Origin of the sequence: Photorhabdus australis DSM 17609, from assembly GCF_000711895.1 — a bacterium.
GTDB classification, from domain to species: domain Bacteria; phylum Pseudomonadota; class Gammaproteobacteria; order Enterobacterales; family Enterobacteriaceae; genus Photorhabdus; species Photorhabdus australis.
Window position 1 is genome coordinate 1 of the sequence record NZ_JONO01000004.1, and the last position, 115,343, is coordinate 115,343.

A 115,343-nucleotide genomic window follows, 5' to 3' on the forward strand; every position below is an offset into this window, starting at 1 on the left:
TTCAATGAAATAAGAAAGTCTTATCCTGACTATCATCAAAAAATTCATCTTATTGTGGATGGGGCGGGTTACAACAAAGCGCATCTGGTGAAGGACTGGGCTTATATCAGCAATATTGAGTTACATTACCTTCCTCCCTACAGCCCCAATTTAAACCCGATAGAGCGATTATGGAAGGTCATGAATGAACAGGTTCGAAATAACCGTTATTTCGCTAATAAACAGGAATTTCGAGACAAAGTGTTCAAATTTTTCACCACAACGCTACCTGATATAGCGGACTCGCTGACATCGAGAATTAATGACCATTTTCAGGTGCTAAAAACTGCATCTTGAAGTTTCTTGGGTATATTCTCTGGAAATCGGTTACAGGATGGTTCATGACTGCCATATATATGCATGACAATAAATTTCTTACCTCTCTGTTTTAGAGCATCATCTAAATAGGGTAGTAGCTCTTCATCATATTCAATATATTCATTCCATTTTTGGCTTTCAGCTATATTAGCAATAACTGTGATCAGGCTATTGCTTTTACCCGATCTTCCTTGGTTGCTTATCCAGGTTGTATTAAACCCTGCATCTTTGGCTAATGATATAATATTGTCAGCATAATGAGACTTATCTCTTAATTGATATAAGGTAATATTAGAGAGTGAGATAGGTACGGATAATATAGTAACTGATGCTGGAGAAATAGCTTGATTGAATATTAGCATATTTTTCTGCATGGCATCTAATGTTGGTGTTGTAGCTTTATCATAGCCATACAGAGACATGTGGTCTCTTCTTGCCGATTCTCCTATTAGTAGTATGTAAGTATCAATGTCTTTGTCTTCTTGTATATAATTGAATTTCACATTAACAGATGCAATTTTCCTGATTTGTTGATTTTCGTATATTGCTTTTACTATTGCTGATGAGTTATTAAATGGTGTTCCCATTAGAAAGTATTCTGTCAAAATAATATTATCAGAAAGTTTTTATTCTGAGATACAATAATTAATTGGGAACTAATAGGCAGGTAAAAAATAAAGCCCATATACTGAATTTGAGTAATCGATAATTTATATTATTTGACAGTCACCGGACAGATAAAAATAGGTTAACAACATGAAGATAAAGAATAATACATAGCGTTTATTGTAGGATAGCATACCTATAACTTCATTGCTGTTTGTATTTATAAAAGTATTGGCAATGGTTGAAGAAAAATTTATTTGGTATTCATTAGAAAAGAAAAATGATGTTGATATATTAAGCGACCACAAAAAAGAAATAAGTAAAATAAAAGGCTTAAGGTAATTAAAATGATAGAGAAATGCGTTAGTACCTGCTAAAAATAAGTTTAGCAATACAATCCTTAGCTTATATTCATGAGCTATATCACTAATAAAGATTATTGGCAGTAAGGTTAAAAGCGAAATAATAAGGATAGATAACTTATTTTGCATATAGGTTAATAATTCTAAGTAACAAATTGAAAAAGTTAATCATTAACCAAAGGACAAGACAAGGGTTTAACTTGTGAGATAGCTCCGAAATTAGATTGGTTTTCTAAAAAAATACCTCTCCCGAAAGAGAGGTGGGTATAAAATCGTACTAGTGTGCTTTTCCTTGAGCGATGCCAAGTCCTGTTTGTGATCGGATAAACTGAACTCTAAATTTTTTTCTTTCCTGCTTACCTTGTAATGAATTATCGGTGATGGAAAATAACCATGAACCAATGAAAGCAACAATCATTGAGAATAATGCTGGGTATTCATAAGGATAAATTGGTTTTTCATGGCCGAGAATACTGACCCAAATTGTTGGACCGAGAATCATTAAAACCACTGCTGTTATTAACCCAAACCAACCACCAACTAATGCTCCGCGGGTTGTAAGTTTATGCCAGTACATAGACAAAAGAATAATGGGGAAGTTACAGCTTGCAGCAATAGAGAATGCTAACCCAACCATGAAAGCTATGTTTTGATTCTCAAATAAAATACCTAATCCGATTGCAACAAGCCCAAGTATCACAACAGTAATTTTTGATACTTTCAATTCATCTCGTTCATTGGCTTTACCGTGTTTAATTACATTTGCGTACAAGTCATGTGATACTGCTGATGCGCCAGCCAATGTCAGACCGGCTACAACGGCCAGAATAGTGGCGAAGGCTACTGCGGAGATAAAGCCAAGGAACAAGTTACCTCCAACAGCACTAGCAAGGTGAACGGCTGCCATGTTAGTACCACCGATAAGTGCGCCTGTAGCCTCTTTGAATGAAGGGTTTGGGCTGACAAGTAAGATAGCACCGAAACCGATGATGAACGTCAGAATGTAAAAATAGCCGATGAAACCAGTAGCATAAAAAACACTTTTCCGTGCTTCTTTGGCATCATTTACAGTAAAGAAGCGCATAATGATATGAGGTAAGCCAGCAGTACCAAACATCAACGCAAGGCCCAAAGAGAGCGCAGAGATCGGGTCAGAAACTAATCCTCCCGGACTCATAATAGCTTCTCCCTTTGCATGAACGGTAACAGCTTCTTTAAACAGAGTATTGAAATTGAAGTTCACGGCTTTCATGACCATAAAGGCCATAAATGTAGCGCCTGCCAGCAATAGAATAGCTTTGATAATTTGCACCCAAGTCGTTGCTAACATTCCGCCAAACAGAACATAAAGCACCATTAGGATGCCAACTAATACGACCGCGATATGGTAATCCAGACCAAAAAGTAGTTCGATAAGTTTACCGGCTCCAACCATCTGAGCAATAAGATAGAGGGCAACAACAACCAGTGAGCCGATTGCAGATAATGTACGAATTGGACGTTGCTGTAATCTGTAAGACGCAACATCTGCGAAAGTATAGCGTCCAAGATTTCTTAATCGTTCGGCAATCAGAAATAGAATAATAGGCCAGCCAATCAGGAAGCCAATAGAGTAAATTAATCCATCATAACCAGATGTATAGACCAGGGCAGAAATTCCAAGGAATGAGGCTGCGGACATGAAATCACCTGCAATTGCCATTCCGTTTTGGAAGCCAGTAATACGTCCGCCAGCTGTGTAGTAATCAGTGCGGGAGTGTGTCTTTTTTGAAGCCCAGTAAGTAATGTAGAGCGTGAAGCCAACGAACAGGATAAACATAATAATGGCCTGAATGTTGACCGGTTGCCTTTCTACGCTTCCGGAGATTGCGTCGGCCCAGGTGAGATTAGAAAAAAGCAGTATTACTGTCAGCAGAGATTTTTTCATTTTTTTACCTCGCTGAGAATTTGTGAGGTAAGGGAATCAAACTCATTATTCGCTTTGATTACATACAGGCCGGTTAAGATGAATGAAATAACAATTAAGCCAATACCAACTGGTATCCCACGGGTAATATGGGAGCCAGCATAAAGGGGATTACCTAGCCATTCAGGCACAAATGCGATGATAAAAATAAAACCGACATACAGAACTAATGTAATTATTGATAGTAACCATGCAAAACGACCTCGCTTTTTAACTAATTCTTTGAAACGAGGGTTATTCTCGATCCCTTGGTAAATGGTGTCATTCATCAGAATATGTCCTCTTGTATTTATTATATTAATTGGTTACAGCCGCCTTGCGGCGGCATAGTCTGTCACGAGATATTCATTGTTTGTTTTTCTTCCAATAGTTTTTCTACAACCCCTGGATCTGCCAATGTGGAGGTATCTCCTAGATTACTAATATCGCCGGAGGCAATTTTACGCAGGATACGGCGCATAATTTTTCCTGAGCGGGTTTTTGGTAAGGAGTCTGTCCAATGCAGGATATCTGGTGTAGCGATCGGGCCGATTTCTTTACGTACCCAATTGCGGACTTCGGTATATAGCTGGGGAGAAGGCTCCTCACCGTGAATTAATGTGACATAGGCATAAATTGCTTGTCCCTTGATGTTATGTGGAACACCTACAACAGCGGCTTCTGCAATTTGGGGATGGGAAACTAAAGCAGATTCAATTTCAGCGGTACCTAGACGATGACCTGAGATATTCAACACGTCATCAACACGGCCAGTTATCCAATAATAGCCATCTTCATCACGACGTGCTCCATCACCACTAAAGTACATTCCTTTAAAAGTGGAGAAATAGGTTTGTTCGAAACGATCATGATCGCCAAACAGTGAGCGTGCTTGTCCAGGCCAGGAATCAGTAATAACCAGATTTCCTTCACAAGCACCTTCTAATAGTTCGCCAAGATTATCAACCAGTGCTGGTTGAACACCGAAGAAAGGTAAAGTTGCGGAACCTGCTTTTAGTTCGGTTGCTCCAGGCAGTGGCGTTATCATGAAGCCACCGGTTTCTGTCTGCCACCAGGTATCAACAATCGGACATTTTTTATTACCAATTTTCTGGTAATACCATTCCCATGCTTCCGGGTTAATAGGTTCACCAACTGATCCCATAATTCGTAGGGAAGTCCGTTTTGTTCCTTCGATGGCTTTGTCCCCTTCCGCCATCAGAGCACGAATCGCTGTTGGTGCTGTGTACAGGATATTAACCTGATGTTTGTCAATAACCTGGCTTAAACGATTGGCAGCAGGATAGTTTGGTACACCTTCAAACATCAGAGTAATAGCACCACAGGAAAGTGGTCCGTAGAGAAGATAACTATGCCCAGTAACCCAACCCACGTCAGCTGTACACCAATAGATCTCGCCCGGATGATAATCGAATACATATTTAAATGTCAGGGATGCGTATACAAGGTATCCTCCGGTAGTGTGCAGTACGCCTTTAGGTTTACCGGTAGAGCCGGAGGTATAGAGAATAAACAAAGGATCTTCTGCATTCATCTCTTCAACGGGACAATCAGCACTAACATCTGCTGTTAATTCATGCCACCAAAGGTCTCGGCCAGAGTGCCAGTGACTAATATTTCCAGTACGTTTGAAAACAATCACATTGGATACACTGACAACAGCTGTATTGCTTAATGCATCATCAACATTCTTTTTCAGGGGAATGGTACGCCCTGCTCTCAAACCTTCATCAGCGGTGATGACCAATTTGGTATTTGAATCAATAATACGTCCAGATACTGCATCAGGAGAAAAACCTGCGAAAATAACAGAGTGAATAGCACCAATGCGGGCACATGCCAACATAGCAATTGCCGCTTCTGGCACCATCGGCATATAAATAGCAACCACATCACCTTTTTTAATACCGATATTTTTCAGTACATTAGCAAACTGGCATACGTCATGATGTAGTTCTCGATAGGTTACAGTTTTGGATTCTGTTGGATCATCACCTTCCCAAATAATAGCGGTTTGATCACCACGCTCTTTTAAATGACGATCGAGACAGTTTGCACTGAGATTTAACGTTCCATCTTCGAACCAGCAGATATTGATATGTCCGGGGTCAAAAGAGGTATTCTTTACTTTAGTGTAAGGTTTAATCCAATCAACAATTTTACCTTTCTCTCCCCAGAATTTTTCGGGATCTTGCAGCGATAATTGGTAATTTTGTTGATATTGTTGTTTATTCATCAGAGTGTGTTCTGCAATGGTTGCAGGAATGGGATATTTCATTATTTGGGCCATACTATATTCTCCTTGCGAATGTTAATATTATGTCAAAACAAAGTTAACTAAAGTGTAAGGAGAATTTTTGTTTTTTTTTTGCGCGGAAGATCACGCAATAAAAAGAATATTTTTCACGATGTTGTCATTTGTGTGGCAGGCTTATTTAGGTTTAATCGCTAACCAAAAATAGTAATTCAAAATTCAAATCCAAGAATAATGTTAAATATAGATAAATTGGCTGATAACTTACTGAAACACAGTTGTATGATAAAACCATAGTGAGAATATGGTATTGATAATCATTTCCAATAATATTTAATTAACTATAATGGTCATGTTGTTCACAGAGATGTGAACTTGGAATCATTCTTATATGACTGGAGTACATGATATGAGCTATTCATTACCTTCTCTTCCTTATTCTTATGACGCTCTGGAACCTCATTTTGATAAGCAGACGATGGAAATCCACCATACCAAGCACCATCAGACTTACATTAATAATACCAATAGTGCTTTGGAGGCTTTCCCTGAGTTGGCAAAACTTGATATTGATGATTTGATCCAGCAATTAGATAAGATACCGGCGGATAAACGTACTTTTATACGCAACAATGCTGGTGGTCATTCTAACCACAGTCTGTTTTGGAAGGGACTGAAATTAAAAACAACGCTGAAAGGCCCATTGAAAGAAGCCATTGAACGTGATTTCGGTAGTGTTGATGTTTTTAAAGAAAAATTTGAGCAGGCAGCAGCTACCCGTTTTGGTTCTGGTTGGGCGTGGTTGGTGCTGAAAGATGATGGTAAACTGGCGATTGTCTCTACTGCTAATCAGGACAGCCCATTAATGGGTGAAGTTATCTCTGGTGCATCTGGCTATCCGATTATTGGTCTGGATGTTTGGGAACATGCCTATTATTTGCAGTATCAAAACCGTCGTCCTGACTACATCAAAGCGTTCTGGCATGTCGTTAACTGGGATGAAGCTGCGGAACGTTATCAGGCAAAAGTAAAATAATTTTCTAACTCATTTTCTCTTTTCTGCTATGCCGGCTGATATTACTGCCGGCATTTTTATTGATTGGGTATTGGTTTATGATGATGCCGGGTTGATTTCAATTAAGGAAAGTGAATTATGCATTATCCGCAGGTATATACAGGCAAAATTGAAATATCAGAAAAACTGTCTGCCAGTGCAATTAACAAACGGATGGTTGATGGCCGCCTGCATCTAACTTGTTTGGGGTTAGAAGGTGATGAGCAGGCTGAAACCCTTTTCCACGGAGGTCCTGATAGGGCGCTTTGCCATTATCCTCGTGAACACTATGATTTTTGGAAATGCCAATTTCCAGAACAGGAAGATTTTTTTATTGCGCCGGCGTTTGGTGAAAATATTTCTACAATTGGGCTGACTGAAGAAAATGTTTGTATAGGTGATATTTTCAGTTGGGGAGAGACAATGATTCAAGTAACTCAGCCTCGTTCACCTTGCTATAAGCTTAATTCTCATTCCGGTATTAGCAATTTTTCTGCCATTATGCAGGAAAGCGGGCGTTGTGGTTGGCTTTATAGAGTCATTGCTTCGGGAAACATCAGCCCAGATGAGCCTCTTGTTCTTGTTTCCCGTAATAGTGATGTTTTAGTTAAAGAAGCGATAGCTATTGCTTTTAATATGCCATTTGATGAAGAGCAGTATCGGCGTTTAATGAGCGCAGCTGCGTTATCTGCCAGCTGGAGCCTTACTATGCAAAAGCGGGTAATGCTTGGAAAGATTGAGGATTTTAATCGCAGGTTGTTTGGGAAATAATAAAATGTGCACGTGGTAAATGCGCATATTGATTGCTGACTTTTGGGCATCTCGACTGTTACCGCCAGATTTTCATCAATGAAAAAATTTGTACTGGCAGTTTCAAATACCTTTTCATCGAATTTTGTTACTACCAAATGGTTTAACTTTGTGATTTAGCGCTTTTTATTTATTTCACAGAGCCTGATTTGCTCAGGTTAGATCATGTGGACTATTGTTTTTTATGGTATTTAGAATTTACTACAAAGCGGAAATATGCCTATCGATATTGATAGGCTGATCGCCGGGATTAAGCTTTGATGAAGACTTATTTTGCTGACCTCAGTGGTTAACAATGTGCCATTTGATGACGGTGAACAGGGGGTGAATGAAACATCAGAGCATTATCTGAAAGTCTCATACACCAGATTTGGTAATAACTCTTTAGATTCTATAGGGATGTAACTTTATGAAAGTTAATAATTATAAGAAAAGCGCAATATCAATTGGAATCGCTTCATTTCTTATCGGCTTGTCTAATACCGCATGGAGTTGGGATAGGTTAGATAATGAACAAATCAAACCTAATACTACTTATAATGACGCTGATCTCACCTTAGATAACCAAACAAAAACACAAGGGATTAAGATTACAGGCGATACTATCTTCAGAATACAAGGGGATAGTCAGGCCACCGATACGGTGGTTGAAGACAACTCTCATATTCAGATGGGCCAATTTGGCTATAACAATACTCTGGGTAATCCCGTTATCCAGAACACGACTGTCAATGATCGCGGAAGAATCGATATGGATGCGGGTTCAGTCTCACTCGGACAGTTATTTATTGGTAAAGATGCTGAATTATTCATTGATAATAATGACATATATTTTACCGACGTTTCTGTTAACTCACCGGTTCCCGCAGGAAATGTCTATATCGAAAACCTGATACTTGCTGGAGTTGCGGATGTTGTCCCAGCATGGATGGGCGACGGTGAAGATGGGGATGCTCCACTGCCTGAAAAGCCTGGCCCTGTACTGGTGACTCGCATTGATAATCTGACAATGCAACTTGGTAGTAAATTAAATATGGCAGCATATGCTTCCGGTGTGCAGTTTAACCGTCTCGAGTTAAAAAATCTCTCCGGCGAAGGTGATTTTTATCTGACTACCAGTCTGGCTGATGGCCTTAGCGACAAAATATATGTATCAGAACGCGCTTCCGGTAAGTTTGGTTTACAGGTAAATGATAGCGGTCGGGAAGTCGTTAATCCAAAAAACGTCCAGTTGGTCTATATCAACAGCGGTGATGCGCACTTTAATTTGCTGAATAATGGCGGGATTGTCGAAGCAGGTGTCTGGCAATATAAACTGCATAACAAAACAGAGAATGGACACACTGAATGGTACCTGGTGGGCGGAAAACGAGGGGAATTGGCACCACAGGAGACGAATACGCCATCTGATACAAATACAGATACACCACTAGGAAACAATAGCGCACCTTTAACACCATCTGTTGTTCCACATCCTGTACTGAGTAACAGCGCACGTGCAGTCATTAATATGGCAACGGCTCCATGGTATATCCTCGAAACGGAAACCAGCACCCTGCGCCAAAGAATGGGTGATTTGCGCCGCAATGATGGAAGTATAGGAGTATGGGCTCGTTATCTGAGTGATAATTCTCGCCTGAACGATAAACGTTACAGTGCGTTCCATTCAAATTTAAACGGCATGCAGCTCGGTGCAGACAAAAAAATAGAATTCAGTAACGGAACTTTATTGCTTGGCGCTTTTACATCTTACAGCAAGAGCAACATCAAATCAGACAATACAAGTAATGGAAATATTCTAAGCTATAGTGGTGGGGTTTACACCACATGGTTCGATAATTCTGGTTTCTACATGGACACTCTGTTGAAAGTGAACCGCCTCAGCAATGAGGTACGTACAAACATGAACAGTGGTAACAGCGTCAAAGGAAATTATAGCCAGAATACGATCACCGCATCAACGGAGGCAGGATATTCCATCGAGTTAATGGATGCATTCAAGCTGACACCTTACGGCAAAGTAGCTTATTCCCGTACAGGAAAGGCTGACTACTCACTGGATAATGGCATGGAAGCAAATGTCCATGCAGCCAACAGCTTACGGGGTGAGGTTGGTACGTTGCTGGAAAGTGAATTCAGTATTGCGGAACACAGCGTCAGACCTTACGTGAAAACCGCAGTATCCCGTGAGTTTATCAAGAATAACGAGATAGAAATCAACAACGTTTCATTCGACAGTAACTATTCTGGCAACGTCGGTAAGTATGGTCTCGGTGTAACCGCAGGCGTGGGAGGTAACGCATCGGTTTATACTGAAGTTAACTATCAGAAAGGTAACAAGGTAGAAACACCGATCTATGCAACAGCGGGATTCAGAGTCAGCTTTTAAAACAAGTGAATGCCAGGAGTTGTCTTCACCGGGATTCACATTAATCCTAACACCCGCTGTAAAAACGCCCTGATACCTTTCAGGGCGTTTTTAACCAGCAACAGGAGAGATAAAAGAATGTTGAGTGCTCCGATCCGGAATCCCAATTACAGGTCAGATGGAATTTTCGGCGGTTTGGACGTGGAACCCCTAAGAATATACATCTTGTTTTTAAATGGGTTTATCAGCAGCTTGAAATGTGCACGTGGTAAACGTGCACATTTATCTCTATTAAGGGTGAGCTATAAAGCCAACAGCTTCGTACACTTTATCTAGTGTAATTTGGGCACGGGCTTTTGCCTTGGCTGCCCCTTCTGCCATGATTTTATTCAGTAGGGCCTCATCATTGCGGAAATGATAGAAACGCTCCTGTAATTCAGTCAACATACCGGAAACAGCATCAGCTACAGCACTTTTTAAATGACCATACATTTGGTTTTCAAATTCAGTTTCCAGTTCAGAAATGGTTTTGCCAGTAACGCCAGCCAGGATATCCAATAAGTTAGAAACACCCGGTTTTTGTTCCAAATTGTAACGAACGCGAGGAGGTTCTTCCGAATCTGTAACTGCACGTTTGATCTTTTTAGCTGCTGATTTTGGGTCTTCCAACAGAGCGATAACATTATTGCGGTTATCATCTGACTTGGACATTTTCTTTTCTGGGTCTTGCAGAGCCATAACACGAGCGCCACCTGTTGGGATAAATGGCTCTGGTATAGCGAAGATATCGCCATAGATAGCGTTAAATCTCTGAGCGATATCACGACTCAGTTCGAGATGTTGTTTTTGATCGATACCGACTGGAACTTGGTTTGTTTGGTATACCAAGATATCTGCAGCCATCAGAACTGGGTAATCAAACAGGCCAGCGTTGATATTTTCAGCATGACGAGCGGATTTGTCTTTGAACTGAGTCATGCGACTGAGTTCACCGAAATAGGTATAACAGTTTAGTACCCAGCTTAACTGAGCATGTTGTGGTACATGGGACTGAACAAAAATGGTGCTTTTCTGCGGATTAATACCACAAGCCAGGTAGAGTGCCAGTGTATCTAGAGTACGTTTTTTCAGTTCTATGGGGTCTTGACGGACAGTAATTGCATGTTGGTCGACGATGCAATAGATGCAGTCATAATCATCCTGCATTTTAACCCACTGACGTAATGCTCCCATATAGTTACCGATGGTTAATTCACCGGAAGGTTGTGCGCCGCTGAATACAATAGGTTTTTGGGAGTTTGGTTTTTCAGATACAGTGGGTTCATTCATTTTATTATGCTTCCTGAAGTTTTAAAGATGAGAGTCCAATTGTGGGTAACAGATCAGAGAAATTCGTTAATATGCAGTCTGGATTGCTTAATGCAATAGATTCACCGTAGTTATATCCATAGGTTAAACCAACACAAGGGCAACCTGCTGCTTGCGCCGCTAAAATATCATTACGAGAATCACCGACAAAGAGCAATTCTTCCTTACGTAGTCCGAACGTGCCCATTGTTAGATAAATAGGTGTGGGATGTGGTTTTTTCTCTTTAACATCATCACCACCTAATACCAATGAAAAGTATTCGCTGATTCCCAAAGAAGCGAGTAGAGGAGCAATAAAAGGTGTGGGTTTATTGGTGATAATACCCATTGGCAAGTTGTGTTTTGCCAGTTCAGTCAATGTAACTTTGACCTCCGGGAACAGTTGACTACCTGTTGTTACGGTTGTTTCATAGAACTGATCAAATAGCTTACGGATTTCTGTATGTAGTTGTACGGTCAAGTCGACTTTAGCCCATGTCAATGCGCGTTCAACCATAATGTCTGCGCCGTTACCTACCCAAGCTGTAACTCGTTCTTTTCCCGCAGTAGGGAAACCTTTGGCTAACAATGCCTGATCTAGTGCATCAGCTAGACCACCGGCGCTGTCTACTAATGTACCATCTAGATCAAAGGCAACAGCACGGATGCCTTTTAATACCTTATTTGCCATGAGATACCTTTGACAATTCACTACGCATATCATCAATTACTGTTTTGTAATTTGACTGACTGAAAATGGCTGAACCAGCAACGAACATATCTGCGCCAGCTGCCGCAGCTTGTGCAATGTTGCTAGTTTTAATACCTCCGTCTACTTCAAGACGAATATCATAGCCGCTTTTATCGATGATTTTACGAACCTGACGCAACTTATCCAGTGTCCTTGGAATGAAAGATTGGCCTCCAAAACCAGGATTTACTGACATCAAAAGAATGACGTCCAATTTATCCAGGACATAATCAAGATAACTTAATGGTGTTGCAGGATTGAATACTAAGCCAGCTTTACAACCATATTCTTTGATAAGTTGCAGGCTACGATCGATATGTTCACTGGCTTCTGGATGGAAGGTAATGTAAGTGGCCCCCGCTTTGGCAAAATCAGGGATAATGCGGTCAACCGGCTTAACCATCAGATGGACATCGATCGGTGCAGTAATGCCATAATTCCGCAGAGCTTGACAGACCATAGGTCCGAACGTCAGGTTAGGAACATAATGGTTGTCCATGACATCAAAGTGAACAACGTCAGCACCTGCCGCCAGCACTTCAGCGGTGTCTGCACCCAATCGCGCAAAATCCGCAGATAAAATGGATGGGGCAATCAGAAAATCTTTCATTATCTTCTCCAAATCGTTTCTATCATCCCTTAATGGCGAGGCAAAAGGGGGTGGATAAAAGTCAGCGATATAATGCCAACAGTTCGTCTACTTTACTGCGAGCAAGAATATTCCTGCTGATAGTGCGACGCGCTTTGACAATATGAAGTGAAGCCTGATAGTACCATTTTCGTGTCATTGGCGTATCGTGATTGGATATCAAAACAGGAATTGCACGTTCTGACGATAACTTAAATGCAATATGTGCCAGATTTTCTTGATCGGTAATGTTAAAACTGTTGGTGTGATACGCCGTAAAGTTTGCGGTTGCTGATAAAGGAGCATAAGGTGGGTCGCAATAGATAACCGAGCCTTTATGTGCGTTATCCAACGTGTATTGATAGTGCTCACAAATAAAAGTCGCATTTTGAGCTTTTTCAGCAAACCAATATAATTCTTCTTCAGGAAAATAGGGTTTTTTATAACGGCCAAAAGGTACGTTAAATTTACCATGAGAATTATAACGGCAGAGGCCGTTGTAACAATGGCGATTGAGGTAAAGGAATAACACGCTGCGGTGGAACGGGTCAGTACTTTGGTTAAATTGTTCCCGTAGCTGATAAAAATGCTCGGCTGTGTTGTATTCTTGGGTAAATAGAGGGCGTGTATGAACGATAAACTCATTCGCCCTGAATTTTACTGTGTTGTACAGGTTAATAAGGTCACTGTTGATATCAGCGAGGATGTAAGAATCGTAGTCTGTGTTCAGAAAGACAGAACCTGCGCCAACAAATGGCTCTATCAGACAACTACCGGCTGGCAGATGACGTTTGATATCATCTACCAACGGGTATTTTCCACCGGCCCATTTTAAGAAAGCGCGTTTTTTTTTCATGCTGTCAATTAATTACTCAATCATTCCAGAGCCGCAGATTGTACTCTGTTTAGGACAGCATATCAGCGCCTAATAAATATTGTTTTATTTTCTTAGGTCTTGTTGCACTTGCTGCATTGTTCTGACCCAAGGTTTTTTCGCCTGAACTTCGTCTGGCAGGGATAAAACAGCCCGTTTAGCTTCAGAAACAGAGCGGTAATCACCGTGAATCAGGACAAACCAAGTTTTCGCATTACGTTTGGTTTCGTAAACTTTGTAGTGGGTGAGGTTATTTTTCTTAGCGAAAGCAGTCAGTGTGTCTGAACGACTGGCACTGCTTAATTGCAAAGTGTAGTGGCTTGCCGGAGTTTTCAGCAGATTATTGTCAGTGTTGGCTACATTACTTTTATTATTAGTATGACTTGTGGATAGTTTTGATTTAGTTGATTCCTCGGGTTTCAGTGGATGGATATTTTCCGGTTTCTGTTGTACCGCAGGTGGTGGTGTTATTGTTTGTGGTTGCTGGGTTTTGTTCAGGTTCTGCACTGCATGATTTATATTGCTTTGTTGCTGAGTCAAAACATCAGGAATATTGCCAGATAATTCAATTTGTTGATTTTCGCTGCTGTTAACTTGAGACTGTTGCGGGTGAGTTGGGGTTCCACTGACTGGAGGAACATTAATTTCCTGTGGTCTGTTAATTGTATCTGTGGTGGTATTTTCTGATGTTACAGATTGACTGTGATCGTCCTTTTGGGATGATGAACTTGATAAATCAATATTTCTCTCTGCAACATTGGGTGATTGTTGTTTTTCATGTTCAGTTGGTGCTTTTAAAGCGGAGCTGATAGTAATAATCAGTAGTAGTAACACCAAAATTCCAACACCGATCATCATTTGTTGGCGTGAGACTGCAAACTTGGGTTTGTTTAATTGCTGACGTGATCGTGAAGGGCGGCGATCTGAAGTGTCTGGTCTAAACTCGTTATCTGCCCTTTGCTCGTTTTCCGATTTGAATTCGTCCATATGCCCTCCAAACAGAGCTAATACTGCCAATTGCAATTAAAGTCGGTCCGGTAAGTTGACCCAACTAGAATGAATGAAAGTTTGTGACAAAGCAGTTATTTTATGACACATCCACCGGATGTATGCAAAAAACATTTAATTTATTGATAATCACACACTCTCAGAGGGTAAACACTGACGAACAGCTTCAAGAACGCAATCATGTTCAATATCTGAGCGTAGACTAGCTTTGCCGATTGCAGTTGGAAGAATCAGATGTAATTTCCCTGCCGTAACTTTCTTATCTCGCATCATATGCGGAAGATAGGTTTCTGGTGACATGTTCTGTGGTCCGTGTACAGGTAGATTTGCCCTTTTCAACAATCGGATAATACGTTGAGTATCCTGCTCAGAGAAATCCCTTGCGAGCTGGGCTGTTCTTGCCGCCATAACTATTCCGGCAGCAACAGCCTCTCCGTGTAGCCAAACGCCATATCCCATTTCTGTTTCAATTGCGTGCCCAAATGTATGACCAAGATTTAGCAGAGCACGTAGACCACTTAATTCTTTTTCATCTGCTGCGACAACTTCTGCTTTCAATTCACAACAACGACGGATGCAGTAAGCCATTGCTTTGTTGTCGAGGGCTAGCAGTTTATCCATATTATCTTCAAGCCAGCTAAAAAATGCACTGTCAAGAATGATACCGTACTTAATTACCTCAGCCAGGCCCGAAGAGAGTTCGCGGGCTGGAAGCGTTTGCAGGCAATTGAGATCAACTATCACAGAAATTGGCTGATAGAATGCACCTATCATATTTTTGCCAAGAGGATGGTTTACTGCGGTTTTTCCTCCAACAGAAGAATCAACCTGAGCGAGAAGGGTGGTAGGAATCTGAATAAAATGGACACCACGTTGATAACAGGCAGCGGCAAAACCAGTCAAATCACCGATTACGCCGCCACCGAGAGCGATAAGCGTTGTATCTCGTCCGTGGTTATTTTCCAACAGAGCCGAGAATACATCGTCTAATATGGAAAGAGATTTGTACTGTTCACCATCAGGCAGAATAATTTCATCTACCCGAACCCCGGCTTGCTGCAAAGTGGCTTTTACTTTTGCCAAATACAGTGGAGCCAGCGTTTGATTTGTCACCAGCATAACCTGCTGGCCTGCTTTTAGTGGTGCAAAAGCAGAAGGATCATCAAACAATCCTTTTGCAATGGTAATGGGGTAGCTACGCTCCCCTAAAGTAACGATGATCTTTTCCATAGCAGCCTTAGCCTTAATTATTTATCGCTGTGTAGACTTGCCTGAATCAATTTTTTTCCAATAACTCGATGATTTGGTTAGCAACAACTTTTGCACTTTGTTCATCGGTCCGGATAGTGACATCAGCAATTTCCTCATACAGAGGATTACGTTCGTCCGCTAAATTTTCTAAAACTTCACGTGCTGGGGCATCAACTTGAAGTAAAGGACGTTTTTTATCGCGTTGGGTACGAGCTAACTGTTTTTCAATGGTGGTTTCCAAGTAGACTACGACACCACGGGCAGACAGACGATTTCGGGTTTCTCTGGATTTTACAGAGCCTCCACCAGTCGCCAGTACAATGCCTTGTTTTTCAGTGAGTTCGTTGATCACTTTTTCTTCGCGTTCGCGGAAGCCTTCTTCGCCTTCCACATCGAATACCCAGCCCACGTCAGCTCCGGTACGTCGCTCAATTTCTTGATCGGAGTCATAAAACTCCATATTGAGTTGCTGAGCTAACTGACGACCAATAGTGCTTTTGCCGGCACCCATAGGTCCAACCAGAAAGATATTACGTTTCTCTGCCATGTTTTTGGTATTACTAAGACTATTCGTTAATGATAACCCGCCCCGCTAATCAAATCAGCAGCGGGACCTAAACTGAAACCTCATGAGCGGTAATGTGAGATCAGATGAGAAAATTATCTCAGTTCACCAGCCAGTTTTGCAACTATATAAATCAACGATGAGCTTCCTGTAACAGAAGCCCTGGTTTTATTGGCTTATTATTGTGATGTTAACCCGACCACTCAATTAGCTAACTCTTGTATGCTAAATCGGACTCAGCGTCAAATCTATAAACAGGGTTAGCTGAAAAAATCTGCGTATGATCATACTGAATAGTTGGAGTTTTTATTTTCAATTCATTGATATAACGACTTTATTTTTTATTTGATTAAATATCCATCAGTTGAGGTGTGATAAATATTATCAGCTCCCGACGGCTGTGTTTATGACCTTTTTGATCAAATAGCGAACCGAGTAGAGGGATGTCTGATAGATAGGGCACTTTCTGAGTTTTCTCACCTTTTTTTTGTTGAAAAATCCCCCCGAGAATGAGTGTTTCACCATTTTTTACAGTAACTTGAGTCATTATTTCCTGTTTGTCGATGGTCAGGTTTTCACCTCCGCCCTGACTTATTGAGATCCCTGGCATATTTTGACTAATTTTTAGAGAGAGTCTAATTTTGTCTTGTCTAAGTATATGGGGTGTGACTTCCATTCCCAGTACGGCTTCTTTAAATTGCACAGTACTTTTCTCTTTTTCCTGACTAACATAGGGGATATCCGAGCCTTGTTTAATGCTAGCTAACTGTTGATGTGAGGCTGTCAATCTTGGGCTAGCGATAATATCCAGGAGGTTTTCTTGTTCCAGGGCGCTAAGTTCCAGCTCTAGTAAACTGGTATGGATACGGGCAATATTAAGCGCAAATCGATGCATATTGTCATTAGCTGCTTGGTTGATATTGAGGCGATTTATACCTGTTGATGTATTAAGTTGTTCACCTATCGGCATTCCCCAATAAATTCCCAGTTCATGTAATGCTTCTCTGCTGCTAGTCACAATATGCGCAGTAATCTGCACTTGTTGCTGTGGGGTATCTATTTCTTTCAGCCAATTTTTTATCTGGGCGATTGCGATGGGAGTATCTTGTAAAATTAGGCTGTTAGTTTCAGGATCAAAATCAATTTTGCCCTCTTTTGTCATTAGCGCAGGTGTATTTTGTCTGAGATTAAGGGCAATTCTTTCCGCATCTGCATAATGTAATGTCGTTGCAATGTGTTGAATTTCAGTATCATAGATTGATTGATCAATTAGTTCAGTTGGTTGTTCTTCTGGCTCTCTTATCGGGGGAGTAAAGGGATTTCTTATTTCTGCAACACAAATAACGGGCAGAAAAATGATAAATAGGATGAATTTTTTAGTCATAAAGTTCCTCATATGAGGTTTCTGACAAGGTCATTTTGACATTTAGAAACTCGCCTGACGCTGAAACAGAAAACTGTTTAATTAGCAGCGGTGGATATAACGCTTGTAGTGCGTCAAGGAAATCCAACATTTGTTCGTAATTTAAATAAATCATTATTTGCCAAAGCGTTTTGTCCCCTTCTTTCTTACGTTGCCACTCAAGAACTTGTCCACCAGAATTGATTAATGGTTGTTGCAGTTGTTTTACTGCGGAAATTTTCACGGCATTCTGTGATGGCTTACTCAGTTCATTTTCTATTTGATGTATGTTTTGTTGTATATTTTCCAACAGAGGTAATTGATTTAGTCGATCATTAGTTGATTTTGTATTAATTTCTTGGGCTGCTATTTCCTGTGTCAGATTAATTTCCTGTTCATTTCTCTCTTGCCAGAAGAAAAGATAAAACAGGATTAGAAATGGGATAATGATCGCTTGCTGCCAAATAAAGAGCAGCAAGGCTGGTTTGGCAAACCACCATAGATAATCACTTTTTATCATCGAATATCTCCGTCTGCCAATTAGCGTCAATAATAAACTGCCTGATTTGTTGCTCGGTTGTGGTCATTTTTTTTAGTTGAATTTCAGAAAGTTGTTCGTTGTTTTCAAGATTATCTAGCAGAGATGTCATACTGGAATAATCCAGACTATTAGCAACCAGTTTCAATTGACCTGCATGGTCATCGAAAGCTGTCAGCCAACTCCCTTCCGGAAGTAAATTCGGTAGTTGATTGAATAATTTCAAATGTTGCTGATTCTGTTTCAGCCGTGTTTGTTGTTGCTTTAATTTATAGGCTAGCTTGTTGTGAAGATTGAATGCTTTTTCTGTCTGAGTTATTTGTTGTTGCAAATGTAATTGCTGCTGGTTGAGTTGTTGCAGTTGCCTTTGATGCTGGTTAATCGTTTCTTGTTGTTTAAAAGAGAGCCAAATAAATACGATTAGCCACAATATCAATTGCAGTAAGAGAAGAATAACCCACCAGCGATAGCGATGTTTCAGCCGGGTTTGTCGCCAGGGTAGAAAATTAACTTGATACATCATTTATCATCCGGTCTGAGTGCTAAACCACCGGCTATCACATATTCCATTAGGTGAATTGGAAGCGGGGGATGATAGTGACGGAATGCTGCCAGCATGTCCCAGGAGCAGGTTCCTTCAGGTAGAGCTTCCTGCTGGAAGCTGCTGTAATAAATATGTTTTTCAGTGATGGATGAGGCAGGTAATTGGCTAATAACTTGTTGTGGAGAAACCGCTGTATTTGCGGATACCAGATCATAAGCAAAAGGCGTATTGACAGGAGATACCCATAACCAACCAGATTGTTGCCTATGTAACAACCAACAATTAATTGGAACGCCAGAATATTGTGCCATATAGCGTAGAGCACAAGGCGCAATGTCAATGGCATCTGGGAATATGCCAGCCTGTGCAAGACATTGTAGCCAGAGGTCTAGATCTTTCTGGCGAGCTGCGCTGATATAGGCATTTTGCTCAATAATACGATAATCCAATGTCAGTTCACGGGTGTTAAAGGGAAATTGTTTTTCGGCACTGGCATTGATAAACCAACTTTGTTCTGGCTCTTTAAGGCTAATATCTGGAGGTAAAACAAGATTCCGTTGCAACGTTTGTTGCACAGGTAGGGCGAGTCTGAAACTGATTTTTTTAGGTAATTTCTGCCTCCATTGATTTAAAATGTCACGTAATATTTCTGGTCGTTGTAAACGACCTTCTGGCATAACCTCATCAGGTAAAAGATATTGCCAGCAATGGCGAAGCTGCCAACCATCACGGCGTTTTATGGCTGCGACGGCACGAACGATGCCATTTTGGATGTCCAAGCCGACATACCATTTTGGTGAGTGCATATTGGCGATCTCCATATCAGTAATTTTAATAAAAGACCATATTCAAGGTGTTGTGTAACCTTTATACTACGCGCCAATTGTTTATAAACCACCCAACTAACGTGGCATGGGAAATTTCAGGTGAAGTTCGTAAAGTATTTTCTAATCTTTGTCGTGTGTTGCATTTTTCTGGGAACGGTCTCGATTTTTGGTATGTACAAATATATCGAGCCTCAATTACCTGATGTGGCGACATTAAAAGATGTTCGACTACAGACACCAATGCAGGTGTTCAGTGCGGATGGAGAGCTAATTGCTCAGTATGGTGAAAAGCGTCGTATGCCTCTTACGCTGTCCGAAGTTCCACCGATTATGGTGGAAGCATTCATTGCAACGGAGGACAGTCGTTTCTATGAACACCACGGCGTTGACCCTGTAGGGATTATCCGGGCTGCATCTATAGCTCTGAGTTCAGGGCGGGCTTCACAAGGGGCAAGTACTATTACTCAACAACTGGCGAGAAATTTCTTTCTCAGTCCTGAGAAAACGTTGATGCGTAAAATCAAGGAAGTTTTTCTCGCCATCAGGATTGAGCAGTTGCTGAATAAAGATGAGATCCTCGAACTCTATCTTAATAAAATTTATCTTGGTTACCGGGCTTATGGTGTTGGAGCTGCGGCCCAAGTTTATTTTGGTAAGAGTGTCAATGAGTTGACTCTGAGCGAAATAGCCATGATTGCCGGTTTGCCAAAAGCGCCTTCGACTTTTAACCCGCTTTATTCTTATGGTCGGGCAATTAACCGCCGGAATGTAGTTTTGGGGCGTATGCTCGATCAGGGTTACATTACTCAGCAGCAATATAATCAAGCTAGAAGTGAAAAGCTGGTGGCTAATTATCATGCTCCGCAAATTGCTTTTTCTGCTCCGTATTTGTCTGAGATGGTGCGTCAAAAGATGATTGAGCGTTATGGTGAGAATGCTTATACCGATGGTTATAAAGTTTATACCACCATTACCCGTAAACTTCAGTTGGCAGCTGTAGAGGCGGCGCGTAATAACGTTATTGATTATGATGTTCGTCATGGCTACCGTGGGGCGCAGGAGGTTTTGTGGAAAGTAGGTGAACCCGCCTGGTCTCAGGAGCAGATCCTTAATAAGCTTAAGACGCTGCCAAATTATGACCCATTAATTCCGGCAGTGGTAACCAGAGTAGGTAATGATCAGGCAACAGTGATGTTGGCTGATGGCAGCAATGTAGAATTGCCAATGGCTGGTGTTCGCTGGGCCAGAAAGTTTAGATCTGATAGTGCGCAGGGTGCAGTTCCTCGTAGTGTGAATGAAGTGGTTCAGGCGGGTGAACAGGTTTGGGTGCGAAAAGTAAAAAATATCTGGTGGTTAGCACAAATACCGGAAGTTAATGTTGCTCTGGTTTCTATTGATCCTAATGATGGTGCTGTTAAGGCGTTAGTGGGTGGATTTGATTTCAATTTAAGTAAATTTAACCGGGTCACTCAATCATTACGTCAGATTGGCTCCAATATTAAACCGTTTCTTTATGCGGCAGCGATGGATAAAGGACTGACACTGGCTTCTTTGCTTAATGACCTGCCAATTAGCCGCTGGGATGCGGGGGCGGGTACTGATTGGCGTCCGAAAAACTCACCGCCAACTTATGCTGGGCCAATCCGTTTGCGTCAAGGGTTAGGGCAATCGAAGAATGTCGTGATGGTTCGCGCAATGCGTGCAATGGGGGTGGATTATGCCGCGGATTACTTACAACGATTTGGCTTCCCAGGGAAAAATATTGTTCGTACAGAATCTCTGGCTTTGGGGGCTCCATCGTTTACACCAATGCAGGTGGTACGTGGATATTCGGTAATGTCTAATGGTGGTTATCTGATTGATCCTTACTTCATTACTAAGATTGAAAATGAAGATGGAGATATTCTATTTACAGCCAAACCTAAGATAGCTTGTCCACAATGTGATATTCCGGTGATTTATGGTGATACTGCACGTTCAATCGAACTTTCTGAAAACTCAATTGAAAATGTAGCTCAATCTCATGTTAGTCAACAGGAGGTATTGCCGTTACCTGTATTAGAAAAAGTGCCAGTAATTGATGGTAATGAAGATGGGCAAAAATATGCTCCTCATGTTATCAGTACTCCTCTGGCATTTTTGATTCATGATGCTCTGAATTCGAATATTTTTGGCGAGCCGGGTTGGACTGGTACGGGCTGGCGTGCTTCGCGTGATCTGAAACGTCGTGATATTGGTGGTAAAACCGGTACAACTAATAGCTCAAAAGATGCTTGGTTCTCAGGTTATGGGCCGGATATTGTGACAACCGTCTGGATTGGGTTTGATGACCACCGTAGAAGTCTTGGCCGTACTGCCGCCAGTGGCGGTGAGGCGGGCGCGAAAAGTGCACAACCAATTTGGGATGACTTTATGAAAGTGGCACTGGAGGGGGTTTCTGAAAAAGAAATAGCACCTCCTCCGGGCATTGTTTCTGTTGTGATAGATCGTAAGACAGGGAAACTTGCTGGCGGAGGTCGGGATACTCGCAGTGAATACTTCATTGACGGAACTCAGCCTACAGAAAGTGCAGTACAGGAAGTCGGTACAACCTTGATTGAAGATGGTGAAAGCCGGGAATTGTTCTGATAATAAGACAGGCACAACTGGGAAAGAGCTGTTGTGCCTGTTTGTTAACTTCAGCGATGCTGTAAGTATTTTTGTGCCAAAAACAGAGCACTGACATTTCGTGCTTCGTTGAAGTCGGCGTGATCCAGTAATGACATCATATCAGCTATTGGCCAGCGTATTTGCGGCAATGGTTCAGGTTCATCTCCTTTCAAGCTTTCTGGATAGAGATTTTCGGCAATAACAATGTTCATTTTGTTAGAAAAGTAGGAAGGAGCCATGGTGAGTTTGGCTAATTGCTCCATTTTCCTGGCACCGAAACCGACTTCTTCTTTTAATTCACGGTTGGCTGCTTCAAGGATACTTTCACCAGGGTCGATAGCACCTTTAGGAAAACTTAATTCGTATTGTTCGATACCTACTGCATACTCTCGGATAAGTAATAATTCATCACCAAGGATTGGGATTATCAGAACAGCTTCTCGGTTGGCTGGACGCATCCGCTCATAAACACGTTTTACGCCGTTACTGAATTCGAGATCTACTGATTGAATATGGAATAAACGTGAATGGGCAATGTTCTCTATGTTCAAGATCTTAGGGTTTTTCGGGTCATTCATAATTGCCCCTGACGGTATTAATATTGATTGAGTTGAGTATCTATGCATCATTACGTCATGAATTATTTCGTTAGCCTTAGATTTCATGGCGAAATTGGGGACACTCTATAGCTTGACTAAATATGGCCGATTATTTTAATAAATGATAGTGATTATCGCTGGTCATTGCTGTTACTGTTATCTTTAATCCTCATGGGAAATAGAGTTATATTATAAGTAGTTCAGAGTGTTATTATATAACTTATTGTAAAATAGATTAAAAATTTGGATGATCTGATTCAGTACTTAACGTGAGGTTGTTATTCTGCAAACAGCAATATTGTCATGAATGTGGGAGGGAAGAATGAGCGTAACGGTCATTATATTGGCTATCTTGATCATTAGCCTGATTATAATGGCTTCCTTTCTGATTTTCAGATGGAAGCTGCATGATAATGTTCGTTATCTGCCTTCTGTTGCTGAACCAACTTGCCGTAAACTTAATGCTGATGAATATCAGGCCATTGAATGTTATCTGAATCGTGTATTACCGCCGATGACAGATCGTGTCAATAAAACAGCCTGGCCAGCCCAGGTAGGCGAAAATGACACGATTTATACTATCTGTAATGTCATTACTCGATTTGCTGTTGCTACAGATGAACCACATAGCTGGCGTTATTATATTGATATGGCAGAAGTTCATTTGCCTTTTTTCTTTGAGCCTTTTATCAAACAGCGGAACATTATTGATGTCGTTCATACTGCGACAATACCGCTTGTCATTTCGATTAATGGTCATTTCTTAAAAGATTTTCAGCGGGATTTCCCTTCAGCTTTGGTAGTTTCAGATGTATCTCATCAGCAGGCATCGATCCAGAAAAATGGCGATACTAGTGTGAAATTCCAGGGTATTCGCAAAGAGACGCCGGAAGAATATCGGTTGAATCACTCATCTGGTATTTGGGAGGGGGGATTTTTGTGTCTCGGGTTTTTGATTTGGTTCCTAGCATTGCTTTCACCAGCATTATTTTTGCCATGGCTGATGTTGATTGCAGGCAGCTTAATAGTTGTTAGCTTCTGGTCGTTATTCTGCCCACTTTCGGTACGCAGGCGCCAGGATATTCACTGTTTTATTGGTATGCCAAGACGATGGGGATTATTTGGAGAATTTGAACAAGGACAAATGAGTAATATTTCTTTGGGTGGGATTGATTTGATTTATCCACCTCATTGGGAGCCCTATATTATTCATAATCTTGATCAAAAAACCAATATTGATATTTACACTAGTGGTCAGGTCGTCAGACAAGGGCATTATCTTTCCCTGCATGATGAAGAGAATAATTATCCTTACCACCGTTACGGGAAAAATCTCATGATGATTGGTAGCAGCTTGATTATTGTGTTGCTGCTCTACCTTTATCAACCAATTAGTGTACCAATGAAGCTCAGTTTTGCTTGGTTGCATGGTAGTAATACAAAGGTTGTCACTGATGCTAATGCGATAGACGGAATGGAGTTGCGAGTCGGGGATGTATTGAAAGCAAAAGGGATTGGCATGTGTTATATGCCTCCGAATAATATGAATGACAAAGGAGATATTCATTTTTCTCCATTTGATTGTTCAGGGATATATTGGAATAGTGCTAACCCACTGCCAATGCCGGAATCAGAAATTATAGAAAATGCAGCAAAACTAATTACAACCGTTAATAAGCAACTGCGTCTACAAGAAAACAGCGATGCAGTTAATCCAGATCTGGCTCCGAAAATATCCAAATCTGGCATGATTTTGTTGGATAATTTCTCCGATATTATATTGAAAACGAAAAATTTATGTGGAAAAGAAGCCGATTGTTTTCGATTGAAGAATGCTTTGGTTAATCTTGGTAGTGCCAATGATTGGGAAGTTTTGTTAAAAGATGCAGAAAGTGGCAAGTTTGATGATATCAATGTCTTATTGCGTCCGGCAGGAGCTGAAGCCTTGGGGAAGTTAGTTGATGCGACCACATCATCCTTTATCTATCGGGAAATAGACAAAGCAGCAATACTGCTTAATAGCCCTTCCCCGGGAGGGGTTCTGCTGATCAGTGATGAAGGAAAGCAGTTGGTTGAGTATATGATGCCGCTGGTCATCTCTTATGATCATAGTGCGTTGGAACAGTGGCACGATTTACAGCGGTTATCAGATATGTTGTTGCAAACTCCCTTTGAGACAACGGGGATTATCACGGAATTATCTGAGGACGCTAATGGAACCCACCGGATTGTGTTACACAGTATGCTGGATTCCATGACACTTGCTCGTTGTCTTGGTACAACTCTTTTACTCTTGGTCCTCTTTGCTACTTTGATCATTAATCTTGTGTTGGTTGTTAAGAAAAATCGGCAAAACAAACAACGCCTCAGCAAAATTAAGCAGTATTACGATAACTGTTTTAATATGACTTTCCCTCCTACATGTTGGCGATAATCGGCGATGGTGTGTTACGCTCTGTTTTTTTACCAGCGCTGATATTAGGAGAAAAGATGAAGAGTAATTCAGACTCCGATCAAGCTGTCCGTCTGGATAAGTGGTTATGGGCTGCCCGTTTTTATAAAACGCGAGCGGTTGCACGGGAAATGATAGATGGTGGTAAAGTTCACTATAATGGTCAAAGAAGTAAACCGAGTAAATTGGTTGAACTGAGGGCTGAGGTTAAATTACGTCAGGGTAGTGATGAACGTACAGTTGAAGTTCTCGCGTTAAGTAGTCACCGGCGCAGTGCGCCAGAAGCTCAGCAGCTTTACCGAGAAACTGAAGCAAGTATTGCTAATCGGGAAAAAATGGAAATAGCCCGTAAAATGAATGCATTAACTATGCCTCATCCTGATCGCCGACCGGATAAAAAAGAAAGGCGTACACTGATTAAGTTCAAGAACACGAAGTTGAGTGAGCCGGAATAGCCTGTTCATAAAGATGAGAGATATTTATGTCTAAACAAGACCAATTGCACCGCTTTTTATTTGAGAATTATTCTGTACGTGGTGAGCTGGTTTTAGCCAGTGAGACTTACCAGCATATTTTGGAAAATCATGGTTACCCTCAGCCAGTACAACAATTATTAGGAGAATTGTTGGTTGCAACCAGTTTATTAACGGCGACACTGAAATTTGCTGGAGATATTACTGTTCAGATTCAGGGAGAGGGTCCGGTAAAACTGGCCGTGATTAATGGTAATCATCAACAACAAATGCGTGGTGTTGCTCGTGTTGACGGATTAATTGCTGAAAATAGCAGCCTGAAGCAGATGGTTGGGACGGGTTATATGGTGATTACTATTACCCCAACTCATGGTGAGCGTTACCAGGGGGTGGTTGCTTTGGAAGGTGAAACTCTGGCGGATTGTCTGGATGATTATTTCAGACAGTCTGAACAGTTACCAACTCGTCTGTTTATCCGTACTGGTAGTCAGGATGGAAGTATCGCAGCTGCTGGTATGTTATTACAGGTTCTGCCGACGGCAGAACAGAATAGTGGGGAAGCATTTGATCATCTGGTGCAACTTACTGCCACCATTAAAGGTGAAGAACTCTTCTCATTGGAAGTTAAAGAGATTTTACATCGTCTTTATCATGAAGAAGATGTGACATTGTATGAACCTCAAGGGGTTGAATTCCGTTGTACTTGTTCTCGTCAACGGTGTGCTGACACGTTAGTGACACTTTCTGACGAAGATGTTAATCATATATTGCAGAAAGATGGCAACATTAATATGGAGTGTGAGTACTGTGGCACACACTATATTTTTGATGTTAGTGATATCGCGGAAATTAAGTCAGAAAAAAAGAGTCGGTTACATTAATTTGCTAAATAAGACTTTTTACCTTTTAGGGCGCGGTTCTGCGCCTTTTTACGAGTTTCCATAATACTCAAAGGATTATTACGGGCTTTTTATCCTAAATAAAATCTAAAAAAATGATAGGTTTTCAATTTTTTGATAACAATCGCTGTTAATTAATCATAATTATTTATTATTGCTCATGGAAAAAAAGAGTGACTACCCAGGAGCAATGACATGAGTGTTAAAGGTATTACCCCGCAGGAACTCGCGGACTACGGAATCCATGATGTTAGAGAAATTGTTTATAACCCAAGCTATGAGCTGTTATTTTCAGAAGAAACCAAACCTTCACTCGAAGGTTACGAGTGTGGCACTCTGACCAACCTGGGGGCTGTGGCTGTCGATACGGGGATCTTCACTGGTCGTTCTCCCAAAGATAAGTATATTGTTCGTGATGATGTAACTCGTGACACCGTATGGTGGGCTGACCAAGGGAAAGGCAAGAATGATAACAAGCCTCTACAGCAGGAAACGTGGACGCATCTGAAAGGTCTGGTCACTAAACAGCTTTCAGGCAAACGTTTGTTTATTGTTGATGCTTTCTGTGGTGCGAATGCAGATACACGCCTGAAAGTCCGCTTTATTACCGAAGTTGCGTGGCAGGCTCACTTCGTTAAAAACATGTTTATCCGTCCATCAGATGAAGAATTGGTTGGATTCAACCCCGACTTTATTGTGATGAACGGTGCAAAATGTACTAACCCGCAATGGAAAGAGCAGGGTTTGAACTCTGAGAACTTTGTTGCATTTAACCTGACAGAACGTATGCAACTGATCGGGGGGACTTGGTACGGTGGCGAAATGAAGAAAGGGATGTTCTCTATGATGAACTACCTATTGCCATTAAAAGGGATTGCTTCAATGCACTGTTCTGCCAACGTTGGTGAAAAAGGGGACGTTGCTGTCTTCTTCGGCTTGTCTGGTACAGGTAAAACCACGCTTTCTACCGATCCAAAGCGTAAGTTGATTGGTGACGATGAACATGGTTGGGATGATGACGGTGTATTCAACTTTGAAGGGGGTTGTTACGCGAAAACGATTAATCTGTCCAAAGAGGCAGAACCGGATATCTACAATGCGATTAAACGCGATGCATTGCTGGAAAATGTTACTGTACTGGCAGATGGCACCGTTGATTTCAATGATGGTTCAAAAACTGAAAACACGCGTGTTTCTTATCCTATCTATCATATTGAAAACATTGTTAAACCAGTTTCCAAAGCGGGACATGCTACCAAGGTAATCTTCCTGACGGCAGACGCATTTGGTGTGTTACCTCCTGTCTCTCGACTAACACCAGAACAGACCCAATATCACTTCTTATCTGGATTTACAGCAAAATTGGCCGGTACAGAACGTGGTGTGACTGAACCAACACCAACATTCTCTGCATGTTTCGGTGCCGCGTTCCTGACTCTGCATCCAACTCAGTACGCTGAGGTATTGGTAAAACGTATGCAAGCCGCAGGGGCCAAAGCTTATTTGGTTAATACAGGCTGGAATGGTACGGGTAAGCGAATCTCTATTAAAGATACGCGGGGAATCATTGATGCCATTTTGAGCGGTGATATTGAGGAAACCGATACTATCGAATTACCCATTTTCGAACTGGCTGTTCCGACTGCATTGCCTGGTGTTGATACTCATATTCTTGATCCACGTAATACTTATGCAGATAAATCTCAGTGGGAAGAGAGGGCGAAAGACTTAGCGCACCGTTTTGTTGATAACTTTGATAAATACACGGATACCCCGGCAGGGGAAGCGTTGGTAAAAGCAGGCCCTAAACTGTAGTTATGAATTTTGTAAACCTCATCCGATGGGTGAGGTTTATTTGGGATTTATCCTGGAGGAAGGTCAAACAGCAGTATTTCGCTGTCACCGTTGGCACTGAGCTGAAGGTTGGTTGTATTCTGGATAGCCAGACCATCGCTGGTGGTTGCTTTCACACCATTAACCATGACGTTGCCACGTACCACCTGTATCCAGATATGACGGTTTTTCTCTGCAAGATATTCGGAAGTTTCATGGTTTTTAAGTGTCCAGCGCCACAAAGTCATATCCTGAAATATCTTCATTGAACCATCCTGGGCATCAGGAGAAAGTATTAACTGACGGCCTTGTATATTACCAAAACGGCGTTGTTCATAGCGTGGTGTTAAGCCTGTTTTATCTGGAATAATCCAGATCTGATATAGATGCAGTTGGCAATGACTATCCGGATTGTATTCTGAATGATGAATACCTGTACCAGCACTCATAATTTGGAATTCACCAGCGGATACCTGCTCTTTATTTCCCATGCTGTCCTTATGCTCAATTGTACCGGAGAGAACATAGGTCAGTATTTCCATATCCTTATGTGGATGGGTATCAAAACCCTGACCAGCTTTGATGAAATCTTCGTTAATCACCCTCAGAGCTGAAAAATGCATAAAATTGGCATCGTAGTAGTTAGCAAATGAGAAGGTATGCCAGCTATCTAACCATCCATGATTAGCATGACCGCGATCTGATGCTTTGCGTAAATGGATCATATTCAGTTCTCCTCAATGTTTTTTACAGTCTAATTGAGAAGAGAGAGCATAAAAGCTTAAAAATCTAACCTTAGAATTCAAATATTTTGAATGAATAGTGATTAAACTTATCCAATAAAAAAAAGCCAGCACCCGGCTGGCTAAAGTAAACACTGGAAGCAATGTGAGCAATGTCGTGCTTTCATATGTACCCTGAAGGCGGTTCATCTGAAAGCGATACGAATGATAATAATTATCACTATCGATTGTAAAGCGTTTTTTCTGGCCAAATATGGAATAATTATGGAGTGTTTTTCTAACATTTTGATAAAATTAGTATTTTCCAAGATTTTATTTGATAATTTATTGAACGAGAATCATTTCATATAGCTAATTCACTAAATAGAGTTCTCATTACCTTCAATTGTTTAGCGGAAATCTTCGTAAATACTTGCCTGTTCCCTGTTCCCTGTTCCAGTGTCTTATCTTGGGTTGAAAATGTGCAGGGAAAATGAACAAGGTTAATCCAGCGCTGGAATCTGATAGCTATTTCCTTATATATTCTTATTTACGTCCTTCAACGTCATGAAAGATATCCTTTCAGGTAATCATATGTGGCATTTTTTTGCGTGGATGGTGTTAACAGTTTTGACTGCCTGGGGAATGATTAATCATTCATTGGATCAAAATTATCAACAACAAACGGTTTCATTTAATATCCTTTATCGAGAGTTGAGTGAAAAGCTTGCACAACACGATGCCATTGTTTCGCTCATGGATGCTAATATCGGATTAAAGCAGTTACAGGAAAATTTTCCGCAAATTATCGAATTACAAGAGATTCCAGTACATGTATTAATTTTTCCTATGATTAGTGAAGCGGAAGAGGGAAGATATTGGCTTAATAGTACACGTAATAGTATCCGATTATTGATTGATCTTAATATTCTGATGAAAAATTTATCATTATTGTCACAATTTCGATCGGTACAACTAGATTGGAATAATCGTCCATTGATTAGATATGGGCTGGGGGAAGGGCAGCATTTTTGGCATTGGGAGAAAAAGCTGACGAGTCATTTTCAGCCTTTTGTGCTCAAAGCAAGTAATGATCAACAGTGGTCGCAACTGCCATGGGGTTATATCATTTGTCTCAGTTTTTTATGGGCGGTGATTATCTGTTTTATCTTTTTAATTCAGAAGAATAGGAGGCTGAGAAAGGTTTCTGATTTACGAGCACATTTCTTTGAATTCACTCGCCTGAATACAATAGATGAAGTGGCAACCGGTATCGTTCATGAGTTAAACCAGCCTTTGACAGCGATTATGAGTTATAACCAAAGTGCACTGCGACTAATCAAAAAACAACAATATGATAAAGTTGTTTCAGTATTGGATTCATCAATTTTGCAAACTCAACGCATCGCAAATTTATTAACGCAATATCACGATAAGCTGACGACCGGTAGTACTACTTTACAGCTTGTTAATATCCTCTCGATATTAAGCCGGGTTGAAATATTACTCGAAAATGAAATTAAAACGGGGAAAATAAAAGTTATAAAACATGTTTGTGATGATTTGCCAATGATATTTTCAGAGCCATTATGGATTGAACAGATATTTCACAATCTAATAAGCAACGCAATTCAGGCACAGCAAGAGAAAAATCAGGCAGAACATAAAAATTGGATCTGTATTGATATCAATCATGCTGATGAAATGATAAAAATTGTGATAACAGATGGGGGGCCTGGATTAAACAATGAAGCCTTAAAAAACGTATTTATTCCATTCTTTACAACACGCCAGCAGGGAATGGGATTGGGAATGACCTTAACGGAGACATTAGTTCAAAAACTTGGTGGTGATATTAGTGCTGACAATTGTGGGACAGGCGGTGCTCGTTTTATTGTTTTGTTACCAGCTAATAAAGGCAAGGGGGAATAATGGCGGAAATGATTTATCTTATTGATGATGATGAAGCGATCCGTGATTCATTATCTATTTTATTGGAAACTATGAATTGGTCAGTCGTTTCATTCCCTGGTGCTCAAGATTTTCTTGATGTAATTAATAAGGCGAGTATCTCAGAGCTTCAGGGATGTATTTTATTGGACATTCGTATGCCGGGCAAACCAGGATTGACATTGCAAGATGATCTTTTGAAACTCAACAATACGTTGCCAGTCATTATCATGACAGGACATGGCAATATTGATATTTGCCGCCGCGCTTTTAAAAATGGTGCTTTTGAATTCCTGACTAAACCTATTGATGCAGATTTATTGATTGAAACAGTTTCAAATGCATTATCATTTCATCAGAAAATATTTAAGCAACGTCAGGTATACGAACAATTGAAAGCCAAATTCAGCCAATTATCTGATCGGGAAAGTGAAGTGATGAAAATTATTTTGGAGGGAAAAACCAGTAAGCAAATTGCCCAACAACTGGCGTTATCACCACGTACAATCGAGGTTCATCGTGCCAGGATATTTCATAAACTAGATATACATTCTTTGCCTCAATTAGTAAAAGAGTATGAAATACTCAAATCATTATCATTTTGTGATTAAGTATTTCTACCAGGTCCGATAAGTAATCGACCTAATAGATATAGTCTATAAATCTCATTAAGTTAGTAAAGGATAATTTACCAACTTAATGAGGTTTACTATGAAATATTCTCTTTTCTATACTATCCTGGCAGCAGGTTTATTCGCTCAATCTGCTTTTGCTTCATCACTAATTACTGAACGTAATATTACCCTTGAGTTAGCGAATAAGTTAGCTTCTGAGGCAATTCAATCCTGTAAATCGAGTAATTATAACGTGGCGGTTGCTGTTGTTGATAAGAGTGGAGTCTTGAAAGCGGTGCAGCGTATGGATGAAGCTGGGTTGCATACTGTTGAGGCGAGTAAAATGAAAGCTTATACCGCATTATCTACCCAGAGAACGTCAGAAGACGTAATGAAAACCTCACAATCAAATCCTGGTGCTCAGTATTTAGGGGATATTCCAGGTTTTCTACTGTTAGCTGGTGGGGTTCCGGTTAAATCTGGTGATGAAGTGATTGGCGCTATTGGTATTGGTGGTGCACCAAGTGGCTCTTTAGATCAACAGTGTGCTCTTGATGCAATTCAAAAGATTTCATCAGACCTTTAAAAATTGCAATATTAATTAATCCGTGATTATCTATAATTCGGATTTTTATGAATTTAATAATAACATTGTCATGGAGTTAATATGTTTGTTTTATATTAATATAATTTAGATATAAATCAGACTTAATATGTTTCAGGGTTTTATATGATTAATAATTTAAAAGTCATCTCTAATGAGATTTATTTTGGATTGGTTTTTATAATGATTCATTAATGTTATTGTATTTATATGATTCTTAAATGGCTTTAATTTAAATATGTTCGATATATACCATCGAACATATTTATTTCAATGATTTTCCCCTTGAATATAAACAGAGTGATGTTTTCCAAAAGATAAAATCTATGATGTGTTATATTTAAAATCCTTAATGTAGAGGGAAAACGGCTATCGGGAGTTTATTGCCAGTTTCGTGATTAATAAAAATAATGTTATTTTGCATACTAAAATTGTCCCGACTGAAATATTTATGTATAGAATGTTAAAGTATTTTATCTAATAAACATTACATTTGATAATGGCGTGAATTATTAACTGAGGAAGCTATCATAAATAGAGTTAACGATAGATTATAATTAATTCTTCAGGATGGATTATGTTTTTATTTTTGGTGAAATTAATAGAGGATACATTGAATTATTCTCTATTAATATCATATGAGAAATAATTTTTCTGTGTTTTATGCGATTTGCTTACTATTGTTTACTGTAACGGAAGCGTAGTTAATAATGACATTAATTTATCAGCATATTTAATACATATAGATTGCCTCTGAGCTTATGTAATAAAAGATCATTACATTATTATCGTGCGCAATATCACGAAAACGCTTCTCCTCCTACCTTCTACTCCCTCTCAGTATCAGAATCAGGAGGATGCTGCTTTATTTGAGACATTATTTAATATTTCCTCTTCGTTGCATTAACAATAATATCGTCGATAATTTCTTTCAATTATAAAGGTCTGATTATGGTAGCTCACTTCGGTAAAAAGGCTTACCGGGCCCTATTAAGCGGTACATTTGTTTTACTGTCAGGCTGTGATAGCAATGGTCCTTCATTCAATCCTTCAAAAGAGCCGATGGCGCATCTCCCTATTAAAATACCGGGTGAAGCTGCCCGGGCGGGCGATTTACAGGCAGTGATCCATCTGGTGGACATTGCCGCATTAAACAAAAGCAATTCGATAACAGCTCGTGATTACAGCACTAATAGCCTTTACTTATGGAATGATAGAAACTGTGATTCTTTGGCTTCCCCTTCATTAAATTGGAACGATACCAGTGCAACTCCTACTGGCAGTGATAGTTATGGGCCTTACTGGGTGGTGCCGTTAACTAAGAACGAGGGTTGTATCAATTTTATCGTGCGTGATGGTAACAACACTAAATTGATCGACAGTGACCTGAGAATTTCTTTCTCCGATTTCAGTAACCGTACTATCTCTGTGATACCAGGCAGCAATCAGATCTACGGTAGTCGTGCGGAAGCCTTTAATTCCGTATTTGGTGTTTCTCAGGCTTCGGCGCACTGGGTCGATAAGCAGACATTGCTATGGTCTGGCGGAACAGACAAGCCTTATGTCCGTTTATACCATAACCGGAACGACAAGGTAGGAGCTAATGACGAAGGGAGTTTCACTGATAGCTATCTGACGTTAACACCGACGACTTTAAGCCAGAAGACAGCTGAGCGGGTTCCTCACTTGACGAAGTTAACCGCATTCCATTTGCCTGAAGATACGGATGTCGATACGTTACTTACCGGTGACTTAGTGGCGTTGGCGACCAACAAAGAGGGCTTACTATCATCGGCTACTCAAGTGCAAACGGCTGGTGTATTAGATGATCGTTTTGCTGATGCTGCCGATACACTTGAGTATGGCGCATTGGTCAGCGGATCTGGTGTTACTTTTCGCTTATGGGCTCCAACGGCCCAACACGTAGCATTGGTTATCTATGATACAGATAAACAGGTCATTGCTAATTATGCAATGAACCGTGATCCTGCTAGTGGTTCTTGGTCATGGCAAGGCGATAAGGATTTGATCGGGGCTTACTATCGCTATGCTTTAACTGTGTACCATCCACGTTCTCGCAACGTGGAGCATTATGAAGTTACTGATCCCTATTCCCACAGTTTGTCTACCAATTCGGAATACAGTCAAGTCATTAACTTAGATGACGAGGCATTGAAACCGCAGAACTGGGATAGCTTGATCATGCCGCGTTTGCAAAGCACACCGGCGGATATTGCGCGTATGACTATATACGAATCTCATGTCCGAGATCTTTCCATTGCAGACAGCACAGTGCCGGAAGCTTGGCGTGGTAAATACCTGGCTCTGACAGCGAATAACAGTAATATGTTCAAACATCTCAAGGCGCTGAGTCAGGCTGGGGTTACTCATATGGAGCTATTACCCGTATTTGATGTAGCTTCCATTAATGAGTTCAGCGACCAAGTCGCTGATCTTAATCATCCATTCAGTCGTTTGTGTCAGGTCAACGCAATGGTGAGGAGCAGCCGTTTTGTTGATTACTGTAATGGCCTACAGACAGTGGATGAAGTGTTACAGGAACTCAAGAGCGGTGACAGCGCTAATCACCCCCAGGTACAAGAGCTTAATGCAATGATTGCAGAAACCGACTCCTATAATTGGGGTTACGATCCGTTCCATTATTCAGTACCGGAAGGTTCTTATGCCACTGATGCTGAAGGCTCAGTACGTATAAAAGAGTTTCGCGCTATGGTTCAAGCGATCAAACAACAGCTGGGGATGAATGTGATCATGGATGTTGCGTACAACCATACCAATGCCGCGGGTCCAACAGACAGATCCTCCGTATTGGATAAGATAGTCCCTTGGTATTACCATCGCCTGAATGAAATTAGCGGTAACGTTGAATCCAACACTTGTTGTCACGATACCGCGCCGGAACACCGTATGTTCGCTAAGCTCATTGAAGACTCTTTGGTGACTTGGGTTAAGGATTATAAAATCGACGCATTTCGATTTGACCTTATGGGCTTCCATCCTAAGTCACAGATCTTATCCGCGTTGGCAAAGGTACGAACGATTAGCCCATCGGTCTACTTTTTGGGTGAAGGTTGGAACTCTGGGCAGGATGACCGTTTCGAGATTGCTTCACAGATTAATCTTAAAGGCACGGGGATTGGCTCTTTCTCTGATCGACTGCGCGATGCGGTACGCGGTGGTGGGCCGTTCGATTCCTCAGCCAATATTCGGATGAACCAAGGTGTGGGTAACGGTGCAGGCACACTACCGAACGAAATGACTTGGTTAAATGCTGATGAGGTGCGTCATCTGGCGGATCTGGTACGTCTTGGTATGGCGGGCAATTTGGCTGATTTTGTGCTGATTAATAAAGATGGCGCGGTGAAAACCGGTAGAGAAATTGATTATAAAGGCGCTATAGCGGGTTATGCTGCTGATCCGATTGAGGTAATCAATTATGTATCCAAGCATGATAACCAGACGTTGTGGGACATTATCAGCTACAAAGCTGCACGTGAAGCTGATCTGGCAACACGGGTGCGTATGCAGGCAATATCCCTCGCTACTACGTTCCTTGGGCAGGGACTGGCTTTTGCTCAACATGGATCGGAACTACTGCGTTCAAAGTCTTTTACTCGTGATTCCTATAATGCTGGCGATTGGTTTAACCGTGTTAGCTACACTTATCAGGACAACAATTATGATGTTGGTATGCCGGGCCAGAGTGGTGACGGTGAAAACTACGTATTGATTGAACAAGTGAAAAACGTAGTAGATAAGCCGGGCCAGACTGAGTTATTACAGATGACTGCTTTCTATCAGGAATTGGTCCGTTTACGTCAACTTTCACCCTTGATGACTCTCGGTGATGGCGCATCAGTTAAGCAACGCATTGATTTTCTTAACGTTGGTCCGCATCAGCAGCTTGGTTTGTTCGTGATGACTATCGATGATGGTAATACCATTGATGATGACCGTGATTTGCGGTTTGACGGTTTGGTGGTGATGATTAATGCTGCGTCGCAGACTGCTACTGTGAGTGATCTTAACGTTAGAGGATTGAAGTTGAATGATATTCAGAGCGAGCTGGGCAATGCTTCTCTGGCGGCGGGTATCAGAATAGCTGAGGATGGTTCTGTCATGTTGCCGGCTTGGTCGGTGGCTGTGCTAGTTCTGCCGCAGGATGGTGTTCGTGGCGTAGGTTTGCCGGTCCGTGGCAAGTAATGCAGGAATTGCTTAAATCGGGGCGGTTGTTCTGGCCGCCTAATATTGTTCAGGGAATTTTCGGTGGATATCAACGTTCGGTTGGGGAATGCGGAGGGTCTTGCTTGGCTTCTGGCTTGCTAACTAGTAACTACCAGAAAATATTATACAAATAATAACTATCTGATCTTTGACAGAATAGAAAAGTTCATTCAATTTGATTTGATGATGTGTAAAAACGCAATTGTTCGAATTGCCAATATAAAGCTGGCTTTGAGTAACATTCCAGATGGTCTGTCTTTACTATGGGCCTTCTGCAACGTAATCCGTGTCTTATCTCGGAACTTGAATAGTTCATCAATCTAAAGGAATCATCATGACACAATCACAATATTCCCAAACTCCCCGCCAGATCCTTACTGATGCTATCATCGATGCCAAAACACGCAAGAATTTGACGTTTGAGGATATTGCACAAGGAACTGGCCTAAGTCTTGCGTTCGTCACTGCTGCACTGCTTGGTCAACACCCATTGCCTGAAAATGCCGCGAAGATTGTGGTTGACCGACTTGAACTTGACGAAAATGCTCTCCGTCTGCTGCAAACTATCCCTGTGCGTGGCAGTATTCCCGGAGGTATACCGACTGATCCGACTATTTACCGATTCTACGAAATGCTGCAAGTTTATGGTTCAACGCTGAAGGCGTTGGTCCATGAGAAATTTGGTGATGGCATTATCAGTGCGATTGATTTCAAACTTGATATCAAAAAGGTCGATGACCCTAATGGCGGCTCGCGAGCTGTAATTACGCTAGATGGGAAATATTTACCGACGAAACCGTTCTAAAGTGATTAATTAATATTGGCAAAGGACTAAGTTTGAGGGAAAAGTCCTTTGCCGTCGCGGCAGGAACGGTTAAAAATGCGACTGTCAGCCAGTCGGACGGTAAGAGGTACACGAGCATTCAGAGGGAATAGTGAAATTCAGCCACAACTGGCAAAAGCAGAAACACAAAATTCAGCGTATACATGCCAGTATTGAGGTGAGTCAGAGCTCAGTCTGAATACGGTAGGGATCCTCGTCCTTTGGACGAGGAGGATGTCAATGATTATGTTGTAACGCGATGTATATAGGGAGCAGGATCAAAATTACTATTATGTTTTCTGAACGTATGAGCAAAACCCGGCCATATCAGTGTTGGACGCTTATTTCGGGGATCAAGGTACCAGCTTGTACAGCCACCGTTAACCCATACCGTATCTTTAAGCTGATTTTGTAATTCATTTACATAACGATCTTGAGCTTTGGCAGAAACCTCAAGGACATAGTTGTTATTTTTCCTGCTATATTCAATAGCACCAAGAATGTACTCTATTTGAGATTCAATTATGTAAATAATTGAGTTGTGGGTAAGCGTCGCATTTGGTCCGTTGATAACAAAGAAGTTTGGAAAACCTGTAACTGTGGTTGATGCAAAGGCTTCCATACCTTGGATCCAGTGGTCTGCGAGGCTAAGGCCATCACGGCCATGAACCAGATGGGTATAAGGCGGTTGGGTGGTTTGAAAACCGGTACAAAAGATAAGTACATCAAGTGGATAACTGTTGCCAGACACTGAGATTGCATTTTGTCCATCGATTAGCTTTAAGGCCGATGTTTCGAGTTGAACGTTATCTCGGAGAAAGGCAGGGTAATAATTGTTTGCAACCAGGATTCTTTTACAACCCGGTTCATAATTAGGCGTGAGTTTTTCGCGTAATTCTGGATCGGTGATTTGTTGTTTAAGATGATCGGAGGCTATACGTTTTAATTCTGTCAGATATTGCGGAATAGAACGGCAAGCTGGATATAGAGACTCAAGGTGCCAGAATATATCTGAACGAAGAGCCGGAATAGATTCCGGATCGCGTCGGAACAACTGCTTCTCAGCTTCAGAATAACTTCGGTCTGGACGTGGTATAACGTAGGGGGCGCTGCGCTGGAAAATAACAAGGTCAGAGACACTGTTAGTTATTTCAGGAACTATCTGGATTGCTGAAGCACCCGATCCAATAATACCGACACGTTTACCTTGAAGAGGGATGTGATGTTTCCAGCGGGCTGAATGGAAAACGTCCCCAGTAAAGCTGTTCAGACCTTCAATCTGTGGAACATTTTCATCTGTTAAATGTCCTGTGCCTGCGACTAAGAATCGGCCACTGAAAACGCCTCTGGTTGTGACAATTATCCAGCGTTCTTCTTGGTTATCCCAGTAAGCTTTTTTAACGTTGGCGCCCAAACGGATATGGGGCAATAACCCTTCATCTCTGGCTGTAGCTTGAAGATAGGCAAGTATTTCATGTCCCGGTGAAAAAACATGAGACCAGTCAGGGTTGGGACGAAATGAAAAAGAATAGAGATGCGAGGGGATATCACAGGCTATGCCGGGGTAAGTATTATCGCGCCAGGTGCCTCCGACATCGTCGGCACGTTCGAGGATAAGAAAACTGTGTTGAGCTCTGCGTTTAAGCTGAGTTCCCATCCCAAGGCCAGCAAAGCCTGCGCCGATGATAATAATTTCTACATCAGTGGCCTGCGATATGTCTATTGGTGGATTATGGTCTGGTGTACTTTTATTCATCATCGTTCTCCAGAAGGTAAGAGAGATTATGGTTGATCTGTAGGAATAATAGTTCCAGCAGGGTAAAACAAAGGGTCCGTACAGAATTGGTCAATAACCCGTACTAACTGGAATGGACGTTCATAAATGACAGCGTGCCCACACTCTATCTCGGTATAGCGTGCATCCTGGATTGCGCCAAAAAGCGCTTTGCTATGGTAGGTAGGAATGATGTGATCATATTTACAACCAATAATCAAAGTTGTGGCTTTTATGGTAGGAACAAGTTGGGTGATATCAACTTGGGAATCAAGAGTTATTTGCAACGCATCAAATTCCCCCGGATTGGCATTTTCAAATCCGTTTGCAAGTTGGTCTGGCAGCATGTTCACATGACAGGGGCCTCTGAACGCGCAATACATCATAAATTCTGTAATAACGGGGGACTGAATTTCATATAACTGGTGCCAGACAGCAGCAAATCGTTTTAGCTGTAAATCTGATTTCATCCATCCTGCGATCAGAACTAAATTACGAACCAGATCCGGACGTTTAGCGGCAACAGCAGCAGCAACGGCTGCGCCCAAAGAATAACCAATCAGTGTGACAGATTCTCCTGGTGCTGCAGTTTCAATAACAGCTTCGACCTGCTTTCCTAGGTGCTCAAGAGTTAGTGTTTCGTCTGCATTTACTGGTTGAGTAAAATCCAGTGATATAACCCAGTGTTCTGTAGCAAGTAATTGAAACAGAGAACTGAAATGTATTTGTGTACTTCCTCCAGTACCATGCACTAAGACCACCGGATTTTTCTTGTTATTATCCTTAATTGGGCCTAAGGGTTTAGAGGTGAAAAACTTTACATTCTTTCCATCTACTTTTATAACACTTTCATTGGTATTTAATTCTTGTTCGGATCTATTCATAGTCGTTAAACACTCCTAATAAATGAGGGTTTTAAGGAAATTAAATATAAATAATTGAGTAATTATCTTATCATTGCTTAATTAAATTAATAACTAATGATAGAGTTATTGTCAAACTATAAAATTAAAATAGTATCGTGCCTGAATATTTTCATTATTATTATAAAGTTCATTGTTAGGACTTTCTTATTGTGTTTTATAGATCATTTAAAATTGAGAAGCAAATATTAACTTGCTAATAAGTTTGAAAAATTCATGACATTTATCGTTTGTTAATTAGTTAAAATAACAAGGGGTGTCGACCAGCCATTTAATGCTATGCTTCTGTCAGGTTAAACAGAGAAATTATCAAGATATTAAAAATTTCATATATTTTACTTTTTTCTAAATTGCTTGTTTTGCATTGACAGGTTTTCATCTTCATACCATAGTAATTACATTGAATATAATCTTTGTCTTTCTTGTTTGATTTATTGAATAGTTAGTTTTCTGTTATTTTTACTTTGTTGAGTAATAATTCACATAATTAAGTAAGGCAAGTAATTAAAATCAGGTAAGAAAGTACTGTACCGTGTTTTCCTCAATCTGACTACATCTTGCCAGAGTACTCGGTCCGGTTCAGATTGATGTGGTTCAATGATTTTGGTCACCGTCATAGAGGTGATATTCTTACTTTGTTAGGTATCAATTACGAAGCGTTCAGCGATAGTGAGCGCAGTGCTGTTGTACAGCAACACCCACGCACTGACTACTATCATTCAGGCTTTTTATGACGGCATCAAGGACAAATCCCAGATAATATCAGGTAATTTCAATACGGATGTCATACAGGATAAAGAGCCTGGACTTGTTCCCCTCAATATCTGCCACGTGATCCACAATTCCCGCTGGAAAAACTGAGTACCTTGCTGTGGCTAACCTGCTACTCAAGTTCAAGTGCAGGTTAGCCGTTTTGAGGCTACAGGAGCAGGCAAACCCAATAAAGTCGCAATTACTGCTTGTATGCGTAAATTACTGGCTATTCTCAATGCAATGGAGTTAGCTCAAATAATATTGGCTTTCAAATCGCTTATTGAATCTCACTATTCAACTGCGCTAAATACCCACTCATATACAACACCCGCTTGCTGGCTTCATTTTTGCCGGCTTCAGTTAACATTGTTTCAGGGAGCTGAGAAAGTTTAGTATAAAAATGATCCACGATGTGCATTTTATCATCTGGTATCCTGTCAACACAAAATGGATCAATTTCAGAATACAATTGACTATTGAATGTCATACCCACCTGAATGCACCGAGCGATACCGATCACGCCAAGTGCATCTAGACGGTCAGCATCCTGAACAATCTTCGCTTCTAAATACCACCTGTACAATCCTTAGTCTAGAATAGCATTGTATTGAATAGGCATCCCATCCGCTGTCTCAGTAGTAATAAAGACAAATAATCAGATTTCATTCGCTCAATATTCAACCAAAGTTAAGAGTGTGATTTTTGTCACATCACACCACAATAAACTTATTTTTCAGACAATTCCTAAAACAAACTCACCTTCTCAGGTGGGGGGTGATTTTTTTCCATAAAAAATCCAAGGAAAAGATTCGATTCAACCGCAGCGTTAGGAGCGTAACCAGCAATAAATTCGTTGAATTGTGGCATAACCTGTCGAATAAGATTAAGCATGAACTGGAAATTGTTTCTCCTAAAACGTATAAAGGGGTTTTTGCGGGTATTTGAAGCCTATTCACCAGAAGAAAAATACACATGAATGAATCTCTGAGCCAAATTATTGCAAGTGAGCTACAGGCCCTGCCACACCAGGTACTTTCAGCGATCAACCTGCTTGATGAAGGGAATACCGTTCCTTTTATTGCACGATATCGTAAAGAAGTCACCGGAGGTTTGGATGACACCCAACTTCGCCAACTTGATAGCCGCCTTGGTTATCTGCGCGAACTGTCAGACCGCCGCCAAACCATTCTTAAATCCATTGATGAACAAGGTAAGCTGACACCAGAACTGGCCGAAGCTATTAATGGAACTTTGAGCAAAACAGAGCTGGAAGACCTCTACCTTCCATACAAACCCAAACGCCGCACTCGTGGACAAATCGCTATTGAATCGGGCCTTGAGCCTCTGGCGGACTCTCTATGGCAAGATCCACAACAAGAACCAGACCTGATTGCCACAGCCTTTGTTGATGCTGATAAAGGTGTCGCCGACACCAAAACTGCTCTGGATGGCGCCCGTTATATCCTGATGGAACGTTTCGCCGAAGATGCCGCACTATTAGCAAAAGTTCGTGACTATTTATGGAAAAATGCTCATCTTGTCGCCAAAGTCGTCACAGGAAAAGAGGAGGAAGGCGCAAAATTCCGCGACTATTTTGATCATCATGAGCCCGTCGCACAGGTCCCTTCTCACCGTGCACTAGCTATGTTCCGTGGCCGTAATGAAGGCATATTGCAACTTTCCCTGAATGCCGATCCCCAATTTGATGAGCCTCCCAAAGAGAGCCACTGCGAACAGATTATTACAGAGCATCTTAACCTGCGCCTGAACAATGCACCGGCAGATAGCTGGCGTAAAGCTGTTGTAAACTGGACATGGCGTGTCAAGGTATTGCTACACCTTGAAACAGAGTTGATGAGCACCTTGCGCGAAAAAGCAGAAGATGAAGCCATCAAAGTATTCGCTCGCAACTTACAAGATCTGCTGATGGCGGCACCAGCGGGTATGCGCGCCACAATGGGGCTTGATCCTGGTTTGCGTACCGGTGTTAAAGTTGCGGTAGTCGATGCCACTGGCAAATTAATAGCCACAGACACTATCTATCCGCACACCGGACAAGCCAATAAAGCAGCCGCAAGCGTAGCGGCGTTATGTATCAAACATCAGGTAGAGTTGGTTGCTATCGGTAACGGAACCGCCTCTCGTGAAACAGAACGTTTCTTCGCGGATATACAAAAACAGTTCCCAGAGATAAAAGCACAAAAAGTTATTGTCAGCGAGGCAGGAGCATCTGTTTATTCTGCCTCTGAGCTAGCAGCCCAGGAGTTTCCTGATCTGGATGTTTCATTACGTGGTGCAGTTTCCATCGCCCGCCGCCTGCAAGATCCACTGGCTGAGTTAGTGAAAATTGATCCTAAATCCATTGGTGTGGGTCAGTATCAACATGATGTCAGCCAGACCCAACTTGCCAAGAAACTGGATGCGGTAGTCGAAGATTGTGTGAACGCTGTCGGTGTCGATCTGAATACCGCCTCCGTACCTCTGCTCACTAAAGTTGCCGGGCTGACGCGTATGATAGCCCAGAATATCGTGAACTGGCGTGATGAGAATGGCCGCTTCAATAACCGTGCACAACTCATGAAAGTCAACCGCCTTGGTCCAAAGGCTTTTGAACAGTGTGCCGGATTCCTGCGTATCAATCACGGTGATAACCCTCTGGATGCATCGACCGTTCACCCGGAAGCCTATCCGGTCGTTGAGAAAATTCTGGTGGCAACTGAACAGAAGCTTCAGGAATTAATGGGCAACCCTTCCTCACTGCGTGGATTGAAGCCCGAAAATTTCACCACAGAACAATTTGGGGTTCCCACTGTTAGCGATATTCTGAAAGAATTGGAAAAACCGGGCCGCGACCCACGTCCAGAGTTTAAAACCGCCACCTTTGCAGAAGGCGTGGAAACAATGAACGACCTGCGTCCAGGTATGATACTGGAAGGTAGTGTGACGAATGTGACGAACTTTGGTGCATTTGTCGATATTGGCGTTCATCAGGATGGTTTGGTGCATATCTCTTCATTATCAGATCGATTTGTGGCAGATCCTCATACCGTGGTAAAAGCAGGCGATATCGTCAAAGTAAAAGTGCTGGAAGTTGACTTAAATCGTAAGCGCATTGCGCTGACCATGCGCCTTGATGAACAACCGGGAGAAACCAATTCACGCCGCAGCAGCAATACCCAAGCTGACCGCCGCCCCGAACGCAATGACCGGAACCGTAATACTCCACGCTCTCCAGCCTCAGCCGGGAACAGTGCTATGAGTGATGCACTTGCCGCGGCATTCGGAAAAAAACGCTGAAATTCATATACCTGTAAATAGATGCACTGCCTTGGCAGTGCATCTTTATCTTTCTAACCAGAAAAAATCCACATTCACTGATTAATCTCAACCTTATTTAACTTCAATAATGAAAATGCAATTAATATTGAAATCAATGTTGGTTATTATTTCCATTTACAATTAATATGGATAGAATAAAAATCGTACTTTTTATTCATTAATATGATTATCACTCTTACTTGCAAACATCGCGGAAGGTTATATGCAACTTCTTCCAGACCATAGTTACAAAATCATTGGCTTTTCTCCAAAGATCAGCCCTGCTTACCGGCAAAAATTGCTGTCATTAGGCATGTTACCCGGCTCCTCTTTTCATGTTGTCCGCTTAGCTCCTTTAGGCGATCCGATACAAATTGAGACTCGCAGAGTCAGTCTAATTCTGAGAAAAAAAGACCTGGAATTTCTTACATTAGACAACGCTCAGTGAAACGAATAATCCATTACAAACCGCAAAATTGTTATTCCTAATCTTAATTTGGCAATGAAAACATGAAAGCACTCACCATTGGCTTAATCGGCAACCCCAATGCCGGCAAAACAACATTATTTAACCAACTTACTGGCGCCCGCCAACGTGTCGGTAACTGGGCGGGCGTCACGGTAGAACAGAAAACTGGTCGTTTTATCACTGCGGATCATAAAATCGAATTAGTTGACCTGCCAGGAACATACTCTCTCACCACAATTTCCGAACAGACATCACTGGATGAGCAGATAGCCTGTCACTATATTCTAAGCGGTGATGCTGACATGCTAATTAACGTAGTGGACGCTTCTAACCTTGAGCGAAATCTCTACCTGACACTGCAACTACTAGAATTAGGCATTCCATGCATTATTGCTCTGAATATGCTGGATATTGCTAAAAACCAACATATCCAAATTGATATTGCCGAACTGGAACAACGCCTTGGTTGTCCGGTCATTCCAATGGTGTCAACGCGCGCTACTGGGCTGAATGAGCTGAAACAAGCAATAGACCATTATAAGCAGAATGCTGGACAGCCACTGATTCGCTACCCCGACAGTCTACTACAGGAAGTTAACAAGCTATCTGATGCAATTTCAGACAATTTTAATCCTCAACAACGCCGCTGGTTAGCACTTCAAATGCTTGAAGGAGATATTTACAGTCTAGGGCGTTCCGGTCTTGCTATTTCAATGTTGTCTGCATCCAAAGAACGCCTACAACAACAGCAACATGAAGAACCTGAACTGGTCATTGCCGATGCACGTTATCAAGGTATCAACGCATTATGTATGGCCGTGATCGACACCCAAAAAGCCATGCCAAACAAACTCACACAGGCAATCGATAAAATTATCCTCAACCGCTGGTTGGGTGTACCAATTTTCCTGATTGTGATGTATTTAATGTTCGTGTTGGCAATTAATATCGGTGGTGCATTACAGCCCATTTTCGACAGTGGTTCTATTGCTATTTTCATTCACGGTGTTCAATGGCTTGGTCATACGTTCAACTTCCCTGCATGGCTGACAGTTTTCCTCGCGCAGGGCATCGGTGGTGGTATCAACACCGTGCTACCACTCGTGCCACAAATCGGCATGATGTATTTATTCCTCTCTTTCCTTGAAGACTCCGGCTATATGGCACGAGCGGCATTTGTTATGGATCGTCTGATGCAAGTTCTCGGGCTGCCGGGCAAATCATTTGTCCCGTTGATCGTTGGTTTCGGTTGTAACGTCCCATCAATAATGGGAGCAAGAACACTGGATGCACCGCGTGAACGCTTGATCACAATTATGATGGCGCCATTTATGTCCTGTGGCGCACGACTGGCCATCTTTGCCGTATTCGCTGCGGCGTTCTTTGGCAAAAACGGTGCAACCATTGTTTTCTCCCTTTATATATTGGGAATCGTAGTCGCTATCCTGACTGGCCTGATGCTGAAATGCACCATTATGCGTGGTGAAGCTTCACCCTTCGTTATGGAACTTCCGGTTTACCATATTCCACATCTGAAAACCCTGTTTTTACAAGCCTGGCAACGCCTGAAAGGTTTTGTTATCCGTGCCGGAAAAGTGATCGTTATCGCCAGTATGTTTATCGGTGCCCTCAATAGCTTTTCCTTTTCAGGTCAAGCTGTGGATAGCATCAACGAATCCGCGCTGGCTTCAGTCAGCAAAGTCATTACACCTGTATTACAGCCAATCGGTGTTCACTCGGATAACTGGCAGGCAACTGTCGGCCTGATAACTGGCGCAATGGCAAAAGAAGTCGTTGTCGGGACACTCAATACCTTATACACCGCAGAAAACATCACCAATGAACCATTTGACGCAGAGGGTTTCAACCTACTTAGTGAACTGAAAGATGCTGTTGATGAAACCTGGAATAGCCTGAAAGATACCTTTACTCTGAGCGTACTTTCCAACCCAATCGAAGCCAGTAAAGGTGACGGTGAAATGGATAACGGTTCTATGGGAACAATGAGTACCAAATTTGGCTCTGCGATTTCCGCTTACAGCTATTTGATCTTTGTTCTATTGTATGTGCCCTGTGTTTCTGTGATGGGCGCTATCGCCCGCGAAACTAGCCGCGGCTGGATGATTTTCTCCATTCTATGGGGACTGAATGTCGCTTACTCAATCGCGGCTTTGTTCTATCAGATTGCGACTTTCTCACAACATCCGCAAAGTAGCTTAATCACTATTCTTACTGTAGCCATCTTTAATGCATTAGTGTTTTTCTTCCTACGCCGGGCGCGCAGCCCTATGACGATGAAATTGAACAACAACACTGGAAATAGCTGCCATTGCTCCAGTGGAAATTGCCACTAGGAGTTAAGAATGATTAGCCTGTTACAAGTAAGGGATGCAGTCGCTCTGAATGGACGGGCTGATGCCAAGCTGTTGAGCCACCAGCTATCTGCTTCACTACCAATGGTTGAAGCTATGCTTGAACAGCTCACAGTGATGGGCAAACTGGAAAAAATCAATGCAACTGCCTGCCTAAGTGGCAGTTGCAAACAATGCCCCGAAGCACAGAAATGTGATATGGAGGTTTATCGGATCGCGGGGGAACAGTGATCATATGATTGTAAATTGCCTCTTGACGAGATAAAAATTATAATTCGTCCGCAGCTTATTCAGTACTTCAACAGAAGGCATCGGCTGCTCCAGCACAACGGATTTCAGTAGTCTCGCATCCTGACGGGCACTATCTGTACCCATCGTCTGTAAAGCAAGGAAACGCTCGACAGTACGCTGGAAATCTTCACTCAACTGATGTTCGAAATCGCGCAAAACTTCTGGCTTAATCCCCGGCCAGCCATTTTCTGCACTGAAATGCGGTGAAGAAGCCACGGTAATTAATCTGGCAAATCCACCAGATGCAAACGAAAATGCGGGGCACATCGCATTTCAATGGAACGCCAGACTTCCGCATTCAGCCCCCACCCGCGCAGCAACACAAGATCACGCGAATTTCCATCAGAAACCTGCCAGATCAGCCATTGTTATTCAATTTGCCATCAAGGAAGAAACCTATGCTAACAATGGTTGGGTACTGTTGGCTATGCCATCAGCCTCTTTGGTTTCCACATCACGGAATATGCAGTTTTTGCAACAAGCAACTGAAATGTCTGACAAACCTGTGTCCATGCTGCGCTCTGCCCTCAGAACTCCCTTCACTGCCTTGTGGACGCTGTATCAAGAAACCACCTCTATGGGAGAATATGATATACCCTATGGATTTCAAGATGCATCGCGACGGCAAGGGAGCCTATCAACAATCTGTTGGTCCAAACTAAACACATACAGTCTATTGATTTACAGGCATTTGGAAAACAAATCTCCCTCCAAGCGCGGCAGCGTAGCGGCTTAAAGTATCCAGATTTGGCACACTTTTACCATTTTCCATACGACTAATGTTCTGCTTCTGAGTGCCAATCTTCTGAGCAACATCCTGTTGAGTAAGATGTAGCGCTTTACGTGCATCTTTAAGCTGTTTCATCAACGCCTTACGGATCTGGATATCGTTATATGTTTCCAGAGTCGCGGCGTCTTCCAAAAGAAGCGTTTTAGCTTCAGAAAACGGGATAATATCATAATCATTATCAGACATTTTTAAGACTCCGTTTAACTTCTTGCATTCGTTGGTTTGCTAGATCGAGCGATTTCTTCGGCGTTTTTTGGGTTTTCTTTTGCAGTATATGAACCACATAAAACTGTTGTCCAACTGCAAAAAAGAAAAATCCCCTCGCAATACCCTCAGAAGCACTCACTCTTAACTCTTTAAGCCCGTTTCCAATGTCTCTAACTTTTAGGCTCTTTTAAATCTGTTCCAGCAGCTTCTAATTCTTCTATGGCTTCAATCATTGAAACTTTGAGACCAACAGGTAGCTTAGAAAGCTCCTTGAACGCCGCTCTTATAATGTTTGCTGAAAACATAAAATTAATCCATTTAATTTACTATCTTAACATGTGCATCAAAAGTAATCAAAATAGATTACTTTCATGAGCGAAGCAAGCCATCTATTTAGGCAACGAGCACAGATATGCTCCCAATAAAATCACCCAAAAAATTATGCGCACCAGCAGCACCAACGCCCGCTATAGCATCAATTCACCGACAAGATCGGCAGTTTTTTACTATGCAACGAAAAAATTAATTGAATCACCGCATCCACGCGGAAGAAGCTTTACTATTTTAAGAACTCATCAAACTCACAGCGCTTCTCTACTAACGAATTCAGTTAATAACTTCACAAACTCATCTGGATGAGAAATAAAAGGCGCATGAGCGGCATGACGCATCATGGTTGAAACTGAACTAGGCCATTTTTCATCCAAGATATTGAGGATTTTTCTTGGCACCAAACCATCCAGATAACCGTAAATCCGCAGGAATGGAATGGCAAGCTCAGCCAATGGCTCCCTTAAATCTTCAGTACGTAAAATTTCTAAGCCAATATTCAGTACTTCAACAGAAGGCATCGGCTGTGCCAACACAACGGATTTTAGTAGCCTCGCATCTTGACGAGCGCTATTTGTGCCCAACGTCTGTAAAGCCAAGAACCGCTCGACAGTACGCTGAAAATCTTCACTCAACTGATGTTCGAAATCGCGCAAAACTTCTGGCTTAATCCCCGGCCAGCCATTTTCTGCACTGAAATGCGGTGAAGAAGCCACGGTAATTAATCCAGCAACCTTATCCTGATGATCAAGTGCAATCCGGCTGGCAACTAATCCACCCAACGACCAACCGAGCCACAGCGCATTTTCAGGGGCATGTCGCCAAACTTCATCCGCCATATCCGCGAGGCTCATTGGGCCATATTTCTGGCTGCGGCCATAACCTGGCAAATCCACCAGATGCAAACGAAAATGCGGGGCACATCGCATTTCAATGGAACGCCAGACTTCCGCATTCAGCCCCCAACCGTGCAGCAACACAAGATCACGCGAATTTCCATCAGAAACCTGCCAAAACAGATCAGCCATTGTTATTCTCAACTTTAATTTGCTATCAAGGAAGAAACCTATGCTAACAATGGTTGGGTACTGTTGGCTATGCCATCAGCCTCTTTGGTTTCCACATCACGGAATATGCAGTTTTTGCAACAAGCAACTGAAACGTCTGACAAACCTGTGTCCATGCTGCGCTCTGCCTTCAGAATTAACGTCATTGCCTTGTGGACGCTGTATCAGGAAACCACCTCTATGGGAAAATATGATAGCGATTACCGATTATCGCCCACCCTTGAGCAACCTTATTCGCCGCTATAAATATCACAGGACTCCACAGCTTGCGTCAGTTTTGGCGCGTCTGTTTCTGCTGCACTGGCAACAGGGCTATCGTGATGGGCGATGGTGTAAACCTAATATTCTGCTTAGTGTGCCGCTGCATCGGCGCAGACGCTGGAAACGGGGATTTGATCAAGGAGAATTAATGGCAAAGCAATTATCAGAATGGCTACAATGCGACTATCAGCAAAGCATTCTGCAACGCACGCGTGCTACACTACCACAAAGAAATTTATCAGCGGCACAGCGTAGAACCAATCTCAGGAAAGCATTTCAGCTTTGTGGCTCAGTAGTGGGACAACATGTCGCGATACTCGATGATGTTATTACCACTGGTGCGACGATAACTGAAATTTCCCGTTTGTTAATTCGTGCTGGCGCCCGTTCAATACAGGTCTGGGCGATTTGTCGAACCTTGTAGTCAATATGAGAATGGGCGTATTATAACCAACTATAGCAGTCAACTATTGAGCAAATGACATGATTAATATTACTGAAACAGCGCAAGCCCATTTTGCCAAATTACTGGCAAACCAAGAACCCGGCACACAAATCCGTGTATTTGTCATTAATCCAGGTACACCTACCGCTGAGTGTGGTGTGTCTTACTGCCCGCCGGATGCAGTTGAAGCAACAGATACAGAACTGAAATTTGAAAAACTGTCAGCTTACGTTGATGAACTGAGTGCGCCGTTCCTTGAAGAAGCAGAAATTGATTTTGTCACTGATCAGCTAGGCTCCCAGTTAACACTAAAAGCCCCCAACGCCAAAATGCGTAAGGTTTCTGATGATGCTCCGCTTGTCGAGCGTGTGGAATATGTTCTACAGTCACAAATTAACCCACAATTAGCCGGTCACGGTGGTCGTGTTAGCCTGATGGAAATCACTGATGAAGGTTTCGCTATCCTTCAGTTCGGTGGTGGTTGTAATGGCTGTTCAATGGTCGATGTCACCCTGAAAGAAGGGATTGAAAAAGAGTTGTTGAACATGTTCCCTGAGTTAAAAGGAGTGAAAGACTTAACCGAACATCAGCGCGGCGAACATTCTTATTACTAATAACTGATTTTCCCGTTCGGATAACTGTCGGGAAAATATCATTACAATAATAACCTATTGGTATAGCCTCTAAATTCTAAGAGCAATTCAAAATATATGGAACATTTTCAAGCAATCAGCCCCGAGCAAGCTTATCAACACTGGCAGGATAAATCCGCCATTATGGTGGATATCCGTGATCCACAGAGTTTCCAAGCCGGTCATGCCTGTGGGGCTTTTCATTTAACCAATGAAACATTGAACGAATTTATGCTACAGGCCAATTTTGAGCAGCCTGTGATGGTTATGTGTTACCACGGTCACAGCAGCCAAAATGCCGCTCAATACTTATTGAACCTGGGTTTCGAAGCCGTTTACAGCATTAATGGCGGCTTTGAAGCCTGGTTGAAAAACTATCCTCACGCTGTTGACTCCTTACGTAATCCGGCATAACAAACATCCCATGATCCGCGTAATCACTATTTCAAATCCACGCCTGGCACAAGGTTTTATCGATTATATGGCAACCCATCAGGTATACCTGGCTATGCGTCCGGGTCACGATGAGCACCATGTAGAACTGTGGCTAGGAGATGACACTAAACTCGCACTGGTTCAGCAAGAGCTGGAGAAATTTACCCGTGATCCACTGAACGAACGTTATCAGACTGCCAGTTGGCAATCTGGCAAAGTCAGCCACTCATTGAAATACCAGAATAATCTGAACTGGCATTACTTGAGTCGTCAGGTAGGCCCGTTAACGATCACAGTTCTAATTCTGAATATCGCTGTTTATCTCTGGATGCAGCTCGCCGGGGATTATCAGGTGATGTCCTGGCTGGCTTGGCCTGACAATAGCCAACATATGGAGCTGTGGCGTTGGGTTACTCACGGTTTGCTGCATTTCTCACTACTCCATATCATATTCAATCTGATGTGGTGGTGGTATCTTGGCGGACAAACAGAAAAGCATCTCGGTACGGGAAAGCTGTTTGTTATCACTATTGTCTCCGCCGTTTTTAGTGGCTGGGGGCAATCATTATTCAGCGGCTCTCATTTCGGCGGCCTTTCTGGTGTTGTCTACGCCTTAATTGGCTATGTTTGGTTAACTGGTGAACGCACGCCCGAACGCGGCATTGGCGTTCCTCGTGGTTTGATGGCCTTTTCAATCCTCTGGCTGATTGTTGGCTACTTCGATACGTTTGGACTCTCTATTGCCAACGCAGCTCATTTCTCTGGTTTAACCATCGGTTTACTGATGGCACTGTGGGATAACCGCCATACATTTAAAAATAATAACCGGCATTTTTAAGAATTAGGGGACTATCGTGAAGCAAACTCAACGGCATGATGCAATAGTTGAGCTGGTACGTCTTCAGGGCTACGTCAGTACTGAAGAGTTGGTTGAACACTTTAATGTCAGCCCCCAGACTATTCGCCGTGACCTGAATGATCTGGCAGATAAAAATAAAATACAGCGGCATCACGGCGGTGCAGCATTGCCATCAAGTTCAGTTAATACCGCTTATCATGACCGCAAAGTCATGTGGTCAGAAGAGAAAGCTCGTATTGCCCGGCGTGTTGCCAGCCAGATCCCAGATGGCGCAACACTGTTTATTGACATCGGCACGACACCAGAAGCCGTCGCTCACGCACTGTTAAATCATAAAGATCTACGGATTGTGACCAACAACCTCAACGTCGCAACCCTGTTGATGGCAAAAGAAGACTTTCGCTTAATCCTTGCGGGTGGTGAGGTTCGCACTCGTGACGGTGGGATTATCGGCGAAGCCACACTGGATTTTATCTCCCAATTTCGGCTCGATTATGGCATTCTGGGCATTAGTGGCATTGATATGGATGGCTCACTACTGGAGTTTGATTACCATGAAGTACGCATCAAACGCGCAATTATCGAAAATTCCCGCTGTGTTATGCTGGTAACTGACCATTCTAAGTTTGGCCGCAATGCTATGGTTAATTTAGGTAATATGAACCTCATTGATTGCTTGTTTACCGATCAAATCCCTCCTCCAGGCATCCAGAAAGTGATTGAGCAACATAATGTTCAACTCGAACTTTGCTAATCATTTTCTCTATACCCAATAGATTTCAAGATGCTTCGCGACGGCAAGGGAGCGAATCCCCGGGAGTATAGCTAACTATGTGACCGGGGTGAGTGAGTGCAGCCAACAAAGAGGCAACTTGAAGGATGAAGGGTATATACTGAGGGATAGCGCTATCTCTCAGTATCTCCTTGTAATTCTAGGTCATTCCATCTTCATCGCTTTCTAATTAATACCATGTCAATTATATGGGTACGATAATATTTGCTACGTCTATCACGCAAATATGTTTTTTCCTAACTAATGGTTGGCTATTGACAAATTTCTGATTACAATTGTGAGCGAAAACGAACATTAAAGAACTGTTTCGAACATTTAGGGGGATGCATGGAAACTAAAGACTTGATTGTTATCGGCGGTGGGATCAATGGCGCGGGTATCGCGGCTGACGCTGCTGGCCGTGGACTCTCCGTTCTGCTGCTGGAAGCACAAGACTTAGCCAAAGCCACATCATCCGCCAGTTCGAAACTGATTCATGGTGGCCTGCGTTATCTGGAACATTATGAATTCCGTCTGGTCAGCGAAGCGCTGGCAGAACGTGAAGTTCTATTGAATCTCGCGCCACACATCGCTTTTCCAATGCGTTTCCGTCTGCCGCACCAGCCACACCTGCGTCCAGCATGGATGATCCGTATTGGCTTGTTCCTCTATGACAATTTAGGTAAACGTATCAGCTTACCAGGCAGCAGGGGGCTGAAATTCGGTGCTAATTCCGTATTGAAACCAGAATTGGTCCGTGGCTTTGAATATTCTGACTGCTGGGTTGATGATGCTCGTTTAGTTGTCCTTAACGCTCAGGAAGTGAAAAAGCATGGTGGTGAGGTCCTTACCCGAACAAAAGTGACTCGTGCCTGGCGCGAACAAGATGGTTGGATGGTTGAAGCCGAAGATTTACGCACGGGTAAAACCCATACCTGGCGCGCAAAAGGTCTGGTTAACGCAACGGGTCCTTGGGTTAAAGAATTCTTTGACGATAGCCTGAAACTGAAATCACCTTATGGTATTCGTCTGATCAAAGGCAGCCATATTGTGGTACCAAGAGTGCATGATGAGCCACAAGCTTATATTCTGCAAAACGAAGACCATCGTATCGTATTTGTTATTCCCTGGATGGATGAATTCTCCATTATTGGTACAACCGATGTGGAATATAAAGGCGATCCAAAAGAGGTGAAGATAGATGATCAAGAAATCAACTATCTGCTGAAAGTCTATAACGATCACTTTAAGAAACCGCTTAGCCGTGAAGATATCGTTTGGAGCTATTCTGGCGTCCGCCCACTGTGTGATGACGAGTCTGATTCACCTCAAGCGATCACCCGTGACTATACGCTCGATATTCATGATGAACAGGGTAAAGCCCCATTGCTATCTATATTTGGTGGTAAGTTAACCACCTACCGTAAGCTAGCAGAACACGCGATGGAGAAGCTGATTCAATATTACCCCAACGCCGGAAAAGCCTGGACCAAAAATGGTCAATTACCGGGTGGTAACCTGGAAGGCTGTGATCGTGACGGTTATGCTCGCTTACTGCGTAAACGCTACAACTGGTTACCGGAAGGCGTTGCCGTGCGCTATGCACGCACTTATGGCAGCAACAGTGAACTAATTCTGCAAGGTGCTAACAATCTAACAGATCTCGGTGAATCTTTCGGACAAGGTTTATATGAAGCAGAGCTACGTTATCTGGTCAATAACGAGTGGGTTGTTGAGCTGGATGATGCCATCTGGCGCCGTACCAAATTGGGTATGTGGCTGAAAGAAGAGCAGAAGCAACGTATTGCGGCATGGTTGGCGGAGAATGCGAAGCCACGTACCGAGATTTGATTTTTCTTTACAGAAAACCATTGCTCTTCCAGTTTAAAAAACGCGACTACCGCGAGAATATTAAAAACTTCTTCGCGGTTTTTATTACATTGAATTTATATCCAATTAGAATTGTCATTGCGACATAGACATTTTTATTAATATAACTAATATGTCAATAGAAAAAGGCAATAGATGTCACAGTTTCACATGGATAGTAAGCTCAACATAATTACGCTACGAGCAAGAAGGCCCGTATTCCTCTAAGTCATCCACAATCTCGCTGGTTTACAGTTTTATTCTATAAGTTCATCCTTCGTAAGGACTAAAAAAACAAGTCAATGAGATACTGAAAATATAATTTCTACCCCACAGAATAACCGATTTAGCTAACTTATTTACTAAATAAGGTTTCATAATTCTGCTACACGTGGCTTTCTTCAACCAATTGTTATACATAGAGTTATATGTTATGTAGCGAGTGTAAGGTGTAGCACTATTTTGGAAAGCTATTTAGAATACAAAGTACCTTGAAAAACTCATCGGGCTTTTTATACCATGAAGAAGTCTATAAAAATATTAACCTATTTTTGAGCTAGACAGTTCGTAAGGAAGAATAACACCAGCATTATCTTGAAAATCTTTAGGGTTTCTAGTAATCAATAACCGCCCATTTCGCTGAGCTGTTGCCCAGATTATTGCATTAGGCAGCTTTATCTTTTTCTCATGTCGGATAACTACTGCACATTCTGCTACGTCACTCGTGACACTGAGAATCTCAAAGCCATCTAAAAAGATTCTTATTGCGTTTTCTTTATCCTTGTCCAGCTTCTTAGCTCCTACCATAACCTCCATCCATGTTATACAGCTAATAGCTGGACTATTTCCATATTTTCTCAATGTCTCCGCGGCTTGTTCATATCCATTTAAATAGTCAATCAATATATTAGTATCAAATAACGACTTCATAGCAATCATTGCCATTCCTTGCGTAAATTATTTTGATATTCCAATCCATCCAATTTTTTATCCCCCCACAAACCAAAAGCACTGTTATTCTGTTCTGAAATATTAGCATCAAGGTAAGCATCTATTGCTTTCCTGATCTGTGCAGCACGTGACTTATCGGGAGAACGCTCCTTTAAAATCTCGAGCTTTCTAATTGTTTCTTCTGGCAGATCTATATTAATTCTTACCATAGCAACCATATTTATTTCCCCTTATCAGGTATATGTATCATATACCTCATTAGTTCGACTGTCTATTTTTTGATCCAAAAAATTATTGTGATAACGAATCAACAGATTTTACTCTGAAAATAGCTATTGATCATGTAAACAAAACATTTAAAACATGTGACTTTTCCATTTGCAACAATACCTAAAATAACCTATAAATAAAGATGTTACATACATATTGGTACTGTTTTTATCAAATTAGCATAAAACTCGAAAGAAAAACGAAGCTCTACATTGTTTCTTAGGGAATTAACTTCACAAATGACCCAATAGAAATAGATGCCAAAAAGTTATAACTAGCGACAAACGGGGTGTTACATGACTACAGATATTAATGAATTCTTAAAAGCAGAAGCTTCATTTATGCTAGGAACCCTGACATTAAAATCTAATATTATCGGGGCAATGCCATACGAAGGTGGCACCATTTTGATAGCCCAGGATAGTCCATTTTATCCTAAAAACTATAACTGGCCGGATCAATTATATGATAATGGAATAATTTCAATAGGCGATAAAAAACTTGCCGTAACAAAAGTTTACACCGCAGGTCTTTTCAATGATCATTTATATATAGATCAGGAAATAACGAAACAAGATTCACCACCCAACAAGATTATTCCAGCCCACTATTTACCTGACTTACAAGAATTTTCTGAACGAAACCTGATAGGGAAAACAGTCACTTTATCTGTGAATGATGAAACAAGATACAGGGTAAGTGCCGCACATTCTATGGCTCACTTTATGTCTCTCGCATTAAACAAAGCAACAAATAGTATCTGGTCTAAGGTGTACGACACCGATGATTTGGGAAATTATAATTTAGATAAAGCCGCAATTTACCAATCTTCGATCACAGAACTTAAATCAGTGGATATTTATCGCTTTGGTAAATCACTTAAAAAGAAAGGATTCGATAAAAATATATTAATTAAAAATCTGGATAAAATTAATAGAGAAGTGAATAGTACGCTCAATAATTGGCTAACCCAAGGAGCAGAAATCACAGTCGAATATAAATCAAAAGAGATCAGTGATACCAGATTATGGAAATCGACTATTGACTCCACAGTAGTCACTATTCCATGTGGCGGCACTCATATAAACAATATCAATGAAGTCAAAGGGGTAAATGTTGAAATAAAGATCGGTGAATCTGTTGATTTTATTCAAGTAATAACTCATTGTAGAATATAGCGCCCTAACTCACCTCTGTGGATTTGGATACTTGAATCTGAATGAGGCAAGTTAACCTCCACCAGAGTAACTTCCTGAGAATACAGCGTTGTTAACTCAAGGCCCGCTGATAATTAATCCATCCTACTTATTAATACCATTCACCAAAGCTACCGCTTCGCGAGTCAAACGGCCAATTTCCTGCCAGTTTTGGCTGTCTACCAGCGCTTTACTGACCATCCATGAACCACCGCACGCCACAATACGCGGCACTGCAAGGTAATCACAGATATTCTTCGGCCCTATCCCCCCAGTAGGCATAATTTGCAATTCAGTATAAGGTGCCAATATCGCTTTAATCATTGGCAAACCACCTGAAGGCTCCGCCGGGAAGAATTTCAGCAGTTTCAGCCCCAATTCCATTGCACCTTCAATCGCACTTGGGTTATTCACACCTGGAATAATCGGAATATTCAGTTCCTGACAGGCTTTAACGGTATTTGGATTAAAACCCGGGGAAACGATAAAAGTCGCCCCCGCTTCCTTGGCAGTAACCACCTGCTCACGATTCAGAACTGTTCCTGCACCAATCAGCATATTCGGCTGAGCCTTTCTCAGCAGACGAATAGCGTCCTCCGCTGCCGCAGAACGAAAAGTAATTTCCGCTACGGGTAAGCCATTGTCAGCTAATGCTTTACCCAACGGAATAATATCTTCCACTCGGTCAACAGCAATCACCGGGACAATTTTTAACTGGCGTAACTGCTCAATCATTTGTTTCATCAGTTTTTCTCCTGCTCTGAAAAGAAGCTGTCAGTCATCGTTTTAGTAACACTGCTTGGAATAATCGCCCCTTTATGCTGAATGACGATACCCGCAAGACGATGCCCCATGATTGCCGCTTGTTTTATCGGGCAACCCATTAGATAGCCAGCCAAAAACCCGGCATTAAAGGCATCTCCCGCCGCCGTAGTATCGACCACTTTAGCAACCGGTTCCGTTGGGATCTGCTCAATCAGCATACCCTGTACCAAATGCTGATAATAGCAACCAGCAGCACCCACTTTAACAATAGCTTCTTTAACCCCAACCCGTTTGAGGCGAGCCATGATTTCTGTCACCGATTTATCCCCCCACAGATTACATTCATCTTCATCTGTCACCAGTGCCAGTGAGGTAAAAGGGAGTAATTTCTGATGGCAGGCTTGGGCTTCTGCCACACTTTCCCATAATGCTGGGCGGTAATTACTGTCAAAGACGATGGTTTTTCCTTGCTCAGCCAGTTCAGCCAACAGATTCAGTAACTTTTCACGATCATCGGTAGGCAAGATAGCCAAGCTGATGCCACTGAGATAAATAGCATCCATCTGCTGCAATGCTTGAATAATAGAAGAGAAATCTGGATGACGAACCGTATAACGGGCGGCGGAATCATTACGCCAGTACAGAAAGGTACGCTCTCCCTGTTCATCAAGTTGAATCAAATACAATCCCGGTTGATGAACCGGATCACGCAAAACTAGTCGGGTATCAATACCCTCGTCTTGCCAACGTTTTATCATTCCTTCACTGAGTGAATCCATTCCCAACGCAGTCACAAAATTGACAGCAATTTTCTGTTGGCTTGCTCGTGCTAAATAAACCGCACTGTTCAGTGCATCACCACCAAAAGTCTGATGCATAGTACCGAAAGGCGCGCCATTAAGTTCAATCATACATTCACCAAGGAACGCAATCTGCTTCATGGGTTTTCTCCCGGCAAAGCAAAATAACGGCGGGCGTTATTAAAGCAAATATCCTCAACCATTCGACCTAACATCAGTCTATCGTTGGGAATTTCACCATTTTCTGCCCATTGCCCCAACAAGTTACACAGAATGCGACGAAAGTATTCATGTCGTGTGTATGAAAGAAAGCTACGGGAATCAGTCAACATACCGACAAACTGGCTCAACACCCCAAGTTGAGAAAGTTGTTCAAGCTGGCGCAACATGCCATCTTTCTGATCATTGAACCACCAGCCCGAACCAAACTGCACTTTACCGGCAATCCCGCCCCCTTGGAAGTTACCAGCCATCGTTGCAATCACTTCGTTATCTCGTGGATTCAGGCAGTAAAGAATCGTTTTCGGCAATTCATCCGTCACATCCATACTATCCAGCAGGCGGGATAACGGCCAGGCGATATTATTATCACCAATGGAATCAAAACCACTATCCGCACCAAGCAGACGAAACATGCGGGTATTGTTGTTACGGATAGCGCCGATATGCAGCTGCATCACCCAACCACGGGCCGCATATTGCCGACCAAGCCACACCAGAACCGCCGTTGTGTACTGCGCAATTTCAAACTCAGAGAGAGTATCGCCAGTCAGCCGTTTTTGCAGAATACCATTCAAGACTGTTTGCTCAGGAACCGGCGCATAACGCAGATTCTCTATGCCATGGTCAGCAGCCCGGCAGCCATGCTCGGCAAAATGATTAAGACGATGCTCCAACGCGTGTAACAGATCAGCGAAAGAAGAGATCGATACATCAGCCACAACTTCAAGCTGTTTGATATAGTCAGTAAAACCCGCCAACTCGATTTTAAATACCCGGTCAGGGCGCCAACTCGGTAATACTTCGATACCAAAATTCTCGTCTGCCGCGATTTGGCGGTGATATTCCAGAGAATCCACCGGATCATCCGTTGTCCCAACCATTCGCACATTCATTTGCTGCATAATGCCACGAGCTGAAAACACCGGAGTTGCCAGCTTTTCATTGCATTGATGCCAGATTTCATCCGCAGTTTGCGGCCCAAACAATTTCCCGGTAACGCCAAATGGGCGACGTAATTCCAGATGTGTCCAGTGATAAAGCGGATTTCCTAATGTTAACGGTACAGTTTTTGCCCACGCCCGATATTTTTCATCATCACGGGTTTGCCTGCCGGTAATGAGTGATTCATCAATACCAACAGAACGCATTGCTCGCAATTTATAGTGGTCCCCTTCGAGCCAAATCTGACCAAGGTTATCAAACTGGCGGTTTTCAGCAATTTCACGTGGATTAAGATGACAGTGATAATCATAAATCGGCATATCTGCGGCGTATTCATGATATAACTGGCGGGCAGTTTCATTGTTTAGTAGAAAATCTTCACACATAAAATTTTTCATATTTCTCTCCTGCCATCCCATTCAGAATACTGCCACCGCCTGACGAGCGCCGCAATCTAGTAATCGCTGGTAAGCTTCAGTCACTGCCCGGACAAAATGCGGATTGGCTGACAATGAATTGCCAAAAACAGCCAACAATGCAGGTACCACATCAGCAGATAACCCATATTGCTGGTAAATAGATTTAAATTGCTCCACCAGTGGATCGCGCACATCAATCAATTTGTCTTGCTCATCTTTACCGCTGACATAACGCATCCATCCGGCAATACCTAAAGCCAGGTGAGGATAATCGCTGCCATTGATCAGGTGATAAGTCACAGAGTCCAACATACGCTGTGGTAATTTCTGGCTGCCATCCATTGCTATCTGCCAAGTCTGGTGTTTAAGGCTGGGATTACTGAAACGCTCAATCAGCAGATGGGCATATTGGGAAAGATCTGTTCCTATCGGCATCGTCAGAGTTGGTGCTTGCTCTTGCAACATCAGATCCAAAACGGCTTGCCGGTAATCGGGATTAACCATCGTATCAGCAATATGTGCATACCCTCCCAGATAACCCAGATAAGCCAAAAATGAGTGGCTACCGTTTAGCATCCGTAATTTCATGGTTTCAAAAGGCCCGACATCTTTAACGAATTGTGCCCCTGCTAAATCCCAGTTTGGGCGGCCATTGGCAAAATTATCTTCAATCACCCACTGACGGAAAGGTTCACAGGTGATTGCACAGGGATCATATACACCTAACTGTTCGGCAATCTCCTCCAACGATTCTGATGTTGCAGCAGGAACAATGCGGTCAACCATTGTGCATGGGAAAGTCACATTTAGTTCAATCCACTGCGCCAGTTTTTCATCACGTAAACGGGCAAAACCCACCACTGCTTCACGAGCAACATTGCCATTTTCTTTGACGTTATCACAGGACATCACCGTCAGCGGCGGTAAACCACGTTCATAACGCAGGCGAAGCGCTTCAACAATATAGCCAATAGCGGATGTTGGTGCGGTTGGGTTGGCTAAATCTTGTTGAATCAACGCATTATTTTCATCCAGCTTACCGCTGGCTATATCGGTACAATAACCTTTTTCAGTGATTGTCAGAGAGATAATCGCCACCTGCGGCTGTGCCATGGTTGCCAGAATACCTTGCTGCCCCACAAACTCAGGATGCAAAGCATCAACCATAGAGCCAATAATTTTCAGCTCAGTTTTTTCTGCCTCTTTTTCCGCAATGGTACACAAGCAATCCTGATCTTTAAGTTGCTGAATCAACGTATGGCCGGAGAATAAGTTGACTTCACAAATTCCCCAATCACTGTTTGTTTTTTCTAGCATATGATGCGTAAAAACTGCCTGATGTGCCCGATGAAACGCGCCACACCCCAGATGAACAATACGGGCAACCAACCTTTTACGATCATAGGAAGGGCAAGAAATAGCAGAGTTGATTTTGCAATTGGCTATATTGCGAATCATGGAACAATTCCTTTTTTTTAAAACGCAAATTACCTGAATAATTAGTAATTCAGTAACATCTTAGGCAACCACAGACTCAGCTGTGGCATAAAGGTCACCAGCATTAAGGCGATAATCAAAGCGCAGTACATTGGCACCAGAGGCTTCAACACCTGATTAATACTGACCTCACCAATGGAACAACCAACAAATAGCGCACTTCCTACCGGCGGCGTACAGATACCAATAGCCAGATTAAAGGTCATAATGATGCCGAAGTGTACCGGATCAACCCCCATATTCTGCGCCACAGGCAGAAAAATCGGCGTAAAAATCAGAATCGCCGGGGTCATATCCATAAAGGTGCCAACCAGTAACAGGATGATATTAATGACCAGCAGAATAACCAGCGGGTTTTCTGAAACTACCATCAATGCATCAGCAATCAGATAGGGCAGATCAGCATTTGCCATTGCCCAGGACATTCCCATTGATGCACCAATCAGCAGCAGAACAATGGAAGTGGTCACAGCAGAATCCAAAATGATTTTTGGCAGTTTAGTAATACTGACTTCGCGATAAATCAGCACTGCTAGTACAAAGCTGTACAACACTGCAATCGCGGAAGCTTCTGTCGCAGTAAAAATACCGGCAATGATACCGCCCATAATAAGCACAATCAGCATCAGAGAAGGCAATGCACGAATCAAAGTGATAAAAAACTCGTTCCACGTGGGCCTTGGTGAGACTGGATAGCCACGGCGTTTAGCAATAATTGCCGCCACTATCATCAGAGATACCCCCATAAGAATGCCAGGAATATAACCTGCAAGAAACAGCGCAGCAATTGATGTACCACCGGAAACCAGTGAATAAACAATCAAAGTATTACTTGGTGGGATCAACAAACCGATAGGGCAGGAAGCAATGTTTACTGCGGCAGAATATTCCGGTTCATAGCCCTCTTTTTTCTGCATTGGCGCCATCGTTCCACCGACTGCCGCAGCAGATGCCACCGCAGAACCTGAAATTGCACCGAAAAACATATTCGCCATAATATTGACGTGAACCAGTGAACCGGGCAAGCGACCACCAATAACTTTTGCCAGATTAATCAACCGGGTAGCAATTCCCCCCTGATTCATAATATTTCCCGCCAAAATAAAGAACGGAATAGCCAGTAAAGAGAAGTTATCAACACCTGCAGCCATACGTTGAGCGACAACAGTAATAGCCGTTTCCATTGGTAGCGTCATCATAATGGCCAGTAATGATGACAAGCTAATCGCAAAGGATACCGGGACACCAAGTGCCAGTAATACCGCGAAACTACCAAACAAAGCTAAAACAACTTGCCAATCCATAAGCTCATCCTCTTCTGTCTTGTCTGGTGATTTCAATGACTTTCTGAAATGGCAGTATCTTTGCCTGAAAAATTCTGAATAAGAGCAACGCTATCTACCAGCACATAGAAGATCATCAGAACACCGCTGATTGGCAGACATAAGTAGACATATCCCATCGGTAGCCCCAACGCGGGAGTGATTTGCCCAGTTTCAAGCGTCGAAATAGCCAGCACCGATCCGCCATATACCAGCACCACGGAAGCAAACAGAGCAATCGAGGTCTGTACAACCAGACCCACAATATTTTTACCTACCCTCTTAAGTTTCATCGCTAACAGGTCGATAGCTAAGTGGCGGTGTTGGCCTGTGGTATATGCTGCGCCAATCATAGCGACCCACATAAACAGATAACGGGCGAGTTCATCCGTTACCGTACTCGGCGTACCAAGTACATAGCGGGAAACGACCTGCCATGTCACACAAAACACCAAAAAAACAGAAAGGCAGATTGTAAAAAATGCCAAGCCTTTATTGATGTAATCCACAAGGTTTTTCATGGAACTTGTCCTTTATTGGCTTTAATAGATGCCACATTTGGTCAACCAAATAACCGAGAAATGCTTGACCAAAATAAGTAAAGAGAACGTTATGTCACCAGGATTATAAGATCCAGGTCAAAAAAACATCCAGTGAGCGGGATCACAAACTGATTGGTTTACTCACTGGCGCGATTATTTTGTGATATTGGTCAACCAAATAATATTTACTTTTTGACGACAGCGGGAGTGGTGCTTATGGTTTGGCCGTCAGTTCAGTTGTGCCCGTAACCTATTTACAGCAATTGGAGAACGAACAATGAACAATTCTAAGCGTATTTTATGTACTGTAATCGGGGCGATGTTTACCCTGGGAGCGTCACAAGTCATGGCAGTGACAACATTAAAACTCAGCCATAACCATAGCCGTGATCATGCAGTACACAAGGCAATGACTCAGTTTGCTGATGAAGTTCGCCAAAAAACAAACGGTGATGTTCGTATTCGGATCTATCCAGATGCACAATTGGGCAACCAGCGGGAATCGATGGAATTAATGCAAAATGGTGCGTTAGATTTAGTCAAATCAAACGCCGCAGAGCTGGAAGCGTTCTCACCCACATATTCCGCTTTTAACCTGCCTTATCTATTCCGAGATCAAGCACACTTCGAAAAAATTAAAAATGGAGAGATAGGTAAAGAGATTCTTGCTTCCAGTAAAAACCGTGGGTTTATTGGTATAACCTACTATGAAGCAGGTGCACGCAGCTTTTACGCCAAAAAACCCATTCGAACTCCTGCGGATCTCAAAGGCATGAAGATCCGGGTACAACCTAGCCCAACAGCCATTTCAATGGTGAAAAGCCTGGGAGGTAATCCAACACCTTTAGCTTACGGCGAATTATATACTGCTCTGCAACAGGGTGTTGTCGATGCCGCAGAAAATAACATTCCCTCTTTCAACCTGAGCCGTCACAGTGAAGTTGCCAGATATTTTTCACTGGATAAGCACACAATGGTGCCAGATGTGCTGGTGATTTCTAATAAATCTTTAAATAAGTTGTCATCAGAGCAACAAAAAATCCTTATAAATGCAGCAGTTCATTCCTCGGAATATATGACGAAATTATGGGAAAAGTCAGAAGTAAAAGAGCGCCAACATGCCGAAAAAATTGGGGTTAAGTTCGTCGATGTTGATAAAAAATCATTTGAAGAAGCGGTTAAACCTATGTACGACGACATTAAGAAAAGCGATCCAATGCTTTACCGTATGGTAGAACGCATTCGCGCAGTAAAATAATCATCAAAGGTGAAGGTCTTTGACCTTCACTCTGAAATGGGTTTTTGGTTGACCAATTTATATTTTTGACTATGATCTATGCAATTAATAATAGATAGTCATCTTAATGGTAGTAACAGGATGAAGCATTTACTTGAGTCAAAACGTCCTTATCAAGACGTCGGTATTTCATTAAGACAAATGATTGCTAACCAGCAATATCACATTGGGGATCGCTTACCACCAGAGCGGGAACTTGCTGAATTATTAGGGGTTTCCAGAACAGTTGTTCGTGAAGCATTAATTATGCTCGAACTGGAAAATCTGATCGAAGTCCGTAAAGGTTCCGGGGTTTATATTATCAGCCTCCCTCACCTATTGCCTGCTTCTGCATGTTCAGTCAATGCAGCGGGACCTTTTGAGCTATTACAAGCTCGCCAATTGTTGGAAAGTAATATTGCTGAATTTGCCGCCATGCAAGCAACACCAAATAATATTGCTAATATGCGTCGAGCATTACAAAAGGAATCCGAAGATTTGGCCTCTGGTGAAGATGAATCCGGTGACAGAGAATTTCATCTGGCTATTGCTGAAGCCACCCATAACAGCATGTTAGTTGAGCTGCTTAAACAATCCTGGGCATGGCGGGAAAATAATCCTATGTGGCAGAAACTGCATAATCGAATTACCGATAAAGATTATCGTAAAGAGTGGTTGCATGATCACCAGATCATTTTATCCGCCATGATCAAGAAAGATCCGGCAGCTGCCAAACAAGCAATGTGGCAACATTTGGAGAATGTGAAATTACGTTTACTGGAACTGTCTAATATTGATGATCCCTATTTCGACGGTTATCTTTTTAATTCATATCCTTATGAAATAGCAAAGAGGCGTAATTAATCTAACGAAATAATTAACAAATACGTTTTTATATCCAGTGGTTTTAGTGACTGTTTTTCATTCTAGCGTTTGTGTAAAGGTAGATAACAATGGAACAAACCTGGCGTTGGTTCGGCCTAAATGACCCTGTTTCTTTAGATGATATCCGTCAGGCTGGTGCAACCGGCATCGTTACCGCGTTGCATCATATTCCTAACGGACATGTTTGGCATAAAGAGGAAATCTTGGCTCGTAAAACCCTTATCGAAAATAAGGGACTTATCTGGTCAGTTGTTGAAAGTATACCTGTTCATGAAGAAATTAAAACCCAGACCGGTCACTATCAACAATGGATTAATAACTACAAAACTTCACTGAAAAACTTGGCGGAATGCGGCATCAATACCATTTGCTATAATTTTATGCCAGTACTCGATTGGACACGTACTGATCTTGAGTACCGACTCCCTGATGGTTCTAAAGCCCTGCGTTTTGATCAAATTGCCTTTGCTGCATTTGAAATCTATATCCTTAAACGCCCAGGCGCATCAGCTGATTACACCGTTGAAGAACAAGTTCAGGCAAAAGTCTATTACGACAATATGTCTGCCACTGACATGAGAAAACTCACGACTAATATTATTGCCGGTCTGCCGGGGGCCGAAGAGGGCTACACGTTAGCGGAATTTCAGACACAATTAGATCGCTACCAGAATATTACCCGCGATAAACTGCGTGAGCATTTGGCTTATTTCCTGCACCAGATTGTTCCTGTATGTGAAGAATATGGTTTACGTCTGGCAATTCACCCGGATGATCCACCTCGTCCTATTCTGGGCTTACCACGTATTATTTCTACCATTGAAGATATTGAATGGCTGACAACCATTGAACCAAGCCCGGTTAACGGCATTACCATGTGCACCGGTTCCTACGGTGTTCGTAGTGATAATGATCTGGTTGAGATGATTAAGCGCTATGGCAACCGAATCTATTTCACTCACTTGCGCTCCACTCAACGGGAAGAAAACAGCAAAACTTTCCATGAAGCTGCTCATCTGGCAGGTGATGTGGATATGTATAACGTAGTTATGGAAATCCTACGTGAAGAATATCGCCGTAAACAAGCTGGAGATAACCGTTTAATCCCAATGCGCCCTGACCACGGCCATCAAATAATTGATGACCTAAAAAAACAAACTAATCCCGGTTACTCCTGTATTGGCCGTTTAAAAGGTTTAGCAGAAATTCGCGGTCTGGAATTAGGTTTAAAACGGGCATTTTTTGAAAACAAATAATGAGTTTGAGTTATTCACTATATTTACTAGTAACCCTAAAAAGGGTTACTCTTTATATTTATCCACATCGATGTAACTATCAGGGTGTTAAAATAAAACCTTACTTTATTATTTTAATTCGTTATATAACAGTCAGAAAACAGAAAAACATTATCAAGTTCTCTGTTTTTCAATAAGTAAGAATAAGTTATACCAATTTATTTTTTATTCTCATCAATCGCATAAGTCTTAGATTTATCTTTACCAGATGTTTGTAGGTTACGGTGCGTTTTCAATCCACCTTTCTTCCAATCTGGCCATTGTTCAACTATTTTACTCGCTTCACTTAAATAAGCTAAAAACTCCTCTTTCTTAGTCATTTCTTTAACTCCTTTATTAATCTATCTACATTAGCTGCTGATTCGGTCTCTTTCTCTATATAAGATAATGATAGCATCTTCATTCTGAGTTTTCCATCTCTCCTATCCCAATTAAAAGTTTTACCCTCTTTATTTTTTCTTTTGATTTTATAACCTACTCCTAGATTTATAGAGAATAAATTAAAGAAACAACGAGGCCCAACCCCCACAAATGGCTCAAAAATTACTTTATTGTCAGCTACCCCTCCCTCAGGAGTTGAAATAGAATCAGGGTGAAAATCAAAGGCTTTACTTTTAGGATAAGGTTCAATATAGACAACTCGTTTTATACCACTGGCAACGATATGTTTTGCACAATTATGACATGGAAATGTAGTACAATATAATATTCCATTATAAGTACTAATATTACTTCTTGCACATGCTAAGATAGCTTCCATCTCAGCATGCACAACCCTGCCATACTCGGTAATATCCTTGATCTTGCTTTTCAGAAGATATTCTTATCTCCTGCACATCATATCTAAACGCATTAAGCTTCTGTGTTATAGAATCTTTGATTATTTCCAAATCAGTTCCTACAGCACCAACTAACCCAATAACGACTTCAGAATCAAGATCACAAGATATCTGATCATCTTCAGATGAATATGTTTTATTTATATTAATCATGTGAATTATTTCAACCTATTATTGTTTTATCTTACTTATTAAAAATAACAATTAATCACAGATAATGATATCTATAGAAAACAAATGATAACATTAAAATAAATATAATTTCGAAACCAAATAAAAATCTATTTAATTACTCTATCCTATATATCCTAGACTAAAATATTTTTTCAACATTAAGTTGGAGAAATAGGAATCAATATCACATAATTTACTCTCTATAATAAATTCACACTCCTTTTATTGTGATCAAGATTAAACTATATTTCTCAATTATGTATAATATCACTATACTATTGTTGGCGGAAATCCTGTGAAAATTATTAGAAAGCGTTTTTCTGATGAGTAAATCGCTATGCTGACTGAGATGCAATGGTGGCACTGGCCCTTGGAACAGCTAAAAAAAGCGATGAAACTGCTCACTTCTCCTGATGTGGAAGTTTTATATCAGTGCTGGAAATCAAGGTAATTTATTCGGCAATTTTAGATTTCAAGTCACTGAAAATAGCTCACATAATCATTTAAAGTGCATAAGCTATGTAAAAAAACGGCCAGAACATCATCATGATAGTTCTGACCGAAAATAAATAGATTAGATAGAAAATATCTTTATGCTTTCAATCGAATCTCTTCATCCTATAAAAAAATATCATTCTTAATTCATAGTTACAACCTTATCAATTAAACTCAATCGGGACAAATTCTATCTTCCAACAACGTGAATCATTGACATAAAGATGAGGTTTATTAGTATCAGAGTTCAATTTAAAATCAATAATCAGCTCTGTAGACTGATAAAAATAACTATTCTCGTAGGCCCATCGTAAGACTTCTTTTTTTCCGGGTAAGACAACCGCATCGATATAAATATCATTACCGAACACATCAATATTAATAATCGATTCTGTTTCGTGATTATAATATCGTCCTGACAATCGCTGAATATCGATATCACTTTTATCAGTCATCTTTTTCAGATAAAAAACATTGCCATTTTCATCAATTTCTTCCAGTGCGATAACTTCATTATTTCCAATGACAGGTCTGAATCGGATTTCTCCCCCTTTCTCCTGGAATGTCCCATCAGCGTTAAAAATAATCGGATTACCTTTCTCGAATAAATTACCTAATAAATAGCAATCTTCTCTGGTAATAATATAGGGATAGGGATCAATCCCCTTGAACATACCGGTAATATCAATATTACTGGTTCGACAATGCTCTGGCTCAGTCATATCAGTGTTAAATAATACATTAAGACATTGATTAGTAAATTCAACAGCATTAATACCTGTTGCAGCAGTAATCACGATACCTAATTTAACATCAGGTAAAATACAAACCTCAGCTTTAAAACCACCATAGGAACCATCGTGCCGTATTATCTTTTGCCCTTCACGTTGGTTGATCATCAAGCCGTAAGCATAATTGTTACGATTGCCATTGGCTAAATTTGGCATACGAGATAAATGAGGCAACATGTCCCGGACAATCGATGGTGAATAAAATGCCTTCATCCAGCGACATAAATCACTCACTGTAGAACGAAGCCCCGCACTACCTATAGTTGAATCGTTGTGATCCGATCTTATCCATTGTTTTGCATCTTCGTTATAAACATAACCTATCGCCCGATCAGCGATAATCTCAGTAACTTCATCGTAGAAAGAGGTATTATTCATCTTTAACGGAATAAAAATATTTTCTTTCGCATATTCTCTTAACGATTTACCTGAAACTACTTTGATAATTTCTGCCAACAAATTATAGCCCGTATTGCTATAACGAAAGCGTTCTCCCGGAGTGAAATTAAGTGCCTGTTGCCGTTTAATTAGTTTTCTTAATAAATCTATACTACGATGATCAAAATCTGAATTTTTACCTGCCAAGCCATAAGGGACATATTTATCTCGTAACCCACTGGTATGATGAATAAGATGCTCAATGGTAATATCAGAGAAACGTGTTGGGAAATAATCCACATATTTCCCAACTTTATCTTTAACGTTGAGCTTTCCGGATTTTTCCAGCAAAGCAATACAAAAAGCCGTGAATTGTTTTGAAACACTCGCCATATAGAATTTCGTATTTGGAGTTATCGCAGCAGAATGTTCAATGCTGGCTTGCCCAATATAGCGCTTATAGATGGTTTCATTTTCATGAGTAACAGCAACCGCAAGGGCGCCGCCATTTTTCTTATTTTCAATATCAATTAAATTATCTATTTTCTTGAGAAGAAACTTAATATTATCTCTAGATATCGTCAGTTCCATTATTAGTTTCCTTATTTAATATTAATGAACTCTATCTTCCAACAACGTGCATCATTGATATAGAGACGCGGTTTATTAGTATCAGGCTCGAATTCAAAATCAATAATCAGTTCAGTACCAGGAGAGAAATAACTATTCCCGTAAATCCGCCGTAAGACTTCTTTTTTACCTGGATAAACAATTCCATCAATATCAATCCCATCACCAGAAACAGAAATAACCAGCGTTGCTTCTGTTTCATGGTTATAATAACGCCCTGACAATAGCTGAATATCGACACCACCGTCATCAATCTGCTTTTTAAGATAAAAGACATTGCCATTTTCATTAATCTGTTCCAGTTCAATAACATTGTCATTTTCAATAATAGGTCTGAACCGGATTTTACCTCCCTCTTCCTGGAATGTGCCATCAGAGTTAAAGATAATAGGTTTACCTTTTTCGAATAAATTACCTAATAAAAAAGTGTCTTCCTTGGTAATAATATAAGGATAAGGCTCTGCCCCGCGGAAAATACCGGTGATATCGATATCACTGGTTAGGCAATAGGATTTTTCTGGCTCAATATGGCTACTGTTAAACAATATATCAATATTCTTCTCCACCCATTCACTCGCCTCAGCACCTGTTGCCGCAGTAATCGCAATACCTAATTTAGCATCCGGTAAAATACAAACATGAGATCTAAAACCAGTATATAAACCACCATGTTGTATTATCTTTTGCCCTGCGCGTTGGCTGATCATAAAACCGTAGGCATAATTATTACGATTGCCATTGGTTAAATCTGGTGTACGGGATAATTGAGGCAACAGATCCTGGACAATAGATGGAGAATAAAATGCCCTAATCCAACGACACAAATCATTTACCGTAGAATACAGCCCTGAACCACCCACCACAACATCGTTGAGATCATCTCTTCTCCACTGGTGTGACTTTTCGTTATAAGCGTAACCCATCGCCCGATCAGGAATAATCTCGGTTATATCATCGTAGAAAAAGGTATCTTTCATCTTTAATGGAATGAAGATATTTTCTTCCGCATATTTCCTCAACGATTTACCTGAAGCTACGCTGACTATTTCCGCCAGTAAATTATAGCCTGCGTTGCTATAGAGATGATATTCCCCAGGTGTGAAATTAAGTGAATGTTGCCGTTGGGTCAGTTTTCTCACCAAATCAATATGGCGATGATCAAAGTCGGAATTTTTACCTGCCAGGTTATAAAGCATAAATTCATCCCGTAACCCACTGGTATGGTGAATAAGATGCTCAATAGTAATATCAGAAAATTCTGTGGGAAAGTAATCCAAATATTGTCCAACTTTATCCTTGATGCAGAGCTTTCCTTCTTTCTCCAACAAGGCAATACAAAAAGCAGCAAATTGTTTTGAAACACTCGCCAAATAGAATTTCGTATTAGGTTTTACAGCAACAGCATGTTCAATATTAGACTTTCCAATATGGCGTTGATAAATAATTTTATTTCCGTGAATAACAGCAACCGCGAGTGCTCCCCCTCTTTTTTTATTCTCAATATTAACCAATTCGTCTATTTTCTTGAGAAAGGATTTAATTTTATCTGTAGATATTGTCGATTCCATCATTAATTTCCTTATTTAAAATAATAAAATAGAACATATATATTTCAGATTAATAGCAATACATATGTGGGCTGTACTGTAAGACGTAAACAGGAAATATCCAAGTGACAACGATTATCATTTAATGTGTGAGCGGCAATATAAAGTAACTATGAGAACTGATATTTACGAAAAACAGGCAGAACATAAATATAATAGTTCTGCCTGATTGATCACTTTATAAATTAAACTGCAACAAATTCTATCTTCCAACAACGTGAATCACTGATATAAAGATGAGGTTTATGGGTATCAGGATCTAATTTAAAATCAATAATCAGCTCATTGCTGGGAGAGAAATAACTATTCCCGTAAATTCGCTGCAAAACTTCCTTTTTACCCGGAAAGATAATCCCATCAATACCAATCCCATTGCCAGAGGATATAACAGAAACAACTGCTTCCATTTCATGGCTATAATAAATCCCTAATAATCGCTGAATATCGACGCCACCATCATCAACTTGCTTTTTAAGATAAAAGACATTGCCATTTTCATCAATCTGTTCCAATGCAATAACATTGTCTTTTTCAATAATGGGCCTGAACCGGATTTTACCGCCTTTCCCCTGGAATGTACCGTCAGAGTTAAAGATTATTGGATTACTGTTTTCTAACAAATTACTTAACAAATAAACATCTTCTTTGGTAATAATATAAGGATAAGACTCTCTCCCTCGGAAAATACCAGTGATATCAATATCACTGGTTAGACAATGCGGATTTTCTGGCTTAATATCAGTGTTGAACAATATATCAATATTTTTATCCACCCATTTAGCAACATTAACATTTGTTGCAGAAGTAATCGCAATACCTAATTTAACATCTGGTAAGATAACAATATTAGCTCTGAAGCCAGCATAAGTACCACTGTGTTGTATTATCCTTTGCCCTTCGTGTTGGTCAATATCAAAACCGTAAGCATACTTATTGCGATTGCCATTGATTAAATCTGGTGTACGAGATAATTGAGGCAACAGATCCTGAACAATAGATGGCGAATAAAATGCTCTAATCCAACGACACAAATCATTCACAGTGGAATAAACCGCTGCACTACCTACCACAGAATTGTTGATATCGCTTCTTATCCACTGGTGTGAATCTTCGTTATAAGTGTAACCCATCGCCCGATTAGGGATAATCTCGGTTATATCGTCACAAATAACGGTATCTTTCATTTTTAATGGGGTAAAAACATTTTCTTCTGCATATTTCCTCAACGTCTGACCTGAAACCACGCTGATTATTTCCCCTAAAAAATAATAGCCCGTGTTGCTATAAAGATGATATTCCCCTGGGGTAAAGCTAAGTATCTGTTGCCGTTGAGTCAGCTTTCTGACTAAATCAGCATTGCAGTAGTCAAAATCTGAGTTTTTACCTGCCAGATTATAAAGTAAAAACGTATCCCGTAACCCGCTGGTATGGTGAATAAGATGCTCAATGGTAATATCAGAAAAACGCGCAGGAAAATCATCCAAATATTGCCAGACCTTATCCTTAACGTTGAGCTTTCCTTCTTTCTCCAACAAAGCAATACAAAAAGCTGTGAATTGTTTTGAGTCACTCGCCAAATAAAATTTAGTATTAGGCTGTATAGCAACAGCATGTTCAATGCTGGCTTGTCCGATATGGCGCTGATAAATCATTTCATCACCGAGGGTAACAGCAACAGCGAGAGCCCCACCCTTTTTTTTATCTTCAATATTAACCAGTTCGTCTATTTTTTTAATAAACAATTTAATATTATCTGTAGATATCGCTGATTCCATCATTAATTCCCTAATAATTTAACGTGATACAAACATGACATATATATGCAATTTGGTAATACGACATATGCGGGCAGTACTGTAAGGTGGAAATAGATAACATACAAATGATAATGATTGCCATTTAATATATAAGGAGCAATACAAAGTAACTGAGGTGCTTAAATCCACGAGGGAACTGCCAGGCTGATCACAACCCGGCAAATACAGATTTATTCGGTGGAAAGAGATATTTTCTTTGTACGAAAGACCAGGATAAGCCCTGACAAAATGGCTACCATTCCCAATAAACTTAGAGCAGGCAAGGCATTTCCTAAAAACAAATAATCCATTACAGCGGTCACACCAGGAACGAGATAAAAAAGACTGGTTACATTCACCAAATTACCTGCTCGAATAAGTCGGTAAAGTAATAATTGAGCCACAACGGAAATGACTAATCCAAGCCATAATAACGAAATAATAAAACCAGGTACCAATTGAAATTCAAAAGGCTGAAAAGGAATAAATAGCAAGCAAAGCAATAGGCTAACACTATATTGTAGAGGTAAAACCGCAGAAGGAGCCTGATGAATTCGTTTCTGTAAAATCGCACCGATACTCATACAAGCCAATGCCGCCAAAGCAAAAGTAATACCGGCAAGAGAAAACCGGGATAGCACGAGACTTTGATACACCACTAATATCAAACCCAGCAACGCTAACAATAAACCCGCCAAACGTACAACCGAAAAACGGCGCTCAATGACTAACAATGTAATAATCGGTTGAATTCCCATCACTGTAGCCAGAACGCCGGGAGTAATTCCATTGTCCAACGCGAAAAAATAACAAATAGAATAACCGCCAATTAGCAGAACGCCGGTACTGGCTACTTGTTTACGCGTACCCTGTTCAGGCAGGAAATGGCCCTTACGCCCGAACAATAATCCCAGAAATATCAAAAAAATAAGCGCAACAGCAAAACGCATTGAGAGAATGGCAAACGCGGTACTGTGGTCGAGTCCCCACCGCGAAAAAATTGCACCACTGCTCCACAACAACACAAACAGCAAAGTCGAGCCATAAGAGACCCATAGGGCTTTATAAATCATGGGAATCACACCTGTCTTACGTTTTAACTAAGCCAGCACAACCAAATCTGGCAATACGTTGCATGCAAACCATTTCTCAGAAACGAGAGTATTACAAGGAGGTGGCGGTAAAACAGGGGGAGAAATGAAAAAATGCATGTACACATCTACTGCTGTTAATGCTAAGCCAGCAGATGCAATCAGTGTACATGCAAGTAATAACATAGTATGCGTCTTACAATATTTTACATTAGTCATTTAAATGTAGATGCATATCTTACTATGGTCAAATATCTGTGGAACTATTTTCAATATCATGACTTATGTCCACCAGATAGATAAGATCACCATTTTGCTGCACTCCCATAAAACAAGTCACAAGCAATCGTCGTTCTGGTACCGAGATAACACTACCATTCAGTACTGCATGTAGTCATTGCCGGGCGGAAATTTTCTACTTCTTCTATATATTGGCGGGTATTTTTTTCAATATGGGATGCCCCGATAAAACATCCCTCAACACCATCAATGCCATCTCCGTAACGGGGAGTGAATGTTGAAGAATGCCAAAAATTCTCAATTATTTTCTTTCTTTGTTGGCTGCACTCGCTCACCCCGGTTACATAGTTATCTATGCTCCCGGGGATTCGCTCCCTTGCCGTCGCAATGCATCTTGAAATCTATTGGGTATATATTATTTGATGTTTCGTATACAATAAATTCTGACTTTGCCAGCTTTGTCCCTCTAATACCGAATTTTTCTTGCATCGTAGCAGACTCATTTAATAATAAATTCGTCGGACTTTCCATAAAGCCAATAATAATTAACTGAAACTATTTTTTATTTATAGATCTATGCAATAACGGTCTACGTTTGTGTAAAAAACCCAATATTGCAGGTACTGGGCTGACAACTCTTTCCTGTGCAGAAAGCTTAGTTGAATATTTCTTACGGAGATCAGGTAACGACTTCCAATGAGTGTTGCCTGAAATATGATGCTCCTGATGATAACCATCATTAAATGTCAATAAATTATAAATTCGCCCATAATAGCTGACTGAATTTGCAAACCTGTTCTCTGGCTGAGCCCCATAATGTTCATAGTAGTTTTGTATATTGACCAGAGCAAAGGAAAAATAGAGAGAAGGTAAATAGAAAAATAAAGCCCATTTCCAGGATAAAGTGAATAAAATAATAATCCACACCGCCTGAAATAATCGATCTAATCTCAATTGCCATAACTCTTCAGCCTTCTTTTTTCCATCCATCGAAAGAAGTTTTTCATATCCATTATCAACTTTGCTCAACGGTTTATGCCAGATAAATAAAGCCCAAAACATACGCACAAAACTGTTATATAGCGTGATGATTCCACCAAGAGCAGAATAGTTCCAAAGTGTATTATGTTCGCCTATTTCTTTTCCATTTATAAAGGTAGAAGACGTATCCTGCGGTCCATTTTCACCGATTCCCCGGTCGTTATTATATTTGTGGTGATTACGAACATGGGACAGGTGATAAGCCTGTACAGATTGACCAATATTCATTGAATTCAGTATAGACACAAACATATTCATGGTTCGAGAAACAAACCAGGGTGTATGGCTAAAAAAATGTGATATCACTATTATGTTGTAGGTTGTCATCAGTGTCAGCAACACAATATTACCCAGCCAACTCATAATAGTGAAATTATCCCAATATACAACCAGGGTAACAGTGGCTATCATATGCAAGATACTTAATATAAACATTACTGAATCCCAATAAGAATATCGCCAGATAGCCATAGTTGCTCCTAGTTAAAATAAGATTGTAAACTTCCGCGTCGTCTTATATCCACTGTTGCACAATGGAAGGAACCACCGAAGGAATTAAAATTCCTGAAATTACATGGAATCGGAGTAAAGCCCCAACGTTTCATCGCAGCGATCATGGGTTCATCTTGTTTTTCAACAATTACCCGCTTTTCATCTAACATCAGAATATTCATGTTGATCCATTTACTGGTCATATATAAAGGATGATCATCAGGAATAATGGGTTGAGGGGCATGTAGCACATCCCATCCTTTAAACAGTTCAGGAATCTTTAACACCTTTTCTGGATTAATCAGCAGTTTCCCAGGTGCCATTGGAACAAATGTGGCATCAATGTGCATAGGGCTATCATCGTTAAATTCAAAAACGTGAATACGATAATCATCACCTATATGACGACGAAGCCATTCGATACCAAATTCATTCGTCACATGACTCTTTTGCGCAATAATATCTCGCCCGCAACGAATAAAGTCCGCAGCATCAAATGTCGGTTCAAACTCAGTTACAGCAAGACGAGTACTTTCCTTGCCATCATCCTGATACCATTCGAAATCATATTGTTCATCTATCAACTGTGGTTTTGGTCCTGCGCTCCATCTCGCTCCTTGCTTAAAGTAATCTTTAAGTAGAGTTTTATATGCAGCAGTTTCAAAATAACGGGAACGCCATGCCAAAGGACACTCAATAATATCATCACCAATAACTAACAGGGCATCACGAGGCATGGCACAATATAGCCCTGTACTGCTCCAACCGGGCGCCCCAAATACCTGAGATTGATCTTGAGGCTCAGGCCGACGTACTTTAACCCCTTCACTTTCGAGAATATGAACAAACTCTTCTAACTCTTTGGATGCAGCCTCAATCTGCTCTTTTGGAAATGACCGACCAGCATTCCGGTGAAAAGTTTCAATCTGGTTCGGAGGTAATACCGGCTCTATCGCCATATGCCAGCCAGGAAATCTGGCGCCATCAACCACACCAACAATAACCTCTTCAAGTGGGTCCCATTCGTTAAAAGAATTAACTGGGGAAGAAATTTTACTATCACTATCTATTAAATTTGGGTCAAGCATGTCTTCTCCTGATATTTGAATATTATGTCGCCTTAAAACTATATTCACTGTATTAATTGCGACCCTAACACCATCAATGGTGACTCCTCAGTTTAAATATTCAGTCATGCGTAATATTATTAGCTTAGGTATCTTTCAGTTCGAGAATTAAATAAATATGATTTCCTCCCGGTTAATAAATTCAGTAAGAGATTATAAGTTTTGTTATTTAAAACGGTAAAAAAATGTTAAAAATTTTATTTTTTCACTACAAGACATTAAATAACAGTAATAATGCAAGACCTAACTCAACGTTATAAACTTGTCTGCATACAATAATATATGGACATTTAAATTTGTAAAGTAATTAAATTTAAGTACTATAAAACTGAGTTGATGTTATTATTTTCAATGTCATTATTGCCTCATAGAATATTATTCAAGATTAACAAAGCTCAATTTACAAGATATAGTTTCTTCGACCCTATATAATTCACTCCAATAGAAACAGGCAGAATGTTAATATAACTATTCTGCCTGGAGTTAAGTGCATATAATAGAAAACACATTCTGGATTTTGATAAAATCAGCTCTATCTGATTATATCCTTCAAACCAAATTAAATTATTCTACCAAATATATTATTCCACGCACTCATTCAGGGGTTTAATCAATATTGATTAAATCTCTACACCTACGATATATTTCAGCTTCATCAACTTACTTTTTGCAACTTTTACTTTTACATCTAATTTTTCATGAAGAACACGTAAAAGAGAAAGGTAGAGCAGCACAATCTTCTCTTTATCTTTTTCACCATCAACCAGTAATAGATGGAAATCTTCAACCACGCCTAAAATATTCAGACTAACGATAACTGAACTGGGTGACAGAATATCAATCCAGACCTTCTCTACTTTACCCACTTTCAATTCATCATCTACAATCAGCTCTTCATGTAACAGAATATCTTTCTTAATAATCATAATTATAAACTCCACAATTTAATGTAACTAATTGATAAATAACTAATATAGTTCAAATTAACAAACAATAAGCTATTTATCTTGCCCATATAAAATTGTAACCATTTTCACTAGAAAATAAGTGCCTGTTAGGAATTTATCCAGCATTTAGATAATATATACAGCATTTTTGATGCCATATTGCTGCCTTATCTAATACATATAACTATAGATGCCATTAATGTATTGTCAATAAAATAAAAAAATAAATTTAACTAATTTAAAATCAATGTTTTATTAGTAAAAATAAATAAAAATATATTACAGCCTGCAATAAAAATAATATCTGGTTAATTTTTTCCATCGAACATAATGACAGATATAAATGATAATAAGAAATATCTCTGTTATTTCCATCTACTCTATAAAAGATAAAATCAATGGTATTACTTCAAAAACAAACAAATAGCTCATAACATTTTAATATTATATTTCATGGAAATTACAAGCGGAATATTAATCATGTGGTTGTTTATAGGAAATATTATAATAACCCCCATTCACCCATTATAATAACAAAAATATAAAATAAATCTCATATAATTATCTTATTATTAAAATGAAAGAATTTCTAATACTCTTAAATATACAACTGAAAACCCTATCGATAAAAAAGGAGGTGTTCCCTCCTTAATCAGTGCACATTTAGCAAACAAGTTTTAGTTTAGGGTAAACGATACTTTGAAACTCTGCCGGAATTTTTTCTTTAATATCTGATAGTATTTTTTTGTCTGCCCCAATAACCTCTTGGACCTTCGAACTTATTGCGATCACGAGTCGCATTTGCAGACTAACGATATTGATATTAAATTGAATCAGGTAAATGCGGGTGTCCCATTAATGCCCCCATATTGATTTTTGATTGGAAAATGAGCAGCGATGTTACTTCCTTTTTTCAGTAAATCTTTCAGTGCCGCAATATTCGCTAAAGTAGATTAATTGCAGGTGTTATAAGGGATTTTCCGAGCTTAGTGGCGTTCAGGAGAGCTTAATTGGCGGAAGATCACAGGAGTCGAACCTGCCAGAGACCGCTGGCGGCCTCATCTGGATTTGAAGTCCAGCCGCCCCACCGGGGACGATGATCTTCCCTATAAATACCAAAGAATTATGAAAAGCAGCCAATCATAGCGCAGATTATCTGGCTTCTGAATCCGTTTGCTGAAATCATTCTCAATTTGCTAAAAAGCATTAAATTTTATTGTTCATAAACTCAACATTCGCGTTGAGTTTGTCGAATTTTACCTACATCTTATTAGCCGATACCTATTACGATACAAGGTTGCTCCGCTCAGCAATGTATCCAAAACATAAACAGGACGCTTTATATGACTAATCCGTTACTCGTTCCATCAGGTTTACCAAAATTTTCTTCTATTAAACCAGAACATGTTGTTCCCGCCGTAAAAGAAGTGATTGCCAATTATCGCCAAACCGTCGAAAAAATATTGACCGAGAATACCGTTTTTACCTGGGATAATTTGTGCCAACCACTGGCCGAAGCAAATGATAAACAATCCCGTGCATGGTCACCGGTCAATCATCTCAATTCGGTTAAAAACAGCCCAGAATTACGCGCCGTTTATGAAGAGAGTTTGCCATTACTGTCCGAATTCAGTACCTGGCTAGGTCAGCACAAAGGGTTGTATCAAGCGTATAAGTCATTACGTGAAAGTGCTGAGTTTGAGAAACTCTCTGTGCCTCAACGCAAAGTTGTCGAAAATACACTGCGGGATTTTAAGCTATCAGGTATTGGTCTGCCTGAAGAGAAGCAGAAACGTTATGGCGAGATTAGCGCCCGTTTGTCAGATTTAAGTTCGCAATTCAACAATAATGTGCTTGATGCCACTATGGGCTGGACCAAATTAATTACTAACGTGAAAGATCTGTCTGGTCTGCCTGAAAGCGCGATTGCCGCCGCTAAAGCTCAAGCAGAAGCCAAAGGACAAAAAGGTTGGCTATTAACTTTAGAGGCACCAAGTTACCAGCCGGTTATTACCTATGCAGATAATCGTGAACTGCGTCGGGAAATTTACCACGCCTACAATACCCGTGCATCCGATCAAGGGCCAAATGCAGGTAAATGGGATAACAGCGAAGTGATCGCCGAAATCCTTGCGCTGCGTCACGAACAGGCTCAATTGCTTGGTTTCAAAAATTATGCTGAGCAATCCCTTGCAACCAAAATGGCAAAAACCCCTAAGGAGGTCTTGGATTTTCTGAATGATTTGACAAAACGTGCGCATCCACAAGGCAAAGAAGAAGTCGATGAGTTAAAAGGTTTTGCTAAATGGCATCATTGTGCCCACAAGCTGGAAGCTTGGGATATGACTTACTACGGCGAGAAACAAAAACAGTACGAGTTCTCTATCAATGATGAGCAATTACGTCCTTATTTCCCTGAACAAAAGGCTGTTGAAGGGCTATTCGAAGTTGTTCGCCGTATTTATGGTATTACTGCTAAAGAACGCCATGATGTAGAAACCTGGCACCCGGATGTTCGTTTCTTTGATCTGTACGATGACACCAATGAGTTGCGCGGTAGCTTCTATATGGATCTGTACGCACGCGAGAATAAACGTGGTGGCGCTTGGATGGATGAGTGTATCAGCAAAATGCGTCGCTCCAACGGCGAACTGCAAAAACCTGTCGCTTATCTGAACTGTAACTTCAACAAACCTGTTGGCAATAAACCAGCGCTATTCACTCACAATGAAGTCAATACGCTGTTCCACGAGTTTGGCCACTGTCTACACCTGATGCTGACTCAGATTGAAATTGCCGGTGTCTCCGGTATCAATGGTGTACCGTGGGATGCCGTTGAAATGCCAAGCCAATTCATGGAGAACTGGTGTTGGGAACCAGAAGCACTGGCATTTATCTCTGGTCACTACGAAACTCAAGAACCTCTCCCACAATCCATGTTGGATAACCTTTTAGCAGCGAAAAACTATCAGGCTGCTATGCGGATTTTGCGTCAGCTTGAGTTTGGTCAGTTCGATTTTCGTCTGCATGTTGAGTATGATCCAAAGAAAGGTGCTGAGACTATGAAGACCTTAAAGGAAGTGAAGAAATTGGTCTCCGTAGTGCCTTCACCTGAATGGGGCCGTTTCCCACACTCATTCACTCATATCTTCTCCGGTGGTTATGCCGCTGGCTACTACAGTTATCTGTGGGCTGATGTGTTGGCAGCCGATGCTTACTCCCGTTTCGAGGAAGAAGGTATTTTCAACCGCGAAACCGGACAATCTTTCCTTGATAACATTTTGTCCCGTGGCGGTTCAGAAGAGCCAATGGAGCTGTTCAAACGCTTCCGTGGCCGTGAACCAAAACTGGATGCAATGCTGCGTAAGGCTGGTATCAAAGGATAATTTAGGTGGATATCTGTTTAATCTGTGAACAAGGCGCTGATAGCAGCGCCTTATCTCAACTGGCAGAGCGCTGGAATCTCGTACATGACGAGAGCGCAGTGATGGCGCTGGTTCTGACACCTCAACACCTCGAACTCCGCAAACTAGATGAACCCAAGCTGGGTGGCATCTATGTGGATTTTGTGTCAGGTGTAATGGCACATCGCCGTCGCTTTGGAGGTGGCCGAGGTGAAGCCGTTGCTAAGGCCGTAGGAATCAAAAAAGATTATCTGCCAACAGTCGTGGATGCTACCGCAGGTCTGGGGCGCGATGCCTTTGTATTAGCATCACTGGGTTGTCATGTAAGGATGCTGGAACGCCATCCTGTGGTCGCTGCATTACTGGATGATGGGCTGCAGCGTGGCTATCAAGATGCAGAAATTGGTGGGTGGCTGCAAGAACGTATGACACTGCTCCATGCCTCTAGTATTACCGCATTAGCTGATATTACCCCACAGCCTGATGTTGTTTATCTTGATCCGATGTATCCACACAAGCAGAAAAGTGCACTGGTGAAAAAAGAGATGCGGGTGTTTCAATCTCTGGTTGGCGCTGATGAAGATGCTAATCATTTGCTAGTCCCTGCTCGCGCTTTAGCAAAACGCCGTGTTGTAGTAAAACGGCCTGATTATGCAGAACCCTTAGCTGGAGTAGCTGCATCAGCGGCTATCACCACGAAAAACCACCGTTTTGATATTTATCCTTGCTGAAAAGTCAGCCGCATATTGCGGCTGATACCTTTAATTCACAAAATGCCCTGGGCAAGCATGGCATCAGCAACTTTGACAAATCCAGCAATATTTGCCCCCTGAACATAATTGGTCTGTTCACCCTCGCCACCATACTTAACACAAGCGTGATGAATATCCAGCATGATGTGATGCAAACGTGCATCCACTTTCTCAGCCTTCCAGCCTAAACGTGCCGCATTTTGCGCCATTTCCAGGCCAGATGTTGCCACACCTCCCGCGTTAGCTGCTTTACCCGGTGCAAATAACACTCCCGCGTCAATAAAGGCTTCAGTTGCGGAAATAGTTGCAGGCATATTTGCCCCTTCAGCGACAGCTTTAACACCATTCTTGATAAGAACTTTGGCCGCATCCAGATCCAACTCATTCTGAGTAGCACACGGCAAAGCGATATCCACTGGTACAGACCAAGGTTGCAATCCCTGTAAGAAAGTCAGTCCCCGCTCTTTGGCATATTCTTCCACACGGCCATAGTGCTGGTTTTTAATCTCTTCAAGGTGAGCCAGTTTCTCCAGCGTAAATCCTTCCTCATCAACCACTGTGCCACCAGAATCAGAAGCAGTAACCACTTTCGCACCCAATGCCATGCATTTTTCAATCGTATATTGCGCAACATTACCTGCACCGGAAACTGACACACGCATACCTTCAAAGCCCATACCATGGCGTTTTAACATAGCATTGGTGAAATAAACCAGACCATAACCCGTTGCTTCTGGGCGAATCAAACTACCACCAAAAGAGAGTCCCTTGCCAGTGAAGACGCAAGCCGTATTATTAGAGAGCTTTTTCATCATCCCTGACATAAAAGCCACTTCACGGCCACCCACACCAATATCACCTGCGGGAACATCGGTATCTGGTCCCAGATGGCGGTACAATTCTGTCATTAACGCCTGACAAAAACGCATCACTTCGCCCTGACTTTTTCCTTTAGGATCAAAATCTGAACCACCTTTACCTCCACCCATTGGTAAGGTTGTTAGTGCATTTTTCAAAGTTTGTTCAAAACCAAGGAATTTCAGAATAGAGAGGTTTACCGATGGATGAAAACGCATACCGCCTTTATATGGGCCAATGGCTGAGTTGAACTGTACCCGCCATGCACGATTTACCTGAACCTTGCCCTGATCATCGACCCAACAAACCCGGAACTGAATAACCCTTTCCGGCTCTACCATACGCTCCAGTAAACTTTGTTCACGATATTTTGGGTTTTGTTCAAGAAACGGCCACAGTGAGGTGAAAACTTCTCGGACAGCCTGGAGATATTCGGGTTGATACTCATCCCTGCGTTGAATTGATCCAAGAAATGAAGACAAAGATAGTAAACAGCTCATTTAACTCTTCCTTTTTTACTTCGGTTGTGATGTCTCCCCACAATCTTCTGATAATTATTTTTGTCGAAAATGTGAGGTAAGTTGTGTTTGCTCTTTGAATATATCACTGTTCTATATTCACCTTTCAAGAAGTTTTTTTACAGAATGGTAAAAAAAATTTCTTGATTGCATCAGGAACAAACCCGAAAACACCTCATTCCACCAAAAAAAACGCCTGCATAAGCAGGCATTTTAATCGAATAGTTTTTCAATTTGTGGTTATTCATCATCACGCAGAGGAACGATCAGCATATCAACATGAACGGTGTTGATTAACTGACGAGCAGAAGACATCAGTTTGCTCCAGAAATCCTGATGATGACCACAAACAACCAGATCTATGTCATATTTTTTAATTGCATCAACCAATACCTGTCCCAGATCACCGCTACCACTCAAAGTTTCCTGAATACCATAATCTGACTCTGCGGAAAGATCTTTCAACGCATTGCGGGTCTCATCAGTAATACGCTGCTGCATGTCACCGAGATTAACGTCAATCAAACCGGTGTAGAGATCGGAATAGTTAACATCAACATGGATCAGGGAAACTTTGGCATTGTACGGTTTTGCCACGGAGACAGCTTTTTGCAACAACACCTGACTTTCCGGGGATAAATCAACCGCAACAAGAATATGTTTATAAGCCATAAGCGAACTCCTTCCATAATGCTAGTTAATGAGTTGGCAGGGCAAATCGCCACTATGCTATGTTTATTACTAGAACATTCACCAAACAACATATACCACAATTACCATTCCTGCCACTTGATGGAGAACAAAATCAGACTCTGGTTTTATGGTCTTTCTTGTTCACCCTATGTCTTTCCATTTTCAAATAGCATTTCTTACGTGAAATCCTAATAATCTGAGGTATTGATTGATACAACCCGCAAACAGAAACAAAGCATCTTCGCAAAGTTTATCCACTAACAACATACATTTATTGTAATCCTTAAACCACCTTCTTTGAAGGTAATGCTGTCCGGTTAAGACATCTTGAACAACTCTGTATCTTTGAAATAATTCAGAGAATCGCCTTTTCTCTGGATTATTTTATGTTCCAACAGGATATTGAACTTATCATTGAGACACTGGGCTCTCTGTTTTCCGACGCGAAATTGATCCTTTATAGTATTGAACATGCTCTGAGTTCCACTTCTACAGCCAGTATCCGTCAGCGACGTCTGCTAGCACAACAGGCTGTATGGACAGAAAAACTCGTTGGACATCTAAAGTATTCACCAGGAGGTAAAGTTCCCGAGCCTGGAATTTACCACTGCACAGTCTATAGAAAAGAAATTACAAGCAATAAAGGAGCTCTGTTCTCTCCCCAAAATCACCACTAACATAGCTCAAGAGTGGCAATTGATTGTCAGAACCGATACTAATGGCGATCGAAATTAAATAATCGCTTTAATGAAATATGGGGTCATTTTCAGATAATTCCGGCTTGTCAGATTTGGATTGCAGATCACTATAATCTGGAAATAGATTTGTTCAATTTGTTTATTTTATTAATGTAGATAACGATACATGACAATATTTTAAAGAAGAGGATTATGATGGATGTTTTAGATGAATTCTACGGAAGAAATTCGTGGGCAAGAGGATACTTTGATAATACTAAGACCTACATATGTTTTCATAAAAAAGCTTTTAATATCAGATAATATCTATTATCATCTTTATGCTATAATATTACCATTATCTCTATCTGCTTTTCATCTTTATGTTTTTCATTTTGATTTTATCCCTTTGCTAAATATAGACACAACAAATGATGATTTTTTACATTATGCTTCATTTGTTCTTGCATATTCATGTTGTATCCCATATATCATTGCTCGTCGTAAACACAATACATGAATTATAAATAAGATAATTATCTAAGCATAACTAAGAATATTTAGTTATGCTCGGTCGTTAAATATGTTAATAGTTCCTATCATCCCAAATACTATAAGCACTGATTCCTGCAATATGATGGGGCCACGTGATACTCTTGTATCGTAAAGATAGAGTTTCCTGTGGCTCAGAACCTGTATGCGTTTATTATGTGGATGAGCAACCCGCCGAAATAACCCCTTGCTTACGACCTTTTAAAGTTAAATAAATTAAGTTTGCCATTTACATTCCTATTTAGTGTTTTATCAATCTTCATAACACCTGAATTTGACTATTTTTCATTCTAAAAAATTAAATTCCAGATTAGCAGCAGATTCATGACATTGGTACTTCCCCTCTACCATATTAACTCAGTCATAAATTCATTTACCTACAATGAGTTAGACATAGAAATCAGTGGCACAGGTTTATCTGATACACAAAAAAGCCTTATTTCCCACTACATTGAACTACTCAGTGGTTACAACAACTCAGATAATGGAATCTATGATTAATTCCATTATATAAGCCGTACTTATTATCAAAATATCATCACATTAAGGGATTAACGCTTCTGACTATTACCATCTGGTATCGGCAACAATCACCACAACTTGACCGTCATTTTATGGATTTGCCCAAATTTAAGCCACAAGAAAGGGTTTTTTTGTACTATCTGACTATCTTTCCTACAATAAATATAAGGGTGCCGTCGCCTACAATTTTAATTTTTTCCTTATTTGTGACAGCTCTGGCTAACCATTCTCAGGAGGGGATTATGTTCAGTACAATTGCGCTATTTTGGGCACTGTGTCTTGTCTGCATTATGAATATGATGCGCTACTTCTCTTCACTGCGGGTATTGCTGTCTATTCTTCGTCAGTCCGATCCCTTGCTTTACCAATCAGTAGACGGTAACGGCTTTTTTACTACTCATGGGCAGCTTAATAAGCAAATGCGGTTGGTGCGCTATATCAATTCACAACGTTACCTTGACCATCATGATCCGGAGGTGGTTCTTCGTTGTGAAAGACTGAGGAAGCAATTTATTCTGACAAGTGCTCTGAGTGGATTAGTTGTTGTTTGCCTGATTTCTATGTTGATTTGGTATTAAAACAAAAAAACAAAAGGCGGTATAGTTAACCCATACCGCCTTTCAATTATCCGTTGAACGATTAAATCAATTTTAAAGCGAACCAGTAGAGAGTACCGGACAGCGCGATTGAAACGGGTAATGTCAGTATCCAGGCCAACATGATGTTCTTGATTGTTTTACCCTGAACACCACCACCATCAACCAACATCGTCCCTGCTACCGCAGAAGACAGCACCTGTGTAGTAGAAACCGGCATCCCGGTATAACTCGCAACACCGATTGAAACAGCAGCAGTCATCTGAGCTGAAACCCCCTGCGCGTAGGTCATGCCTTTCTTACCAATCTTCTCACCGATAGTCACCGCAACACGTTTCCAGCCAACCAAAGTTCCCAAAGACAGTGCTAATGCTACCGCGATGATGATCCAGACCGGTGCATACTCAACAGTATGCAATAAGTCTTTCCGCAGTTTATTCAGGAAACGAGCTTCTTCAGCAGTGGTTTCCGGCAGTTTAGCCACAGATTCCGCAGTATCAGCAATACACATCAACATACGACGCATATTGTTACGCTGTTCAGAGTTCAGCTCCCTGTAACTCTGAATACCCTTCAATATGCTTTCTGTTTGATTAAGAACCACCACGGCACGGGTACTGTCGCAATGGAATTTCCCCTCCGGATCATTCTCAACAATGGCTACCGATGGCGTCAGTTCAATAGCATGAGATAACGCTGTACCATGCTGCTGATAATATTGCTGCAGGTGAGTAACCGCATCGTAAGTGCGAGCAATGTCATAACCATTAGCATTCATGTTTACGACAAATCCCGCCGGAGCGACACCGATCAGCACCAGCATAATCAAACCAATGCCTTTCTGACCATCATTCGCCCCATGTGAGAAGCTTACGCCTACCGCAGACAAAATTAGCGCAGTACGCGTCCAGAAAGGTGGCTTACGCTTACCATCTTTCTTTTCACGCTGAGCCGGCGTCAGATGAATACGCTTGCGCTTCTTGGTACCATTCCAGTAACGACGCAACAGAAACACTATTGCCCCGGCGATGATTAATCCAATTAAAGGAGAAAGGATCAGTGACAGGAAAATCTGTATCATCTTCGGTACATTCAACGCATCAACCACAGAAGAATTGGTCACAATGGCATTGGTCAAACCAATACCAATGATGGAACCAATCAAGGTATGAGAGCTGGATGCAGGTAAACCGAAATACCAGGTGCCAAGGTTCCAAACAATCGCAGCCAGCAACATGGAAAATACCATAGCAAGGCCATGAGCAGAACTGACATTGAGGAGAAGATCGGTAGGGAGTAAATGTACAATCGCGTAGGCGACACTTAATCCACCAAGAAGAACACCGAAAAAGTTAAATACCCCAGCCATGACGACAGCAAACTGTGCTCGCATAGCACGGGTATAAATAACTGTTGCTACCGCATTCGCGGTATCATGAAAGCCATTAATGGCTTCATAAAACAGCACAAACAGCAGTGCCAGTACTAACATTAGGCTGGTGTGAAAATCCAGGCCAGTAAAAAGATGTAGCATAAACGTTAAGCCAGTTAGTTGGACATGAACGCGGCGCATTATCAGTGACAAATGCTAGCGGGGGAAGTGAAATATGAACTTTTTTTGATTTCATGACAACCCGACAGCAATAAGGAATAACAACATCCCTTATATATCATATAGTTATGCATACTTTGAAAAATTGACAATCCTAAGACAAAAAATAAGTTTACTTGACAAATTCAGGTCATATAGAGCTTTTTCTCCGTAAATTTATCAAAAATGCAACATGTTAGGGGAAATTCCCCATTAAATTATTCAGTTATAAAGAGAAAAACAGTGGAAAGATTTGATGCAATTATTATTGGTGCCGGTGCGGCTGGTTTGTTTTGCGCGGCTCAGGCAGGGCAACTCGGCTTACGGGTGCTAGTTCTGGACAACGGCAAAAAGGCCGGACGTAAGATTTTGATGTCCGGTGGTGGGCGTTGTAACTTCACTAATATGTATACAGAACCATCGGCTTATCTTTCTGCTAATCCTCATTTCTGTAAGTCTGCACTGGCCCGCTATACACAATGGGATTTTATCGAACTGGTTCAGCGTCATGGTATTGCTTACCACGAAAAAACTTTGGGACAGCTTTTTTGTGATGATTCAGCCCAACAGATAGTTGATATGTTGCTAAAAGAGTGTGAAGCCAGTCAGGTCACTATCCGTCTGCGTAGCGAAGTCAGCCTCGTAGAAAAAAAAGAGCAGGATTTCGTTATCACCATTAATGGAAAAGAAGTAAGTACCCACTCGCTTGTCATTGCTTCCGGAGGATTATCTATGCCAGGTCTTGGCGCAACTCCCTTTGGTTATCAGATTGCAGAGCAGTTTGGTTTGAAAGTCTTACCAACCCGTGCCGCTCTCGTCCCTTTTACTTTGCATAAGCCACTACTAGAACAACTTCATACGCTTTCTGGTGTATCCGTTCCCGCTATTGTTACCGCAGAAAGTGGCACTCAGTTCAAAGAAAATATCCTGTTTACCCACCGGGGACTTTCTGGCCCAGCAATTTTACAAATTTCCAGTTATTGGCAGCCCGGAGAATTTGTGAGTATTAACTTACTTCCAAATATTGATTTGGAAAATTTTCTAGAACAAGAACGAAGTTCTCACCCAAATCAAAGCGTAAAAAATTCTCTGGCAAAATTATTACCGAAGCGATTGACGGAATGTCTGCAAACGCTCGGCCAGCTGCCGGATATCTCGCTTAAACAACTTAACTCAGCTCAGCAAAGGCAGTTAGTAACCAACCTTCAATCATGGCAAGTGCAACCCAACAGCACTGAAGGCTATCGCACCGCCGAAGTGACAATGGGCGGCATTGATACCCACCAGCTTTCATCTAAAACGATGGAGGCTAATCAAGTAAAAGGACTCTATTTTATTGGTGAAGTAGTAGACGTCACCGGTTGGCTTGGTGGCTACAATTTCCAATGGGCATGGAGTTCCGCCTGGGCATGTGCGCAGGCGTTGTGATAATCTCGATGCTCGTTTAATACAGGGACATCGTAGCTGTCTTTCACTTTAAACCGTGTGGAGCGATTCGTCCCATAGTTTATTTATTTTTACCATTTACTGCACTGCGTGAAATTTTGTGATTCTAGGAAAGTAGAACTGTTCTCATCCAGATACAAACCAAGAAAACAGATTTTGTCAGTTGAAGTCAGAGAACTCATACATTAAGAGGTCGATAATCTGTGTCATATTGAAATAGCCCGCCAGGCTATTTCACATATTCGATCTCATTCACGTACCACATGGCTTCTCCTGTTGGTGTATGAACGATTACGCTGTCTCCAACTTCTTTCTTTAGTAAAGCCCGAGCCATTGGAGAATCGATTGATATGTAGTCTTTACGACCAAAGATTTCATCGTATCCAACGATACGAAAACGTTTTAGCTCTCCTTGATCATTTTCTATCTCGACCCATGCACCAAAAAACACTTTCCCGTCTTGTTGAGGTGAGTAATCAACACATCTCAGTTCTTCCAGACCCTTGGTAAGGTATCTGACCCTGCGATCAATTTCCCGTAGCCTCTTCTTGTTGTATTGATAATCTGCGTTCTCACTTCTGTCACCGAGACTTGCCGCCCAGGTTACTTTTTTGGTGACTTCCGGGCGCTCTTCACGCCATAGGTAATCTAGTTCTTTCTTTAACTTATTGTAGCCTTCACGAGTTATAAGCTTAGTCTTCATTTTACTTTAACGTAGATACAGTAGTTAATTTGCTTTGATATATGATTTCACTGTTATACAGATCCAGCACAGGAGATAGTACAACTTTTTGCTCCCGACGCTGAATACGATAGTCACCCCTAGATATCTTGACGGCTCAAAATCTTAAACAAGATGGAGATCTACTTTTGATATAAAAGAGATACGTTAACTTTCAGTTTAAATAAGATGAAGATCTACTTTTGAATAAAAAAGAGACGTGAATCTTTACCCTTGCTTTTTTTCTGGGAAATATACCCTTGTCTGATATAAGAGATACTTATTTCATATAACAGGGGTTGCAAGAGAAAACGGTATTTAGCGAACTTTTAGTTATAAAGAACGCACTATTTTCCATGTGTTATACCAGCCACTCTGAACGTCCCCCGATCTAATAATTAACGGATCTTTACGGTTACTCGATCTATCATGGGGATATTAATAATAATGAATCAGCAAAACACTAATGTAAGCATACTGGCAGGGAATTCACGAGTTTATCTCGATAAGGATAATGAGATAGTTGTCGAGGCTCAGCTGAAAGCTTTTGAGGCTGCGTTGCTGTTCGCCAGGCAAAGCCAAGATAAATGTGGCCAATTGCCGAGAATATCCGTGGCGTTTGATCATCACGGGATATTCCGTCTCCAATTCCTGACAGAGAGCCTCACTAATTCTCAAAAGCGGAACCCCCGATTGAGTCATCTCCACGACGCGATCAGGAAGGTCTTCTTGCCCGTAGTTGAAAAATATCAGATCCCGCTCAGTGAAATACGCGTTATTCACGAAGATTCAGCCAGGCAGCACCTTGTCCATATCCTCGCTTCTGGGGAAATACCCGAAACTGTCACACGACGGATGGTGTCCAAAAATCTCGCTGATAGCAAGCCACCGACATCAGATGCTTCTTACGAAGCGCCGACGCAGAAACTCACCTGTGCGGCAATTACGAAGGAGTATTTCGAGAGAGCCGCAGGCGATCACAAAGGCCAGGACGCTATTCTGGAGGTGTTTTTTGAGGACTGCGCTTGGTCGAGAGCTTTGGCATATGTGCGTGGGCTCCAGCTCAGCCACATGCTTGGTGTTTCAACCGCCATTCGTCTTAATCTTGTTAATGAAGAGGGTGATGTAAGCAAAGGCGATATCATTACTGCCCAGCAGATATAGTCAGATAATAAAGAAAATAATTTCATCTTTGTTAAGGTAGAAAATTATGTATAACCTAGCCCGACCTATATATCTGGATAACAACGCTACAACGCCATTAGATCCCGATGTACTTCAATCTATGATGCCCTATTTTACCCATGCTTACGGAAATGCTGCTAGCAATAACCATGTATTTGGTTGGAAAGCGATGGAAGCGGTTGATGATGCAAGACAAGCGATATCAACATCAATAAATGCGATGAGTCATGCCGATATTATATTCACGTCTGGCGCGACCGAGTCGAATAATCTTGCAATCATGGGCCTTCAGCATCGGGGTAAAGAGGGGCATGTCATCACATCGACAATTGAGCATAAGGCCGTTCTTGATTGTTGCGGTAGGCTCGAATCAATGGGAACGGAGGTGACCTATTTACCGCCGCAAAGCGACGGTATCGTATCTCCAGACTCAATATCTCGTGCAATAAGAGATGATACCTATCTCGTCTCGATTATGGCGGCTAACAACGAGATTGGTTCAATACAAAAAATTGAAGAGATAGGCGCGATCTGTAAGGAGCATGATATTCCTCTTCATACAGACGCCACGCAAGCGCTTGGCAAAATAGAATTTGATGTACAGCGCATGAACATTAGCCTTGCTTCATTTTCTGCGCACAAAATATATGGGCCAAAGGGGATCGGTGCACTTTATATTAATTCACGCGATAAGAATATGAGCCTCACTCCGCTTATCGTTGGAGGGGGACATGAGCGAGGCTTACGCTCCGGGACCCTTAACGTCCCGGGGATCGTAGGCTTCGGGCGTGCCGTCGAACTGTCTGTTAAAAACTTAACCGCTGAGTCGATGAGGCTACGTTATTTACGGGATTTGCTTCGGTTGTATATTATCGAGAACGTGGCTGATGTTCGGATAAACGGTCATCTCACCGAGTGCCTTCCCGGTCTGTTAAATGTCTCCTTCAACGGTATAGATGCTGACTCGCTTTTACTGGAGCTTTCTGAGGTTGCGCTGTCTTCCGGGTCTGCATGTACATCTGCTAACAGAGCTCCGTCACATGTACTGAAGGCTATAGGGGTCAGTGATGCACTCGCTCAAGCCAGTGTGCGTTTCGGATTGGGCAGATTTAATAATGAGGAAGAGATAAGGTATGTTTGTCTCCGGCTGGAAAAAGCGGTGAGTAAACTGCGGTCCATGGCCCCAAAGTCATTCGTTACTCAATGATAATTAAGATGGAGTTTGAATAATGCGAACAATGTCGGCACTTTTTCTCCTGTTCGGAACCCTATTCACTGCGGGGGGATATGGTGCCACCTTTCTTATTTCCGCGTATTTTCGGTCACAAGGGGGGAGTGACATTGACGCCGGGACGACGCTTGGCGTGGCCTTGGTCGGCACCTTGATTGGTGTTCCTTTGGTCGGATGGTTTGCCGGGCGGTTGGAAGCGTCGCGACTTGCCGCCCTCGCGGCGTTGGCGATGTCTTGTGGTTATCTTCTTTTAGGCGGCTTCAACGGTGAGTTGAGTTACATCCCGCGAATTGCAGCGTTCTTGATTGGACTCGGTTGGGGAATGTTCTACATCAGTGGGCCCATGGCGTTGTCGGAGCGTGTTACCGATGCTGACAGGGGTCAATGGTTTACCCGTTTCAGTGCGTTTCAAATGGCTGGGATTTGCGGGAGTCCCATCCTCCTCGCCGCAGCGGTTGAGCAGGTAGGAATGCCCATCCGAACAACATTTCTCTTTGTTGGCATCGTTGGCATCCTTGCCGCATTACTTCTGGCGACTTTTGGGATCAGAGAACCAAATGGTCAACAGGAGTTATCACTGAGACCTTGGGTGAAAAAAATAACGAAGATTGCTGCAAGTAGTGCGATCCGTCCCATCATAATGGTAGGGCTGGGTGGCGGTGTATTCTCTGGAATGATGTCGTTCCAGAGTTCGCTCGTCGAAGGGACGCGTGCAAATGCAAGTGCATTCTTTGCTGTACATGCAGCGACTGTAGTTGTGTCGCGACTGTTGTTAGCCCGACGTTTATCGACAATGCCCCGTATTCCGTTAGTCATCGCGTTGATGTCATGCTTGATCATAGGCATTTTGGCCTTGCTAGGCATGCCGGTTCACCCTGTGTTCCAAATTGTGGCGGCCATGTTAACGGGGATAGGGTATGGATTGGTGTATCCCGTTATTCAAACATGGGCAGTAAACGACTCTGCCCTTGAGAATCGACATGCGGCCCTCACCTGGTTCGTTGTCGCCTACTTTGTGGGTATATTTGGATTTCCGGTAATAGGAGGGTGGATATTAGTTAGCTCGGGCAAAATTTTGTTTATTTTGGTTCTGGCCGCAATAGCCTCTCTTGAACTTGTGGTGGCGTTATTGGGAGGGCGGTGGTTTCGTCGTATTAAGGACGGGCTGACGGCACAGGGTGAAATACGTTAACAGTCATTCAAAGAGTCGACTTCCTTAACAGACATATACCCAATAGATTTCAAGATGCATCGCGACGGCCAAGGAGCGAATCCCCGGGAGCATAGATAACTATGTGACCGGGGTGAGTGAGTGCAGCCAACAAAGAAGCAACTTGAAAGATGACGGGTATATTGAGAATGTATTCGGCAGACGCTTAGCAAAAACCGCCGTAAACCCTTTCTCAGTGCGGGGGGATATAAGGCGAAAAGCCCAAAGGGCTTTATGAGCGCTGAATATGTTAAGAGCGACTAAAGTCCGCATCTACCCCACCCCCGAACAGGCCGAGTATCTTAATGGCCTGTTCAGTGCGGTCCGTTTTGCGTACAACAAAGCGCTGCACATTAAAAAGCAAGCTTACAAACATCACGGCGTGAGTTTAAATCCGCGCAAAGACCTCAAGCCGCTCCTGGCGATCGTGAAGAAATCCCACAAGCACGCCTGGCTCAAGGCATATGACGCTATCGCGTTACTGCTGAGGGCTACTGGTTCTTAACTCGTTATCCGTAACAAACACATCTTTTAATCGTTTGGTATCGTAATCTTTGGAGATAAAAGGGGGATACTTATGTCATTGCAATTATGTTGACTTTCCATTGATGGATAAAAATGACATGGTTAATAGTTAATTGGTTAACAATTAAAAATTTATATTGTTAATTTTCATTTTCTGATTTTTGCACCATTTTTTATATTTATGTATTTAAATTGTTTAGGGAAGAAATTTTTCTTTAAAAATCGTGAATTAATAAGTTCGTTCTATTAGCTATATCTGGGTGATTATAGTCATAACCATCCCTTTAGCGATGTTATTTCAGTGAGAAAGTCAGTCGTAATTCAGAATTTATCTTTATTAATATTGATGAGTTTATTCGGCAGCATGACAGCAAATGTGACATTCTATTCGCTATGGTGAAAGTGGATGTTAAAAACGGAAAGTGAGGGATCAATGAACTGTTCTTAGTTAGCACTGCTGGTAACAGAATTTACTTAAGAGTCTGAGCATTACGCTATTTGGCTCTGATATTTGTAACATACATCGTATAGTTTATAGCTCTGAGTATTACATAGTCTGGTATGCTATGGATCTTGCTGATCGTGAAAACAAATTATGAGATTTGACTGGATAGATAGTGTTCAATATTGTTTACTATGGTAAGTAAAGATTAAGCTAAATCGATCTATAGGTATTTTTCTTGTCCAAATGTTAGGATGGATGAAAGCTGTTGATCTAATTTTTTATTGGAAAGGAAAAAACTTGTTTTAGTGTGTAGGTCAGGTTAGAAGGTGATATTGAAGCAAAGAATGTTTTTCGTTTAGTCTGACCGATGAATTTGATCCAATTAATAAATGTATTTCTATTGATTCTCCGGTAGCCAGAGCATTGATGAGTAAACTGGTTGATGAAGAAATTACCGTAAAAATCCTATGTGAGGCAGTAGCTTATTGGCTTGTAGCTATTAATTGTAAACCACTGGATTAATCATTCAAGCTAATAACGTGTGAAAATGGGCCTTATAGATAATTGCCTTAAAATATATACTGGATCTCTATGCTTGGTTTAATCTTCTCCATAATGGTAAATTTGTAAAAGTATGTAGTATTTTGGAGCTTAATAATGCAAGAAGGCAATAAGATCCTTGTAGTGGATGATGACATGCGTTTGCGAACGTTATTAGAACGTTATCTGACGGAACAAGGTTTTCAGGTACGCAGTGCTGCTAATGCGGAGCAAATGGACCGCTTACTGACAAGGGAATCTATTAGTTTAATCGTGTTGGATTTAATGTTGCCCGGAGAGGATGGTCTTTCTGTTTGCCAAAGGCTGAGAAACCAAAATAATTCGGTGCCGATTATTATGGTGACAGCAAGAGGAGAAGAGGTAGACCGGATTGTTGGACTAGAAATTGGCGCTGATGACTATATTCCGAAACCATTTAATCCGCGTGAGTTATTGGCTCGTATTCGGGCGGTATTACGTCGTCAGGCGAATAAATTACTGGGTGTACCTACTGAAGATGATGCAATTATTAATTTTGGTAAGTTCAGCCTCAATCTGAGTACTCGAGAAATGTTTCAGGGAGATGAACATATACCGTTGACCAGTGGTGAATTCTCCGTACTAAAAGTGCTTGTTTCTTATCCCGGTGTGCCGATGTCCCGCAATAAGTTGATGAATCTGGCCCTTGGTCGGGAATATAGCACAATGAAGCGATCCATTGATGTTCTGATTTCACGTTTGCGTCGTGTGATTGAAGAAGATCCGGCACATCCCCGTTATATTCAGACCATCTGGGGCTTGGGCTATGTTTTTGTGCCTGACGGAAGCTGTGTATGAAACTATTGCGATTTTCCCCGCGTAGTACGTTTACCCGAACTTTATTTTTGATCGTGGCTATACTGTTTATCAGTCTGGTAAGTAGTTATTTGGTTGTTGTCAATTTCGTTATCATGCCAAGCTTGCAGCAGTTCAATAAAGTGTTAGCGTATGAAGTTCGCACCTTAATGGCTGAAAAGTTGAAGCTGGAGGATGGTTCTTTTCTGGTGATCTCCCCGATAGTACGCCGGGAGATTTATCAGGAGCTGGGTATTACGCTCTATTCTGAATCTGACGCAGAGATGCAAGGTTTGCGCTGGGCCAGGCATTATGATTTCTTGAGTGAGAAAATGAGCCAATACCTCGGTGGTGAAGCTGATTTACGCCTTGAGATAAGCAAAGATACCCCTATCCTTTGGCTAAATTCTTATCTTGCCCCTGATATTTGGGTTAGGGTTCCTCTGACGGAAATCGAACAAAATCAATTTTCTCCCATTTTCCGCTATATTCTGGCAATTTTATTACTGGCAGTAGGTTGTATCTGGCTTTATATCCGTTTTCAGAACCGACCTTTACTGGAAATGGAATATGCTGCCAGACAGACAGGTAAAGGCATTATGATGCCTGCGGTACGAGAAGCGGGTTCGCTGGAAGTGCGAGCTTCTATTCGTGCATTTAACCAGATGTCGGCAGGAATAAAGTTACTGGAAAGTGATCGTACAATATTAATGGCTGGGGTAAGTCATGATTTGCGTACTCCATTGACACGTATTCGGCTGGCAACAGAAATGATGAGCAAGGAAGACGCTTATCTATCCGAATCTATAAATAAAGATATTGAGGAGTGTAATGCTATTATTGAGCAATTTATTGATTACCTCCGTACTGGGCAGGAAATGCCAATGGAATTCTGCGAGCTTAATTCTATTCTCAAAGACGTTATTTCTGCAGAAAATGGCTATGAGCAAGATATTGAAAATAATTTGTCGCTCAATCCAATAACTGTGAATGCCAATCCGATTTCCATTAAACGAGCATTGGCGAATATGTTGGTTAATGCTAATCATTATGGCAATGGTTGGATTAAAGTCAGTAGTGGTCAGACAAATAAATTCGCCTGGTTTCAGGTAGAGGATAATGGTGCAGGAATTAAACAGGAGGATTTACCTCGATTATTTCAACCATTTGTTCGGGGCGAAAGAGCACGTAGTAACAGTGGGACAGGATTAGGTCTGGCTATTGTGCAACGGATTATCGATGCACATGAAGGGAAAATTGAAGTTGGCACGAGTCCCAGAGGGGGATTATCTATCCGTGCCTGTATTCCTGTTGTGGAAGATAATTTTTGATGATCTACGAATATGACAGTTTTATGTCAGTCTCAGACTGGGTGCCCATTTTACTGTCATAAAAATGTCATATTTAAGACATTTTGCTGTAACCAAACTGACCTATTTTCCTCCTGGTACTCTTTTTAATCTGACGAAATACATTCCTTATATTGATTCTCAATATCCCATTAGGAGGGATTATGAAACTGATGCGTACTACTGTAGTCAGCGTAATGGTAGCGACGTTTTCTTTGACAACTCTGTCTGTATTCGCGACCACCAGCTTGACGGGGGCAGGTGCGACATTCCCCGCCCCTGTGTATGCGAAGTGGGCAGATTCTTATCAAAAAGAGACAGGTAATAAAGTCAATTATCAAGGTATTGGTTCTTCCGGTGGCGTAAAACAAATCCTGGCAAATACCGTTGATTTCGGTGCTTCTGATGCGCCTTTGTCTGATGAAAAATTAGCTGCTGATGGTTTATTCCAGTTCCCAACTGTCATTGGTGGGGTAGTACTGGCAGTTAATATCCCAGGTATTAAATCCGGTGAGTTGACACTGGATGGTAAAACTTTAGGCGATATCTATTTAGGTAAAGTGAAAAAGTGGAATGACCCGGCAATTACTAAACTGAATCCGGGGGTTAAACTGCCGGAGCAGGATATTGCTGTAGTGCGTCGTGCTGATGGCTCCGGCACCTCTTTTGTATTTACTAATTATCTTTCTAAAGTGAATGAAGAATGGAAAGAGAAAGTTGGTGCGGGTTCCACAGTAAGCTGGCCTGTTGGTTTAGGAGGTAAAGGCAATGATGGGATTGCCGCCTTTGTTCAGCGTCTGACAGGTTCCATTGGTTTTGTTGAATATGCTTACGCTAAACAGAATCATTTGGCTTATACCAAACTGGTATCTGCTGATGGCAACGTTGTCAGCCCGACTAAAGTCAGTTTCAGCGCCGCGGCGAGAAAAGCAGCATGGCATAAAACGTTTGCTCAGGATCTGACAAACCAGTCAGGGGAACATGCCTGGCCAATTACTTCCACCACATTCATTCTGGTTCATAAGCAGCAGAAAGATCCGGCCAAGGGGGCTGAGGTGTTGAAATTCTTTGACTGGGCCTATGAGAATGGCAGTAAACAAGCCAATGATTTGGATTATGCAACTTTGCCAAAGGAAGTGGTTGAGCAAGTGCGTACTGCCTGGAAAACGCATGTGAAAGATAGTAGCGGCAAAGTACTGTACTAGGTTGTTCTGATAGTTACTGCATTAAATATCGATTAAATTTGTAGTTTTAATTTCTCCCCCTCGCGTTGGGGGAGTTAACCCGGATGAGAATAAGCTCTATGGCCGAGCAGAAAACGGCAATAAAAGCACCCAGTAAAAATGGCGATCTTATTTTCAGCGCCTTGGTTCGACTAGCGGCGCTGATTACTTTATTTTTGCTGGGAGGTATCATTATCTCACTGATTATTGCCTCCTGGCCCAGCATCCAGCAATTCGGCATCGCTTTCCTCTGGTGTAAAGAGTGGAATGCCCCAGCAGAGCAATTTGGTGCATTGGTGCCAATCTACGGTACATTGGTAACGTCATTGATTGCTCTGATTATCGCGGTACCGGTCAGTTTCGGAATCGCATTATTCCTGACGGAGCTGGCACCTAATTGGCTAAAACGTCCGCTTGGGGTAGCAATTGAGTTGTTGGCGGCCATTCCAAGTATTGTGTATGGCATGTGGGGGCTATTTGTTTTTGCACCTCTATTTGCTACTTATTTCCAGCAGCCGGTAGGTCATATCCTTGCTAGTATTCCTGTTGTGGGAGAACTCTTTTCCGGTCCTGCCTTTGGTATTGGTATTCTGGCGGCGGGTGTCATCCTTGCCATCATGATTATCCCTTATATCGCCTCTGTTATGCGTGATGTATTCGAACAGACGCCAGTAATGATGAAAGAATCTGCTTATGGTATCGGTTGTACCACCTGGGAGGTTATTTGGCACATTGTGTTGCCTTATACCCGAAATGGCGTGATTGGTGGTGTCATGCTGGGACTTGGTCGTGCGCTGGGGGAAACCATGGCGGTGACTTTTATCATCGGTAATACCTACCAGCTCGATAGTTTCTCACTGTTTATGCCGGGTAATAGTATTACTTCGGCATTGGCGAACGAATTTGCCGAAGCAGAATCTGGCTTGCATACCGCAGCGTTGATGGAACTTGGTCTGATTCTGTTTGTGATCACCTTTATTGTATTAGCGTTGTCAAAACTGATGATTATGCGTCTGGCAAAGGATGAGGGGCGTTGATATGGCAATAATGGATGGACAACAGCCTGTTAATGCCGATGCACGTAGCCGTAAACAGGCATGGCGTCGTCAGAAAAATCGCCTCGCTCTGTTGTTATCAATGGCAACTATGTTGTTTGGTTTGTTTTGGTTGATATGGATTCTATTTTCCACCGTCACCAAGGGCTTCGACGGGATGTCGATGGCATTGTTCACTGAAATGACACCGCCACCGAATACAGAAGGTGGTGGTTTAGCAAATGCCATTGTTGGTAGTGGATTACTGATCCTGTGGGCGACAATCATCGGTACCCCTTTGGGGATTATGGCGGGTATCTATTTGGCAGAATATGGCCGCCGTTCATGGTTGGCGGAGGTAATCCGCTTTATAAATGATATTTTGCTGTCGGCGCCTTCTATTGTCGTTGGCTTGTTTGTTTACACTGTCATTGTGATGAAAATGCAACATTTCGCTGGCTGGGCTGGGGTGATTGCGTTGGCGTTGTTACAGGTACCCATTGTTATCCGAACTACGGAAAACATGCTGAAACTGGTGCCTGACAGTCTGCGTGAAGCGGCCTATGCACTGGGAACACCTAAGTGGAAAATGATTTCAGCCATTACGCTGAAAGCATCGGTATCCGGCATTATCACAGGGGTGTTGCTGGCAATTGCTCGAATCGCTGGGGAAACTGCACCATTGTTGTTCACTTCTCTCTCCAATCAGTTTTGGAGCACCGATCTGAGTCAGCCAATAGCTAACCTACCAGTGACTATCTTTAAATTTGCCATGAGCCCATTTTCCGAATGGCAGCAGCTGGCGTGGGCAGGCGTATTATTGATAACCCTATGTGTATTAATGATTAATATTGTGGCGCGAGTGCTATTTGCCAGGAAAAAGCACTGACTGATATTTTCAACAGAGAGAAGTAAATGAGCAGAGTTAATGATATCGCTGGTAGCAAAATTCAGGTTCACAATCTGAACTTTTACTATGGAAAATTTCATGCGCTGAAAAATATTACGTTGAATATTGCAAAGAACAAAGTAACGGCTTTTATCGGTCCGTCTGGTTGCGGTAAGTCTACGCTGTTACGGACTTTCAACAAAATGTATGAATTGTATGGTGAACAGCGGGCGGAAGGTGAAATTTTGTTGGATGGCAATAATATCCTAACGGATAAACAGGATGTCGCGTTGCTGCGTGCCAAAGTTGGCATGGTATTTCAGAAACCAACACCTTTTCCGATGTCTATTTACGACAATATTGCTTTTGGTGTTCGTCTGTTTGAAAAGCTTTCAAGAGCAGAAATGGATGCACGTGTTCAGTGGGCTTTGACTAAAGCGGCATTGTGGAATGAAACCAAGGATAAGTTGTATCAGAGCGGATACAGTTTGTCTGGTGGTCAGCAGCAGCGTTTATGTATTGCTCGCGGAATTGCAATCCGCCCAGAAGTATTATTGCTTGATGAGCCTTGTTCAGCGCTTGATCCCATTTCTACGGGGCGTATTGAAGAATTAATTAGTGAACTTAAATCTGAATATACCGTGGTGATTGTGACTCATAATATGCAGCAAGCGGCACGTTGTTCAGACCATACCGCATTTATGTACTTAGGGGAGTTGATTGAATTCAGTGACACAGACACGTTGTTTACCACACCAAAAAAGAAACAAACTGAAGACTATATTACTGGTCGTTATGGTTGATTGCGGGGCGTAACATGGACAATCTGAATCTCAACAAACATATTTCGGGTCAGTTTAATGCTGAACTGGAGCATATCCGTACTGAACTGATGGCAATGGGTGGGCTGGTGGAGGAGCAACTTTGCAAAGCGATTACCGCTATGCATAATCAGGATGCAGCCCTGGCGCGCGAAGTGATTGAGGGCGACCATAGGGTCAATATGATGGAAGTTGCTATTGATGAAGCGTGTGTTCGTATCATTGCCAAGCGCCAGCCGACAGCAAGTGATTTGCGGTTGATTATGTCAATCTCGAAAACGATTGCTGAGTTGGAAAGAATTGGTGATGTGGCAAAAAAAATCTGTCAGACGGCACTTGAAAAGTTTTCACATCAGCATCAGCCGTTATTAGTCAGTCTAGAATCACTTGGCCGCCATACCATACAAATGTTGCATGATGTATTGGATGCTTTTGCTCGTATGGATCTGGAAGAAGCTATTCGTATTTATCACGAAGACAAGAAGGTGGATAAAGAGTATGAGGGTATTGTCCGCCAGTTAATGACTTATATGATGGAAGATTCCCGAACTATCCCAAGTGTACTGACAGCGCTGCTCTGTGCCCGTTCTATTGAACGAATTGGTGACCGTTGTCAGAACATTTGTGAATTCATTTTCTACTATGTTAAAGGACTGGATTTCCGGCATGTGGGGGGTGATGAGCTGGAAAGATTATTGACTAAAGAGAACAAGTAAGTGACTGACAATGCTGGTATTTTTCTTGCCAGCATTTTGGGTGCTATAATTCGTTATATACCTAATAGATTTCAAGATGGATCGCGACGGCAAGGGAGCGAATCCCCGGGAGCATAGATAACTATGTGACTGGGGTGGAGGAGTGCAGCCAACAAAGAGGCAACTTGAAAGATGACGAGTATAGTTATAAACATAGTTTTTTTTATTATTTCCTGCACTATATTGAAATTGATAGCTTGTGATGATTAATAAATGATTAATTACCATCAGGAGTGTTCAATGAAATCCCGCGTTCTTGTTACGGCATTGTTGGCCGGATTAGCACTGGTTACGGGTGTTGCGAAGGCAGATAAACTGGATGATATTAAAAAAGCCGGCACAGTGCGGATCGCTGTTTTCGACAGTAATCCACCGTTTGGTTTTATTGATCCACAAACTAAAAAACTGGCAGGTTATGATGTGGATATTGCCAACGCAATTGCTAATGATCTTGGTGTTAAATTGGAATTGCGTCCAACTAACCCAGCAAACCGTTTACCCCTGTTGGCATCAAAGAAAATTGACCTCATTGCGGCCAACTTTACGGTCACTGATGAACGTGCTAAACAGGTTGATTTTTCAATCCCTTATTTTGCCACCGGGCAAAAGTTTATTGCCCGTAAAGGTGTGCTGAAATCTCCGGAAGATATTAAAAACTTACGTATCGGTGCAGATAAAGGTACGGTACAAGAAATTACTCTGCGTGAGCATTATCCAACCGCAAAAGTGATCTCTTATGATGATACTCCTTTAGCATTTGCTGCACTGCGTAACGGCAATGTACAAGCCATCACTCAGGATGATGCTAAGCTGGTAGGTCTGCTGGCTAACGTACCGGCAGCACAAAAAGCTGAGTTTGAGATCTCTCCTTTCAGCATCACTCGTGAATATCAGGCGGTAGCTGCTGCGAAAGGGGAAGAGCGCCTGGTTGAGGCGGTGAACCAAACTTTGCTGCAGCTGGAAAAAGAGGGCGAAGCAGAGAAAATTTACAACCGCTGGTTTGGCTCGGATACCAAGTCGGCCCAGCCGCGCGGTGACTTTAAGTTTGCGCCTTTGGAGCAGCAAGCTAAGTTCTGATGAGTGACAAAGCCCCGCCTTTTTGTTGCAGGGCTTTTTGCCATAAGTAATGCCTGGTAATCGTAAGATATGTTTGAGTTATTTGTTACAGAGCACTTGCTTGCTCCCCAATATTTGGAATGGCTTTGGCAGGGCTTTCTAATTACATTGTGGATATCCTTTTGTACCGTTGTGGCTTCTACGCTATTGGGATTTTTATTGGCGGCTGCTCGTGACAGCCAATTAAAAATTCTCCGTTGGTCGGTAACGGCTTATACCACCTTATTCCGCAATACACCTCTGTTGGTGCAGCTATTCTTCTGGTATTTCGCATCCGGACAAATACTGTCGCAAGACGTGATGCTCTGGTTGAATACGCCGCATGAAATCAATCTGTTAGGTTTACCATTGTCATGGCCTTCATTCGAATTCCTGGCTGGATTTATTGGCCTGACTCTCTATTCAGCCCCATTTGTGGCGGAAGAACTGCGTGCCGGTATTCAGGGTATTGGGCGTGGGCAGAAATATGCCGCCCATGCATTGGGGCTAACCGGTTGGCAGGCGATGCGCTATGTAGTGTTGCCACAAGCGTTGAAGATAGCAATGCCTCCGTTACTGGGGCAGTACATGAATATTGTAAAAAACTCGTCACTGACCATGGCAATTGGTGTCGCTGAGTTGTCATATGCTTCCCGTCAGGTAGAAACCGAAACATTGAAAACGTTTGAAGCATTTGGTGTTGCGACGGTGCTATATATTGCCACCATTGCCATTATGGAAGGTTGGGGACAATGGCGTCAGCAACAAGCCATAGCGAGAGGGCATTAACATGGATTTTTCAGTCATTGCAGAAAATTGGCGTTATTTGCTGTTAGGAACATTCCCAGATGGCCCTCTTGAGGGAGCGGCGTTGACACTAGTGATTAGCCTGATGGCTGGTGCGATTTCAGTGGTATTGGGTACGATTGCAGGTGTTGCTCTGGCAATGCTGAAAGGCTTCTGGGTTAACCTGTTAGCCGCAGTATTGGGCTTTTTCCGTGCAATTCCCGTTATTATGCTGATTTTCTGGACTTACTTCCTGTTGCCGGTGGTGCTTGGCATGGAAATCCCTGAAATCACTACCGTGGTTTGTGCTTTGGCATTGATCACCTCTGCTTATCTGGCGCATGGAGTAAAAGCAGGAATTATTGCTATCGGGGCGGGGCAGTGGCAGGCAGGGTTATCCTTGGGTTTCAACCGTTGGCAGGTGCTTTGGCACATTATTTTGCCTCAGGCGTTACGTATGATGGTGCCTTCCTTTATTAATCAATGGATTGCTCTGATAAAAGATACTTCTCTGGCGTATATTGTTGGTGTGGCGGAATTATCATTCTTAGCAACGCAGGTGAATAACCGTAGTATGGTTTACCCGACAGAAGTCTTTTTATTTGTTGCGTTGATTTACTTTGTAATGTGCCTGACGTTGGAATTGGTAGCAAACTATTTTGTTCGCCGTTTCTCTCTGCAACGTCGAAAAATATCCCTTTTCCGTTTTTGGCGAAAAGAAAAATTAATTTTGGCGTCCCAATATTAATTTTTCTCTTTATTTAATTATCTAAGGCATAATCTCCCTATTTTAATGATATGGAGATTCTTAATATTAATTTATTTATCAGGGTTTAGGATTGTTGGAATAGAAATATTCATTTAAATCAGGAAATTTATGAGAATGAGAAAAAGGGTATTAAGATAACAGAATAAATAATATTTCCAGATAATAGGGTGTTTATGGATGCGCATTAAAAGCGCATAAGAAGTTGAAAGCCTGATTTAACAGGCTTTCAACGTGCAGGGGAATTTACTGATATTTTTCCGGTGACACAAAACCTACACAGACTGATGTTGGTTGAGTTTCAGGTTCAGTCTGAAAAAGAAATTCATCAGTGCTATTTATTCTTAGTTTTGGCCAGTCTTGTAAAACGCGATGAAAATCTTCTTGTTCACAGGTTTTACCCTTTGCACCTACCAGAATAGCGCCGTCACGTACAATATCGTTTTCTTTAACATGCCGGTTATAGATATTTGGTGCTTGTCCTTCTGGCGTCCAGGGTTGGATTGTTTCCGGCTGACTTGGCGCGTAGAAAGTTAGCCACTGATGTAAGTATTCGCCTCCGACATAATGGAGCGGTGTTGGATAGAGTTGATGCCAGCGCTGCTCCAGTTGCCAGGAAAAATCTTTAATACCTTCAAACTTATGACCAGCACCACGAATATTGGCAACCATAATCAGTACATATCCCAGCCAAATCAATATCGCTACGACAATCAGCCCTCTCAAAGTGTTGCGTAATGATTTTTGTGGAAAACGCGTAATAGAACCGACCAACAACGCTGATGAAACAGACATAAAGGGTTGTAACCATTCGGTCATTCTTCCGCCCTCATTGAATGAGAACCAGCAGTAAATAATCAGTAATGGTAACAGAATGGCGATGTTTGCCAGTCGGTTAGGTTGACTTTTTGGCCAGCTCATACGACCGCCGAGTGCGTAGATAACGGCACTAATAATAATCAGGGGATAAAATACGGATAATAACGAGCGGGTAGTATGCAGATTAAAACCGCTATTTATTTGTGAATCTACCCATTTGAAGGCGGCAAAATCATTGTTCCACAGCCACCAGACATTAGGCAGTACCAGCAGAAACCAGATAAGTAGTGCGATATAAAGAGCAGGCTGGCGATAGCATTGACGCACTTTGGGTACAAACAGGGTTAGCAGGAAAATCGAGCCAACCAGTGCCAATGTGGAATATTTCCCCATCGTTGCCAACCCGGAACTGAGGGCAAATGCCAGCCACCAGTGCGGATTGTCGTACACGGCTCGCAGAAAGAACAATATAGTCCACGGCCATAGCATAATTAGCAGATAATTATCGTTATAGGGGATAATATCGAAATTAATAATACCGGATAGATTTAATGTCAGCATGGCTAGCCATGCCAGCTCTTTTTTTCCGGTTAACTGAAATGCAAGATGCCATATGCCGATCAGGCCGATAGCGATAGCAATAAAGTGAATGAAGTACCAGTAAAAACTTAATGAAATACCACTTATATAAATCGCAGGTAGCATCATGGTGCCGACCAACCACGGATTTTTGGGTGAACCCCATTCTCCGTTTTTACCCCAGTTCAATGCTTCGACAGCATCATAAGGAACAGTTGGGTCGAATGAATAGCTCACTATAATCCATAACACAGCATAACTAGCTGCCCATAAATAAACGGGTTTATAGGAAGAGGAATCAAAAATAGGCATATCGATTTATCATTTATTAAAAGCCAGGGCTTATAGAATATTCTCTAATGGTTAAACCATGCATGAATGATAGAAGATTTTGACTAAAAGATAAGAGTTATTCGCAGTGCTTTTCTATACGTGCAGTTTCTGTTAGATTCCGGCGCAGCAATACCCTGATAAACCAAACCGAGTAACAGGCTATGAACCCGTTAAAGAAAAAAGCACCAGCCAGAACATCTGGTAGTAAACAGAAAAGAAAAAGTCGCGAAGAGCTGAACGCGGAAGGGCGTGCACGTAAGCGTCAAAAAAAGCATCGTGGCAATCCGGCTGGTAGTCGCCATCAGGAGAAAAGTAGCGATAAGCATCAGTCGAATAGGAAACAATCTGATCCTCGTCTTGGCAGTAAAGTGCCTGTTCCGCTGATTGTTGGAGAGCAACCGACGAAACCAATCGCGACTAAACCGAAGACCGAGACAAAACCGCGTATATCGCCGCAGGAAGAGCTGGCAATGCTGGAAAGCGATGATCGCCTGGATGCATTGTTGGAACGTCTGGAAAATGGTGAAAAGTTGTCTAAAGAAGAAAATGCCTATGTTGACACGACGTTGGATCGGATTGATGCCCTGATGGAAAAATTGGGGATTAAACTGGATGAGGAAGAGGGTGAAGAAGAGAAGCAGGATGACATCATGCAACTGCTGAAAGGCAAATAGTTCAATCTTCCATGATCAAAGGCGGATTAATCCTAATAACCATACTATTAGTATGTTATTTGCTATGGTTATTGGGTAGACTATGGCGATTGTCGCAATATAAAACCCGACTGCGCAGAGTCACTACAATGCAACATATCAAACACATGAAAGTGTTACGCTGTGGTGAGCAAAAACATCGGAAGGAATAAACGTGTCTGAGCAAGCCATTGTCTGGGATCTGCCTTTGATCCAGAAATACAATTATTCCGGCCCCCGTTATACTTCATATCCTACGGTGCTGGAATTCAATCAACAATATGATAATACAGCATTTATGCAGGCTGCTGCCCGTTATCCTGAACGACCGCTCTCTCTGTACATTCATATCCCGTTTTGCCATAAGCTCTGTTATTTCTGTGGTTGTAATAAACTGGTAACCCGCCAGAAGCATAAAGCGGATCAATATCTGCAATTGCTTGGACGTGAAATCCGTGAGCGCTCAAAGTTGTTTTCTGGCCGTAAAGTTAGCCAGATGCATTGGGGCGGAGGTACGCCAACCTATCTCGATAAAGACCAAATCAGTAAATTGATGGGAATGCTGCGTGGCCATTTTGATTTTATGCCGGATGCTGAAATTTCTATTGAAATTGACCCGCGTGAAATTGAACTGGATATGATTGATCACTTGCACCGTGAGGGTTTTAACCGTCTGAGCATGGGGGTGCAGGACTTCAACAAAGAAGTACAGCGTCTGGTTAATCGCGAACAGGATGAAGATTTTATCTTTGCTTTGGTCGCGCGCGCCCGTGAAACGGGATTCAACTCCACCAGTATTGATTTGATCTATGGCCTGCCGAAACAGACATCAGAAAGTTTTGCTTTTACTCTGGAGCGAGTATTAGCGTTAGCGCCAGACAGAATGAGTATTTTTAATTATGCTCATTTGCCGAATTTATTTGCTGCTCAGCGTAAAATTAAAGAACATGATTTACCGAGTGCGGAGCAAAAGCTGGATATTTTGCAGCAAACAATTGCAACACTGACAAACAATGGCTACCAGTTTATTGGCATGGACCATTTTGCTCGCCCGGATGATGAACTAGCGGTTGCTCAGCGGGAAGGGAAATTACATCGCAATTTTCAGGGTTATACCACGCAGGAAGCGTGTGATTTGCTGGGAATGGGCGTTTCTGCGATTAGTATGTTAGGTGATAGCTATTCTCAAAACCCAAAAGAGTTAAAAACCTATTATGCGGAATTGGAAAAGCAGGGATATGCGTTATGGCGTGGTTTAACTCTGTCCCAGGATGATTGTATTCGCCGTGATGTTATTAAGGCGCTGATCTGTAATTTCTGCCTGAATTTTGCCGATATTGAGCAACAATATGGGCTGAGTTTTACCCGCTATTTTGCGGAAGATTTGCAATTATTAATGCCATTAGCTGAAGATGGACTGGTTGAAGTGAATGAAAAACGGATTCAAGTGATGCCACGAGGTCGGTTACTGATTCGTAATATTTGTATGTGTTTTGATATTTATTTGCGCCAGCAAGTTCGCCAACGTCAGTTTTCGAGAGTGATTTGAGTATTTGGATGCCTGATTTTATGGTTTTCACTTAACTCTATTTACCTACATCTATTTAAATAAAAGGGTAAATGCATTAAATGATATACCCTATGGATTTCAAGATGGATCGCGACGGCAAGGGAGCGAATCCCCGGGAGCATAGAAGAACTCCGTGACCGGGGTGAGTGAGTGCAGCCAACAAAGAGGCAACTTGAAAGATAACGGGTATAAAGCAGCATTAAGTTTATTGGTTTGATTAAACGGGTTCATGAAATCTAGTCTGCGTGGGATAACATCGCCAATAAATGCATTAAACATGACAGGGAATAAGCCGTTTTTAGTCATTCTGTACCATTTAAACATCTGGCATGAATGGGTGACGATTTTCATTAATCTTGAATATCACATCTAGTTGATTTTTTTTGGAAAAAATTAGTCTGATGTATCATATTTCAGGCTCTTGGTGAGTAGGCAATAACCAAAGACAACAATAACCGGCCAAATGAATATAAATATCGAAGTCCATAATGACCAATGCTATTACTCTGAATCTAACTCACAACGGAGGTTATGATTTTTCTAAAAAATTAGGTTGTTGCTTACTTGACGGGGCAATAACAATCGTTTGAAATACCACGTATTTCCTCTAGTTCCTGGTTGTTTACCAGAATGCACCCTCATTAACACAATATGTCGTTGCATTGTCGATCTCTACAGTCTCAATCCAGCGATCCTCTTTGCGGATTTTTACCGTGCGAACTACAGATGTTCAGGCATCTCCGTAACTTCGGTTAGGGTTAAATGGCTGTATACCACTAAGTTGGTTGTGCGTCCCACATTCTCAACTCGATACATCTGGATTTCTGAAGCTATTGGGCTTCTCCTTGTCAGGAAACGTTATCCTTTCGGATAGGCTCTGTTTACCTGGACAAAATTGTAGCTTTCAACTGGGGGATACTGCTCAATCTTGCCTTTATCGATTCTATTTATTGGTTTATGGTAAATTTACCATATTTAATATGGTTTTATCAGATATAATATGTCCAGTCAATCAATTATAACGATCCCTATTTTATACAGAGGGTTTTGCTGCCTGAATTTCGGCATCCCGTAGATATTGTGATTATGTTATTTAAGAAGCCATGCCCGATAAGATTGTCCGCTATTTGAATCTGTGGGTTTCGTAAGCCCCCCTAACTGAGCGGGTCTTACATGTATTCCTGTCCTGTTTCCTTCCTGAAAGACATTCAGATTAGAGTTTGTAAGAGAAAATGTTTGGAAGATCATTTCACCATTGCGCTCAAAGCCGAGAACCCCAATATTATTCTGTGTTTGGACCGTATTGGAGATAAGCTTCGAATAAAATATCCCCCAGGTGTTCCCTGATATTTTCTGACTTTGTTCAGGAAGCCGATTAAATACATGGTAGCGTTCGTGGAATTGACCTTCCGGAGGAGAGTTTTCGTATAGTGCGGTTGTTTGTCCACTTTGGTAATCAAAAACTATTAGTTCAGGTAAATGTTGGGCTTCATTGCGCCCGACAACTACCATATGGCCTCCACCAGGGGAAAATAAATTGTTTTGTGGTTGAGATAGTGGTCGTGTGTAAGCAAGGCCGGCAAATTGCCCAGGATGCAAATTATTTCTCATAAAGTGAAATGTTTCATTCCAGCGAAGTTGAGCATCTTGATGATTAAAGTCTGTTCGTCTTGAGTTGACTCCAGCAGCCCTGAATAAATCGTCGATTTCTATTAAGTTAGCTGTGTCCTGTTGCATAATTTCTGTTTCGCCAACAAGATCGGTTGTCGTTTTATTTACGAGAGCCGCAACTGTACTGTAATAACAGTTCTGATTTAAGCCATGAGGATTAACCTCTGAAAGCGGTCGTTCTTGTTGAAAACCTTTAAAGCCATATGCTCCATTAAATCCTTGTGACCAATTTAGTCCTTGAATAAAATAATTGAGTCCTTGCTGCCATTCCTCTTCAGTCCATAGTTCATTATTGTGCGGTGTGCTGTTTGCAAGGGGAATATCTGGTTCTGTTTGTACCTTAATATTGGCAGCGATATAGACTTCTTTGCCAATAATATTAAGGCTCGTTTTAGCCTTAATATTTTCCAGTTCGATTTTGCCGTTAACGTTTAAGGTAATATCATGTTGATTGCTGGCTAATTCTTTCAGATTAACTCCGACACCATCCTCGGTGGCAATTAGCTGAATTTTATTAGCATACATGCCGCCTAACGCTTTGGTATCAACTGCTAATTGAGGTTGAGTATCTTCTCCAGCAATAGGTTTAATTGTGCCATCTTTTAAGCTGATTTGGTTGGTGCCTTGTGTGAGAGACAGGTTATTCGCCTGAATTTTTCCATTTAATTCCGTTGCCCGGCTGATGATATCGACATAATCCGTCGCTTTGCCATCCAGTCCTTTGCTGCCAATGGTAATCTGGCCTGTTTTAACCGTCAGAGTTTCCAGAGCCCCCTGTCTATCAAATTGGGGTTTGCCCGTGGTCAGGGTTGCGCTGGCAGTATTGATAAAACCACAACCATCACAGGTAATGCCGTCAGGGTTGGCAATCATCACATGGGCTTTATTACCAACTACTTCCAACTGGCCTTGAAGATCAGAGTGGCCATTACCGGTGACTTCATTAATAATCAGTTCCGCCGCTTTTCCGTTCAGGTTAGGGTTAGCGTTCAGTTGCCCGGCCTGTTGCGATTGAGCCACCTGAGTCGCGTTATTGAGTATGGCGCCTTGCGAGGTGACATTGAACTCCTGATAGGTGTTGTGGGATATTCCCGCATCGTTTGGCGTGGCAATATTTACCACTGGGATATTATTCTGGTTTTGTACCTGTGTATGGTTATTATCCGGTATTACTCCCACAGCCATTGCCGGGTGTAGTGGCTGGATTGCTGCCAGGTAAATTAAAAGATAACTCGTAGCTCTGACCACAGAGTTGTTGCGTTTACTCATTGCTTATTTTTTTCCTGATTTTAAGTGTTACAAAGTGAGTGATGCTGACCAATAAGTGACCCAGTTATCCGGTTTTAGGTGAGCAGGGTGAATGAGGGGCTTCCCAATAGTGATGGTCTGGTTGAATCTACGGTGAGTCAATGATAAGCCCAGAGCTACACCGGTAACGTTTCCACCGTCGATTTGTCTGGTTTTTTTCTGTAACCAGCCAGTATCTAGCGCCCCGGTTAAGGCAAGTTCTCCCAAGACTGGAAGTGCTGAAACCCGCCAGTTTAGCTCATTACGCCAATATCCACCGCGATTACCGGTGAGATATTGCTCTTTGAAGCCCCGGATGGAATATTGTCCCCCCAGTGAGAGGCGTTCGCTGGCGTAAAGATTGTCTGGTGTGGTCTGGCTGTAAACCGATGAGAGGTAATAAATGAAATCGGTAACTGGCACAAAATAGCTGGCACTTAGACTAAATTTACGAAATTGACTATGTGGCGCGTTTGGGAAACGTGGGTCATCTTTTGTGGCGCCAAACGCGGATAAACTATGGCTCACCATCGAGTTGAAAGTGATATAGCTACCCGCCAGCACGGTACTGTAATTAACACCAAGGTTAATTGTGCTGAGTGTCGGGCTGCTGATGGATAATGTTTCTCCTGCCAGTAAATTGGTGGTCCGACGGCGTATTAGTCCCATATCCAGTGCCAGCTTCTGTTCACCATCACGATATAACGTCCGATTTATTGCTAGTCGGTGAATCTGGCTGTCGCCTTTATAGTGATAGGTTTGTGAATCGACCGGAATATTCTGAAAGGAATCGTTCCACGCATATTGGTAGCTGAATAGCCAGTGGCCATAAGGCACGGCTACGCTGGCAGAGAGACTACGACTTTGGTGACTATTGCGGAAATCGCTGTTACGACTGGTGGATAATGACCATTGATCAGCAAGGTGCAATAGATTATCCAGGTTCACGCTAGTATTGATTTGTTCGGTGCCGGTACTTTTTTGACCACTGTTATCAGCCCCTAAACTGGCACTAATAGGTAAGCGGGTTGATGTTCGTTTTAAGATAACCGCGGAGTAACCTAGTTGCGTGCCCGGCTGAATATCAATGGTCACTGGTTGGGAAGGCTGGCGGTTTAAATGTTCCAAGCCTTGTTCAATATCTCGCAAATTAAGTGTCTTACCTACTATTCTTGGAAAAGCCATTTTCAACGAAAGGGGCGTTTCTCCGTCCAGACTGATTGATTCAACTTTGCTTTCATGGGCGGTAATAATGAGGGCACCGGAGGATAAATCCTGTGGGCTGAGCCCGGCCCAGGAAGTCACATAGCCCCGTTCAATATAGGTATGGGTGGTTTTTCGTACCAATGCGTTAATATCCTGCAAAGATAAGCAGTGGGATAAATAAGGGCGTATTAAGCGCTCTTTGATTGATCGTGGTAGGTTTTTTGCACCGTCAAATTCAATCCGGTGAATGGTGTGGCAGATAGATTCAGCTGTACTCGGCGCTGTATCGGGTGATGAAGGTAAGGTGATGTTGTCGCGCAGCGCTTCCCGTTGCTGTTGGGCTTGTTGCAGCAGTGCTTTTTGTTGTTGAGTGATCGTTTCTTGCTCCGCAGGGCTGATAGGTGTTGAAGCCTGTGCCAGCGCAGAGATTGTTAGTAGGATAAACCCTGTCAGATTCCAGTGATAAACAGAAACTATTCCCATTTTTATAATTGAAAACTTAATATTATTATTAAGTAATAATATTGTAATGTAATTATTTGTCTGTCTACTTCTGTCTGGAATTATCAGTATTAAACCTGAGGTGAATTTGACTTTTTTATACCGATAATCGGAAACTGGTTATATTAAATACCATAAGATAGTGATAGAGCTGGAGATATTATCTCCTTTACTCCAGCCCAAGTTCTTTTAATTTTCGTGTAATAGTATTGCGCCCCCAACCCAACAACCGGGCAGCCTCTTGTTTGTGTCCTTTGGTATGTTTAAGCGCACAGTTGAGTAAAGTACGCTCTAATAACGGTAATGCTTCAGAGAGTAAATCCTGCTGACCATTTTCCAACGCATTGGTGGCCCAATGAGTCAGTAGCTGCGGCCAGTTTTCCGGCATTGTATTTATAGGTGTTGTACTTGCTGGTATTGTATTTACAGGTGTTGTTGTACCGGTTTCGACATGATGGGGTTCAAATAATTCAGCTGGTAAATCTTGTATCAATACTTCTTGGCTTGCCGCCATGACCGTCAGCCAACGACAGATGTTTTCCAATTGACGGACATTACCCGGCCAGGGTAAGCGCATTAAAGCCATTTCTGCATCCCGATGCAGAATTTTTGTTTCTACACCTAGCTCCTTAGCAGTCTGTTGCAGGAAATGGCGAGTCAGGCGAGGGATATCCTCTACTCTGTCGCGTAGAGGA

The 115,343-nt window shown here is 41.8% G+C and carries 100 protein-coding genes, 1 tRNA gene and 5 pseudogenes (1 of these 106 running past the window's edge); 52 read left to right on the forward strand and 54 right to left on the reverse strand.

All coding sequences use genetic code 11. From position 1 onward, the window contains the following. The coding region (locus BO26_RS00965) for an IS630 family transposase (protein WP_036768176.1) at positions 1 to 336 on the forward strand (336 nt) is incomplete at its 5' end. Here BO26_RS00965 and BO26_RS21420 read toward each other — a convergent pair. The 4 genes from BO26_RS21420 to acs form a co-directional block, all read right to left on the reverse strand. Beyond that, positions 312 to 944, reverse strand: a complete 633-nt coding sequence (locus tag BO26_RS21420) for a phosphoethanolamine transferase (protein ID WP_051690822.1) — start codon at positions 942 to 944, stop codon at positions 312 to 314. The genes BO26_RS00965 and BO26_RS21420 overlap by 25 nt on opposite strands. 658 nt (positions 945 to 1,602) lie before the next feature. After that, a complete protein-coding gene (gene actP, locus BO26_RS00975) occupies positions 1,603 to 3,252 on the reverse strand; it encodes a cation/acetate symporter ActP (RefSeq protein WP_036768177.1) in 1,650 nt (549 codons plus the stop codon). Further along, complete coding sequence (locus BO26_RS00980) at positions 3,249 to 3,560, reverse strand: DUF485 domain-containing protein (RefSeq protein WP_036768178.1); 312 nt, start codon at positions 3,558 to 3,560, stop codon at positions 3,249 to 3,251. The genes actP and BO26_RS00980 overlap by 4 nt, the downstream gene beginning before the upstream one ends. A gap of 65 nt (positions 3,561 to 3,625) precedes the next feature. Next, positions 3,626 to 5,581, reverse strand: a complete 1,956-nt coding sequence (gene acs, locus BO26_RS00985; RefSeq protein WP_036768180.1) for an acetate--CoA ligase — start codon at positions 5,579 to 5,581, stop codon at positions 3,626 to 3,628. Positions 5,582 to 5,954: 373 nt separating this feature from the next. Here acs and sodA point away from each other — a divergent pair, with 373 nt between their 5' ends. The 3 genes from sodA to BO26_RS01000 all read left to right on the forward strand — a co-directional run bounded on the left by sodA (position 5,955) and on the right by BO26_RS01000 (position 9,798). Further along, a complete protein-coding gene (gene sodA / locus BO26_RS00990) occupies positions 5,955 to 6,581 on the forward strand; it encodes a superoxide dismutase [Mn] (RefSeq protein ID WP_036768181.1) in 627 nt (208 codons plus the stop codon). 117 nt (positions 6,582 to 6,698) lie between these two features. Then, entirely contained in the window at positions 6,699 to 7,370 is a 672-nt protein-coding gene (gene yiiM, locus BO26_RS00995; RefSeq protein ID WP_036768182.1) for a 6-hydroxyaminopurine reductase, read from the forward strand. Positions 7,371 to 7,818: 448 nt separating this feature from the next. Further along, positions 7,819 to 9,798 (forward strand): autotransporter outer membrane beta-barrel domain-containing protein, encoded by a 1,980-nt coding sequence (locus tag BO26_RS01000; RefSeq protein WP_051690823.1) that lies wholly within the window; start codon positions 7,819 to 7,821, stop codon positions 9,796 to 9,798. A gap of 270 nt (positions 9,799 to 10,068) precedes the next feature. Here BO26_RS01000 and trpS read toward each other — a convergent pair whose 3' ends face one another. From trpS to pilM, 11 genes are all read right to left on the reverse strand, one after another. Next, complete coding sequence (trpS, locus tag BO26_RS01005) at positions 10,069 to 11,106, reverse strand: tryptophan--tRNA ligase (protein ID WP_036768183.1); 1,038 nt, start codon at positions 11,104 to 11,106, stop codon at positions 10,069 to 10,071. A 4-nt stretch (positions 11,107 to 11,110) separates the two neighbouring features. Next, positions 11,111 to 11,815, reverse strand: coding sequence for a phosphoglycolate phosphatase (locus tag BO26_RS01010; protein ID WP_036768184.1), 705 nt, complete (start codon positions 11,813 to 11,815; stop codon positions 11,111 to 11,113). Beyond that, complete coding sequence (gene rpe / locus BO26_RS01015) at positions 11,805 to 12,485, reverse strand: ribulose-phosphate 3-epimerase (protein ID WP_036768185.1); 681 nt, start codon at positions 12,483 to 12,485, stop codon at positions 11,805 to 11,807. Before rpe ends, BO26_RS01010 begins: the two co-directional genes overlap by 11 nt. Before the next feature lie 61 nt (positions 12,486 to 12,546). Then, positions 12,547 to 13,359, reverse strand: coding sequence for an adenine-specific DNA-methyltransferase (gene dam, locus BO26_RS01020; protein ID WP_036768186.1), 813 nt, complete (start codon positions 13,357 to 13,359; stop codon positions 12,547 to 12,549). 84 nt (positions 13,360 to 13,443) lie between these two features. Next, entirely contained in the window at positions 13,444 to 14,364 is a 921-nt protein-coding gene (locus BO26_RS01025) for an SPOR domain-containing protein (protein WP_036768187.1), read from the reverse strand. Between the two features lie 150 nt (positions 14,365 to 14,514). Further along, a complete protein-coding gene (gene aroB, locus BO26_RS01030) occupies positions 14,515 to 15,615 on the reverse strand; it encodes a 3-dehydroquinate synthase (protein WP_036768188.1) in 1,101 nt (366 codons plus the stop codon). A 46-nt stretch (positions 15,616 to 15,661) separates the two neighbouring features. Beyond that, positions 15,662 to 16,183 (reverse strand): shikimate kinase AroK, encoded by a 522-nt coding sequence (gene aroK / locus BO26_RS01035; RefSeq protein ID WP_012776266.1) that lies wholly within the window; start codon positions 16,181 to 16,183, stop codon positions 15,662 to 15,664. A gap of 367 nt (positions 16,184 to 16,550) precedes the next feature. After that, positions 16,551 to 17,585 carry a type IV pilus secretin PilQ gene (gene pilQ, locus BO26_RS01040; protein ID WP_036768189.1) on the reverse strand — a complete coding sequence of 345 codons (1,035 nt, stop codon included), beginning with the start codon at positions 17,583 to 17,585 and terminating at the stop codon, positions 16,551 to 16,553. Further along, complete coding sequence (locus tag BO26_RS01045) at positions 17,578 to 18,123, reverse strand: hypothetical protein (protein ID WP_036768190.1); 546 nt, start codon at positions 18,121 to 18,123, stop codon at positions 17,578 to 17,580. Before BO26_RS01045 ends, pilQ begins: the two co-directional genes overlap by 8 nt. After that, positions 18,110 to 18,664 (reverse strand): PilN domain-containing protein, encoded by a 555-nt coding sequence (locus BO26_RS01050; RefSeq protein WP_036768191.1) that lies wholly within the window; start codon positions 18,662 to 18,664, stop codon positions 18,110 to 18,112. Before BO26_RS01050 ends, BO26_RS01045 begins: the two co-directional genes overlap by 14 nt. Continuing rightward, positions 18,661 to 19,491, reverse strand: a complete 831-nt coding sequence (gene pilM, locus BO26_RS01055; protein WP_036768192.1) for a type IV pilus biogenesis protein PilM — start codon at positions 19,489 to 19,491, stop codon at positions 18,661 to 18,663. Before pilM ends, BO26_RS01050 begins: the two co-directional genes overlap by 4 nt. 120 nt (positions 19,492 to 19,611) lie before the next feature. Between pilM and mrcA the strand changes: the two genes are divergently transcribed. After that, positions 19,612 to 22,140 (forward strand): peptidoglycan glycosyltransferase/peptidoglycan DD-transpeptidase MrcA, encoded by a 2,529-nt coding sequence (mrcA, locus tag BO26_RS01060; RefSeq protein ID WP_036768193.1) that lies wholly within the window; start codon positions 19,612 to 19,614, stop codon positions 22,138 to 22,140. Positions 22,141 to 22,190: 50 nt separating this feature from the next. Here the strand turns inward: mrcA and nudE are convergent, their stop codons facing one another. After that, positions 22,191 to 22,739, reverse strand: coding sequence for an ADP compounds hydrolase NudE (gene nudE, locus BO26_RS01065; protein WP_036768194.1), 549 nt, complete (start codon positions 22,737 to 22,739; stop codon positions 22,191 to 22,193). A 343-nt stretch (positions 22,740 to 23,082) separates the two neighbouring features. On the opposite strand from nudE, the gene BO26_RS01070 reads away from it, so the two are divergent. The 4 genes from BO26_RS01070 to pckA all read left to right on the forward strand — a co-directional run bounded on the left by BO26_RS01070 (position 23,083) and on the right by pckA (position 28,399). Continuing rightward, positions 23,083 to 25,194 (forward strand): IgaA/UmoB family intracellular growth attenuator, encoded by a 2,112-nt coding sequence (locus tag BO26_RS01070; RefSeq protein ID WP_036768195.1) that lies wholly within the window; start codon positions 23,083 to 23,085, stop codon positions 25,192 to 25,194. Positions 25,195 to 25,250: 56 nt separating this feature from the next. After that, a complete protein-coding gene (hslR, locus tag BO26_RS01075) occupies positions 25,251 to 25,667 on the forward strand; it encodes a ribosome-associated heat shock protein Hsp15 (protein ID WP_036768197.1) in 417 nt (138 codons plus the stop codon). Between the two features lie 26 nt (positions 25,668 to 25,693). Then, on the forward strand, positions 25,694 to 26,566 hold the full coding sequence (gene hslO / locus BO26_RS01080) for an Hsp33 family molecular chaperone HslO (protein ID WP_036768198.1): 873 nt from the start codon (positions 25,694 to 25,696) through the stop codon (positions 26,564 to 26,566). 213 nt (positions 26,567 to 26,779) lie between these two features. Beyond that, positions 26,780 to 28,399 (forward strand): phosphoenolpyruvate carboxykinase (ATP), encoded by a 1,620-nt coding sequence (pckA, locus tag BO26_RS01085; RefSeq protein WP_036768199.1) that lies wholly within the window; start codon positions 26,780 to 26,782, stop codon positions 28,397 to 28,399. 47 nt (positions 28,400 to 28,446) lie between these two features. On the opposite strand, the gene BO26_RS01090 is transcribed toward pckA, so the two are convergent. Beyond that, on the reverse strand, positions 28,447 to 29,142 hold the full coding sequence (locus tag BO26_RS01090) for a pirin family protein (RefSeq protein ID WP_036768200.1): 696 nt from the start codon (positions 29,140 to 29,142) through the stop codon (positions 28,447 to 28,449). Positions 29,143 to 29,733: 591 nt separating this feature from the next. Here BO26_RS01090 and BO26_RS01095 point away from each other — a divergent pair. The 5 genes from BO26_RS01095 (at position 29,734) to cynS (ending at position 37,357) form a co-directional block, all read left to right on the forward strand. After that, the gene (locus tag BO26_RS01095; RefSeq protein WP_036768201.1) at positions 29,734 to 31,071 is read left to right on the forward strand and encodes a sensor histidine kinase; all 1,338 of its coding nucleotides are present in this window, start codon (positions 29,734 to 29,736) and stop codon (positions 31,069 to 31,071) included. Continuing rightward, positions 31,071 to 31,700 carry a response regulator transcription factor gene (locus BO26_RS01100; RefSeq protein ID WP_036768202.1) on the forward strand — a complete coding sequence of 210 codons (630 nt, stop codon included), beginning with the start codon at positions 31,071 to 31,073 and terminating at the stop codon, positions 31,698 to 31,700. The genes BO26_RS01095 and BO26_RS01100 overlap by 1 nt, the downstream gene beginning before the upstream one ends. A gap of 100 nt (positions 31,701 to 31,800) precedes the next feature. Then, on the forward strand, positions 31,801 to 32,289 hold the full coding sequence (locus BO26_RS01105) for a GlcG/HbpS family heme-binding protein (protein ID WP_036768203.1): 489 nt from the start codon (positions 31,801 to 31,803) through the stop codon (positions 32,287 to 32,289). 969 nt (positions 32,290 to 33,258) lie between these two features. Next, positions 33,259 to 36,531, forward strand: coding sequence for a pullulanase-type alpha-1,6-glucosidase (gene pulA, locus BO26_RS01110; protein WP_036768204.1), 3,273 nt, complete (start codon positions 33,259 to 33,261; stop codon positions 36,529 to 36,531). A 355-nt stretch (positions 36,532 to 36,886) separates the two neighbouring features. Continuing rightward, entirely contained in the window at positions 36,887 to 37,357 is a 471-nt protein-coding gene (cynS, locus tag BO26_RS01115) for a cyanase (protein ID WP_036768205.1), read from the forward strand. Positions 37,358 to 37,619: 262 nt separating this feature from the next. On the opposite strand, the gene BO26_RS01120 is transcribed toward cynS, so the two are convergent. After that, positions 37,620 to 39,134, reverse strand: a complete 1,515-nt coding sequence (locus BO26_RS01120; RefSeq protein WP_236637226.1) for a flavin-containing monooxygenase — start codon at positions 39,132 to 39,134, stop codon at positions 37,620 to 37,622. A gap of 23 nt (positions 39,135 to 39,157) precedes the next feature. Continuing rightward, on the reverse strand, positions 39,158 to 40,033 hold the full coding sequence (locus BO26_RS01125) for an alpha/beta fold hydrolase (RefSeq protein WP_036768206.1): 876 nt from the start codon (positions 40,031 to 40,033) through the stop codon (positions 39,158 to 39,160). A 626-nt stretch (positions 40,034 to 40,659) separates the two neighbouring features. Between BO26_RS01125 and BO26_RS23360 the strand changes: the two genes are divergently transcribed. Next, a complete protein-coding gene (locus BO26_RS23360) occupies positions 40,660 to 40,806 on the forward strand; it encodes a hypothetical protein (protein WP_157835514.1) in 147 nt (48 codons plus the stop codon). 296 nt (positions 40,807 to 41,102) lie between these two features. Here BO26_RS23360 and BO26_RS23635 read toward each other — a convergent pair whose 3' ends face one another. Next, positions 41,103 to 41,408: an HD domain-containing protein gene (locus tag BO26_RS23635; RefSeq protein WP_167332149.1), complete on the reverse strand. Its 306-nt coding sequence runs from the start codon at positions 41,406 to 41,408 to the stop codon at positions 41,103 to 41,105. Positions 41,409 to 41,797: 389 nt separating this feature from the next. On the opposite strand from BO26_RS23635, the gene BO26_RS01135 reads away from it, so the two are divergent. The 4 genes from BO26_RS01135 (at position 41,798) to BO26_RS01150 (ending at position 47,215) form a co-directional block, all read left to right on the forward strand. Continuing rightward, positions 41,798 to 44,122: a Tex family protein gene (locus BO26_RS01135; protein ID WP_036768207.1), complete on the forward strand. Its 2,325-nt coding sequence runs from the start codon at positions 41,798 to 41,800 to the stop codon at positions 44,120 to 44,122. Positions 44,123 to 44,366: 244 nt separating this feature from the next. Next, positions 44,367 to 44,591: a ferrous iron transporter A gene (gene feoA, locus BO26_RS01140; RefSeq protein ID WP_012776346.1), complete on the forward strand. Its 225-nt coding sequence runs from the start codon at positions 44,367 to 44,369 to the stop codon at positions 44,589 to 44,591. A 62-nt stretch (positions 44,592 to 44,653) separates the two neighbouring features. Continuing rightward, the gene (gene feoB, locus BO26_RS01145) at positions 44,654 to 46,966 is read left to right on the forward strand and encodes a Fe(2+) transporter permease subunit FeoB (protein ID WP_036768209.1); all 2,313 of its coding nucleotides are present in this window, start codon (positions 44,654 to 44,656) and stop codon (positions 46,964 to 46,966) included. A gap of 9 nt (positions 46,967 to 46,975) precedes the next feature. Further along, entirely contained in the window at positions 46,976 to 47,215 is a 240-nt protein-coding gene (locus BO26_RS01150) for a FeoC-like transcriptional regulator (RefSeq protein WP_036768210.1), read from the forward strand. A 57-nt stretch (positions 47,216 to 47,272) separates the two neighbouring features. Here the strand turns inward: BO26_RS01150 and BO26_RS01155 are convergent. The 4 genes and pseudogenes from BO26_RS01155 to bioH form a co-directional block, all read right to left on the reverse strand. Further along, a pseudogene (locus tag BO26_RS01155) lies at positions 47,273 to 47,637 on the reverse strand (alpha/beta hydrolase family protein); the annotation flags it as partial. Positions 47,638 to 47,948: 311 nt separating this feature from the next. Beyond that, entirely contained in the window at positions 47,949 to 48,251 is a 303-nt protein-coding gene (locus BO26_RS01160) for a helix-turn-helix domain-containing protein (RefSeq protein WP_036768211.1), read from the reverse strand. Continuing rightward, positions 48,244 to 48,577, reverse strand: a pseudogene (locus BO26_RS01165) (type II toxin-antitoxin system RelE/ParE family toxin). The gene BO26_RS01160 and the pseudogene BO26_RS01165 overlap by 8 nt, the downstream one beginning before the upstream one ends. A 276-nt stretch (positions 48,578 to 48,853) precedes the next feature. Continuing rightward, positions 48,854 to 49,630, reverse strand: coding sequence for a pimeloyl-ACP methyl ester esterase BioH (bioH, locus tag BO26_RS01170; RefSeq protein WP_036768212.1), 777 nt, complete (start codon positions 49,628 to 49,630; stop codon positions 48,854 to 48,856). 40 nt (positions 49,631 to 49,670) lie between these two features. On the opposite strand from bioH, the gene gntX reads away from it, so the two are divergent. From gntX to glpD, 6 genes are all read left to right on the forward strand, one after another. After that, a complete protein-coding gene (gene gntX, locus BO26_RS01175) occupies positions 49,671 to 50,354 on the forward strand; it encodes a DNA utilization protein GntX (RefSeq protein ID WP_036768213.1) in 684 nt (227 codons plus the stop codon). Positions 50,355 to 50,413: 59 nt separating this feature from the next. Further along, complete coding sequence (gene nfuA, locus BO26_RS01180; RefSeq protein WP_036768214.1) at positions 50,414 to 50,989, forward strand: Fe-S biogenesis protein NfuA; 576 nt, start codon at positions 50,414 to 50,416, stop codon at positions 50,987 to 50,989. Between the two features lie 96 nt (positions 50,990 to 51,085). Next, the gene (gene glpE, locus BO26_RS01185; RefSeq protein ID WP_036768215.1) at positions 51,086 to 51,421 is read left to right on the forward strand and encodes a thiosulfate sulfurtransferase GlpE; all 336 of its coding nucleotides are present in this window, start codon (positions 51,086 to 51,088) and stop codon (positions 51,419 to 51,421) included. 10 nt (positions 51,422 to 51,431) lie between these two features. Beyond that, on the forward strand, positions 51,432 to 52,280 hold the full coding sequence (gene glpG / locus BO26_RS01190; protein WP_036768216.1) for a rhomboid family intramembrane serine protease GlpG: 849 nt from the start codon (positions 51,432 to 51,434) through the stop codon (positions 52,278 to 52,280). Between the two features lie 16 nt (positions 52,281 to 52,296). Beyond that, on the forward strand, positions 52,297 to 53,055 hold the full coding sequence (locus BO26_RS01195; RefSeq protein WP_036768217.1) for a DeoR/GlpR family transcriptional regulator: 759 nt from the start codon (positions 52,297 to 52,299) through the stop codon (positions 53,053 to 53,055). 366 nt (positions 53,056 to 53,421) lie between these two features. Further along, the gene (gene glpD / locus BO26_RS01200) at positions 53,422 to 54,924 is read left to right on the forward strand and encodes a glycerol-3-phosphate dehydrogenase (RefSeq protein WP_036768218.1); all 1,503 of its coding nucleotides are present in this window, start codon (positions 53,422 to 53,424) and stop codon (positions 54,922 to 54,924) included. Between the two features lie 558 nt (positions 54,925 to 55,482). Here the strand turns inward: glpD and BO26_RS01205 are convergent. After that, positions 55,483 to 55,881, reverse strand: coding sequence for a type II toxin-antitoxin system VapC family toxin (locus BO26_RS01205; RefSeq protein ID WP_036768219.1), 399 nt, complete (start codon positions 55,879 to 55,881; stop codon positions 55,483 to 55,485). Continuing rightward, a complete protein-coding gene (locus BO26_RS01210) occupies positions 55,878 to 56,111 on the reverse strand; it encodes a ribbon-helix-helix protein, CopG family (RefSeq protein WP_229000188.1) in 234 nt (77 codons plus the stop codon). Before BO26_RS01210 ends, BO26_RS01205 begins: the two co-directional genes overlap by 4 nt. Before the next feature lie 348 nt (positions 56,112 to 56,459). Here BO26_RS01210 and BO26_RS01215 point away from each other — a divergent pair, with 348 nt between their 5' ends. Further along, positions 56,460 to 57,341, forward strand: a complete 882-nt coding sequence (locus BO26_RS01215; protein WP_036768220.1) for a hypothetical protein — start codon at positions 56,460 to 56,462, stop codon at positions 57,339 to 57,341. Between the two features lie 123 nt (positions 57,342 to 57,464). Here the strand turns inward: BO26_RS01215 and BO26_RS01220 are convergent, their stop codons facing one another. From BO26_RS01220 to BO26_RS01245, 6 genes are read right to left on the reverse strand one after another with little or no spacing between them, the layout of a single operon-like run. Then, a complete protein-coding gene (locus tag BO26_RS01220) occupies positions 57,465 to 58,103 on the reverse strand; it encodes a bifunctional 4-hydroxy-2-oxoglutarate aldolase/2-dehydro-3-deoxy-phosphogluconate aldolase (RefSeq protein WP_036768221.1) in 639 nt (212 codons plus the stop codon). Further along, positions 58,103 to 59,065 (reverse strand): sugar kinase, encoded by a 963-nt coding sequence (locus tag BO26_RS01225; protein ID WP_036768222.1) that lies wholly within the window; start codon positions 59,063 to 59,065, stop codon positions 58,103 to 58,105. The genes BO26_RS01220 and BO26_RS01225 overlap by 1 nt, the downstream gene beginning before the upstream one ends. Beyond that, positions 59,062 to 60,486, reverse strand: coding sequence for a glucuronate isomerase (uxaC, locus tag BO26_RS01230; RefSeq protein WP_036768223.1), 1,425 nt, complete (start codon positions 60,484 to 60,486; stop codon positions 59,062 to 59,064). Before uxaC ends, BO26_RS01225 begins: the two co-directional genes overlap by 4 nt. Positions 60,487 to 60,507: 21 nt before the next feature. Then, entirely contained in the window at positions 60,508 to 61,965 is a 1,458-nt protein-coding gene (locus BO26_RS01235) for a fructuronate reductase (RefSeq protein WP_036768224.1), read from the reverse strand. Between the two features lie 41 nt (positions 61,966 to 62,006). Then, positions 62,007 to 63,308 carry a TRAP transporter large permease gene (locus BO26_RS01240; protein WP_036768225.1) on the reverse strand — a complete coding sequence of 434 codons (1,302 nt, stop codon included), beginning with the start codon at positions 63,306 to 63,308 and terminating at the stop codon, positions 62,007 to 62,009. A 32-nt stretch (positions 63,309 to 63,340) separates the two neighbouring features. Further along, a complete protein-coding gene (locus BO26_RS01245; RefSeq protein WP_036768226.1) occupies positions 63,341 to 63,847 on the reverse strand; it encodes a TRAP transporter small permease in 507 nt (168 codons plus the stop codon). Positions 63,848 to 64,145: 298 nt separating this feature from the next. On the opposite strand from BO26_RS01245, the gene BO26_RS01250 reads away from it, so the two are divergent. The 3 genes from BO26_RS01250 to uxuA all read left to right on the forward strand — a co-directional run bounded on the left by BO26_RS01250 (position 64,146) and on the right by uxuA (position 67,285). Further along, positions 64,146 to 65,126: a TRAP transporter substrate-binding protein gene (locus BO26_RS01250; RefSeq protein ID WP_036768227.1), complete on the forward strand. Its 981-nt coding sequence runs from the start codon at positions 64,146 to 64,148 to the stop codon at positions 65,124 to 65,126. Between the two features lie 120 nt (positions 65,127 to 65,246). Continuing rightward, positions 65,247 to 66,008 (forward strand): FCD domain-containing protein, encoded by a 762-nt coding sequence (locus BO26_RS01255; RefSeq protein ID WP_036768228.1) that lies wholly within the window; start codon positions 65,247 to 65,249, stop codon positions 66,006 to 66,008. An 89-nt stretch (positions 66,009 to 66,097) separates the two neighbouring features. After that, on the forward strand, positions 66,098 to 67,285 hold the full coding sequence (gene uxuA, locus BO26_RS01260) for a mannonate dehydratase (protein WP_036768229.1): 1,188 nt from the start codon (positions 66,098 to 66,100) through the stop codon (positions 67,283 to 67,285). Positions 67,286 to 67,482: 197 nt separating this feature from the next. On the opposite strand, the gene BO26_RS23365 is transcribed toward uxuA, so the two are convergent. The 12 genes from BO26_RS23365 to BO26_RS23370 all read right to left on the reverse strand — a co-directional run bounded on the left by BO26_RS23365 (position 67,483) and on the right by BO26_RS23370 (position 80,078). Continuing rightward, the gene (locus BO26_RS23365) at positions 67,483 to 67,644 is read right to left on the reverse strand and encodes a hypothetical protein (RefSeq protein WP_157835515.1); all 162 of its coding nucleotides are present in this window, start codon (positions 67,642 to 67,644) and stop codon (positions 67,483 to 67,485) included. Next, the gene (locus BO26_RS01265; RefSeq protein WP_236637227.1) at positions 67,641 to 68,084 is read right to left on the reverse strand and encodes a hypothetical protein; all 444 of its coding nucleotides are present in this window, start codon (positions 68,082 to 68,084) and stop codon (positions 67,641 to 67,643) included. The genes BO26_RS23365 and BO26_RS01265 overlap by 4 nt, the downstream gene beginning before the upstream one ends. 1 nt (position 68,085) lies before the next feature. Beyond that, complete coding sequence (locus BO26_RS23850) at positions 68,086 to 68,316, reverse strand: hypothetical protein (RefSeq protein WP_051690827.1); 231 nt, start codon at positions 68,314 to 68,316, stop codon at positions 68,086 to 68,088. 680 nt (positions 68,317 to 68,996) lie between these two features. Continuing rightward, on the reverse strand, positions 68,997 to 70,592 hold the full coding sequence (locus tag BO26_RS01270; RefSeq protein WP_236637228.1) for a serine hydrolase domain-containing protein: 1,596 nt from the start codon (positions 70,590 to 70,592) through the stop codon (positions 68,997 to 68,999). Between the two features lie 11 nt (positions 70,593 to 70,603). Next, complete coding sequence (locus tag BO26_RS21430) at positions 70,604 to 72,202, reverse strand: serine hydrolase domain-containing protein (protein ID WP_051690828.1); 1,599 nt, start codon at positions 72,200 to 72,202, stop codon at positions 70,604 to 70,606. Positions 72,203 to 72,423: 221 nt separating this feature from the next. Beyond that, positions 72,424 to 74,016: a serine hydrolase domain-containing protein gene (locus BO26_RS21435; RefSeq protein WP_051690829.1), complete on the reverse strand. Its 1,593-nt coding sequence runs from the start codon at positions 74,014 to 74,016 to the stop codon at positions 72,424 to 72,426. A gap of 209 nt (positions 74,017 to 74,225) precedes the next feature. Further along, positions 74,226 to 75,107 carry a DMT family transporter gene (locus BO26_RS01285; protein WP_036768231.1) on the reverse strand — a complete coding sequence of 294 codons (882 nt, stop codon included), beginning with the start codon at positions 75,105 to 75,107 and terminating at the stop codon, positions 74,226 to 74,228. A 389-nt stretch (positions 75,108 to 75,496) separates the two neighbouring features. Next, positions 75,497 to 75,700 carry a hypothetical protein gene (locus tag BO26_RS22975; protein WP_110882641.1) on the reverse strand — a complete coding sequence of 68 codons (204 nt, stop codon included), beginning with the start codon at positions 75,698 to 75,700 and terminating at the stop codon, positions 75,497 to 75,499. A gap of 220 nt (positions 75,701 to 75,920) precedes the next feature. Continuing rightward, positions 75,921 to 76,877, reverse strand: a complete 957-nt coding sequence (locus BO26_RS01290) for a fatty acid desaturase family protein (RefSeq protein WP_036768232.1) — start codon at positions 76,875 to 76,877, stop codon at positions 75,921 to 75,923. 8 nt (positions 76,878 to 76,885) lie between these two features. Further along, the gene (locus BO26_RS01295) at positions 76,886 to 77,986 is read right to left on the reverse strand and encodes an amidinotransferase (protein WP_051690830.1); all 1,101 of its coding nucleotides are present in this window, start codon (positions 77,984 to 77,986) and stop codon (positions 76,886 to 76,888) included. A 659-nt stretch (positions 77,987 to 78,645) separates the two neighbouring features. Beyond that, a complete protein-coding gene (locus BO26_RS01300) occupies positions 78,646 to 78,951 on the reverse strand; it encodes a hypothetical protein (RefSeq protein WP_036768233.1) in 306 nt (101 codons plus the stop codon). Between the two features lie 1,032 nt (positions 78,952 to 79,983). Continuing rightward, positions 79,984 to 80,078, reverse strand: a tRNA-Sec gene (locus BO26_RS23370). A 237-nt stretch (positions 80,079 to 80,315) separates the two neighbouring features. Here BO26_RS23370 and prlC point away from each other — a divergent pair. Together prlC and rsmJ are read left to right on the forward strand one after the other, a co-directional pair. Continuing rightward, positions 80,316 to 82,358: an oligopeptidase A gene (gene prlC, locus BO26_RS01305; protein WP_036768234.1), complete on the forward strand. Its 2,043-nt coding sequence runs from the start codon at positions 80,316 to 80,318 to the stop codon at positions 82,356 to 82,358. Positions 82,359 to 82,363: 5 nt separating this feature from the next. Next, complete coding sequence (rsmJ, locus tag BO26_RS01310) at positions 82,364 to 83,107, forward strand: 16S rRNA (guanine(1516)-N(2))-methyltransferase RsmJ (RefSeq protein WP_036768236.1); 744 nt, start codon at positions 82,364 to 82,366, stop codon at positions 83,105 to 83,107. A gap of 35 nt (positions 83,108 to 83,142) precedes the next feature. Here the strand turns inward: rsmJ and gdhA are convergent, their stop codons facing one another. Then, complete coding sequence (gene gdhA, locus BO26_RS01315) at positions 83,143 to 84,486, reverse strand: NADP-specific glutamate dehydrogenase (RefSeq protein WP_036768237.1); 1,344 nt, start codon at positions 84,484 to 84,486, stop codon at positions 83,143 to 83,145. Between the two features lie 258 nt (positions 84,487 to 84,744). Next, positions 84,745 to 85,176 (reverse strand): universal stress protein UspA, encoded by a 432-nt coding sequence (gene uspA, locus BO26_RS01320; protein ID WP_012776299.1) that lies wholly within the window; start codon positions 85,174 to 85,176, stop codon positions 84,745 to 84,747. Positions 85,177 to 85,583: 407 nt separating this feature from the next. Between uspA and BO26_RS21440 the strand changes: the two genes are divergently transcribed. Both BO26_RS21440 and BO26_RS23375 read left to right on the forward strand, forming a co-directional pair. Continuing rightward, positions 85,584 to 85,874 carry a hypothetical protein gene (locus BO26_RS21440; RefSeq protein WP_051690831.1) on the forward strand — a complete coding sequence of 97 codons (291 nt, stop codon included), beginning with the start codon at positions 85,584 to 85,586 and terminating at the stop codon, positions 85,872 to 85,874. Positions 85,875 to 86,103: 229 nt separating this feature from the next. Further along, positions 86,104 to 86,394, forward strand: coding sequence for a hypothetical protein (locus BO26_RS23375; RefSeq protein ID WP_072023197.1), 291 nt, complete (start codon positions 86,104 to 86,106; stop codon positions 86,392 to 86,394). 66 nt (positions 86,395 to 86,460) lie between these two features. Here BO26_RS23375 and BO26_RS24570 read toward each other — a convergent pair. Continuing rightward, a pseudogene (locus BO26_RS24570) lies at positions 86,461 to 86,577 on the reverse strand (type VI secretion system tube protein Hcp); the annotation flags it as partial. 613 nt (positions 86,578 to 87,190) lie between these two features. On the opposite strand from BO26_RS24570, the gene uspB reads away from it, so the two are divergent. Further along, positions 87,191 to 87,526, forward strand: coding sequence for a universal stress protein UspB (gene uspB / locus BO26_RS01330; RefSeq protein WP_036768238.1), 336 nt, complete (start codon positions 87,191 to 87,193; stop codon positions 87,524 to 87,526). 61 nt (positions 87,527 to 87,587) lie between these two features. Here the strand turns inward: uspB and pitA are convergent, their stop codons facing one another. Further along, entirely contained in the window at positions 87,588 to 89,078 is a 1,491-nt protein-coding gene (pitA, locus tag BO26_RS01335) for an inorganic phosphate transporter PitA (protein WP_036768239.1), read from the reverse strand. Positions 89,079 to 89,378: 300 nt separating this feature from the next. On the opposite strand from pitA, the gene BO26_RS01340 reads away from it, so the two are divergent. Then, positions 89,379 to 90,563, forward strand: coding sequence for a BaiN/RdsA family NAD(P)/FAD-dependent oxidoreductase (locus tag BO26_RS01340; protein ID WP_036768240.1), 1,185 nt, complete (start codon positions 89,379 to 89,381; stop codon positions 90,561 to 90,563). 247 nt (positions 90,564 to 90,810) lie between these two features. Here BO26_RS01340 and greB read toward each other — a convergent pair whose 3' ends face one another. Continuing rightward, entirely contained in the window at positions 90,811 to 91,284 is a 474-nt protein-coding gene (greB, locus tag BO26_RS01345; RefSeq protein ID WP_036768241.1) for a transcription elongation factor GreB, read from the reverse strand. Between the two features lie 465 nt (positions 91,285 to 91,749). Between greB and BO26_RS01350 the strand changes: the two genes are divergently transcribed. From BO26_RS01350 to BO26_RS01415, 15 genes and pseudogenes are all read left to right on the forward strand, one after another. Then, positions 91,750 to 92,466, forward strand: coding sequence for a hypothetical protein (locus BO26_RS01350; RefSeq protein WP_036768242.1), 717 nt, complete (start codon positions 91,750 to 91,752; stop codon positions 92,464 to 92,466). Positions 92,467 to 92,512: 46 nt separating this feature from the next. Beyond that, positions 92,513 to 93,694 (forward strand): cysteine desulfurase family protein, encoded by a 1,182-nt coding sequence (locus BO26_RS01355; protein ID WP_036768243.1) that lies wholly within the window; start codon positions 92,513 to 92,515, stop codon positions 93,692 to 93,694. Positions 93,695 to 93,716: 22 nt separating this feature from the next. Then, positions 93,717 to 94,910 carry an MFS transporter gene (locus tag BO26_RS01360; protein ID WP_036768244.1) on the forward strand — a complete coding sequence of 398 codons (1,194 nt, stop codon included), beginning with the start codon at positions 93,717 to 93,719 and terminating at the stop codon, positions 94,908 to 94,910. Between the two features lie 265 nt (positions 94,911 to 95,175). Continuing rightward, positions 95,176 to 95,409: pseudogene (locus BO26_RS01365) on the forward strand (helix-turn-helix domain-containing protein); the annotation flags it as partial. A gap of 849 nt (positions 95,410 to 96,258) precedes the next feature. Beyond that, complete coding sequence (locus tag BO26_RS24575; RefSeq protein ID WP_081861816.1) at positions 96,259 to 96,420, forward strand: GreA/GreB family elongation factor; 162 nt, start codon at positions 96,259 to 96,261, stop codon at positions 96,418 to 96,420. 135 nt (positions 96,421 to 96,555) lie between these two features. Next, entirely contained in the window at positions 96,556 to 97,275 is a 720-nt protein-coding gene (gene ompR, locus BO26_RS01370) for an osmolarity response regulator transcription factor OmpR (RefSeq protein ID WP_036768245.1), read from the forward strand. After that, complete coding sequence (gene envZ / locus BO26_RS01375; RefSeq protein ID WP_036768246.1) at positions 97,272 to 98,603, forward strand: two-component system sensor histidine kinase EnvZ; 1,332 nt, start codon at positions 97,272 to 97,274, stop codon at positions 98,601 to 98,603. The genes ompR and envZ overlap by 4 nt, the downstream gene beginning before the upstream one ends. Before the next feature lie 182 nt (positions 98,604 to 98,785). Continuing rightward, the gene (pstS, locus tag BO26_RS01380) at positions 98,786 to 99,826 is read left to right on the forward strand and encodes a phosphate ABC transporter substrate-binding protein PstS (RefSeq protein WP_036768247.1); all 1,041 of its coding nucleotides are present in this window, start codon (positions 98,786 to 98,788) and stop codon (positions 99,824 to 99,826) included. Positions 99,827 to 99,924: 98 nt separating this feature from the next. Continuing rightward, positions 99,925 to 100,881 carry a phosphate ABC transporter permease PstC gene (pstC, locus tag BO26_RS01385; RefSeq protein WP_036768248.1) on the forward strand — a complete coding sequence of 319 codons (957 nt, stop codon included), beginning with the start codon at positions 99,925 to 99,927 and terminating at the stop codon, positions 100,879 to 100,881. A gap of 1 nt (position 100,882) precedes the next feature. Next, positions 100,883 to 101,767 (forward strand): phosphate ABC transporter permease PstA, encoded by an 885-nt coding sequence (gene pstA, locus BO26_RS01390; RefSeq protein WP_036768250.1) that lies wholly within the window; start codon positions 100,883 to 100,885, stop codon positions 101,765 to 101,767. A gap of 26 nt (positions 101,768 to 101,793) precedes the next feature. Continuing rightward, positions 101,794 to 102,570, forward strand: coding sequence for a phosphate ABC transporter ATP-binding protein PstB (pstB, locus tag BO26_RS01395; protein WP_036768251.1), 777 nt, complete (start codon positions 101,794 to 101,796; stop codon positions 102,568 to 102,570). A 14-nt stretch (positions 102,571 to 102,584) separates the two neighbouring features. Next, positions 102,585 to 103,304 carry a phosphate signaling complex protein PhoU gene (phoU, locus tag BO26_RS01400; protein ID WP_036768253.1) on the forward strand — a complete coding sequence of 240 codons (720 nt, stop codon included), beginning with the start codon at positions 102,585 to 102,587 and terminating at the stop codon, positions 103,302 to 103,304. 279 nt (positions 103,305 to 103,583) lie between these two features. Next, entirely contained in the window at positions 103,584 to 104,420 is an 837-nt protein-coding gene (locus BO26_RS01405) for an ABC transporter substrate-binding protein (protein ID WP_036768254.1), read from the forward strand. Between the two features lie 69 nt (positions 104,421 to 104,489). Then, positions 104,490 to 105,227 (forward strand): amino acid ABC transporter permease, encoded by a 738-nt coding sequence (locus BO26_RS01410; protein ID WP_036768256.1) that lies wholly within the window; start codon positions 104,490 to 104,492, stop codon positions 105,225 to 105,227. A 1-nt stretch (position 105,228) separates the two neighbouring features. After that, entirely contained in the window at positions 105,229 to 105,972 is a 744-nt protein-coding gene (locus BO26_RS01415; RefSeq protein WP_036768257.1) for an amino acid ABC transporter permease, read from the forward strand. A 264-nt stretch (positions 105,973 to 106,236) separates the two neighbouring features. Here the strand turns inward: BO26_RS01415 and BO26_RS01420 are convergent, their stop codons facing one another. After that, a complete protein-coding gene (locus BO26_RS01420) occupies positions 106,237 to 107,700 on the reverse strand; it encodes a glycosyltransferase family 39 protein (RefSeq protein WP_036768258.1) in 1,464 nt (487 codons plus the stop codon). A gap of 182 nt (positions 107,701 to 107,882) precedes the next feature. On the opposite strand from BO26_RS01420, the gene yihI reads away from it, so the two are divergent. Together yihI and hemN are read left to right on the forward strand one after the other, a co-directional pair. Further along, positions 107,883 to 108,395: a Der GTPase-activating protein YihI gene (yihI, locus tag BO26_RS01425; protein ID WP_036768259.1), complete on the forward strand. Its 513-nt coding sequence runs from the start codon at positions 107,883 to 107,885 to the stop codon at positions 108,393 to 108,395. A 193-nt stretch (positions 108,396 to 108,588) separates the two neighbouring features. Then, entirely contained in the window at positions 108,589 to 109,962 is a 1,374-nt protein-coding gene (gene hemN, locus BO26_RS01430; protein ID WP_036768260.1) for an oxygen-independent coproporphyrinogen III oxidase, read from the forward strand. Positions 109,963 to 110,061: 99 nt separating this feature from the next. On the opposite strand, the gene BO26_RS23380 is transcribed toward hemN, so the two are convergent. The 4 genes and pseudogenes from BO26_RS23380 to glnG form a co-directional block, all read right to left on the reverse strand. Then, positions 110,062 to 110,262, reverse strand: a complete 201-nt coding sequence (locus BO26_RS23380; RefSeq protein WP_477706994.1) for a hypothetical protein — start codon at positions 110,260 to 110,262, stop codon at positions 110,062 to 110,064. Between the two features lie 1,683 nt (positions 110,263 to 111,945). Beyond that, positions 111,946 to 112,923: pseudogene (locus tag BO26_RS21805) on the reverse strand (filamentous hemagglutinin N-terminal domain-containing protein); the annotation flags it as partial. 27 nt (positions 112,924 to 112,950) lie between these two features. Beyond that, on the reverse strand, positions 112,951 to 114,630 hold the full coding sequence (locus BO26_RS01440) for a ShlB/FhaC/HecB family hemolysin secretion/activation protein (RefSeq protein ID WP_036768262.1): 1,680 nt from the start codon (positions 114,628 to 114,630) through the stop codon (positions 112,951 to 112,953). Between the two features lie 187 nt (positions 114,631 to 114,817). Next, positions 114,818 to 115,343: the 3' end of a nitrogen regulation protein NR(I) gene (gene glnG, locus BO26_RS01445; protein ID WP_036768263.1), read on the reverse strand. Its footprint extends 929 nt past the window's final position; 526 of the gene's 1,455 nt are visible here — the last part of the coding sequence; its start codon lies off the right edge, out of view; it ends in the stop codon at positions 114,818 to 114,820.

What these genes read in the sequence shown, in the direction of transcription:
- BO26_RS21420 (WP_051690822.1), bottom strand. Translation starts at nt 944, where the DNA reads ATGGGAACACCATTTAATAACTCATCAGCAATAGTAAAAGCAATATAC.
- actP (WP_036768177.1), bottom strand. Translation starts at nt 3,252, where the DNA reads ATGAAAAAATCTCTGCTGACAGTAATACTGCTTTTTTCTAATCTCACC.
- BO26_RS00980 (WP_036768178.1), bottom strand. Translation starts at nt 3,560, where the DNA reads ATGAATGACACCATTTACCAAGGGATCGAGAATAACCCTCGTTTCAAA.
- acs (WP_036768180.1), bottom strand. Translation starts at nt 5,581, where the DNA reads ATGGCCCAAATAATGAAATATCCCATTCCTGCAACCATTGCAGAACAC.
- sodA (WP_036768181.1), top strand. Translation starts at nt 5,955, where the DNA reads ATGAGCTATTCATTACCTTCTCTTCCTTATTCTTATGACGCTCTGGAA.
- yiiM (WP_036768182.1), top strand. Translation starts at nt 6,699, where the DNA reads ATGCATTATCCGCAGGTATATACAGGCAAAATTGAAATATCAGAAAAA.
- BO26_RS01000 (WP_051690823.1), top strand. Translation starts at nt 7,819, where the DNA reads ATGAAAGTTAATAATTATAAGAAAAGCGCAATATCAATTGGAATCGCT.
- trpS (WP_036768183.1), bottom strand. Translation starts at nt 11,106, where the DNA reads ATGAATGAACCCACTGTATCTGAAAAACCAAACTCCCAAAAACCTATT.
- BO26_RS01010 (WP_036768184.1), bottom strand. Translation starts at nt 11,815, where the DNA reads ATGGCAAATAAGGTATTAAAAGGCATCCGTGCTGTTGCCTTTGATCTA.
- rpe (WP_036768185.1), bottom strand. Translation starts at nt 12,485, where the DNA reads ATGAAAGATTTTCTGATTGCCCCATCCATTTTATCTGCGGATTTTGCG.
- dam (WP_036768186.1), bottom strand. Translation starts at nt 13,359, where the DNA reads ATGAAAAAAAAACGCGCTTTCTTAAAATGGGCCGGTGGAAAATACCCG.
- BO26_RS01025 (WP_036768187.1), bottom strand. Translation starts at nt 14,364, where the DNA reads ATGGACGAATTCAAATCGGAAAACGAGCAAAGGGCAGATAACGAGTTT.
- aroB (WP_036768188.1), bottom strand. Translation starts at nt 15,615, where the DNA reads ATGGAAAAGATCATCGTTACTTTAGGGGAGCGTAGCTACCCCATTACC.
- aroK (WP_012776266.1), bottom strand. Translation starts at nt 16,183, where the DNA reads ATGGCAGAGAAACGTAATATCTTTCTGGTTGGACCTATGGGTGCCGGC.
- pilQ (WP_036768189.1), bottom strand. Translation starts at nt 17,585, where the DNA reads ATGACTAAAAAATTCATCCTATTTATCATTTTTCTGCCCGTTATTTGT.
- BO26_RS01045 (WP_036768190.1), bottom strand. Translation starts at nt 18,123, where the DNA reads ATGATAAAAAGTGATTATCTATGGTGGTTTGCCAAACCAGCCTTGCTG.
- BO26_RS01050 (WP_036768191.1), bottom strand. Translation starts at nt 18,664, where the DNA reads ATGATGTATCAAGTTAATTTTCTACCCTGGCGACAAACCCGGCTGAAA.
- pilM (WP_036768192.1), bottom strand. Translation starts at nt 19,491, where the DNA reads ATGCACTCACCAAAATGGTATGTCGGCTTGGACATCCAAAATGGCATC.
- nudE (WP_036768194.1), bottom strand. Translation starts at nt 22,739, where the DNA reads ATGAATGACCCGAAAAACCCTAAGATCTTGAACATAGAGAACATTGCC.
- BO26_RS01070 (WP_036768195.1), top strand. Translation starts at nt 23,083, where the DNA reads ATGAGCGTAACGGTCATTATATTGGCTATCTTGATCATTAGCCTGATT.
- hslR (WP_036768197.1), top strand. Translation starts at nt 25,251, where the DNA reads ATGAAGAGTAATTCAGACTCCGATCAAGCTGTCCGTCTGGATAAGTGG.
- hslO (WP_036768198.1), top strand. Translation starts at nt 25,694, where the DNA reads ATGTCTAAACAAGACCAATTGCACCGCTTTTTATTTGAGAATTATTCT.
- pckA (WP_036768199.1), top strand. Translation starts at nt 26,780, where the DNA reads ATGAGTGTTAAAGGTATTACCCCGCAGGAACTCGCGGACTACGGAATC.
- BO26_RS01090 (WP_036768200.1), bottom strand. Translation starts at nt 29,142, where the DNA reads ATGATCCATTTACGCAAAGCATCAGATCGCGGTCATGCTAATCATGGA.
- BO26_RS01095 (WP_036768201.1), top strand. Translation starts at nt 29,734, where the DNA reads ATGTGGCATTTTTTTGCGTGGATGGTGTTAACAGTTTTGACTGCCTGG.
- BO26_RS01100 (WP_036768202.1), top strand. Translation starts at nt 31,071, where the DNA reads ATGGCGGAAATGATTTATCTTATTGATGATGATGAAGCGATCCGTGAT.
- BO26_RS01105 (WP_036768203.1), top strand. Translation starts at nt 31,801, where the DNA reads ATGAAATATTCTCTTTTCTATACTATCCTGGCAGCAGGTTTATTCGCT.
- pulA (WP_036768204.1), top strand. Translation starts at nt 33,259, where the DNA reads ATGGTAGCTCACTTCGGTAAAAAGGCTTACCGGGCCCTATTAAGCGGT.
- cynS (WP_036768205.1), top strand. Translation starts at nt 36,887, where the DNA reads ATGACACAATCACAATATTCCCAAACTCCCCGCCAGATCCTTACTGAT.
- BO26_RS01120 (WP_236637226.1), bottom strand. Translation starts at nt 39,134, where the DNA reads ATGATGAATAAAAGTACACCAGACCATAATCCACCAATAGACATATCG.
- BO26_RS01125 (WP_036768206.1), bottom strand. Translation starts at nt 40,033, where the DNA reads ATGAATAGATCCGAACAAGAATTAAATACCAATGAAAGTGTTATAAAA.
- BO26_RS23360 (WP_157835514.1), top strand. Translation starts at nt 40,660, where the DNA reads ATGTGGTTCAATGATTTTGGTCACCGTCATAGAGGTGATATTCTTACT.
- BO26_RS01135 (WP_036768207.1), top strand. Translation starts at nt 41,798, where the DNA reads ATGAATGAATCTCTGAGCCAAATTATTGCAAGTGAGCTACAGGCCCTG.
- feoA (WP_012776346.1), top strand. Translation starts at nt 44,367, where the DNA reads ATGCAACTTCTTCCAGACCATAGTTACAAAATCATTGGCTTTTCTCCA.
- feoB (WP_036768209.1), top strand. Translation starts at nt 44,654, where the DNA reads ATGAAAGCACTCACCATTGGCTTAATCGGCAACCCCAATGCCGGCAAA.
- BO26_RS01150 (WP_036768210.1), top strand. Translation starts at nt 46,976, where the DNA reads ATGATTAGCCTGTTACAAGTAAGGGATGCAGTCGCTCTGAATGGACGG.
- BO26_RS01160 (WP_036768211.1), bottom strand. Translation starts at nt 48,251, where the DNA reads ATGTCTGATAATGATTATGATATTATCCCGTTTTCTGAAGCTAAAACG.
- bioH (WP_036768212.1), bottom strand. Translation starts at nt 49,630, where the DNA reads ATGGCTGATCTGTTTTGGCAGGTTTCTGATGGAAATTCGCGTGATCTT.
- gntX (WP_036768213.1), top strand. Translation starts at nt 49,671, where the DNA reads ATGCTAACAATGGTTGGGTACTGTTGGCTATGCCATCAGCCTCTTTGG.
- nfuA (WP_036768214.1), top strand. Translation starts at nt 50,414, where the DNA reads ATGATTAATATTACTGAAACAGCGCAAGCCCATTTTGCCAAATTACTG.
- glpE (WP_036768215.1), top strand. Translation starts at nt 51,086, where the DNA reads ATGGAACATTTTCAAGCAATCAGCCCCGAGCAAGCTTATCAACACTGG.
- glpG (WP_036768216.1), top strand. Translation starts at nt 51,432, where the DNA reads ATGATCCGCGTAATCACTATTTCAAATCCACGCCTGGCACAAGGTTTT.
- glpD (WP_036768218.1), top strand. Translation starts at nt 53,422, where the DNA reads ATGGAAACTAAAGACTTGATTGTTATCGGCGGTGGGATCAATGGCGCG.
- BO26_RS01205 (WP_036768219.1), bottom strand. Translation starts at nt 55,881, where the DNA reads ATGATTGCTATGAAGTCGTTATTTGATACTAATATATTGATTGACTAT.
- BO26_RS01210 (WP_229000188.1), bottom strand. Translation starts at nt 56,111, where the DNA reads ATGGTTGCTATGGTAAGAATTAATATAGATCTGCCAGAAGAAACAATT.
- BO26_RS01215 (WP_036768220.1), top strand. Translation starts at nt 56,460, where the DNA reads ATGACTACAGATATTAATGAATTCTTAAAAGCAGAAGCTTCATTTATG.
- BO26_RS01220 (WP_036768221.1), bottom strand. Translation starts at nt 58,103, where the DNA reads ATGAAACAAATGATTGAGCAGTTACGCCAGTTAAAAATTGTCCCGGTG.
- BO26_RS01225 (WP_036768222.1), bottom strand. Translation starts at nt 59,065, where the DNA reads ATGAAGCAGATTGCGTTCCTTGGTGAATGTATGATTGAACTTAATGGC.
- uxaC (WP_036768223.1), bottom strand. Translation starts at nt 60,486, where the DNA reads ATGAAAAATTTTATGTGTGAAGATTTTCTACTAAACAATGAAACTGCC.
- BO26_RS01235 (WP_036768224.1), bottom strand. Translation starts at nt 61,965, where the DNA reads ATGATTCGCAATATAGCCAATTGCAAAATCAACTCTGCTATTTCTTGC.
- BO26_RS01240 (WP_036768225.1), bottom strand. Translation starts at nt 63,308, where the DNA reads ATGGATTGGCAAGTTGTTTTAGCTTTGTTTGGTAGTTTCGCGGTATTA.
- BO26_RS01245 (WP_036768226.1), bottom strand. Translation starts at nt 63,847, where the DNA reads ATGAAAAACCTTGTGGATTACATCAATAAAGGCTTGGCATTTTTTACA.
- BO26_RS01250 (WP_036768227.1), top strand. Translation starts at nt 64,146, where the DNA reads ATGAACAATTCTAAGCGTATTTTATGTACTGTAATCGGGGCGATGTTT.
- BO26_RS01255 (WP_036768228.1), top strand. Translation starts at nt 65,247, where the DNA reads ATGAAGCATTTACTTGAGTCAAAACGTCCTTATCAAGACGTCGGTATT.
- uxuA (WP_036768229.1), top strand. Translation starts at nt 66,098, where the DNA reads ATGGAACAAACCTGGCGTTGGTTCGGCCTAAATGACCCTGTTTCTTTA.
- BO26_RS23365 (WP_157835515.1), bottom strand. Translation starts at nt 67,644, where the DNA reads ATGACTAAGAAAGAGGAGTTTTTAGCTTATTTAAGTGAAGCGAGTAAA.
- BO26_RS01265 (WP_236637227.1), bottom strand. Translation starts at nt 68,084, where the DNA reads ATGGAAGCTATCTTAGCATGTGCAAGAAGTAATATTAGTACTTATAAT.
- BO26_RS23850 (WP_051690827.1), bottom strand. Translation starts at nt 68,316, where the DNA reads ATGATTAATATAAATAAAACATATTCATCTGAAGATGATCAGATATCT.
- BO26_RS01270 (WP_236637228.1), bottom strand. Translation starts at nt 70,592, where the DNA reads ATGGAACTGACGATATCTAGAGATAATATTAAGTTTCTTCTCAAGAAA.
- BO26_RS21430 (WP_051690828.1), bottom strand. Translation starts at nt 72,202, where the DNA reads ATGATGGAATCGACAATATCTACAGATAAAATTAAATCCTTTCTCAAG.
- BO26_RS21435 (WP_051690829.1), bottom strand. Translation starts at nt 74,016, where the DNA reads ATGATGGAATCAGCGATATCTACAGATAATATTAAATTGTTTATTAAA.
- BO26_RS01285 (WP_036768231.1), bottom strand. Translation starts at nt 75,107, where the DNA reads ATGATTTATAAAGCCCTATGGGTCTCTTATGGCTCGACTTTGCTGTTT.
- BO26_RS01290 (WP_036768232.1), bottom strand. Translation starts at nt 76,877, where the DNA reads ATGGCTATCTGGCGATATTCTTATTGGGATTCAGTAATGTTTATATTA.
- BO26_RS01295 (WP_051690830.1), bottom strand. Translation starts at nt 77,986, where the DNA reads ATGCTTGACCCAAATTTAATAGATAGTGATAGTAAAATTTCTTCCCCA.
- BO26_RS01300 (WP_036768233.1), bottom strand. Translation starts at nt 78,951, where the DNA reads ATGATTATTAAGAAAGATATTCTGTTACATGAAGAGCTGATTGTAGAT.
- prlC (WP_036768234.1), top strand. Translation starts at nt 80,316, where the DNA reads ATGACTAATCCGTTACTCGTTCCATCAGGTTTACCAAAATTTTCTTCT.
- gdhA (WP_036768237.1), bottom strand. Translation starts at nt 84,486, where the DNA reads ATGAGCTGTTTACTATCTTTGTCTTCATTTCTTGGATCAATTCAACGC.
- uspA (WP_012776299.1), bottom strand. Translation starts at nt 85,176, where the DNA reads ATGGCTTATAAACATATTCTTGTTGCGGTTGATTTATCCCCGGAAAGT.
- BO26_RS21440 (WP_051690831.1), top strand. Translation starts at nt 85,584, where the DNA reads ATGTTCCAACAGGATATTGAACTTATCATTGAGACACTGGGCTCTCTG.
- BO26_RS23375 (WP_072023197.1), top strand. Translation starts at nt 86,104, where the DNA reads ATGAATTCTACGGAAGAAATTCGTGGGCAAGAGGATACTTTGATAATA.
- uspB (WP_036768238.1), top strand. Translation starts at nt 87,191, where the DNA reads ATGTTCAGTACAATTGCGCTATTTTGGGCACTGTGTCTTGTCTGCATT.
- pitA (WP_036768239.1), bottom strand. Translation starts at nt 89,078, where the DNA reads ATGCTACATCTTTTTACTGGCCTGGATTTTCACACCAGCCTAATGTTA.
- greB (WP_036768241.1), bottom strand. Translation starts at nt 91,284, where the DNA reads ATGAAGACTAAGCTTATAACTCGTGAAGGCTACAATAAGTTAAAGAAA.
- BO26_RS01350 (WP_036768242.1), top strand. Translation starts at nt 91,750, where the DNA reads ATGAATCAGCAAAACACTAATGTAAGCATACTGGCAGGGAATTCACGA.
- BO26_RS01355 (WP_036768243.1), top strand. Translation starts at nt 92,513, where the DNA reads ATGTATAACCTAGCCCGACCTATATATCTGGATAACAACGCTACAACG.
- BO26_RS01360 (WP_036768244.1), top strand. Translation starts at nt 93,717, where the DNA reads ATGCGAACAATGTCGGCACTTTTTCTCCTGTTCGGAACCCTATTCACT.
- ompR (WP_036768245.1), top strand. Translation starts at nt 96,556, where the DNA reads ATGCAAGAAGGCAATAAGATCCTTGTAGTGGATGATGACATGCGTTTG.
- envZ (WP_036768246.1), top strand. Translation starts at nt 97,272, where the DNA reads ATGAAACTATTGCGATTTTCCCCGCGTAGTACGTTTACCCGAACTTTA.
- pstS (WP_036768247.1), top strand. Translation starts at nt 98,786, where the DNA reads ATGAAACTGATGCGTACTACTGTAGTCAGCGTAATGGTAGCGACGTTT.
- pstC (WP_036768248.1), top strand. Translation starts at nt 99,925, where the DNA reads ATGGCCGAGCAGAAAACGGCAATAAAAGCACCCAGTAAAAATGGCGAT.
- pstA (WP_036768250.1), top strand. Translation starts at nt 100,883, where the DNA reads ATGGCAATAATGGATGGACAACAGCCTGTTAATGCCGATGCACGTAGC.
- pstB (WP_036768251.1), top strand. Translation starts at nt 101,794, where the DNA reads ATGAGCAGAGTTAATGATATCGCTGGTAGCAAAATTCAGGTTCACAAT.
- phoU (WP_036768253.1), top strand. Translation starts at nt 102,585, where the DNA reads ATGGACAATCTGAATCTCAACAAACATATTTCGGGTCAGTTTAATGCT.
- BO26_RS01405 (WP_036768254.1), top strand. Translation starts at nt 103,584, where the DNA reads ATGAAATCCCGCGTTCTTGTTACGGCATTGTTGGCCGGATTAGCACTG.
- BO26_RS01410 (WP_036768256.1), top strand. Translation starts at nt 104,490, where the DNA reads ATGTTTGAGTTATTTGTTACAGAGCACTTGCTTGCTCCCCAATATTTG.
- BO26_RS01415 (WP_036768257.1), top strand. Translation starts at nt 105,229, where the DNA reads ATGGATTTTTCAGTCATTGCAGAAAATTGGCGTTATTTGCTGTTAGGA.
- BO26_RS01420 (WP_036768258.1), bottom strand. Translation starts at nt 107,700, where the DNA reads ATGCCTATTTTTGATTCCTCTTCCTATAAACCCGTTTATTTATGGGCA.
- yihI (WP_036768259.1), top strand. Translation starts at nt 107,883, where the DNA reads ATGAACCCGTTAAAGAAAAAAGCACCAGCCAGAACATCTGGTAGTAAA.
- BO26_RS23380 (WP_477706994.1), bottom strand. Translation starts at nt 110,262, where the DNA reads ATGTTTAATGCATTTATTGGCGATGTTATCCCACGCAGACTAGATTTC.
- BO26_RS01440 (WP_036768262.1), bottom strand. Translation starts at nt 114,630, where the DNA reads ATGGGAATAGTTTCTGTTTATCACTGGAATCTGACAGGGTTTATCCTA.